We start from the raw sequence: 115,343 nt of genomic DNA on the forward strand, positions 1-115,343 counted from the left end.
ATGGAATCAACAACGCCTTTGACCGTAGTAATCTCACCTGCTTCGTCATACTCGTTCCACTCTATCGACTTACCGATTAAGCTTGAAGCAGAACCAATGTTCTGACGCATTAAGGTAAGCTCAGTAGACATGTTCATGAGCTGCTCGACAGATGTAAATTGAGCCATTTGCGCGATAAAATCTTTATCCTGCAACGGCTGCATCGGATCCTGATTGCGCAGCTGTGTAACGAGAATACTTAAGAACTGATCTTTTCCAAGTGTATCTGAACTTTTTTTGTTAGCAGCGGCTTGAACGTTGGCTTGGCTGTAGTTAGGCCATACCGCACGAGTAGAAACGCTATCTGTCATTTCCAATCACCTCCGTTCATTTGGACGGTACTTTTGCGATATTATGCTCTGACATTTATGCCTCTACCGAATCCAAGTCCTTGGATCGTAGCTTGCTGAACCATTTCAGTCTCGAATTGGCTATCGCTTGTACTTTCATCATGGTTAAATCTTTGTCGACTCGAAGATTGCTGCTGGCTGCTTCCCTGCCCTTGCTGCTGCTGAGATAGCTGCGATGTCGATTGTCCTTGTGAAACCTCCAGCTTGTCAACCATTAGCCCCTGCGCTTGGAGTGCAGAACGCAGCTGTGCCATTTGGTTGTCTAGCATGTCCTTCGCCATTGCAGTATCTGTCTGAAAAACAGCAGTCAATAAACCGTTTTGCATCGTTATACGCACATCAACCTGACCTAAATGCTCAGGGAATAACATGATTTTGGCTTCCGAAACACCATTGACCATCGTCAAATCCAATTTTTGAACAATCATACCCGTCATCGACTTAGCGAACTCTTCTGCAACAACATAGGAAGTTGCAGTCGGAGCGTTTGCCGTCAATGGAGCTAGACCGCGAATCGTCTCCGCATTGCTTGTACCGAGATGCAATTGCAAATTGCTTTCAACATTAGAAACCGCTGGATCCGTATCCACGCTTTGCTCCATCGTTTGTGCAATGGTTGAGAACATCATCGGGTGAGCAGTTTGCTGCGATAAACGTTGCAAAAGGACGCCGGTATCCGCTTGAGGTGCCAGCTGCGCGGTAAACAGTTGTTGTGTGAAGGTCGTCGATTTCGTTTGTGATTTCGTCGTATCCACCGGCTGACCTTCCAGAATCGCTGTTAACGCTTGAAGCTGCTGAGCAACCACTATAGCTGGTTCTTGTTGATGAATGAGCTTCATAGAGCCTTGATTTAGCATGATCTGCATTTGAACAAGCGTATCCTGAAGCTTATTCCTAATATTGACTGCTTGATTAAGCTCTTGTGTTACATCTAAGCTTGAATCATCCAAAGGAACATCCGTATTCGACTGCTGGACTAGCGGTACAGGTAATCCGAGCAAAGCAAGTAAAGCGCTCATTTGATCCAACATATCTGATAGTTGGTTCAAATGCTCATCGTCTATTGGTTTCGTTTCTTCATCCGCTGTTTCAGATGATTCCAGCTTATCTAACAAACCATCAATAATCGACATAAGTTCCAAAAGTGTTGGTGAAGCTACAGCTTCCTCCCCTTCGACAACTGCTTTATTATTCACAACATCGACAAGAGGCGTTGCTTTTGATTGTCCTGATTTAGTGGTCGTATCGTTGTTTAATTGTTGAACCAACGTTTTTTGAAACACAGCTCCTTCAGCCGCTTTACTTCCTTGAGCGTTTGAAGCTGCTTGCGCTTGAGGCTGGGCATTACTTGCCTGCGGTATAGCTATTTCCATTTTTTTCACCTCCTTTCAAATAGTGAATATCACAATCCAAAAGACGGAGTTAACTACCTGACATCAGCTTCGTTACGAGCTGAGCTGTTACTTTTTCATCAATCCCAGACATTTCAGCTAGAATGGAAGATCTCGTTTCATTATCTACCGCGTTTAAAATCCGAAGCACTTTGCTAGGACTAACATCAACCATTTTAACCAGTAATTCTCCTGCACTTTTAGCATCCATTGCTGTAAAGGTTGCACTGAGCTGCTCTTGATCAAGAACGGAAGATGCGGGCTTAGCCACCTCTGTTTTCTCAGATTCAAGTCGAGCTTGAAGCGCTGCAATCTGCATGTCTTTAGCAGTAACATTATCCTTCAGCTTCATAGCAGCATTTGCAGCTGTCTGAGGATTCATTTTTTCCATTATACGTACCCGGTCATCAGGACGCATATTCGCAAACACAAGAACCATTTCATCCAGTGTCATGCTTTGCAGGATCGGAGCTGCTTTACTAGGCGTAATTTTGGAGAACATGCTTGCCAGCTCCTGAATTTTCACCTGGTACTGCTCGTCCTCTAATGCATCTGATTCATTTGAACTCTTTAGCTGCGAATTGTCACTCTCTAAATCCTTCACTTCTTGCTCCAGCGAGGATTTTGTTTGATTCGCTGCAGCCAATTCGCTTTCGATTGCCGTCAACTGGGCTTGCAAGTCCGCAATTTTGGCTGACATGTTCGAAGTTTTCAATTCATCGTCATTTATTGAACCACCTGCAACCTTTGGTTCAGGCAATACGTCTTTTAAGACAGGAATTGAATTTCCGGCTGTAAGCATTTTATTGCGGAAATCGTTATTAAACAAAGTAAACAATACACCGAGCAGTACGATGGCAAACAAAATCGGCGTCATCAAAAACATCATTCTCTCAAGTGCACTGTAGCTTTGCTTCTCTTTTTCCGTACCCGCCAATTCCATTCACTCCCTCTAGCCGGTATCACGCATCACTTTATGGGGTTGGTATCATGAAACGGACGCTTGCCATCTCATCCAGCTCGTTCTGCTCTTTTATTTGCATAGCATACTGGAACCGATCACGCGCATGATCTTTTGCTTTTAGCCAAACCTTTTCATCTTTCATCTTGTCTGAAAGGTTAAGTCTGCTTTGCTCAACCGCTTTTTGTGCATGCAACACGTCTTTCATTTTGTTTGTAATACAAGCTACTAAATAATCCAAATATTGCTGAATGACTTGAAGCTCAGATAGTGGAACCGCAATTTTAGCAGCATCAATCAGTTTGAATTCCCACTCCTGTTGTTTCACACGTAATTGCTCAAGTGAAAGTTCCTCAGCAGTTAACACGCCAACGGCAGAGGACAGCATCCACTCCGCTTGCGTTTTCTCGCTGCCCTTTAAATCGACAACCCTCTGAAATGTATACCGAAACGATGCCATTTAAAGGTTCAACTCCTGTAGAAGTGATTAATCAAACCTGATTGCGCTTCTTCCAAGCTAACTTTTTCATTCGTTTTTTGCTTCGTATAGCTCTGTATGGATTCAATAAATTGCATCGCCGTATCAATTTCTTGATTGGATCCTCTTTGGTACGCCCCAATATTGATGAGGTCCTCCGAATCTCTATAAATAGACAGAAGCTTTTTCAATTCATTCGCCGCATCCTGCTGTTCCTCGGTTACGATTTCTTTCATAACACGACTTACAGAAGCTAGGATATCGATTGCAGGGAAATGCCCTTTATGCGCTAATTGACGGCTTAATACGATATGCCCGTCTAGAATGCCGCGAACAGCATCAGCAATTGGCTCATTCATGTCATCACCATCGACAAGCACGGTATAAAATGCGGTAATTGAGCCGCTGGGCCCTGTTCCTGCCCGTTCTAATAGCTTCGGCAACGCAGCAAATACAGATGGCGTATAACCTCGCGTGGCAGGTGGTTCACCTATAGCTAAGCCAACTTCACGAAGTGCCATAGCATAGCGGGTAACCGAGTCCATCATAAGCATGACGTTTAAGCCTCTATCTCTAAAATACTCAGCGATAGATGTAGCAATCAGCGCTCCTTTAATACGTATAAGAGCTGGCTGGTCAGAGGTAGCTACGATAACAACGGAACGAGCCAAGCCTTCTGGGCCGAGATCCTTCTCGATGAATTCCAATACCTCGCGCCCACGCTCGCCAATAAGGGCAATCACATTGACATCGGCGGATGTATTCCGCGCAATCATACCTAGCAGTGTGCTTTTACCAACGCCGGATCCTGCGAAAATACCTACACGTTGACCACGGCCAACCGTAAGCAATCCATCAATGGCTCTTACTCCGATGCCGAGTGGTTCGACCACACGAGGCCTTTTCAGCGGGTTGCTGGGCTCATTATAAGTTGAATAATGCGGCATCCGCCTAGGCAGAAAAGATCCATCGAGTGGATTACCTAAACCGTCAAGCACCTTACCAAGCAATTCTGATCCAACTTGAACCGTCAAAGGCTTGCCTGTACCAACGACATCGCATCCAGGACTAATGGCATGCAGATCGCCCAAGGGCATTAGAATAACCTTATTCTCGCGAAATCCAACGACTTCAGCTTTTATGGGCTTTGCACCTTTGGACGGATAGATAAAACAGACATCACCTATGCTCGCATCGGGTCCTTCTGACTCGACCGTCAGTCCGATGACTTGCGTTACTTTTCCGTTCACCCTAACAGGATCGAGCGGATGCAGATGTTCGATATATTTAAGCACATCAAGATTATTCACTATCATCGGAATGACCTCGCTCTTCGCTGCTGTGATGAGCAAGATGAATCAACTCGCGCTTAATTTCTGAGAGCTGCGTGTCAATCCGCGCATCAATGCTTCCGAAAGCCGATCGGATAACACAACCGTTATCCTTCACTGTAGAGTCGGGTAAAATCTGCAGTTCAGCCTGGGAGTCAATTGCAAAATGAAGCTCCTCGCGAGCAGCTTGTACGAAAGCCAGCTGACCTGGTGCGACACACAGCGTAATGACACCTTGCTCTCTTCTGCGTGAAAGCGATTTGCGTATAAGCTCGATAGCCATATCAGGCGCTAAAGTAAGCTGCTGTCCAATAATTTTTTCGGCGATTGCACAGCTAAGTTCAACTAGAAAAGGCTCAGCCTCTTGGATAATTTGTTCTCTCATATCAAAAGCTGTTTTCAGCACATCGGATGCTTCAGCAATTTTTTGCTCCCAGACTTCTCGTAGCTCCGCTTCGGATTGTGCAGATCCTTCAGCGTAGCCAAGATCGTATCCTTTTTGTTTAGAAAGCTCAGATGCAGCTTCATCTTCCGTTCGTTTTTGCAGCCACCAAACTTCAATTTGCTGCTCGGTTTCAGAAAGCAGCCTTTCGCTTTCCGACGCTGCCTCTTGCAGTCTTTCTTCAGCATAAAGCTGAGCGTCATTTAAAATTTGATCTCGCAAGTTTATCGTCTCTTCATCAGGTCCAAGCTCAATCTCCTCTTCCTGACTAAGTGTTTCTTCGATTTCAAAATTCCGCTGATGCAGCCATTCCAGCTGCTTCAATTGGTCAAGAGTAATCACACTCGATGATTTGATCAAATTAGACAATGATATCGTCTCCTCCACCACGGGCGATGATGATTTCACCAGACTCTTCTAATCTGCGAATGGTAGCTACGATACGAGTTTGCGCTTCTTCAACATCACGAAGTCGAACGGGACCCATGAACTCCATTTCTTCTTTAAACGTCTCAGCCATACGTTTGGACATATTTCGGAATATTGCTTCACGAACCTCTTCACTTGCCACTTTAAGCGCAAGCTGAAGATCTGAGTTCTCAATATCACGAATAATACGCTGAATCGAACGATTGTCGATATTGACGATATCTTCGAAGACGAACATGCGTTTCTTGATTTCTTCTGCAAGCTCAGGATCTTGTATTTCGAGCGCATCCAGAATAGTCCGCTCCGTTCCGCGATCTACACCGTTTAGAATTTGTACGATGGAGTCAATGCCGCCGGCATTCGTGTAATCCTGCGTAACCGTAGCCGAGAGTTTCTGCTCCAATACACGTTCAACTTCCGAAATGACTTCAGGCGATGTACTGTCCATCAATGCAATTCGTCTAGCAACCTCTGCTTGCTTTTCTTGAGGAAGCGAAGAGAGAATATGCGAAGATTGCTCCGATTGCAAATAGGAGAGTACTAACGCAATCGTTTGAGAATTTTCATTCTGTATAAAATTCAAAATTTGAGTAGGCTCTGCTTTTCTCGCAAAATCAAACGGTCTTACTTGCAGCGTCGCTGTCAATCGGTTGATAACCTCCAGCGCTTTCTGTTCGCCAAGTGCCTTTTCCAAAATATCTTTTGCATATGAAATGCCGCCTTGCGTGATATATTCCTGAGCCATGCAGATTTGATGAAATTCGCTTAGAATCGTTTCACGATCCATGCTGTCTACTTTTCGGACATTAGCAATTTCAAGCGTAAGCTGTTCAATTTCTTCATCGCGCAAATGTTTGAATATTTGTGCAGATACTTCAGGCCCAAGCGTAATGAGTAATATTGCTGCTTTCTGACGTCCTGATAAGCCTTGCATCGATTTCGACACCTGAACCACCTCTATTCATCCACAAGCCATGTGCGAAGAAGATTAACGAACTCATCCGGTTTCCGTTTGGCAAGTGTTTCAAGATTTTTCCGAGCCTGACTGTCATTGTTGACACTTTCCAAGTCGAGAGTTGGATATTCCACTTTTGAAGGAGCTGCCAATTCAATTTCTTCCTCAGCCGCTTTCTTGCGTCTGCGAGCAAGAATGACGATAAGTCCTCCAATAATAGCTAGAGCTGCAACACCAATTCCGATTATCCATGGCATACTTAATGCGTTTGCTTGATTATCGGCTGTATTGCCTGAGAACGTTCTTGCAATGATAGCAACCTTTTTCTCGATGAGCTGGTCATTCGTTACGTCTTGACCGGAATCAGCCAGCTGCGCGCGGACTAAAGCAGTCAAATAAGCCATGATTGCTGTTCTGCTGTCTCCATCCTCTATTTGAGACGCTTCGATACCTATACTAATAGAAAGGTCTTTCAGAACAAATGGCCCAGAAACAATATTGCTGTTTATTCTCGTAAAGTCATAGTTCCGAATTTGTGAACTTGTCTCTGTAGAATTTTCGCCGGTTGTTGAAGCTTCGTATCCTGGAACATCGGTTTCACCAGTACCAGCAACGCCCCCTGCTTCCCCTGACGTGCCAGTTGATGTACTGTTTGAAATATCTTCACTAACTATAATCCCATTATTATTATTGTTATCCAGCGGCTTGACAACAGACTCTTCCGATGTTTTTTTATCGAAGTTCATGCTGCTTGAAACTTGAATAACAAGATTGTCGGCTCCGACGATCGGACCTAGAAATTGCTGAATATTTTTTTTGAGTTCTGTTTCATATTTCCGTTGAATGCTGAATTGCGATTCTACAGCATCTGTACTGTTCGCCAATCCACCATCAGCCTCTGAGAAGCTTAATTCCCCTTGCGGGCTCGAGATCGTTATATCTTTCATTTCCAGATTAGGAACAGCGGTTTTTACAAGGTTGTAATACCCATCCACCTCTTTTTGGCTAGGACGGTAACCTGACATAAACTTGATCATGATCGAAGCTGATGCTTGTTCCGCGTCTTCAGGAGAAAGAAATACGCTCTCTTCCGGCAAATTTATTAACACCTTTGAGCTGTCTACGCCTTGCATGGCGTTTAGAAGCTGCTGTATTTCCCCATTTAGCGCATTCAGATATTTCACATTGAATTCATTTTCTGTCGTTCCAAACTGGCTTGAACTTGAAGTAAATGCCTCGAAGCCGATCGAACCATTTTGAACTAGTCCTTGCGAACCCACGTCCACTTTAATTCGTGCAGCATCCGTGCTTGGAACAGATATACTTTTTCCATTGTTGCTAAGCTCATAAGGAATTCCGCTGCCATCGAGGTAAGTCATAATCGCAGCTGCGTCTGTTGTATCTAAATTCTGGAAAGCAATTTCGTATTCCGTCCTTGTAAATACGATTGTTAACAAAATGATTGTTAACAACAATCCACTAATAGAAGCCCCCAACCAAATTTTTTGTTTTCTGCCCATTTGGCCCCAAAATTGAGTGAGCCTTGCTCTATATTGGGCGATTCTCTCGTTCACGTTGTCACCTCACCCAAATACTATGCTAGTTCGAAATGATGATTAGATTTGCATCCGCATGATTTCTTGATATGCTTCTACCACTTTGTTGCGGACTTGTGAGGTAAGTTGCAAGCTTAGTTGCGCTTGCTCAGAAGCGATTAGAACCTTGGTAACATCCACTTCACCGATTAAGTACTTATCATTAAGCTTATGAACGTTTTTTTCTTGGTTACTGACATTATCAATTGCTGTTTGCAAATATTGTCCAAATGATTGAGTCAGTTGAGCTGGAGTCGCTTCTTGGATGGGTTTAGCTTCAATCAGCTTTACTGGTTGAATGGGGCCGAGCGACATCGATTGTATCATCATTTTCCCTCCTTGTCGTTCCTTGCGCTACTCGCAAGTTTATCTACCTATTTCAAGCGCTTTGACAAACATAGCTTTTGTTGCATTCAATGCGGTAACATTCGCTTCATAAGAACGAGTCGCTGCTATCATATCGACCATCTCTTTTGTTACATCCACATTTGGCATATTTACATAGCCATTTGCGTCAGCATCCGGATGCGTCGGATTATAAATAAGTTTGTTTGGTGATTGATCTTCTTTGATTCTTGTAACCTTGACGCCCGAAGCAGTTGAGTTTCCACTCATTTGCTGGGAGAGCACGCTTGAAAACGATTGCTGTAGTGGCTCCATAACAACCATCTTCCGCTTATAGGGTTGAAATTGTCCATTTACGAAACTTCCCCGCGTCGTTTCTGCATTCGCAATGTTAGAGGAAATAACATCCATCCGCAGGCGCTGCGCCGACAGTGCAGAAGCACTAACATCAAATCCTGTTGACAACTTCATCCTTAAGCTCTCCCTTCAATCGCTGTTCGCATCATTTTCACTTCATGATTTATCTGCTGAATATAAAAGTTATAACTCAGCTGATTTTTTGCTAGCAAAGACATTTCACGGTCGATATCAACATTATTTTCATTGTTGTTCATCGAAGTTGTTTCATCAGTGATAACTTTGGGTACAGGTAGATTAGAAGAAGCTGCTCCAATTGCTATATGCTTTTGATTGGTCCGTTTACCGATCAATTGCCCCTGCTGATTGCCCATTGATTGCTCCAGCAATTCCTCAAACAGTACTTCAGACCGTTTGAAATGCGGCACATCACCGTTTGCCACATTGTTTGAAATGACGCGTTGCCGCATTTCTGCTGCTTGAAGCGCGCCTTCCATTCTTCCAAATGCAGCGCCATTCAACAAATTCACGTAGTTTCACCACTTTCACATAGGAGATCTCTTTTACGTATTCAACAGATTACTGCTCATTCCTTCTTTGTTCGACAGTAAAAATTAAAAAAATGAGATTGTAGTGTCGATTTTTGCCGACATGATAATATTCAACAATTTCCTAAATTATTACAATAAGAAAAAAGCCCTATCTTTATAAAAAGATAGGGCCAATTTGGTCTAAACGACCTATATTCACGACTTGATTTTGTCTAATTCTTGCAGTAATTGGTGATTTAGGATTTTTATATATGTGCCTTTCATCCCTAATGACCTCGTTTCGATTACTCCTGCGCTTTCAAGTTTTCGCAAAGCATTTACGATAACTGACCTCGTAATTCCAACTCGATCCGCTATTTTGGAAGCAACCAGCAATCCTTCTTTTCCGTCCAGCTCTTCAAAAATATGCTCAACAGCTTCTAGCTCACTGAATGACAACGATCCTACTGCAACGGCTACGACAGCACGGCTTCGAACCTCTTGTTCAATCTCCTCGGTTCGTTCGCGCAAAATCTCCATACCAACAATCGTCGAGCCGTATTCGGCTAGAATCAGATCATCATCGTCAAACGCGCCAGACAACCGAGTGAGTACCAGCGTACCCAAACGATCACCTCCGCCTATAATCGGCACTACGGTCATAATTTCTTGATCGCCAAGACGAGGAAACGTTTCATAGATACCCGCATCCGGCTTTACATTTGTCATCGATTCCTGCATATCGAGAAATCGAATATTGCTTTCCTGAGGAAACCGAAGCTCATCCGCAGATAATGATCGCATGAAATCATGGTCAAATGCATCAACAGCGGAACATCCAAGTATTTTCCCTTTTCGGCTTACAACGAATACGTTGGTCTGTATCGTCGTACAAAGCACCTCCGCCATTTCCCTGAAACTGAGCGCTTTGCCGGCCGCGCGCTGCAGCAGACGATTCAGCGTTCTTGTCTTTGTTAGTAAACTCATTCCAATGCCTCCCAAAACTCATAACAACTACAGTATATATTGACTCAAATCGCGATTTTGCGCAATGCTTCCTAATTTCTCTCTAACATATTCCGGTGTAATCGTCATCTTCTCAAGCGACAGTTCCGGCGCTTCAAAAGATAAATCCTCAAGCAGCTTCTCCAGAATGGTATGCAATCGACGCGCCCCAATATTTTCTGTATTCCGATTTACATCTGCAGCGATAGAAGCTAGCTCGTGAATCGCTTCATCAGAGAATTCAATTGAAATGCCTTCTGTTTCTAACAATGCCGAATACTGTTTGGTTAATGCATTTTTCGGTTCCTTGAGAATGCTTACGAAATCATCCAAACTTAGGCTCGTCAGCTCCACACGAATCGGGAAACGTCCTTGAAGCTCAGGAATCAGGTCTGAAGGTTTGGCTACATGGAATGCACCTGCAGCAATAAACAATACGTAATCCGTTTTTACTGGGCCATATTTCGTCATGACAGTTGAGCCTTCCACAATCGGAAGAATATCACGCTGAACGCCTTCTCGCGATACATCTGGACCAGACCCGCGTGACGGGCTGGCAATCTTGTCGATCTCATCTATGAAAATTATGCCGGATTGCTCCGCCCTTGTAATCGACTCCGTAATAACATCGTCCATATCGATAATTTTGTTAGCTTCTTCCTGCGTTAACACCTTTCGTGCTTCCTTGACTGGCAGCTTGCGCTTCTTTGGCTTCTTCGGCATAAGTTGACCAAACAGCTCTTGCATATTCATGCCCATACCCTCCGGACCTTGACCGGAAAGCATATCCATCATATTAGGAGAAGAATCCTCTACTTCAATTTCAATGATCTCATTCTCAAGCTTTCCTGCCGCCAACTGCTCTTTTATTTGCGAGCGTTTTTGATACAGCGCATGCTCAGCTTCAGGTTCTTCCTTTGGCTCATCGGATTGTTGTTGATTGCCAAATAGCATCTCGAAAGGATTTTTTGAAGCTTTAGCTTTCGCCGCAGAAGGTGCAAGAAGCGAAACAATGCGTTCATTAGCAAGCGTTTCTGCCCTGTCTTTTACCTTCTCCGTTTTTTCTGTCTTCACCATGCGTATGGCAGTTTCTACAAGATCCCGCACCATTGATTCAACATCCCGGCCAACATAACCGACCTCGGTAAACTTCGTAGCCTCCAGCTTAACGAAAGGGGCTTTGACCAATTTCGCCAATCGACGCGCAATTTCTGTTTTCCCTACTCCGGTTGGTCCGATCATCAAAATATTTTTCGGAACGATTTCATCGCGCAGTGTTTCATCAAGCAAGCTTCTGCGGTAACGATTGCGCAGCGCAATCGCGACTGAACGTTTCGCCGGCTTTTGACCAACGATATACTTATCAAGCTCCGCTACAATCTGTCGGGGTGTCAGTGCATCATTTACCATTATAAAATCCCTCCGATTTATATATCTTCACTTTGACTTTCCGAAGCTCAACCTTATATGTTTTGCATCATAATGAACGTTACTCAATCTCTTCAACAATAATGTTTTGGTTGGTGAATACACAGATTTCCGCTGCGATCTCAAGTGATGAACGAGCTATATCGCTTGCAGACATTTGAGGTGCATGGCGCTGCAGCGCACGTGCCGCAGATAATGCGAAGCTGCCGCCAGAGCCAATGGCTAATACACCATCGTCTGGTTCAATGATTTCACCATTTCCGGATATTAATAACAATCCTGTTTTGTCCATCACAAGCATCATCGCTTCAAGCCTCCGGAGCACGCGATCTGAACGCCATTCCTTCGCAAGCTCAACTGCTGATCTTTGCAAATTGCCGTGATGCTCCTCCAGCTTCGCTTCGAACTTCTCAAATAAGGTTATTGCGTCTGCAACAGAGCCTGCAAAACCTGCGATAACTTGGCCACGATATAGTCTTCTTACTTTTTTGGCCGTGTTTTTCATGACCATGCTATTACCGAAAGTTACTTGTCCATCTCCCGCAATCGCGCCTTTGCCTTCATGACGCACGGCGCAAATCGTAGTAGCGTGAAATTGCATTTCCATTGCATTGCCTCCTCAAGGTTCGGTATTAAAAATCGGCTGCCATGCCTACATTACGATTGGCTACAGCAAATGTTCCTTTTTAAATTGCTCGATACCTTCGAGCGCGCGATTCGCGATCATTTCGTTCTTTTCTTTTTTACTTTTCATTCTTTTTTCAAGCGGCGGGAAAAGTCCGAAGTTTGCATTCATTGGTTGGAAATGCTTGAAATCCGCCGTAGTAATATAATTAGCCATGCTTCCGAGCGTTGTGTGCTCCGGAAGAACGACTGGCTCGAGTCCGCGAGCGAGCCTTGCAGCATTAAAGCCGGCAATCAAACCGGAAGCAGCAGATTCCACATACCCTTCAACGCCTGTCATTTGACCGGCAAAGAACAAAGTATCGCGATTATTAAGCTGATAGGTCGGTTTAAGCAACCGCGGCGAATTAATAAAAGTATTGCGATGCATCACGCCAAAACGCACAAACTCAGCATTTTCAAGGCCAGGTATCAGCGAGAAGACACGCTTCTGCTCACCCCACTTGAGATGGGTTTGGAAGCCAACTAAATTGTACAACGTGCCTGCGGCATTATCCTGACGCAGTTGAATAACGGCATGGGGGAGTTTGCCTGTATGCGGATTAACAAGCCCAACCGGCTTCATTGGACCGAATAACACCGTTTGTTTTCCTCTGCTTGCCATAATTTCGATCGGCATGCAACCTTCGAAATACACTTCCTTTTCAAAATCTTTAACTTCCGCCTTTTCGGCAGTCGTAAGCGCTTCGTGGAAAATTTCGAATTCTTCCTCCGTCATCGGACAGTTCAGGTAAGCTGCTTCCCCTTTGTCATAACGTGAAGCCAAATAAACCTTGCTCATATCGATGGAGTCTTTTTCTACAATCGGAGCAGCTGCATCATAGAAATAAAAATACTCCTCGCCAAGCAGCTCTTGGATTTGTGCGGATAATCCTGGTGCTGTTAATGGACCTGTAGCAATGACTACGATCCCGTCGGTCGGGATTTCTGTTACCTCTTCATTACGAACCTCAACGAGCGGATGGTCATGCAGCCTCCGAGTTACCTCGCCAGAGAAGCCGTCACGATCAACCGCCAGCGCTCCTCCTGCAGGCACTGCATGCTGATCGGCACAACTCAATATTAACGAATCAAGCTGACGCATTTCTTCCTTCAGTACCCCTACTGCATTGGCAAGACCGTTAGCCCGCAGACTGTTACTGCACACTAGCTCTGCGAATTGATTCGTATGATGAGCCGGCGTTTTCGTAACTGGGCGCATTTCATATAATACGACGGGTACTCCTTGTGATGCGATTTGCCATGCTGCCTCGCTCCCAGCCAGGCCAGCTCCGATTACTGTAACTTTTTGTGGTTGTGACAAAATATTTCAATCCTTCCATGATGTAATTCGCTTCGATTGCTTACAGTACTTCATATGCCATTTAACAAATTCTTATCTATCCCCAGTCATCATTTACGATTTAATCACAATTGTTCAAATCTCTGCCTAACACAATATAAACATTCGCCTAACAGTAAAAGGGGATAAATAAAACGTTGATGAATAAACAGCCCGTTGAACAACGGTGTCCTCCCTAATGAAAGGGAGGACGGTGGCGGGTACTTATTCGATTAGATAAATAGAGTCTGAGTATTTGCTAGGCGTGCTGGCTGATACTCGACTAAAGCTTAATCGATGTCCATACCCTGTTCGTCCTCATCAAGAACCTCTTCTGAGTAATCACAAGTTGGACATATCAATTTAGCTCCGCTACGGTTCCGTTTTTCAACTAGCTTGGATTCTTCGCATTGCGGACATGGTTTATTTGTCGGTTTGTCCCATGAAACATAATCGCAGCCCGGATATTGATCGCAGCCGTAAAATATTCTGCCTTTTTTGCTGCGTCTTTCAATGATCTTGCCTTCCGCGCACTTCGGGCACGTCACGCCAATATCCTTGACAATCGGCTTCGTATTTCGACAATCCGGAAATCCGGAACATGCAAGGAATTTCCCGAAACGTCCCATTTTGTAGACGAGGTGACGGCCGCATTTCTCGCAAATCTCATCCGAAACCTCATCCTGAATTTCGATTTCCTTCATCTCGTCCTCGGCTACTTCCAGACGCTTCTCGAAGGATTCGTAAAAATTCGCTAGAACCTTCACCCAATCCTCCGTACCTTCCTCTACATGGTCAAGATTCCCTTCCATGTTAGCTGTAAATTCGGCATCCAGAATCTCAGGGAAAAACTCTTCCATAAGCTGAATAACCAAATCACCCAGCTCAGTCGGCATAAATTTCTTTTCTTCCATAGCAATGTATCCGCGTTTTTGAATCGTTTCGAGCGTTGGCGCATACGTACTTGGACGCCCTATTCCAAGTTCCTCAAGCGTCTTCACTAGTCTTGCTTCCGTAAATCTTGGAGGAGGCTGAGTGAAATGCTGCTTTGGATCAATGGCTTCTGAATCCATCACATCTCCAGCGGCGAGCGGTGGTAAAAACTTATGTTCTTCCACAGTTCCGTCATCGTTGCCTTCAACATAAACCTTCATAAACCCTGCAAACTTGATTTTGGAGCCAGTCGCTCTGAAAATGGTTTCGCCAGCCTGCAAATCAACAGTCATCGTATCCAGGACGGCTGATTGCATTTGACTCGAAACGAAACGTTCCCAAACAAGCTTATAAAGGCGAAGCTGGTCACGGCTTAAAAACGGTTTCATTGATTCAGGGTCGCGCAAGATGGATGTCGGTCGAATCGCCTCATGCGCATCCTGGGCATTACTGTTCTTCTTTGTATACACCCTCGGTTGTTCAGGCACGTAAGACGCACCGTACTTTTCCGTAATGAATTCCTTTGCTTCCTCTTGCGCAATCGGGGATATGCGTGTCGAGTCTGTTCTCATATACGTTATCAATCCGACTGTACCTTCTTTGCCAAGCTCAACGCCTTCGTATAGCTGCTGGGCAACGGACATGGTCTTAGAAGCTCGGAAACCGAGTTTTCTGGCCGCCTCCTGCTGCAATGAGCTTGTAATAAAGGGTGGAGAAGGGTTGCGCAAGCGCTCTTTCTCGCGTACGTCAGAGACCGTAAACTGGCTTCCGTTCATAGCGCGAAGCACTTCCTGTACTTCTGCCTCTTTGCCAAGCTCACGTTTATCTCCGTTTATGGAATGATATTTGGCATCGAATGCAATTCCCGAATGATTTAGCTTAGCGGTAATAGACCAGTATTCCTCGGGAACAAATGCATCAATCTCATTTTCACGATCAATGATGAGCTTAACGGCAACCGATTGTACACGACCGGCTGACAAGCCTTTTTTTACTTTCTTCCATAGAAGAGGGCTTATCTTATATCCAACCAGCCGATCCAATATGCGTCTTGCTTGCTGTGCATTCACCAAATCCATATTGATCTTGCGCGGCGTCTTAAATGCGTCTTTAACAGCCTGCTTTGTTATTTCATTAAATACAACGCGGCAAGTATCTGTCTCATCCAGCTCCAAATAATGGGCCAAATGCCACGCAATCGCTTCTCCTTCGCGATCCGGATCGGCTGCCAGAAAGACATGTTTTACTTTTTTGCTGGCATCCTTCAATTCCTTAAGGATGCTGCCTTTGCCGCGTATCGTAATGTATTTGGGATTAAAATCATTATCTACCTCGACGCCGATCTGGCTTTTGGGCAAATCGCGAATATGACCCATGGATGCTTTAACGATATACTTGCTGCCAAGATATTTGCCTATCGTTTTGGCTTTAGCGGGTGATTCGACGATAACTAAAGAATCTGCCATGTAAGGCGCCTCCTCTCTTCATTGCATGCTATAAAGCAATATATATTGATCCGGGCTGCAATTCGATTTTTCGTTTTATACATAAATTTAGCAGAAGTGCGTTCAAATGTCCAAACGGGATGGCAGAAAGCTCATGCAGCTCATTGATCGAAAGTGGCTGATCTCTCAGCAAAGCAATCAATTTGCTCTCTTCTGGTGTTAATTGATCCCCGTTTGTTTCTAGGTTGGACGAGCTCTTTTTATCTGCTTCCTTGTATGCATGTAATGCAGCCGGCAGCCAATTCAACTCTTCGATTATATCTTGCATACCTGTAATCAGCTTCGCCTCGCCGCGTTTAATGAGCTCATTGGGTCCTTCGCTCTTTGGCGAATAGATCGGGCCAGGTATGGCGAACAATTCTCTGGACATGTCTGAAGCATGACGTGCCGTTATGAGAGAACCGCTTCTTGTTGCTCCTTCTACCACAACCGTACCCACCGACAATGCTGCGATAATACGATTGCGTTGATGGAACTGCCCTGGGTGCAGCGAGGTGCCGATCGGTGTTTCGGAAACGAGCAAGCCCTGCTCCGCAATTCTATGAAACAATGATAGATTCTCCGGCGGATAACATCTGTCTATCGGAGTAGGCAAAACGGCAATGGTGCCTCCCGCTCCTCCTAGCGCAGCTTCATGAGCCTTGCTGTCAATCCCTTTCGCTAGTCCGCTTACAACCGTCAGACCTGACTGCGACAATTGTTTCGCTAGTGAAGCTGCGGCCTGCCTCCCATATGCGGTTGGCACCCTTGTTCCTACAATAGCAATCGCTGGTCTTTGCAGGAGCTCCAATCTTCCTCTAACATAAAGAACCCAAGGCGGCTGCGCGATTTCTTTCAGCATTTGCGGATAAGCTGCATCATAAGGTGTCAAGGCGACAGCATTTACTTTCTGAGCGGCTGCGGAAGGCTCTTCTGTCAATATCCAAGGATGTTCTGCATAACGCTCTGCTGCCGATTTCGCTTGACCTCGTTGCAATCCTATTGCAAGAAGATCTTCAATACTCCACAGTGGCTTATTCCAGAATTGGTGCTGAACCGCTTTTTGAATCGCATGCCAGCCAATACCTGGAATTTCGTGAAAAGCAATGATCATTTGTCTGCGTATATCTTGATTTTGAACTATTTTACCCAACCCTTTCTTCACTTGGGCTGGCCTGCATTCTTATCTATTGTGCGTTACACTGCATAAGAATGCAAGTCGGCCGCTAAAATAATGGAAATCGGTAAAAAAAAAGCAACCTCCCAACTCCCGTTTTCGGGTCGTTGAGAGGTTGCTTACCTCACGTCAATCGATGCAATTATTTACGTGTAATGCACTTTTCAAGCAGACCTTGCTCTTCTAGAACACTTACAAGCGTTGAACCCATCTCGGAAGGAGTCGGTGCAACTTTAATGCCGCAAGCTTCAAGCGTTGCAATTTTCTCTGCAGCAGTACCTTTACCGCCTGAGATGATTGCACCAGCATGTCCCATGCGTTTGCCTGGAGGCGCTGTAGCGCCGCCGATGAAGCCTACAACTGGCTTTTTCATGTTCGCCTTGATCCACTCAGCTGCTTCTTCCTCAGCCGTTCCGCCGATCTCGCCGATCATAATGACCGCATAGGTGTCTGGATCTTCATTGAAAAGATTCAGAATGTCGATGAACTCGGAGCCTTTAACCGGGTCGCCGCCGATACCTACTGCAGAGGATTGGCCGATGCCGCGAGTCGTCAATTGATGAACCGCTTCATAAGTCAACGTCCCAGAGCGGGAAATAACGCCAACGTGACCAGCTGTATGAATGTAGCCAGGCATGATGCCGATCTTGCATTCATCCGGCGTGATTACGCCTGGGCAGTTAGGTCCGATTAGAACGGTTTTGCTGCCGTCCATGTAACGTTTAACCCGTACCATATCAAGTACCGGAATACCTTCAGTGATACAAATAACGAGATCAAGCTCTGCATCTACAGCTTCCATGATCGCATCTGCAGCGAATGCAGGAGGAACATAGATAACGGACGCATTAGCGCCAGTAGCCGCTTTTGCTTGAGCAACGGTATTGAAAACAGGCAATGATACGAGCGTCCCGTTATCAAGTGTAATGTCAACGTTCGTGCCACCTTTACCAGGTGTTACGCCGCCTACCATTTGCGTGCCGTATTCCAGCCCGCCTTTTGTATGGAACAAGCCAGTAGCGCCTGTAATCCCTTGGGTAATGACTTTTGTATCTTTATTGACCAAAATGCTCACTCTTAACTCACATCCCCTGAATGAATTCGTATGCAGCTATTGCCGCACAGCAAGTTATCTTATTTCACGAGAGCGACAATCTTCTGCGCGCCGTCCGCCATGGAATCCGCAGCCACGATGTTCAATCCCGATTCTTTCAAAATGTTTTTGCCGAGGTCGACGTTCGTGCCCTCAAGGCGAACTACAAGCGGACGATCAAGGCCGACTTGCTTAGCTGCTTCGACAACGCCGTTAGCAATTACGTCACAACGCATGATGCCGCCGAAGATGTTAACGAAAATCCCTTTAACCTTCTCATCGGACAAGATGATTTTGAATGCTTCAGTAACTTTCTCAGCTGTCGCACCGCCCCCTACGTCTAGGAAGTTGGCAGGGTCGCCGCCGTAATATTTGATAATATCCATTGTCGCCATCGCAAGACCCGCACCATTAACCAAGCAGCCGATGTTGCCATCAAGCGCAATGTAGCTAAGGTCGTATTTGGAAGCTTCGATTTCTTTCGCATCTTCCTCTTCCAGGTCGCGCAGCTCAACGATATCTTTGTGACGGTAAAGTGCATTCGAATCGAAGTTAAGTTTCGCGTCAAGAGCAATAACTTGTCCGTCGCCAGTAACGACAAGCGGATTAATTTCTGCAATGGAAGCGTCTTTCTCAACAAATGCAGTGTAGAGAGAGATCATGAACTTAACCGTTTTGTTAACAAGCTCATTAGGAATGTTGATCGCATAAGCCAATTTGCGAGCTTGGAACGCTTGCAAGCCTACAGCTGGATCAACGATTTCTTTGAAAATTTTCTCAGGGGAGTGCTCGGCTACTTCTTCAATCTCCGTGCCGCCCTCTTCCGAAGCCATCATAACGACCCGACCTGTACCGCGGTCTAATACTACGCCGATATAATATTCTTTTTTGATGTCGCATCCTTGCTCAATCAAAAGGCGTTTAACTTCTTTGCCCTCTGGACCTGTTTGGTGAGTTACGAGTACTTTGCCTAGAATTTCACTAGCGTAAGCACGCACCTCATCGATGCTTTTTGCTACTTTAACTCCGCCCGCTTTACCACGGCCACCTGCGTGAATTTGTGCTTTCACGACAACTACCGGTGTTCCGAGCGCTTTGGCCGCTTCAACAGCCTCGTCTACGGAGAAGGCTACTTTACCTTCTGGCACGACGACACCATACTGTTTCAGGACCGCTTTCCCTTGATACTCATGGATATTCATTGTTGAAATCCTCCATTTCACAGACTGAAATCAGTCATATGTACACAAACCTCTATTATTGTAGCACCTTTCCCCATCCGTTACCTTACTTTCACACATAATTAATACGGCTTTTTTGATATGGGTTTCATCTCAATTTGAGATTAAATAAATAAAGCCTATTGATACGGGCGTTTTCGAGACTGGCAACTACGCCATCTAGTATGACCAAAACCGATCCTGCATACCCGACAATTTAAAAATATTGACAATAAGAAGCGATCTAATCTATGATATTTGCAAATTCATAAATACGGATCAGAATCGAAAGGAAGCACCTTCATTCTCATACATGGGGGTGCTTTTTGTTATGTTCAGCATTATTCACAGCGCGAGCGTATATGGCGTGGATGGCAAAAGTATATCGGTCGAGGTTGATATCTCAAGCGGGCTTCCGCAGATCAGCATAGTCGGATTACCCGATCCCGCTGTCCGAGAATCAGTCGAGCGCGTAAGGGCAGCGCTTAAAAACAGCGGCTTCACCTTTCCGCTTGAACGAATAACGGTGAATCTCGCCCCTGCCGACCTGCGGAAAGAAGGCACTGCGTTCGATTTAGCTATTGCTGCCGGCATATTGACCGCTAGCGGACAAATAAGCGCGGCTCCTTTTGAGAAAACACTGCTTATAGGAGAGCTTTCGCTGAATGGCAAGGTACGGCCAGTTCCAGGCGTGCTTGCTATGCTTGAGCAAGCAAAGCGGAACGGCTTCGAGCGAATCCTTTTGCCAAGCGGCAATGTTAAGGAGGCGGTTTGGATCTCCGATATGGAGCTATATGCACTTAACCATCTGAATGAGCTTGATTTGCTTAAAAGGAAACAGGAAGGCTGGGATCATATTCGCGTTCCTCGAGACAATCTGATTGCATTTGGCAGCGCAACTACCCAATTTGCCTTGGACGCGAAGAATGAAAACGGTGATTTCGGCGATGTCATCGGTCAGCATCAGGCCAAGCGGGCTATGCTTATCGCTGCTGCAGGCAAACATAATATTTTGCTCACCGGCCCGCCCGGAACGGGAAAGACCATGATGATACGCCGTCTTCCTGGCATATTGCCTCTGTTAACCGAACAAGAAGCGCTCGAGGTTACGAAAATTTATAGCGTGGCAGGCAAGCTGCTTGAAGGCTCTGAAGGACTAATAACCCAAGCTCCCTTTCGTGCTCCGCATCATACCATATCGGCAGGCGGCTTAATCGGAGGTGGTGCCATTCCAAAGCCAGGCGAGGTTACCCTTGCCCATCGCGGCATTTTGTTTCTCGACGAGCTTCCTGAGTTTCCCAGGCAGGTGCTTGAGGTTTTGCGCCAGCCGCTCGAAGACCGGATCGTGACAATATCCCGCGCTAAAGCCGTTTTTCAATTCCCGGCTCATATTATGCTTGCCGCTTCCCTTAACCCATGTCCCTGCGGATACTTCGGCCACGAATATGGAGACAAGCGCTGCACATGCGGCGCTGCCATGATTAGTCGTTACCGATCCAAAATTTCGGGACCACTTCTTGATCGCATCGATTTACAGCTCGAGGTTCCGCGTCCTATTGCCTTGGAGAATCAATCCGCAAGTCCCTCCCTTACCTCATATCAAATGAGGCAAATGGTCATCCATGCCAGAGCTTTCCGTCTATCCCGCATGGGCAATAAAGCTATAAGCCCCCTAACCGAGCTAACAGGTGCAGCCTTACGCCAATCCATAGACATCATGCCAGATGCCATAAGCCTGCTGGATCATGCTTTTGATGCGCTCGGCATCAGCATGCGCGCCTACGACCGAATACTTAAGCTTGCTCGCACCATTGCCGACCTAGAAGCAAGGGATCTCGTTCAAGCCGAGCATATCGCAGAAGCCATACAATTCAGAGGATTAGACAAAACAGTTTTCTGATGAATTTTAAAAAAGCCTTTCACTGCAATGGAACTGGCCCCTTTCTCAAAAACAGGGGCCAGTTCCAAATACTACGTGAATGGCCTTATTGTGTTTATCCCTTGCTTTAGAAAGCACCTTCGAAATGCCTGCAATCTTCAACTTCGGCATTCCTGCGATTAATACTAACTGCAATAACATCAAACCGTTGAGCGGCATCCAGCCTCCCCATGCTTTTCAGATAAACTTGAGCTGTATTGCGCACTTTTTGCTGCTTTCGATAATCCACAGATTCTGCTGCACTACCGAATTTCCCGCCAGCTGTTCTTGTACGCACCTCGACAAAGACCAGCCTGCCATCGTACTCCGCAATAATATCGATCTCTCCGCTTCTGCAGCGCCAATTGCGCTCCAAAATCGTATAATTCGCCTTGCTTAAATAATCGTACGCCGCCTGCTCTCCACGTTCACCCGTTTGTTTACGCTGATCACTGCTGATTTGTTTGCCAACAGGCGTTATTTCTTCAGCCATCCAGCAAATCCCTCGCTTTGCGATCCGACCGGTACACGAAGCTCAATATTTCCGCAACCAGCGTATACAGCTCTGGCGGAATTTCTTGATCAATGTCCAGCTTCGAGAGCACCTCAACCAAAGAAGAATCCTCTTGGACCGGAATCCCGTTTTCCTTTGCTTTCTCCAAAATTTGATCCGCCAAATGTCCCTTACCCTTGGCTATCATGACAGGAGCTGACCGCTCGCCTGGCTGGTATTTAAGCGCGACTGCTTTTTTCACTTTTTCTTTATGCGGGTTGTTCTCTTGCTCACTGCTCATATCCGGTAATCCACCCCTTTATAACGGTTAGAGGAAAAAGCAGCGAGGTCAGCCATCGGGTTAGTCTTAGGAGCCATTGAAGCGCCATCGGTCTCCTCCGGCTTCATGATAGTTTCCTTAGGCAAAGGAGTTGTGCGCAGTGACAGCAACTGATACCCTGCGTCTTGAATGCTGCTCGCAATCTCCCCTCGCGATGACTCTGCAAGAGCTGCGATCGCTGGATGATCGTTCCAAATATTAAGGCTTACAATTTTGTCCATTACATTCACATCGACCATCGTATTGCCCAGTGTATTCATCGACAAATTGAACAACAGCCTGCAATTTGATGAGTCCAGCTCTCCTTTGCGTCCTCGTCTTGTCTGAATATGGACAGATGCAGTCTGTTTGCCGTCAGGACTGTTAAGCGGTATAAACATGGTCACATGAGTGAGCACCGAGTTGTTTCGTTCAGGCGTCAACAACAGCTGCTGACCAGTTATTTGCTGCACGAGCTGCTGCGCAGTTTCCTTTATCGCAGGCGGTGTACTATCTGATGAAACCAACGCGAGTAGAGCGCTCTTTAACGATTCTTGCTGCGCCGGCGGTGAACCATCGGGTGCTTGTAAGCTGTCAGCAAGGACTGAAACTACAGCCGCGGCTGTCCGTTCAACCACATTTCTGCTGTCAATGGCTCTGCCTTGCTGCTGTTCTGCCGACATATCCGTTTCGCTTGTTACTGATTGTAAAAGTTTGGAAGCAGAAGCTTCCAGGCTCCCATCGTCAGCTATCTGCGGCGTGACAATATGCGAAGCAGCGGCATTTTGAATCGTAGCAGACTGCCTCGCTGTTTCTCCCGAAGATGTCTGAGACGTAAATTCAGCGGGATTTGCTGCTTGTGCTGGATTTGCAACGGGCTGCTGCTTCTGCGAATCGCTTGCTACTGCTTTGGCAAGCTGAAGCTCGTGATCAACGCCCATCCACTTCATCATTTGGCCAAGCCAGTTCGGTTGATTGTTTGCCGCTTTTATGGTCTGTGGAAGTGTATCATCTGCTGCTGAAGCAGCACCTATCTGTCTGGCAGTTGCCGCAGCTGCCTGATGCTGTATTTCTGTCTTGCCATTCGGCGCTGCTTGCTGCTTCCCCGTCAGCAAGCCTAAAGCGGCATCATCCACGCTGTTGGAAGCCTGGGAAGCCTGATTACCGGCAGTTGCCCCCCTCAGCAGCTCCATCCCTTCATTTAGAAGCACCTGCACCCGAGCAGCAGCTTGGTTGACAGGCTTGTTTTCACTTGTTTCTGCATCAGAATCACTAACATGTGCCGATAGCTGCATCTGCAGCGTATCCAGCAGCTCATGGGCACTGCGCCCAAACATCACCTGCTGCATAGCTCCGATTGTCGCGCCTGTCATTGGCAAGCCGCGCTTGTACGTTGCGGCAGCGGACTGCATCCACTGCTCCGCATCCCCATCGGGAGGCATCGCTGCGGCAGCCTGCTGGAATGCCTGTGCCACGTCCCGGTTCAGAATCAAACCTTCTTTGCGTAATTCCTTTACAATTTGGGCTGCCCATTTCTGCTCTGGCAAAGCGAGCTGCTTCGCCCACTCCTTGAAGGTATCCTCCGGCAAGCCTACCTGTCCGGGCTCAACCGGCTTCAGCATCACGAGCGCTCCGCTAGACTGCGGCTGTACCTGAAGCATGGCCGTTTGACCTACCTGCATAGGAATCTCCAGCTTCGCCCGTACCTGTACGCCGTTAATTTGAATAAGCGCTTCATTGTTTTCCATAACCTGCAGGACCACGCCGCGTACAACCTGACCGACCTTGAGCTCTACCGCTCTTGTATCTGAACCAGATGCTTCACCCAAGAAGCTTCTCATCATTTGACTTATGTTCATCTGTTCATCCGCCTCCGCTGCAATAGCGCCTAATTGCGCTCCTGTTAAGCGCTGATTATTATGTACAATCCTATCACTCGACTGCGTAAACCCATAACGCTTATATCGGTCAATCCTGCAAAAGCATGAAGCGATTTATGGTTTAAATTTGCGATAAAAAAATAACGTTCAATCATAGCGCCAGGCATTCTTTGCCAAGCGAATCTGATCGAACGTTATTTGTTTCCAATCCTATGTTAAAAAAGGGAAAGCTGTTCCTCACTGAATAAGTTGCCAAGAAACGATTTGCGATGCAACGGGCTTGGCCCGTTCTCGAGCAGCCGTTCACGGTGCAGCTTCGTTGCGTAACCTTTGTGTATCGCTATTCCGTATGCAGGATATTCCTGCTCCCATTCCGCCTTGCAGAGCCTATCTCTCGTCACCTTCGCGACTATCGATGCTGCCGCAATCGTTTGGCTTGTTGCATCGCCTTTGATAATGGATTGCTGAGGCAATGCAATATCCACTTTCTCTGCATCTATCAGCAAATAATCGGGAGAAATCTGCAGCGTTTCCACAGCAACCTTCATGGCAAGCCTAGCCGCTTGCTTAATGTTGATTCGGTCAACTGTCTCAGCATCAACGCGAGCGGCTGACCAAGCGACACACTCCTGCAAAATAATATCATAAAGCTGCTCGCGTTTTTTCTCCGAAAGCTTCTTTGAATCATTGACGCCATCAATAATGAGCCCTGGCGGCAAAATGACAGCAGCTGCCACGACATCTCCGAACAGGCAGCCTCGTCCCACTTCGTCTACCCCGGCTAATGCTTGATAACCTTCTTGCCATAACGACTGTTCGTACTGCAGCACGTTACGTTCCCCCGTTTCACATCAATAAGGTGGAGCTTCCAGCGTAATGCGCCCCAGCTTACCTGAACGCAAATCCCGTAGAATAATGCCGGACGTTTTTTCCAGATCAACAAGTCCCCCACTTACAAGACAGCCTCGTCTGCGACCGATATCCTCCATTACGCGAACGATCTCATCCGAATCCGATACATCCTTCGGAGGCGTTTCAAGCTCGTAGCGCTCTTTCATATTCGGCCAATAGCGGTCCACCAGCTCCCGCATTGCAAAAAAAGCAATATCATCCACGTTTAGGATCTGCTCTCTAATCGCACCTGTCATAGCAAGACGGTAGCCGACCAGTTCATCCTCGAACTTAGGCCAAAGAATGCCCGGCGTGTCCAAAAGCTCCATCTCCGTACCGATCTTTATCCATTGCTGACCCTTAGTTACGCCAGGGCGGTCACCAGTCAGCGCAATTGCACGGCCGGCGAGCTTATTAATAAGTGTCGACTTCCCTACGTTCGGAATGCCGACAATAAGACCGCGAATCGCACGCGGATTAATTCCTTTATTAATCTGGCGGGCGATTTTCTCATGCAAAATCTGCTTCGCCTTCATCGGAACTTCATTGACCTTCGTACCCGTCGATGAATCAATAGCGATGGACTCATGCCCTTCATTGCGGAAGTATGCCATCCATTGTTCCGTAGTCTTGGGATCGGCCAAGTCTGATTTATTCAAAACAATCAGCCTAGGCTTTCCATTCAAAATTTCCTCTATCATCGGATTGCGGCTTGATAGCGGAACTCGAGCATCCAACAGTTCGATGGCAAGATCGATTAGTTTTAGCTTTTCTTGTATTTGCCGTTTCGCCCGTGTCATATGACCCGGGAACCATTGAATGGTCATTTACTCACTCACCTCATTTAGTCCAGTGCTTAATAAATTCCAGCTTGTTCAGCGGCCAGAAAATTATATCTGCCCGGCCTACAATTTCTTTGTCGGAAACAAAACCGATGACCCTGCTGTCCGTACTGTCGCTGCGATTATCGCCAAGTGCAAAAATCGTGTCTTCCGGAACAACAAGATCCGCTACGTCGGATGTCGCTCCTTTTTCATTATAAAGCTGGCCATTGGCATGAGCCGCCTCAATGGCTTCCTTAAGATATGGCTCGTCTATTTTTTTATCATTAATGTACAGGTCATCGCCGTCAAGCTTGATTTTGTCGCCAGGAACGCCGATAACACGCTTAATGAACTTGCGGCCTTGCTCAGGCACATCGAATACAACAACTTCCCCAAACTTCGGCTCGCGGATGGAATACAAAATTTTGTTTACAATCAATCGCTCGCCCGTCTCAAAGTTTGGCTGCATGGAAGGACCGTCAACAATAAAAGGCGAGAACAAAAACTGGCGTATTAGAAATACGAGAACGACAGCTATTACTAATGCTTTGATCCATTCTACGATTTCCTTGTAAGCTCCACCCTGTTTCCTAGCGCCGGAAGCGTGGGCTGCTGAGCGATTTGGTATATTTTGCTCGTTATCCGCAAGATTCTGCGTATCCTTCACATCTTGATCATTGCCATTGACCGGTTCGTCATTACGCTGCTGAGAGTCCACTCTGCTCGCCTTCTTCCCATATGCTGTAATATGTAAACGACCTTTAGAAATAACGAAAAGGAGCTTGTTTGCGCAAGCCCCTCTTGTCGTTTGTTCTTAACGAATTTCTTTAATACGAGCAGCTTTTCCGCGAAGACTACGTAGGTAGTACAATTTCGCGCGACGTACTTTACCACGGCGAGCCACTTCGATTTTTTCGATTTTAGGCGAGTTAAGCGGGAAAGTTCTTTCCACACCAACACCGTAGGAAATTTTACGCACTGTAAAAGTTTCGCTGATTCCACCGCCGCGACGTTTAATTACAACGCCCTCGAACAATTGGATACGCTCACGAGTTCCCTCGATAACTTTTACATGAACTTTTAGCGTGTCACCAGGACGAAAGTTCGGTAGACCTTGGCGCAGGTTTTCTTGCGCAATTGTTTGCAAAAGATTCATTTGATTCACTCCTTCCACATAGACGTTCTTATAAGCTCACCGAATTCCTCTGAACCGGATCATCGCTGATAGCGGACCGTCCGACTTTACGAACAACATTAGAAATTTTACCATAGCTCGCCCAATAATACAATACGATTTTTTATTCCTTTTTCATGTATACTGAAATATGACAAACACCGACAGAAGAGGTGACCAATTTGCACCAATCGTTTACGTTCATTTCAGCGATTAAAAAAGGGGGTAAAATTGCAGTCTTACTATTATTGGCTCTGTCAGCTCCCTCTCGCATTTTCGCGGAGACGACATCTTTTAAAGATATAAACGGACATTGGGCCGGCTCCTATATTACTTGGGCAGTTGACCAAAAGCTCGCAAAAGGCTATGGGGACGGATTTTTCAAACCGAATAACCTCGTAAACGAAGCTGAGTTTTTGGCTATGCTGCTCCGAACTTATAGCTTGGTTAACGAAACCTCTGCTTCTGGCGCTGCCTGGTCGAAACCTTACTACGAATACGCCAACAGTCACGGCTGGCCGCTTAGCCCCGTACAGCAAGCCAAGGAGTTCAGACGAAGCCAAGCCGCATTGCTGCTCGCATCTGCCGCAACCGGACAAGCTTTCACGGAAAATGGCGCCATTCAATGGCTGCTTGACGAGAAAATATCAAACGGGCGTACCTCTGCAACGGTTGCCGGTTTTATTCCTAGCGGCAAACTAACCCGCGCTGAAGCATTAACCTTCTTTTATAACCTGAAGCAGCACTCGAATAAATTGTCCGACAAAAAAATTGTAAAGACGGTCGATTCTCTTGGCGGCATCGCGCTTAACGACTCGCTTGAGAAGCTCCAGAAGGCGCTTGGCAAGCCTGAACGGATTGATTTGAGTGAATATAGCTTCGCTTGGCATATCTATCACAATCCCGATTACAGCCACTACATGATGTTCGGCGTTCAGAACGCGCGTGTCGTCGCACTTTTCTCAAATGCGAGCGACGACTGGACGAGCACATCCGGGATTAAAATCGGACAAACGATTGAAAATGCCAAAAAGCTAGCTAAAAGCGCAACAAACGTTGTGCTTAAAGATGACTATTATGCTTTTACTTCAGGCAATGAGCGAATGACTTTATTTTATGACAAACAGGACGCTAATAAAATTTCAGGCATACTTCGCATGAAGCAATCGATTGCTAGTCCGCTCAAATCAGCTTATACAGACAAGCTTGCGGCCGCACAGGAGCAGCAGCTCTTTGACCTTGCAAACGCAGAACGTGCTGTACGAGACATTCCGCTGCTGGAATGGGACAAGCTAGCAGCCTCATCCGCCCGCAGTCATAGCGAGGATATGAAGAAACGCGACTTTTTTGACCATATCAATCCCAGCGGTTCTTCTCCGTTTGACCGAATGAAAGCTAAAGGGGTCAACTATCATCAAGCGGCCGAGAATATTGCAGCCGGTTATCCAGGCAGTATCCACGCCCATTATGGCTGGCTGAACTCCAAATCCGGACATCGCGAGACCTTGCTGGACAGCAAGCTTACGAAGCTTGGTACCGGAGTCGCCGTTGGCGGCAGCTATCAAGTCTATTATACCCAAAACTTCTATACGCCATAATCATGCTTCTTAAAAAAGAACAAACGAAAGCCGCAACGGACTACCGCTGCGGCTTTCACTTATATTCGCAATTGTTTATCAATCTTATTGAGGCGCTCTTTGCTTCCGCCGAGCCGTCAGCCATCTGCGCTCCTTATCGGTAAGCTCCGCACTTTCCAATAGATCAGGACGTCGCTCTTGCGTTCGGATAAGGGATTGCTCACGACGCCACACTTCAATATTGGCGTGATGTCCGGAAATGAGTACATCCGGAACCGCCCAGCCGCGGAATTCTGCCGGACGTGTATAATGAGGATGCTCAAGCAGCCCCGTGCTGTACGAATCTGTCACAGCTGAAGTTTCATTGCCAAGAACGCCTGGCAGCAGCCTTACCACGCTATCAATGATTACCATAGCCGGTATTTCCCCGCCCGTAAGCACATAATCGCCAATGGAGAGCTCGTCCGTGACAAGATGCTCACGTATACGCTCATCATAGCCTTCATAGTGTCCGCAAATAAGCACGATATGCTCCTCTTTTGCCAGCTCCTCAGCCTTTTGCTGCGTAAATTGCGCACCTTGCGGGCATAGCAGGATCACACGCGGTTTAATGGCCTCGTCCAGCTTCAGATCCTCTACAGCCGCAAAGACGGGCTCAGGCTTCAAAACCATGCCGCCCCCCCCGCCATAAGGGTAATCATCAACCGTATTATGTTTATTCCCCGAATAGGCACGGAAGTTGATCGCTTGCGGTGTAACAAGTCCCTTTTCTTTTGCTTTCCCTAGAATGCTAGCGTTGAACACGCCTTCGAACATTTCCGGAAATAACGTTAGCACATCTATTTTCATTCCCTAAATCAATCCTTCCATCAAATGGACCGTCACTATTTTCTCTTTCTTATCTACTTTTAGCAGAACGTCATCTATTACGGGAATAAGAAGCTGTTTGCCGGAACCTTTGGGACGGTCGACAACCCAGACATCATTGGCGCCTGGACTTAATATTTCGGATATAACGCCTAGTTCGTCTCCTTCTTCGGAGAAAACGCGACAGCCGATAATCTCATGATAATAATATTCGCCTTCATCCAGCTCAAGCTGCTTGTCCGCAGATACCTTCAACGTCCAGCCTTTGTATTTCTCGACCTGATTAATATCAGTGAAGCCTTCAAGCTTCAATATGTATACGTTTTTGTTCGCACGAGAGTTGATAATCTTCACTTCCAGCGAAGCCCCAGATTCCTCATTCAGCATGAGCAGCGTGCTTCCAGCAGCGAAACGTTCCTCAGCGAAATCAGTTTGCGATAATATTTTGAGTTCTCCGCGTATGCCGTGCGTATTCACAACCTTGCCAACCGTAAACCACTTCTCGTTCATAACAACCAGCCCTTCATTTGTATGTATGTTCATTATACATGCAAAAACGACTTCGTTCCATGGCAAGGGGACGAAGTCGTTTCGTTAAGCGGAGAGTACCTGCAGCATCTGCATTTGCATAGAAAAAAGACTAGGACGTTGATCCTAGCCTTTCTCCCCTACGTGCATCATGACATAATGTCGACGATGACGCGCTTTTGCGATTTGACGGAAGCAGAAGTCACTACCGTACGCATCGCTTTCGCTATGCGTCCCTGTTTACCGATGATTTTACCGATATCCTCGGGGTGAACCGAAAGCTCGTATATCGTGCCACGGTCATCATCCTTCACATTGATTTGCACCTGATCAGGATGATCAACCAATGCCTTCGCTATGACAAGAATCAATTCTTTCATCTCAAGGCCCTCCGCTGTTCAACAGTTATTTCTGTTGCTTAAGCTCATGGAACTTTTTAAGAACACCAGCTTTGGAAAGCAAGTCGCGAACGGTATCAGAAGCTTGTGCTCCTGTTTGCAACCATTTCAACGCTTTCTCTTCATCAATCTTAACTTGAGCCGGTTGTGCAACCGGGTTGTAAGTACCGATTTCTTCGATAAAACGTCCGTCACGCGGCGAACGGGAATCCGAAACGACTACGCGGTAAAATGGAGCTTTATGAGCACCAATTCTTTTCAAACGAATACGTACTGCCATGAAAATTCACCTCCTTCAAAGAGTAAACTACCGTTAAAACGGGAATTTCATATTTTTTCCGAGCATGCCCTTCAGGCCTTTTTTGCCGCCTTTTGGACCTTTCGGACCCATCATCGAAGAGAATTGCTTCATCATTTTTTTCATGTCGTCGAACTGCTTAATAAGGCGGTTAACCTCAACGATCGTTGTACCGCTGCCGGCAGCAACACGCTTGCGCCTGCTGTGGTTAAGCAGCTCGGGCTTTTGCTTCTCCTCTTTCGTCATGGAGCGAACAATCGCCTCGACACGGCCGATTTGCTTCTCATCGACCTTCATATCCTTCATGCCCTTCATCTTGTTCATGCCGGGCAGCATATCCATAATTTGATCAAGCGGTCCCAGATTCCGGACCTGCTCCATCTGCTCTAGGAAATCATCGAACGTAAATTCTGCCGTACGCATTTTACGTTCCATTTCCTTGGCTTTATCCGCATCGATATTCATCTGCGCTTTCTCGATCAAGGAGAGCATATCGCCCATGCCGAGAATACGTGAAGCCATACGCTCTGGGTGGAACGGCTCCAACGAGTCGATTTTCTCACCCATAGCCGCGAATTTAATCGGACAGCCTGTTACGGCTTTGACCGAAAGCGCCGCGCCGCCGCGTGTATCTCCGTCAAGCTTCGTAAGTACAACGCCCGTTAAGGCAAGCTGCTCATGAAAGCTTTGGGCGACGTTTACTGCGTCTTGGCCCGTCATTGCATCAACAACGAGCAGCACTTCGTCAGGCTTCGTTACCTGATGGATTTGCTTCAGCTCTTCCATCAGTTCTTCATCGATGTGCAGGCGGCCCGCTGTATCGATGATGACATAATCGTTGCCGTTCTCTTTCGCATGCTGGAGACCTGCACGCGCAATTTCGACGGGAGAAGTCTGGTCACCCAAGGAGAATACCGGCGCATTGATTTGCTCGCCAAGCACCTGCAGCTGCTTGATGGCAGCTGGACGGTAAATGTCGCAGGCTATGAGAAGCGGCCGATTGTTGCTCTTCTGGAGCAGCTTGGCCAATTTCCCGGTCGTCGTTGTCTTACCGGCACCTTGCAAGCCCGCCATCATAATAACGGTTGGAGGCTTGTTTGCTTTCGCCAGCTTGCTCTGCGTACCGCCCATCAGCTCGGTTAGCTCTTTATTTACGATATCGATGACGACCATGCCGGGCGTAAAGCTTTTGGATACATCCAACCCAATAGCCCGTTCCTTCACCTTCGCAATAAAGTCCTTCACGACTTTAAAGTTAACGTCTGCCTCAAGCAGCGCCAGACGCACCTCGCGCATTGCTTCGCTAACATCTTCTTCAGAAACCTTGCCTTTGCCCCTCAGCTTGCTGAACACATTTTGAAGCCGACTTGATAAGCTCTCGAATGCTGCCATGTACCGTCACCTCCATTCATTATGTATTATTCATCCAGTTTAAGCTGTGCAATAACTTGAATGAGCGCCTGCCTGTCATGCTCGGCAATGGAAAGCTCATTCACGCTGTTTACGAGCTGCACCGTTAATTGTTGAAGCGATTCATGCCTCACAAGCAAGCTCAGTTTGCTTTCATAGCTCTCAAGCACCTGTTCCGCACGCTTGATATGCTCGTACACCGCTTGTCTGCTTATGCCAAACTCTGCCGCAATCTCCCCAAGGGAGAAATCATCATGAAAATAATATTTGAGAAACGTCCGCTGCTTCTCAGTCAAGAGCGGCTCGTAAAAGTCGAACAACAAGTTTATTCGGGTTGTTTTGGACAAGGCATCTGGTTCGTTTGCTTTCATCCCCTTAGCCCCTCCTGTTAAGCTTGTTTCGCCGACAAGGTAAATACCTTTACACCTGACAACGTCTTTTATCATACATGACGCTATAGGCTGCTGTCAAGCATTTCCCCTTGTCACCTTATTGAGCCGCTTATTCCAAGCGCCGCCATGCTTGAAACGAGCGTTATTCCTGCGTTTTCTCAGCTTCTTCTGCTTCCTCGCGCTGAATCAAGCCCGCGAACAGCGCATGGATGAATTGCTCGGAATCAAACTGCTGGAGATCGCCCATTTTCTCCCCTAGCCCAACCAGCTTAACAGGCAAACTGAGCTCATTGCGGATCGCGATAACAATCCCGCCTTTAGCGGTACCATCCAGCTTAGTGAGCACAAGTCCGGTAACGCCGCTTTTCTCGCCGAACAGCTTTGCTTGGCTAAGGGCGTTTTGCCCCGTCGTTGCATCCAGTACGAGCAGCACCTCGTGCGGAGCATCCGGCAGCTCGCGCTGAATAACGCGGAAAATCTTGTTCAGCTCTTCCATGAGGTTCGTTTTGTTCTGCAGCCGTCCAGCTGTATCGCATAACAGAACATCCACGCCGCGCTGCTTAGCTGCTTGTACCGCATCGAACATGACGGCTGCCGGATCTGAACCGGATTGCTGCTTGATGACATCAACCCCAACACGCTGTCCCCATACCTCGAGCTGTTCGATCGCTCCGGCGCGGAACGTGTCGCCCGCTGCCATAAGGACGCTTTTTCCTTCGCTCTTGAACTTATGCGCGAGCTTACCGATTGTTGTCGTTTTGCCGACCCCGTTAACGCCTACGAACAAGATAACCGTAATTCCGCTTGGCGCCATACGCAAACTCGATTGGTCATCCCCCTTCATGAGGTTAATGAGCTTCTCAGACAGAATGGGCTGCAAATCAGAAGCATCCTCTATTTTCCGCTTCTTCACTTCGACCCGGAGATCGTCAATGAGCTGCATGACCGTGTTAACGCCAACATCTGCTCCGATAAGAATTTCTTCAAGCTCTTCATAAAACTGCTCGTCAATCTTCTTGCGACGCGTAATGAGCTCCTCGACCTTTTCCACAAACGCCGTGCGGGTTTTCGTCAAACCTTCCTTGAATATATTCGTTACCGCTTCCGTTTTTGTTGCGATGCTTTCCTTCAGCCTCTTAAAAAAACTCATCGTTCCCACTCCTCATCCTCACATTGCCGGCATGTCTATTCTTTATGCGGATACCGGCTCTTCATCCTCTAGGCGCACGGATACCAGCTTCGATACGCCGCCTTCCTCCATCGTAACGCCATACAGCACATCCGCTTCTTCCATCGTTCCTTTGCGGTGCGTTACGACGATAAATTGCGTTAATTCTGAGAATTCCCGCAAATACTGCGCAAAGCGCGAAACATTCGCTTCATCGAGTGCAGCCTCAACCTCATCAAGCACACAGAACGGAACAGGCTTCACTTGCAAAATAGCAAACAGCAGCGCGATTGCCGTCAATGCGCGTTCTCCTCCTGAGAGCAGCTGAAGATTTTGCAGCTTTTTGCCAGGCGGCTGGGCGACGATATCAATGCCCGTATCCAAGACGCGATCCGGTTCAACGAGCACAAGATCTGCGCGTCCTCCGCCGAACAGCTTCGCGAATACAACGACAAAGTGGCCGCGAATGGCTTCAAAGGTCGTTTTGAAGCGCTTCGACATCTCTTCGTCCATCTCGCGGATAACCTGATACAGCGTTGTTTTCGCCTCGATCAAGTCATTCTTCTGCTCGGACAAGAACTCGAACCGTTCACTGACGCGCTCGTATTCTTCGATTGCGCCTAAGTTTACCTCGCCAAGCGAAGTAATTTGACGCTTGATATCCCTAACTTCGTTTTGGGTGCCAAGCACGTCCTCCGGCACCTTATACTGCTCCTTCGCCAGCTCATAACTGAGCTCATACTCCTCGCTAAGCTTGCGAAGCAGATTGTCGAGCTCAACATCTAGCCGATTGGCGGCAATTTCCGTCTGCCGCATCTGCTCTTCGACCTGCCTAAGCTGTGCCCGCTGCTCCTTGGTCTCACTCTCGCCAAGGTCAAGCTCTGCAATGCGCTGCGCACGTGCGGCGCGTTTCAAATCCGTTTGCTCCGCGCACTCTTGCTTCTTAATGCGGAGATGATTCAGCTGTTCGATCTGCTGCACCGACTCACTCGCATGTCTAGCCAGCTCTTCCTCTTGCTGAGCGGATAAGGAACGCAAATTCGCCAGTTCCTGCTTGGCTCGCTGTATATCAGCGCGGACGCGAGCGGACTGATCCTCAAAGGAAAGCTTCTCTTGATCGGTTTTAGCCGCGGCAATCTTGATGTCCGTAAGCTGGCCCTGCAGTTCCTCTTTCGCCGATTCACTTGCTTTGCGCCGCTCTTCGGCCATGCGAATGGCTTCCTGAAGCCTTGCTTCATCAATTACGAGCTGCTCTAACCGAAGTTCGGCTGATTTCGCCGTAGCTTGGACATCCTTCTGTTCAGTCAAATGCGTGTTGCGGTCAGCTGAATACAGCTGCCGCTGTTCCTCCAGATGCTTCGCTTCATTATGAAGCTGCTGAAGCTCGGCCCGGATCTGCTGTTCCTCGATTCGGCTCTTCTCACCCTCCGCACGCAGCTCTTCGATGTTATGCGAACGTATCGAATGCTCTTTGCGCAGGTCGCTTAGCTTGTTGCGAAGCTGCTCCACCGTCCGGCGTGCATCCGTAATTTCTTTATCAAGGGCCTCGATCTGGCGCTGACGGCCGAGCAAGCTGGCGCCCTTCTTCTGCAAGCTCCCCCCCGTCATGGAGCCGCCGGCATTTACGACATCGCCTTCCAGCGTCACAACGCGGTAACGATATTGGCATTTCGAAGCGATCCGGTTCGCCTGCTCCAAGGTTTCGGCAAGCAACACATTGCCGAGCAGGTTATTAACGATTGCCGCGTAACGGTCGTCCGAGCTAACTAGATCTGCAGCTACCCCAACGAAACCGTCAACGGATTCGGCAGTGCGCTTATCATGCTCTGGCACCTGCCTGCCGCGGATGACATCAAGCGGCAGGAATGTAGCCCTACCTAATTGGCGCTGCTTCAAAAAAGCAATCGCGGTACGGGCTGTTTTCTCGTCTTCCATTACGATATGCTGCAAAGCCCCGCCAAGCGCTGTCTCCACAGCCGTTTCAATACGCTCAGGAACGCGGATCAGCTCAGCGACGGCGCCGTGAACGCCGCTTATGCCGCTATTGCCTCTTCTTGAGGCTTTGAGCACTTCTTTAACGCCTTGCATAAATCCGTCTAGCGCATCCTGCATTTCCTTCATCGTATCGCGGCGTGAGATATGGCTGTCCAGCTTCTGATCCCACTTTCGGATCGCAAGCGTAACCTCCTCCAAACTCTGAGATATCGCTCTCGTTTGTTCCGATTCCGTCAGCGTCTTGCTTCTTGCCTGTTCCAGACGCGCAAGCGTGGCTTCAAGCGCCGAAGCAAGCATTGATCTTCTCTCGTCCAGCTTCGCCTGCTGGTCGAGCCACTTGGCTTCGTCCTCGCTTATCCGTTCCATACGCCGCTGCAGCGTTTCCTGCTGCTGCGACGCATAGCGAATTTCGTTACGGTGCTGAGCCATGGCGCTTAAGACTTCCAGCAGCTCGCTTTTGAGCGTTTCTTCCGCATCCGCGACAGCTCCGCCTGCCACGCCGAGCAAGCGGGCTTCCTCGTCAGCAATCTTCGACCTTAGATCCGCAAGCTGCAGCTGCAGCGCTGCCGCACGGCTGCGGAATTCCGCTTCCTCCTGCGACATGGCCACGATACGGGAATCCTGGGCTGCAATTGATTCCTCGAGCTTCTGTTTGTTCTGCTCCAAATTTCGCTTGCGTTCCTTCAATACCTCGCCGTAGCCCTCGCACTTTTCGAAGTCCTCACTAATCTGCAGCATCGCCTCGTGCAACTGGTCGAGCTCTAGTTCAAGATCTCGAAGCTGCTGGCGATCCTTCTCCAGGTGTGCGTCATGTTTGCTGACTACGGTTGATAGCTGAAGCTGCTCTTGCTGCAGACGCTCCAGCTTGCCGTTAGCCTCCGTCCACGATCCGTGTATCTGTTCAATGTTATGTACGTACATTGAAATTTCTTTTGTCTTGAGCTGCTCCTTGAGCGCTTTGAACTGGATAGCTTTCTCCGACTGCTTGCGGAGCGGAGTCACCTGATCCTCAAGCTCAGTCACAAGATCGTGAATACGGAGTAAATTTTGTTCGGTTTCGTCAAGCTTGCGCTGTGCTTCGCGCTTGCGCGATTTGTATTTAACAATGCCTGACGCTTCTTCGAAAATACCGCGCCGATCCTCTGAGCGCGTACTTAAAATTTCTTCAATTCGGCCCTGTCCAATAATGGAATAAGCCTCTTTACCGATGCCGGTATCCATGAATAGCTCGGTAATATCTTTCAGCCTGCATGGCTGCTTATTTATCAAATATTCACTATCCCCGCTTCGGTGCACGCGGCGCGTGACGGTAACCTCATTGTATTCAAGGGGCAACGCGCCATCCGAATTGTCAAGCGTCAGCGAAACCTCGCTGTAGTTGACCGCCTTGCGTGCATCGCTTCCGGCAAAAATAATATCCTCCATCTTGCCGCCGCGCAAACTCTTTGCGCTTTGCTCGCCGAGAACCCAGCGAATGCCGTCCGAAATATTACTTTTCCCGCTGCCATTCGGACCTACAACCGCTGTAATGCCGGTTACAAATTCCATTTCGGTCCGATCGGCGAAAGACTTAAAGCCTGATAATTCAATCCGTTTCAGAAACATGTCTTGGTTTTCACCTCACCCCTCATTGTACCACAATTCATAGGCCTTGATAACCATTCCTGCCGCTAAATACGACCTCTCCACGTCAGCATTTTCCCCTTATCAAAAAGAGAGTATCTGCAGGCTGCATCACCTGTTAGATACTCTCTTATCCGTTTAACCTTGTTCCTGCGACAGCGTGCGCCATGCTTCTGCCGCCGCCCGCTGCTCCGCTTCCTTCTTCGTCCTCCCACTGCCGACTCCGAAGCGTTCTTCACCGAGGTAGACTTCAACAACAAACTCACGGTCATGTGCTGGTCCGCGCTCCTCTATGATCCGGTATTCGACTGCGCCGAGGCCATGATGCTGAGAGCGCTCTTGCAGCTTGGACTTGGAGTCTTTCACTAGCAATCCGTAATCGTTCGATTCGACGAACGGGAACATATGCTCATTGAGAAAGGCTCTAGTCTGTTCAATACCGGCATCGAGAAAAATGGCTCCTACGAATGACTCGAACAGATCAGCCAGCAGCGCTTGTCTCTGCCTGCCTCCGAGCTGTTCTTCGCCGCGCCCAAGCAATACGTGCGAGCCGAGCTCCAAACGTTCCGCGAACTGTGCAAGTGACGGTTCGCAGACGATGGAAGCACGCATTCTCGTAAGCTCGCCTTCCGGCCGCTGAGGATACGTCGCGAACAAATATTCCGATACAAGCAGCTGCAGCACGGCATCGCCTAGAAATTCCAAACGTTCATTATCCTGTGCGGAGCCGCGCTTGTGCTCGTTTACGTAAGAGGTATGGGTGAAAGCCTGCTTCAGCAGCTTCGTCCGCTTAAAGCTGAGCTGCAGCCTCTGCTGCAGCTCATAGAAGGAATCACGCTTCATAAACTTTCATCACGATCGACGCATTATGTCCGCCAAAGCCGAAGGAGTTGGACAAAGCCGTTCTCACATTCGCTTCACGCGGCGTATTTGGCACGTAATCCAGATCACATTCCGGATCCGGGTTGTCCAAATTGATGGTCGGTGCGATAATGCCATTTTTTAGCGTTAAGCCTAAAATGACAGCTTCGACGCCTCCAGCTGCGCCGAGCAAATGGCCCGTCATCGATTTGGTCGAGCTTACCGCTACTTTATAAGCATGGTCGCCGAGCGCCTTTTTGATCGCTTTCGTCTCCGAACGATCTCCTACCGGCGTAGAAGTACCGTGCGCATTAATGTAATCTATATCCGAAGGTTCAACGCCCGCATCCTTCATCGCTTTCACCATACAGCGCGCAGCGCCATCCGGGTCCGGCTCAGTCATGTGATGAGCATCGCCGCTCATGCCGTAGCCAATGACCTCCGCATAAATTTTCGCTCCGCGTGCCTGTGCGTGCTCAAGTGATTCCAGTACCAATACGCCCGCACCTTCACCCATAACGAAGCCATCGCGATCAATATCGAACGGGCGGCTTGCTTTCTCGGGCTCACTATTGCGTACGGACATCGCACGCATGGAGCAGAAGCCTGCCATGCCTGTCGGTCTGATCGTAGCTTCAGCGCCGCCTGCGATCATAACGTCAGCATCGCCGCGTTGAATCAGCTTAAAAGAATCGCCGATGGAATGCGTGCCTGTCGCACATGCAGTAACCGCGGTGCTATTCGGCCCTTTAGCTCCCGTTAGCATGGAAACCTGACCCGATGCCATATTCGCTATCATCATTGGGATAAAGAACGGACTAACGCGCTTCGGTCCCTTCTCCAGCAATATATTGTGCTGATCCTCCCAAGTGCCAAGTCCGCCAATGCCGGAGCCGACCATAACGCCTACGCGCTCCGGATCAGCATTTTGGCCGATTTGCAAGTCCGCATCTTTAACCGCCAACTGGCTGGCTACTGCCGCGAACTGTACGAACCTGTCCATTCTGCGTGCTTCTTTTTTATCCAATCCATAATCCTCAGGGACGAAGTTTTTAACTTCCGCCGCTATATAAGTAGGGTATTCAGAGAAATCGAAAGCCTCAACAACCGATACGCCCGACTTTCCTTCAAGCAGGTTTCCCCAAAATTGTTCCAAATCAGAACCAAGCGAAGTAATAACGCCCATACCCGTAACAACTACTCTTTGTTTCATTCGATTCACCTCTGTATCCAGCATTTTTATTGCGCATATGGCCGCACTCAGAACTTGCAAGCCGATCATGCCTTTTGCGTATACCCTGCTTATATTTCTCGGTAAACTAAAGCAATTCCGTTCGTAAACGGCAGCGCCTTTACGCTTGAAATATAAGGAGGTATAAATTCATTGCTCATGAAGCCATTTACGCTTGTGTATGTAAAAGCTGTAGCGCTTCCATAATTAGGAATGGTGAAACGGCCTAGATGGAGAGAAGTCCCGTTTATTAAAAACGGGACTTGTCCTTCTTACGTATGAGATTGTATGTATTTAACTACTTCTCCCACAGTGGTGATTGTCTCAGCATCTTCATCAGAAATTTCCATATCAAACTCGTCTTCTAGCTCCATGACCAATTCAACGACATCAAGAGAGTCAGCGCCGAGGTCATCTTTAAATGAAGCTTCTAGTGTAACTTCCGCTTCGTCTACGCCTAGTCGGTCGATGACGATACGTTTTACGCGATCTACTACTTCGGACATCCGGTTCACCTCCTCCATGGTATTATACGAGAATTAAAGATAAATTGCCATACGTAACCGTTTTAATTCCGCTTAGGGAAATAAATCCGCATTACATATACATGCCGCCGTCTACGTGAATCGTCTGTCCAGTCATATAGGCTGAAGCGTCGGAAGCAAGGAAACGGACCGCATTTGCGATGTCGCTCGGGTCTCCGAGACGGGCAAGCGGAATTTGGCCAGCCAAGGACTGCCGCATCTCTTCCGGAAGTTTATCCGTCATTTCGGTTTGAATAAATCCGGGGGCAACGCAGTTAACAGTGATGCCCCGGGACGCAAGCTCGCGCGCGCTTGCCTTAGTCAAACCAATGACGCCAGCTTTCGCCGCTACATAGTTGGCTTGTCCAGGGTTTCCGAGCACGCCAACAACGGATGAAATGTTGATGATACGGCCTGCGCGCTGTTTCATCATGGTGCGGGTAACGGCTTTGATGCCATTGAATACGCCCTTCAGGTTCGTCTCAATAACTTGATCAAATTCGTCTTCCTTCATTCGCATGATTAAATTATCCCTAGTAATGCCGGCATTGTTTACCAAAATATCAATAGCTCCGAATTGTTCAATAACTTCTTTTACCATCGCGTCGAATTCAACCGTCTTCCCGACGTTCGCTTTGATCACAATGGCGCGTCTGCCTAAAGCTTCCACAGCTTGCGCCGTTTCCGCTGCCGCAGCTTCGCTGCCTGAATAGTTAATGGCGACATCCGCCCCTGCTTCCGCAAGCGCTATGGCGATCGATCTTCCGATTCCGCGCGATGCGCCAGTTACGAGTGCTTTCTTGCCTTCCAAGCTAGCAAACATTGAATTTCCTCCATCCTAAAGTTCATTGGCTTGCAGCGCTTCAAGCGCGGAAATATTGTTAATGGAAATAATCCGCAGACTTTTGTCGATTTTTTTGATTAAGCCCGCTAGAACGGTGCCTGATCCGATTTCAACGAATGTATCCACGCCTTGTTCAATCAAATAACGCACGCTGTCTTCCCACAGCACTGGCGAATAGACTTGCTCTACGAGCAAGGAACGAATCTCGCCAGCCGAAACAACTTCTTTGGCCGTTACGTTCGCGATGACAGGAACAGAAGCATCCTTCATTGAAACGTCCGCTAGCACCGTTTGAAGATTATCGGCTGCCGGCTTCATCAAAGACGAATGAAAAGGACCGCTTACTTCAAGTGGAATGACCCGCTTAGCGCCAGCTTCTTCTTTTCCTCGCTGAACGACCGCTTCTACGCCAGCAGCCGACCCAGATACCACAATTTGCCCCGGGCAGTTCACATTCGCAAGCTCCACTGCTGAGCCTTCCGCTGTGATAGCAGCACAAAGCGCAGCAAGCGTCTCACGCTCTGCTCCAAGCACGGCAGCCATCGCACCCTGTCCGCTTGGGACAGCTTGCTCCATGAATTGTCCGCGTGCACGGACAGTGCGCACGGCATCCTCGAATGATAGAACGCCTGCCGCAACAAGCGCACTGTATTCACCCAAGCTGTGTCCTGCTACATAATCAGGTTTCAAGCCCTTGCCTTCCAATGCTTCGAGCAAGGCCACGCTGACGGTTAGCAGTGCAGGCTGCGTATTCGCAGTCTGTTTCAGCTGTTCCTCCGGCCCTTCAAATATAATGCTGCTCAGGGAGAATCCTAGCGCCTCATCCGCCTGTTCAAACACCGACCGCGAGCGGTCAAAGGTATCGAATGCATCCTTGCCCATTCCAACCGCCTGTGCGCCTTGTCCTGGAAATACAAATGCAATTTTGCTCAAGAGTGTTTCCTCCTAAATTGAAATTACCATACAAGGACGGAAGCGCCCCAAGTCAAGCCGCCGCCGAAACCGACCAGCACAATGCGGTCGCCTTCCTTCACGCGCCCTTGCTCGACTGCTTCCGCAAGTGCAACGGGTATTGATGCGGATGACATATTGCCGTATTTATCTAAGTTAATCATTGCTTTGTCCTCTGACAGGTTCAGCCTGTTCAGCGCAGATTGAATGATACGGATATTCGCTTGGTGTGGAACCAGCAGATCGACCTCTTCTTTGGCGATCCCTGCTTTCAGCAATGCCTCTTCAGCTACGCTGCCCATAATTCTGACCGCGAATTTGAATACATCGTTGCCGGCCATATAGATATAGTGCTGCTTGCTTTGAATGCTCGCTTCCGAGGCAGGGACGCGCGATCCGCCGCCGCTTACCTTGAGAAGCTCTCCGCCGCTGCCATCCGCGCCGAGCTCGAACGAGCGGAATCCGCGCCCCTCTTCCACTGCGCCAAGAACGACAGCACCCGCACCGTCACCGAATAGAATGCAGGTATTACGATCCGTGTAATCCGTAATTCGCGACAACGTTTCAGCACCAACGACCAGCACATGCTTGTACATGCCGCTGGCTATCATGCTAGAGCCGGTAGCAAGCCCATAGATAAAGCCTGAACATGCCGCTGACAAATCAAATGCCGCAGCTTTCTTCGCTCCAAGCTTATCCTGGAGAAGGCATGCTGTGGATGGGAAAAACATGTCAGGCGTGATGGTCGCAACGATAATCAGATCGATGTCCTCTGCCGTCAGTCCCGCAGCAGCAATTGCAGCGCGCGATGCATGAAGGGCAAGGTCGGACGTCGCTTCTTCAGCAGCTGCCAGCCGGCGTTCTTTGATGCCCGTGCGAGTAACGATCCATTCATCATTGGTCTCCACCATAGCTTCAAGCTCTTTATTCGATAAAATACGTTCAGGCACGTATTTGCCCGTTCCGATAATTCCTACAGGATGTAAACCCATTTCGCACACTCACTTCCCGTTTATTTCTGCTGCAATTGTTTCAATCAATTGGCCTTGAAGCGCTGTTCTAGCTTGTCGAACCGCATTTTTTACAGCTAGAGCATCTGAAGAACCATGGCATTTCACGACAAGTCCGTTCAAGCCTAGCAGTGGCGCACCACCATGCTCCTTATAATCCATCCGCTTCTTCAATGGACGAAGCTTAGGCAGCATAACTGCCGCCGCAAGCTTGGTCAGCAGCGTTTGGCTGAACGCCTCTTTAAGCGATGTGAATATCGTACCCGCAGCGCCTTCCATGGCTTTCAGCATAATATTGCCTGCAAAACCGTCGCATACTAATACATCGCAATTCCGATTAAGCACATCTCTTGCTTCAACGTTCCCGATGAAATGGACAGGCGCCTGCTCAAGCAAAGCATAGGCCGCCTTAGCCATTTCGTTGCCCTTCATGGCTTCCGTACCAACGTTAAGCAGTCCGACTCTCGGCTTCTCAAGGCCATGGACCTTTGTGCGGTAAATGCTGCCCATAATGGCGTATTGCACCAAATGCTCGGGCTTTGCATCCATATTCGCGCCCAAATCCAGCGTTAGAATGCCGATATCGTCCATTGTAGGCATCATCGGCGCAAGCGCAGGCCTCTCAATGCCGTCCATCCTTCCAACGACGAGCAAGCCCGTTGCCATCAAAGCGCCGGTATTGCCCGCAGAGAGCATCGCATCGGCTTGCTTCTCGCGGACAAGCTGTCCCGCAACGACCATTGAAGCCCCTTTTTTGCGGCGAACCGCTTTAACCGGCTCATCGTCGGGACCAATCACCTCATCCGCATGGCAAATCGTAATATTTGAAGGCTTCTGTCCCTTCATAAGCGGTTCAATGACGGAGGTGTCTCCCACAAGCAGCAGTTCCGTATCCGGCCACTGCGCCGCGGCGTCCATCGCACCTTGTACAATTAATCCTGGAGCATTATCGCCGCCCATAGCATCAATAGCGATCCGCACGTAAGTCTCCTCCTTCAGTATCTGTGTCTGCCGCGGACCGATAAATGACAAAGTTCCCTTGGAATACCATTTCATCGCCAACATACGTGAACAGCTCGACCTTCGCCTTGCTCCGCTCTCCCGATATCGACCGCACATAGGCTTTGGCAATACATTTCTCTCCAAGCTTTACGGGACGAATAAAGCGAATATCTGCTGTTACAGTAAGAGCAATTTCATCATCTATAATAGCTACGGCAAGTGAATTCGCCTGTGCGAACACATGATGTCCGCGCGCAATGCCGGTTCTGGAGAACACATGCTCTTCCTTAATCTCGAATACCGAGATGCCGCTCTTGTCCAATTCCAAGTCAACGATATCGCCGATGACCTCGTGTAGCGGCAAAGACCTGACAGAATCGTAAGAGCGTTCCGCCATCAGCTTCAGCCTCTCACGAAGCTCAGGAATGCCAAGCTCCATGCGGTCAAGCCGAATCGTCTGGATGCTTACTTTGAGCAGTCGCGTAAGCTCCCGATCGGTTATAAAGGGATTTTCGTCAATGTATCGGGCAAGCTGCTGATGCCGCTGCCGTTTGGGCATTCGTTCGATGTCCGGCACCACCTTCTACCAATTTATATCGATTAGGTCATTATTCCGTGCCTCAGTCCTATAAAACTTTCGCATAAATAGTATATGTATGTTGCTTGATATTATCACCTGGTACTAATTAAGTATATAAAAAATTGCGCCCGAGCGCAATGCGGCGTTAAAAGGATGCGTTGAAAGCTCGCTTGCAAGATCGCGGCTTCACCTTCCTGCGACAATAAAAATAGCACCCCATCAAATGATGAGGTGCTACCTTTGACATCAATTCACTATTGGGAAATGATCTCTTTTGTTTTGTAATATCCACAAACTTTGCATACGTGGTGAGCCAATTTCAGCTCGCCGCATTGCTCACATTTCACCATGCCCGGTACTGCAAGTTTGAAATGCGTACGACGTTTATCACGGCGAGTCTTGGATGTTCTACGCTGAGGTACTGCCATATTTAACACCTCCTTCAAAAATTCAATCGGTATTACGCTTATTCCTTAAATAGATCCTTTAGCGCCGCAAAACGGACATCAATCTTTTCCGTCGAGCAGCTGCATTTGTGCTCATTTAAGTTCTGTCCGCAAGTCTGACAGAGACCCTTACAATCATTGCTGCAAAGCGGTGCAAAAGGCATGAACAACTGTAGCGCTTCTTCCACATAAGGCTTCAGGTCCAATCTGTCCGCATTTACTTCAATGAAATCACTCTCTTCCTCTTCCATGTCTTCATCGCGTTCTTCGTTTGACTCCGCCCGCTTGAATACTTCCGAGAATCGAATGACCGTATGTTCCTTCACCGGTTCGAGGCAACGCGAGCAGGCTAGCTCGAGGTCGATGGCAAGCTTGCCGTCAACTTCGATGAAACCTTCGTGCCCGGTAACCTGAAGTGATACATGAAGAGGTCCCGTACGATAAACATCCTGGCGTCCCTTAAAAAGGTCACTGACATCGATCTGTTCGTCGATTGTCGATTTCAACCCTTTGGACATTGTTTCTTGAATATGAAACTGCATCAGATCACCCCAAACAAACAAAGATTATTATATCTATCAGACTACCGTTTTGTCAACATTTTCACACTGTTTTTCATTATTGCTTCGTGCAGGCCGTGATTGGGCATCTCCGCTGTGCTATAGTTAAACCACCAACATTTAACAGAGAGAGGATTCAGCTTATGCGTACAGTCGGACTTATTGTCGAATACAATCCGTTCCATAACGGACATTTGTATCATTTGCAACAATCGCGCAAAATAACGCAAGCGGATGCTGTCGTTGCCGTTATGAGCGGCCATTTCCTGCAGCGAGGCGAGCCGGCCTTGCTCGACAAATGGTCTCGGACGCAAATGGCGCTGGAGGGCGGCTGCGATCTAGTCATAGAGCTGCCCGTCGCATACGCGACCCAAGCGGCCGAGTGGTTCGCTTACGGAGCGGTATCGCTGCTTGAAGCGACCGGCGTCGTTGACAGCTTCTGCTTCGGCACGGAGAACGGCGAGCTCGATCCGCTCCTAAAGGCTGCCGATATCGTCGCTGAGGAGCCTCCCGCTTTCAAAGCACTCTTGAAGCAGCAGCTCCAAACCGGAGTGAGCTACCCGAGCGCATACAGCAGCGCAATCACAAGCTATCTGGCTGAGCTTGGCCATGCAACAGCTTCAGCCTTCCCTTTCGCGCTTCCAAACCATACGCTAGGACTCCATTATCTGCTTGCACGGAACCGATTGCAAGCAAAAATGGAGCCGTTCACCATTGCCCGCGAAAAGGCGCAATACAATCAAGCCACGGCAACAGACAGCCAAATCGCAAGCGCAACCGCTATCCGCAAGCTTCTTCTCGAGCAACAATCACTCGAGGATGTGCGCGCCTATGTTCCTGAATCGACATGGAACATTCTTCAGCAGGAATGGTCAGCTGGCCGCTGCCCGATCAGCTGGGAGCCCTTCACGAATGCTTTGCTCCAAGCCATTATTACTCGTACTCCTCAAGATCTCGCGGATCTCCACGAAATAACCGAGGGCTTGGAGTACCGAATCCGCGGCGTGTTGCCTACTCTTCCTTCAAGAAGCTTCGACGACCTGCTGAGTGCTTTGAAAACCAAGCGCTACACGCGAACGAAGCTGCAGCGTTCACTCCTCGCGATCCTGCTCGGACATCGCAAGCAGGATTTCACTGCGGACAAGCTCGCTTCTGGTGTTGAATATATAAGAGTGCTCGGTTTCTCCGAAAAAGGCAAGCTTTTATTGCGACGGATGCGGAATTCAGCCAAGCTTCCTGTACTGCACAGTGCCGCGCGGGCGCCGCAGCCTTACCGTTACTTGGAGCTGGACACTCAAGCAAGCGGCGTATATATGCTTGGCGTGTCTGGCCAAACATCTGTTGCATCCATGTTCCGCGATTTCACCGAAAAGCCTGTTACTGCCGGTTCGAATTTCATCTAAGAATCGGCAATGCTTTGATTATTCGCATCTCAACTAAGGGTCAGTCGTACTTAGATTCTTCACGTCTCAATTAAGGGTCAGTCGTACTTAGATTCTTCACGTCTCAACTAAGAGTCAGCATACTTTGGATTATTGGGCTGCCTTTTGCAAAAGCGTGACCTGCTGAACAGCTTCCTGCAGCGTGCTAACGCTGGCAATTTTCATTGCCGTGCCCAGCGCTTTGGCTTTCGCCTCGGCCTCCTTGAAATTGCCAGCCGGTACGAGAAACAGCTTGGCGCCTTTTTCGCTGGCGATCACAATCTTCTGTTTAATGCCGCCTATCGCTCCAACCCTGCCGTCAACCGTGATCGTTCCCGTTGCTGCGATCCGACTGCCGCCGGACAGGTCGCCTTCCGTCAACAACTCCAAAGCTTGCAGCGCAAAAACCAATCCCGCTGACGGGCCTCCGATCTCGCCAGCTGCAATCGTAATTCTGTTCTCCGGATCATCCGGCTCAAGGCTCCGAAGCTCCGTCAGGCTTTTTATCCCGAGTACGTCAAGCAGTTGCTCATTCGTCATCTTCTCGCTAAAGCTTTCCCTTGGAAAGCTTATTTGCGTGCGCTGGCCATCTCGATCCACGTCGAATGAAACAACGCCAGTTTGATTTAGGCTTTGAATCGAAGCCAGCAACTGTTCTGCCGTTTCTGCCTGTTCGCCCCCACGAAGGCCGTGCAGCAAATCTCCACTCTTGAACCCGCTCCGAGCGGGGTCGCCTCCGATTAGGATATCCGCGACAAGCAGTCCATCTGCTTTGGTCGAATATGGCAAATCCGCATAGTGATACGCAGCTTCTATGGCATTATTTTGCGAACCTTGCATGATGACCTGCTGCCTCACCGCAAACTGCTCCTGCGTATATCCACGAAACACATCACGCCTTAGATGTACATCCTTGTTCGCATCCCACATCGACGAAAACGTTCTTAGAAAATTAGGCTCTGTCAGTTTCACGGCAGTGAGCAGGAAATCTCCATTCCCCGGCTTGTCTCCAGCCTCGATTGAGATCATCGGCTTAACCGAAACCGCGATTCCCGGCTCATAAACGACATATGGCGTAGGCGCATAAAGCATTACCCACATAAATGCTGCAGTGGCTGCTGCGATCATAGTTATTCTGCGCCAATCCGACCGTTTCTTTTGCATCCGCTGATCTCCGATCCTATTGCTTTCTCTATGCTTGCTTTCTTCTATCTTAAACCTTCGGACAAACACCGCTGCTGGTCTATCGCTCAACAAACATGCGTACTAATTAACAGATAGGATTGTCCTGTCCAAACGTACATTTTCCCATTCAGATAAAGGAGTTGTGTCGCATTGGCTAAAACGGTTATGCTAGCCTTTCTGTCCATTCTACTTGTAAGTGCCATCATCCTGCAGCCGGATGCTTCCTTTCAGTCCTCCTTGCAGGGACTCACCGTATGGTGGAACATCGTATTCCCAGGCTTGCTGCCGTTTCTCATTTTGTTCGAGCTCATCTCTGCATTCGGCCTTGCACACGCCATAAGCTCGCTGCTGCAGCCCGTAATGCACCGACTGTTCAAGCTTCCAGGAGAAGCATCCCACGCGATCGTCCTAGGCTGGATGGGCGGATATCCTGCTGGTGCCGAAGCAGCATCCTCTCTGCGCAAAAGAAACCTCGTCACAAAACAACAGGGCCAGCGGCTGCTCGCCCTAGCCCATATGCCGAATCCTTTGTTTATGCTGGTGGTCATCGGAGCAGGTTTCCTTCACAAACCGATCGTAGGCGTCATGATCGCTTCAGTCGTATGGCTCTCCGCACTTTGCGTTATGCTCGGCGCAACGATCTTCCAGCGAAAAGAGCCGGTTCATAGCGTTCACTCTGTGGCGAATGACGGAAGCATGCTTCAACGCGCAGCGGACGCCTTTCGTCTTGGCAGGGATCAAGACGGGCGGAGCTTCGGCAAGGCGCTTGGCGATGCCGTATCGGCCAGTGTTCAAAAACTGATGATGATTGGCGGTTTTATGATCTTCGCTGCCGTTCTAGCCAAGTTAACAGAACCGCTGCTCTCCCCGCTGTTCGCTAAAACAGGACTTAGCTTCATCAGCCAAGCTTTCTTCGAGGGGCATTTGGGTGCTTATTCAGCCGCTATCTGGCAATCTCCCGAGGCAGGCGCAGTCGGCAACGCTGCCGCAATCGCCGCTGTACTCGCATGGAGCGGGCTAAGCGGCATTCTGCAGGCAGGTTATTCAATCACAGGGAGCGACCTTAAGCTGCTGCCGTTCATTGCATGGCGTGCCGCGCACGCCTTGCTTGCCGCATTATTCATGCTAATTTTGTGGAAGCCGATTACTTCTCTGCTCGGCTTTTGGCTGGCTCCAAATGACGTACCTGCTTATACTTCCGCCGAGGCTCTAACGCCTGACCAGGCGGTTGCCGTCGCATTAAAAACAAGCGATCTGCCGCTATTATGGCCGCTGTCACTCTCGGCTTGCCTGCTTCTTGCCCTGTTTAGTCTATTTGTTTCTATGATATTGCTTCCCTATCGAAAAACGAATCGGTCAGCGTAGCACGAATAATAGAATCATTCTATATTTATGCTAAAGCTAGATTTGGGGTTTATACTTAATGCGCAGCTCCTGTTCCACGACCGGCGGAACAAGCTCATGCACGGCACCGTGGAATTGTGCGATTTCTTTTACGATGCTGGAGCTTAAGTAAGAGTACTTCGGATTGGTCATCATAAACATCGTATCGATTTCAGCGTCCAGCAAATGGTTCGTTGATGCAAGCTGCAGCTCGTATTCGAAATCGGTCACCGAACGTATACCTCGGATGATCACATTCGCTTGACGCGATTTCATGAACCGGACAAGCAAATCGCGAAAGCTGTCAATCTCCACATTGGGAATATCGCTCGTTACCTCAGTCAAAAGCGCCTTGCGCTCCTCCACGCTAAACAGCGGATTTTTGCTTGAATTATTTAAAACGGCAACGATAAGTCGGTCAAATTGCTTTGCTGATCTGCGAATAATATCCAAATGACCGTATGTGACAGGATCGAAGGTACCAGGATATACGGCTACTCGCTCTATTTTACTCATGAACATCGGCCTCACTTCCGTTTTGGCTATCTAAGGTGTTGTATTGATAGATGGAAACCGCAGTATCCCCATACTTCGCGTGCTTGAATTGCTCGAATTGCCCCAGCTGCTCCGGATACTGGTGAGACGCATCATGCTCCACGACAATAATAGCCTCCGGCTCGAGGAGATCATTCGCTGCAAGATCCGACATTAAGCTGTCCATCGTTACCATTTTGTATGGCGGGTCAAGAAAAACAAGCCGGAACCTCTGCCCCCGCTTCGCTAGCGCTTTCAATGCGCGCTCCGCATCATTCCTATAAATTTCAGCAGCGCTTCCCATCTTCGCCGTCTCGACATTTCGACGAATAATATCGACGCTTATTTTCTCTCGGTCGACAAACACTGTTTGCGCAACGCCTCTGCTCCAAGCCTCGATACCTAAGCCGCCCGTTCCCGCGAACAGATCCAGCGCCATTCCGCCATCGAAATAAGGCCCAATCATGCTAAAAATAGCTTCTTTTACCTTATCAGTTGTCGGTCTCGTATTCTTGCCAGGCACAGCCTTAAGCGTGCGGCCTTTGGCCTCGCCCGCAATGACTCTCACTGCAATTGCCCCCTTCTATCTCATTCCCGCCTATCGTACCATAGAATCCCTTTCATAATAAAGCGAATGTAGATGTAAAAAAATGATTCCCCCTCCTCCTTAAAACGTTTAGAATTATTTTTTTGGCGTCCTCATGTATATTTACCTAATAAAGGGACAAAATAACCTTATCGGCGTCGCAAGATGTCGTAGACAACCGCGGAGAAGACTTACGTTTCCCCATAAGCTCTTCGTCCGGTTTCTCCTCTCCCATGAAAAGGGCGCTCCGTAAGGGGCGCCCGATTTTTTGTTTAAAGCCTTATATTTAAAGGGATTTTCAATTCTTCTATACAATCAATGATAAAGTTGTCGCCCATTTGTCGCCCAAATTCAAAATGCATCAAAGATAAATATATGATCTTCCATTTCAAGTTCCATAGTTGTAATCCCTTCCGGGATGCCATTAAGACCAAACTAGATCATCTTAATGATTTACATAAACCCGCAAAACCCTTTCTACATATGGGGTTTTCGGGTTTTTTTTATTAATTTTAATCTACGAGAATACGTTTGAATAAGATAGCTTTTGAATTTTTTTTATACATTTTTCACACAAGTTAAACATTACATCTAACTACACTATGATATTCCTCTTGGTTACCTGTTGTTAAATTTGGCTATGATGCCAAGGGAAAAAGAATCTAGCGTACTAAAACAGTCAAAATAACTGATCTGCAACTGTGTTTGATAACATACAATTGCAATGAATACTTTTTGGTTTTCCAATTTGTGATAGGTCAACCATTTCAGAACAGACAGCTATATAACCCGTAAAACTACACCGATATGTATATTGCTTGACTAGTTTATTCAATCTGCTTATGAAGAATTAATTCATAAAATATCTTCCAACGCTGAAGGCATAACATTTTGTTTACAAAAAAAAATAGAACCCAAGTTGCTGACTGGGTTCTATCTCCATTACTTAAAGTGCCCAATGAGTATGGATACACTTTTTTTGAGGAATAGTTAAATGCTATTCTACAACTAAAGGCGTATCACCGAATAGTAAGCTATTCAACATATCTCATTCCGGTCTTATCTTTAAATAATGAATTGTACTAAAAAACGTTGTTAGCGTAGTACCCTAGAGGAAAGACCTATTGGCAAGTAGCATTTAGTGCTCCACTTATCCTCAATTGGATTTATCTACATCAATAAATTATGGTGTTGCATAATAAATTATACACTATCCTAAGAAAAATGAAAAGTTAGAAAACTGTTGTGTTTGGAAAGCGGTATAGTTTGTGAATGATTTTTGGTTTAAGTATCGAATAATGGTTCATGTATCTATATACCTGACGATGGTCATACTTTGATCCATAATGTACTGACTTATAATACTCTAGAATCATATTTGCAATAAAATCCGCTGCTTGTAATAATCTGTGATTTGGAGAACTATCGTAACTAATTTTGAAGTTGTTCCAGCTGTAATTTGTATTCCATTCAGGTAAATTAATCCTTAATGAAAGGTACTCATGTAACCTTAAAGCAGACTCATCACTTCGCTGTGGAGAACCGTCAATTGTTACTATAGCCGTATTAGATGTAGAATCTACGTAAGGATAAGCTAATCTTTTTATTACCTTACTAAGAAAATAGTTTTCGCTTTGTTCTTTACTTTTAGATTTAGCTTGACTAAACGTTTTTTGATTACTTGTAACCATTGTTTTGTCAATTACTACATAACATATCCTAAGTGAACCAAAGGTCATCAAGCAATTAAAAACCTCATCCATTTCTTCAGCAGTTGCATCTAAAGCTTTCTTCTCAGGATAATCTTTTGAATTCGGGAATTTGGAAAAAACCTCATCTAAAGACTCTCCCAGTTTTTTATATCCTGATTGTATAGAAAATCCTGCCCAAACATAAAGTTTCCCATCTGTACTGTCAATGTTACCTGAATCATCTAAATAAATGTACAAAAAAACACCGCCTACTTAAGGGATAATTTTTACATTATCCCATAGAAGTAGATGATATTCTAGTATGTATTTAAAAACCATTTCTATAAGAATTAGCAGATCACTGACTTCTACTCTGCTTAACGAATTAAAACAATACAAATATAAAAACGAATTCCAACAGTCTATGAACTAATACATTATTTCTGACCCATATTTTGAACCTGAATACAAGAATAATTCAAAAATTTAATAATTATCAGTCCACCAATTGTCCACCAAAACCACTTAAAAGGGCTTATTTTGTCTTTAATATACGGTAGATTGAGATCAATAAACCTAGATTTAACTCGACATTCAGACATACGCCACAATAACTTTCTCTCCTCCCATGAAAAGGGCGCTCCATAAGGGGCTCCCGATTTTTTGTTGGAAAAACCCCTCACAATTTATACAGGAACAAAATAATTTACTTCTGTATTATAAATCCGGCGATTGAACTTTCATTATATCGAGAAAGTGGACTTTCGTTATCTCTCCTTTATTCTCCACGTGCACTGATTTGGTTCTAGAATCCATATTCGTTATTTTACCGGTAACGGGTTGCTCCCAATTCCAAACAATGAGTTTTACTAACAATCCCTCCTGTTGAGCTTCCACCAACCGCTCACCGAGCTCCTCCATCTCAAACTCATCTCTCGTTGGCCTCTTCGGCCCCTTTGCTTTTGCCATGTCTGTACCCTCCAACTTTTTGTTAGATTTGATTGTTGCCACTACCTATTCCGACAACATCATACGGCTGATTGATCACCATTTATTACTCATGGATCTAGCCGGTTTACCTTCTTCATAAATTCCACCCATGCTACAGAAACGGCTTGATAAACATCAGAACTTTTTAGAGAAGTGTCGTCAAGCATGTTGCTGTATCAACATCACGTCTACATTATTTGCTATATTAAATATACGAGTAACAATAACTAATAGCTGTAAAGTATGTTCTAACTCGACTATCACGGACAGCTCTGACGTATATAGTGTGGATTGATATGTTGAGATTGCGGTCGTTATAAATAATCTGCACTGTCCGCCCTATATTCTTTTCGATCACGCCCCCGCGCGAGTGTATGTTCTCATTTTAAAACAAACATACGTTCTGATACAAGGTAAAAATAAAACCCCAGCATTACTTACTGGAGTTATTTTTTCGTATTCAATTAACTCAGATATGTCCTCAATGCCCAATACGCTCATAATACTATCCAAATTTGCTGCGCTCCACCTCTTGCTTCGGTTCTCCATCATAACGTAAATGCTATTCTATCGTTTTCCCGCAGCTTCACTGAGTTGTGAAGAGTCGTTACATGTCATGTCGGCAGCATCGTCTTGGCCGTTATTAAATTATAGTCTAGCTGAACAAGCTCCTATTATCTCAATGCAACTGTGGTTTCATACTAACAACGACCTTTCCTATCACGCGACCTTCTCCGAAGTACTCAAGTGCCTGGGCCGCGTCCCTTAAAGAATAGCGCCGATCAATGACAGGCATGACATGACCCGCTTCAATTAAAGACTTCCAGACCAACTGATCATTATGGTTCGGCTTATGTAGCAGCATTCCAACTTTTTTCTTTTCAAGCCAAGCGGTCAGCGGCGCCGCCAATAGTACCTGAAAGACACGATGAATAGGACCGCCAACCATGACATATGTGCCTCCTGTTTTAAGTGCGCGCTTGATCGCAAAAACAGAACGGTTTCCGACAACATCGAGGATCAGATCGTATCGACTACTACCTGCGGTGAAGTCTTCCATTGTATAATCAAGGACATGATCTGCCCCCACGGAACGCAGCGCTTCCAATTTCTCGCCTCTATCCACACCAGTCACTTCTGCCCCAAGCAACTTGGCATATTGAATTCCAAATGTACCTACACCGCCGCCCGCCCCATTGATCAGAACCTGATAGCCCTTCAAAAGCTTTCCTTTAACACGTAATCCTTGTAAGGCAAGAACCCCCGCTCGTGGAATGGCTGCCGCTTGCTCGAAACTCAAACCTTCAGGTTTCTGCGTCAGTGCTTCTTCGTTAGCACATACATATTCCGCGAACCCTCCCCATCCGCAACCGGAAATGTCTCCGAAAACTTCATCTCCCTGTCGAAAACGTTTGACGGCGGCTCCCACAGCGACTACCCGCCCTGCAATGTCCGCACCTAGGATGCGGTAACGGGGCTTTCGCAGCCCGCCAAGACGGTTTATATACGGTTTTCCGAGCAAGAGATCCCAGTCCCAGGAATTTACAGATGCTGCATGGACTGCGATTAGCACTTCATGGTCCATAGGCTTTGGAATGTCCACCTCTTCAATGCGTAGAACATCAGGCGTTCCATATCTCTCGTAGACCAGTGCTTTCATTGTACCTGCTCCTAGGCTCACTTGATGGTCCTTATTCATTGTTTCGTTCTTCATTGTCGATCCTCCATCCTGTTAAGACTAAATGTTGATTGGATCCGAATAACACAATTATATACGCCCACCCAAAAAATGTAATGTAACCACTCAATACGCCAAGCAAAGATTCTTGGTTTCACCCAACTATTCTGCCCGTATCGAGTAAGAGGAGGCGGCACCACCGTCTTCTCACACCACCGTACATTCAGGTCTGCATACAGCGGTTCTTAGAGGTTTGCAAAGTTCCACATAACGAGAGCAAACTTTTCAGCCATTTCTCTCAGAAGTTGCCAAGTGATTTATTTATGATACGGGACTTAATACGAAATGTAATGTATAAAAAAAATTTAACAACAAAATAAGCTTCATTAAAAATACTTACGATTGGGGAATGAATATGAAAAGAATCATCTTCGTGATCGCGCATAATGTTTAAATTGTAATCCCTATACATTAGGGGATTTTATTAAATTAGGTAGACTTTCACTATAAGGCCTCTAACTGTAAAACATTTGAAGTACATTATTTCCATGTTCATGGACATATTAAACAAGTCTAAATTGAACCAAAAAAGGAGCATACTCAATTGGGAATTTTAAGCGGAAATCCAAAAGATGAACCCATGCATTATGGAGAAATCTTCAGCGTATGGCAAGCATCCACAATGGCTAAAGGTTCTGTATCGTGCTATCAAGCATACTTAAACCACTCCGGTGACAAAGATCTAAAAAAAGTTATCGATTCCCTTATTGATCAAGCAAAACTTGAAATTAAAGAATTAGATACCATACTAATTGATAACGGGATCGCTACCACACCAGTAATGCCTGAAAGGTCCCCTGTTAAACTTGAAGATATCCCTGTTGGTGCACGATTTACTGATCCTGAAATTGCGGCTAAGATTGCTGCTGATACTTCATTGGGATTAGTTGCTTGTAGTCAAGTTATAGGACAATCAATTAGAGAAGATATTGGTGCTCTATTTGCTAAATACCACATTACAAAAACAGCAATAGGACTTAAAATACTGGAGATGAACAAAGAAAAAGGTTGGCTCATTCCACCCCCATTGCAAATTAAAAGACCTGAGACAGTTAACGCTTAAATATACAAAAAGCCCTCGATCATCTAAGGTCGAGGGCTTTGTTTATGGTTGAAGCTGTCCGCTGCGATCCGGAAAGAATGCGGAAAGCTGATGAAGTCCCCACTTCTGTACACGATCAGTCCATTTACGTGTAACATCCATTGTGATATAGATTGGTTTGAGGTCAGCCGTGGCAGCAGCACGGCTTGCTGCGGGAACAATATGAGTCGGATACGCTGCGCGGCAACTTAGGACTCCCCATTCCGGCTAACCGATACAAGCGGTTCAAACTCACGTTCACGATCACGAGGAATGGCCACTTCCTTCCTGCTCGCTATACACCATTTTGGAATCGCAAGCTTTGTACACGACCTTTCATTTTGTTTCAAAAGCCTTGCTACATACCTATTTTCTTCGAACTATCAAATACACCCATTCAAATCTAGTAATCTATGAATATACTGGATTAACTTGAAGAAGAGGAGATGATTGATATGGGACTCTATTATGCAAAAAAGCAAAATGTCAAAGTTGTTTTTGTAAAACCTGGTCAAAAAGTTCTTATTATCGGTAAAAAACATTGGACAAAGAAACCTCACTGCTAGGCTTATTGAGTGCTTGTTAATACAAGCGCTCTTACATACTCTCATATTCACTAATCTTTTCATCGTTAAATGAATAGTCTGCGTTAGAGAAATCTGCAGCGCATTGCAGCTTGTAGAGTTTTCCCAACAGCCAATCGATTGCATCTCACACATCAACCATTGGCTATTCTAAGAGTCTCATCGCAGCTTCAATCCCTCCCGGCTATAAAGCACCTTAAACAAATTCGCCTTCCGATCCCAGAAGACAAAGCCCTCTTTGACCAGCTCATTTATGGCGGCCTTCACCTGCTGCTCCGTTCGCTGCGCCCGCTGGCTGATGTAGCCGACATCGATGAAGGAAGGATCGTCCCGATAAACATTCCAAAGCACGGTTAAAACTTTACGTGTCACATCGTCAAGCATGCTGTTTTACCAACTCCACATCAATAATACTATCCGTGTTAAATACGCGCGGTCCGTTTGCGGATGTGCAGAACGCCCTCACCTTGCCGTTTCGGACCGACAGCACCTGAATGATGCGTATGGATATGTTGCGTTTGCGGTCGTTATAAATAATTTGTACGGTCTGGCCGATACATTGTTCGATCATGGCCATCACTCCAATGCGAATGTTTGTTCTTATTATACACCAAACATACGTTCTTGATTCAAGTGTTTTATTTATTTTTTTATCGATTCCTTCCATATGCTCGGACAAGCTCCCTAATTGGTTCGAATTAGAGAGAAATGAATGAATAAGGTGTACAATAGGAGTGAAACTAGTTTTCTGCCGTTAAAATTGATGATGAGGTGTTCCAGTGATTCCAGAAGGCATTGAATGTTCGATATTTTTTGAAACGATTAAACCAAATCCAAAAAGCAATTCATCTTTACTGATTAAAGGTTCGGTTAGCTCCGGATTCAAGATTATCATGAGCTTGGAGTTTACCGGCGCAGAACTCATTGATAACAGCAATGCTGCGATACCCGATGAGATCATAGATCTTTTGAAAGAGGATTTAATTGATATTTTCGGATTCGGGCCATTTGATAAAAAAGCTTTAAAACAAGAAATGAAAGATCTGAACATGCTTTACTATGTACGGTACAACGGCAAAGCTTATCGTACGGATGAATGGAAAGACATGACACCGGAAGATTTCGAACGCGCACAGTAAAAAGGCGTTGGATTGAATGAAAGCACGCCTGCTTCAGCATTTAGGATCGTTAAGCAATCTACTTCAAAAGCTCCTCTAGGCTCATGACACGGATTATACGCCGCAGTAACAAACACCCAATCATTGGCATCAATTCGTGCATAACTTACAGAGTACTCAACACGAAGGAGGTGCAATGAACATGTCCGGTTATGTTGGCGGTGCTTTCAATAACACTGGTACTATCCTGGTCCTTTTCATTCTGCTTGTCATTATCGCTTGTAGTTGTGGTGTTTTCGGAGGATACGGCAAGGGCTACTAATAGTCCCTGCACGATTTAGCATAATCCACTTACACTGCATGCCTCCCTTTCATCACGCACAGAAAAGATCCTGTCACAGGGATCTTTTTTTGTTTTGCCAGCCTTAATTCCGTTCCTATTCTTTCCGAAGCCCAGAGTACTGGTGTATGATGGAAACAAACAACTAGAAATGGAGACACATCATGAAAGCCATCTTAGCCGCACTTCTTCTTTTATCATTCATACTCTCCGGCTGCGGGAATCTTCTTACTGCTACTGCATCTGACACGTCAGTCTCCAGTGCCGACTATGACGAAACAATCCAACTGCCGACCGACCGCTACCCCGAGACGATGGCGCATATCGCAGCGGCAATCAAAGGTGGCGCTTCCGCTGTTTGCACCATTGACAGAGAAGGAGCCGAGGCTAACCGCGATGCTTCGCTGCAAGGCATTCCGACCAAAAAAGGCTTCGACAGGGATGAATGGCCGATGGCCATGTGCAAGGAAGGCGGCGCTGGTGCAGATATCGCCTATGTTTCACCAAAGGATAACCGCGGCGCGGGCTCATGGATTGGGAACCAATTAGCCGATTTAAAGGACGGAACACGCGTCCTATTCCTAACTAGCGAGACAACAGAGCAACAAGCCCAGCAGCCTGACGAGAAGGAGACCGTCTTTTATGCCAATTGCGCTGCAGTCAAAGCGGCTGGCGCCGCGCCTCTGCATGAAGGAGAGCCTGGCTACAGCTATAAGCTTGATCGCGATAAGGACGGCGTAGCCTGCAGTTCATAGAATGGTTAAACTAAATACCCCTCGCATTCTCTCCCAAAGAGAACGAGGGGTATTTGAGCCCAATCTATCCAACCATTCACGAGCTCGTCTGCTCTTTGTCCGGTTTAATCGCAAACAGCGCCAATCCGGTACATAGCAACGCTAATCCGGTAAACAGATAAAACATAATCTCCTTATTTCCTAACAACAAGGAAGCTAATAAGGGACCAGCGGCTACCCCAATAAACCTAGCGCTGCTGTAAAGCGAGGTGATGGTCCCTCTCTGCTTCTTCTCGATTCCCTCCGTTATTAGGGCATCGAGGCTAGGCAAAAACAGACCAATGCCAGCGCCGCTTGCAAACATGAATAGTACAAGAAAAAATAAACCCTGCTTGTTGATTAATCCGCAAAGGAGCATCATAATCGCCAATAATGCCGTTCCGATCACAATTAACCATTTCATCTTGTTTTTGTTTTCACCGACATATTTTCCTGTTATAAATGAAGCCAGGCAAATTGCGCTTAAAGGAATGGCAAGCAGCAGCCCCTTGATTATCCCTTCAATATGGTAGCTTTCCTCGATAACCGATGACAAATTGTACAAGAACCCGAACATGATCAACATTCCGATGCAGCCAATAGCAAATATCGCATATAGCCAGTGGCCGTTCTCACCAAAGACTGCTTTGATGGATTTCCAGAACGTTTTTAGCCCAACCGCTTCGCTCCTCTTTTTATTCGGAACCTTCACCAGAAAAAGGACTGCGACGATCGCGATGATGGAGAGAATCGGTATAATCGCCAGCGGCAAAAACCAAACGATGAGCGCAAGCGCTGCTCCTAATACAGGACTGAGCACTTTACCGAAAGTATTGGAGGTTTCAATCATCCCAAGTCCGCTGCTGACTTCCTCCTCTTTGTCAAACATATCGCCTACTAACGGAATGACGATAGGGAAAGCGCCAGCTGCCCCTATTCCTTGAATGAACCTGCCTGCCAATATCACTGCGTACACATGTGAATCCATCAACCATGCAGCCAAACCCGCTATCAAGCCGCCTAAAGCCGCAATCGACAATCCGATTATTATAATTATTTTCCTGCCGTACCGATCTGACAAATAACCTGCAATTGGAATAAACACAATCGATATCGCCGCATACACAGTAATGATAAGGCTTGACTGAACGGCAGAGATATGAAGCTTCTTCTGCAATAAAGGAAGCACCGGTATCAACATGGAGTTTGCGAGCGTCATAATTAACGGAATCGATGCTAAGGCTGCTAAATCCCACCTTTTTTTCACAATTGCGCTCCCTTCTTATTGTCGATGCACGATCACTTAAGCATCAGCTTCGCAGCACAATTAACGGTTCTTCCGCAGGACCTTCAATCACGTCGCCGCTTACCGAAAATCTTGAACCATGGCAGGGGCAATCCCATGTTCGGTCTCCATTATTCCACTCCACTTCGCAGCCCATATGCGTGCACGTTGTATCTACAAGATATAGCTTGCCTTCACTGTCCTTGTAGGCTCCCGCCCGTTTGCCGTGCAGCCTCACCACGCTGCCCTCATCCAGTGCAAGGTCCTCTGGGCGCTTATTGACCATTTCAAGCTTTCCGGCAATCAGATGCTTCGCTACATCTAAATTATCCACAATCAGATTTTTGATCGTACCCGCAGACTTGGAGCGTGAGGGGGTATATAAACCTTCGTAGTCATTTTCTTTATTTAGAATCAAATCTCGAATAAGCAAAGCCGCAGCCGTTCCGTTCGTCATGCCCCATTTTCGATAGCCGGTGGCGATGTAAACATTAGGAGAGGCGGCCGTGATACGTCCTATAAACGGTAATTGATCTCCTGTTGCCAAATCCTGTGCCGACCATCGATATACGACTTCTTGGATTTGAAAATTGTTCTCGGCATATCGCTTTAATTCCTCATAATGATTAATCGTACATACTCCTTGCCCGGTTTTGTGGCTCTGCCCGCCAAGCAAAAGCAGCTTGCCATGCTCTATTGATTCTGCGCTTCGCATCGAGCGTTTCGGGTCGCCTGCACTAAGATACATGCCTTCAGCCACATGATCCGCTACACGTAGGCCAAGCACATAGGAACGGTCTGCATGCATTCTGGCGAAATAAAATCCCAGTCCGTCATAGAACGGGAAATGGGTACAAGACACGATATGCTTGCATTTGATGCGGTAGCCTTGGCTTGTTATGACTTCCGGCTCTGACCCTTTTTCAACGTCCACCGCTGTCGTGTTCTCGTACACAATACCGCCCTGCTCCGCAAACTTATCCACTAGGGAAGATAAATATTGCAAAGGATGAAATTGCGCTTGCTCATGCATGATCACTGCTGCTTTAGCTGGTATTTGTAATGGAATGCTCTCAACATACTTTCCGGATATACCTAACCGTGAATAAGCTAACATTTCCATTTCCAACTTCTTTATGTATGCATCCGATTCTGCGTAAACATATGCTTCCTGTGCAGAGAACCCGCAATTTATGTTCGCATTTTCAATCGTTCGCTTTATGAATTGCAGCGCTTCGGCATTTGCTCTGTAATATAATTGAGCTTTTTCCAAGCCTTCTTGCCCTATAAGCTCATCATAGATAAGATCATGCTGCGCCGTTATTTTGGCTGTCGTATGAGCCGTCGTGCCGCCAAGCAGTTTGCCCGCTTCGACGAGCACGACTTTGAATCCTTCCTGAATGAGCAAATATGCCGTTGTAATGCCGGAGATGCCTCCGCCTACAACCGTAATATCCGTTTCGATATTTTGATCAAGTGCAGGAAAGATGGATAGCTTTTCCGTGGAATCCATCCAAAGGGACTGTGGAAATTTGGGGATTTGATTTGAAGTCATTATGCTAGTCTCCTTCAATAATAATGTTCTTAATGTGCACGAATATGATTTTTTCATACTCAGTCCGCCAAGTCAGGTTAAAAGAAGGGATACAACGAGAATAAGCGCTTGTCAATTGGACATTTTAAAAAGGAATTGATAATGATGGAGGCGGTTTACGTTGGAGAGTACGTTTGAGCATTCCTTTATTCCGATGACAAGCTTTGCAAGCGGTGAAGGACTTGCTTATCGGCCGGATATTTATTGTTTGCCTATCCAAATTGTAAACATTTGTTTTATCGGGGACCCCAATGACCAGCAAGGAAAATGGGTGCTCGTGGATGCAGGCATGCCTAGTTCCGCCAAAAAAATCATAAAAGCAGCGGAGGATCGGTTTGCAAACCCTCCTCATGCTATTATTTTGACTCATGGCCATTTCGATCATGTTGGCGCCATTATTGAATTGATCGAGCATTGGAGAGTTCCTGTCTATGCGCATACACTGGAGCTTCCATATCTGACCGGCAAATCTGACTATCCGCCTGCCGACCCCTCCGTTCATGGAGGCCTTATCGCTGAACTATCCTCTTTATTTCCTCATGACGGCATTAATCTAGATGACCGGGTAAAGCCTTTGCCGGAGCATGGCGTCGTCCCAGGCATGCCGGATTGGCAGTATATTCATACGCCTGGGCATACGCCGGGACATATCTCGCTGTACCGAGAAGCAGACGGCACCTTAATTGCAGGGGATGCATTTGTTACGGTAAAGCAGGAATCGCTTTACAAAGTTTTGACACAGGAGCAGGAGATCAGCGGACCTCCCAAATATTTTACGACCGATTGGGTGCAAGCCGAGAAATCCGTCAAGAGGCTCGCAGCGCTCGACCCTTATTTAGCGGTTACGGGGCATGGAGAGCCGATGTTTGGCGAGCTTCTAAAAGACAATCTGCAGCTGCTTTCCACAAAATTTCAAGAAATAGCAGTACCCGAGCATGGAAGGTATGTACCGGAGAAATCGCATTAATAAGGTGGGGGCTGTCCATAAGGGCAACCCCACATCGGCCAATTCCATAACAGACGCAAAATAACCTTCAACACCACTATAAAAGTGGCGTTGAAGGTTGTTTTTCAACACTAACTTAGGTTAAAACGTGGGAGCTGACATCTCCAATCAACTTTTCAGACAGCTCCATGTTTTCCTTTATTTGCGAGATTGATTATGTGCGTTCGCGACCGCGGTTTCTTAAGCCTGCAAGTCCAATCAATCCCAGCAACCCTAGCCAGCTCCAATTAAAGTCGTTATCGTTATCTACTGCATTGGTTCGATAATTGTTGGCGTTCATGTTAGTACGGTTGTCCATATCGAGCGCGCGAGTCGTTCTATCCACACCTCTCTCGATATCGGAACGCAAGCCTGTGTCCGGCACCGCATTACCCATTCTGTTATTGTTGTTGTAATTCTCCATCGTACCCGACTTTGCATTATCGGCGAAAGCAGGTACTGCAAGCACGAACGTTAAACATGCAACTAAACAGAACACTGTCCAAAACTTCCTCATTTGCTCGACCCCTTATTCATTTGATTTTTGGTTCGGGATTATTGTTTCACGGCAGCAGCCTAACTATGCAAATGTATCGAGACAGCAATACCTGTCAAAACATCATTAATTTACGTACATAATCTCAAAAATAAATGAGTCTTTTCCAATCTAATTCCGTTTGTAAGATTCCATTCACGAATGGCAGCATGAAGCAGGATTCTGTTACATTCCGCTAGCTGTACTTGCTCATCGCGTTAAGCCGCTCGTTACGATGGGCGGCTAAATTACTCTGAAATCTCAGCAAATAATATGTAGGTATGCGGGGATTTGAACGCATTCAACATTCAGACAAACATTTTTAATGTTAAGTTAAGGTTCGTTTCTTATACTTAAAGACATCAACCCCACTGTTGATATATAGATCTAGGACACCGGCCCGCATTTATGCGGGTCATTTTTTTATTTTAGATAGGAACCTCCTAATCGCTCGAAACGATTCAAACGATTCAACCCATAAAAACGTTATAGTCGAATATACTTTCAAGAAGTGGCTGCATGCGAAGGAGGCTTTGCGATACAAAGCCTAAGCTTTAGGAGGCGATTTAATGGAGACATTCGGCAGAGGCTGTCTGTACATTATTCTTGGCGTCATCATCGTGATGTCGCTGGCATTTATTGTTGGAGGCACCATAACGATACCCTGGTACATTCTGATTCCCCTTATTATTCTCGCCTTTTGGGCCGCTTCGCGAAAAGGAAAATAGCTTGTCTCTATATGGACAATAAGAAACCGGCAATCGAGCCATCGATTGCCGGTTTCTTATTGCTTCGCGCGAGTGCCTTCCGCATTCCCTTTCATTTCAGCAGAATGACTCGCGCAGCAGGATCCCAAACGGGCGCAAGGCCAAGTGCTGCTGCCAATGCGCGAACAGGAACATACCCCGTCGCTTCGGATAATAAAGACTCCAATGGGTCTCCGTTCACCGTTACCTGAGTGCCGGTCCAATCGATTTCGGCTCCCAGCGCTTCGCCTGCTGATCTGGCAGGCACCCAAGTCGATCCACCGAGCAGGTAACCGCTTGAAATAAATAGGCCATTATAAAGCAAGGTTATCCCTTCTGCCTCTTTAAGCTTCTCCGGCTTCGGAACTTGCTTGGTTCCTGCGGCATCATACTTCTTCAAACTGTATTGATTGATGATTGCTTTCAGCTTTGACGGGTACGATGGATCGGTCGCATAGCCGCAGGCGAAGAGCATGTCGGCTTGCCGTTCAGGCGACAATGCCTTCCGTACCCGTTCATATCGAGGCGTATTCAGCAGCATATCCAGATCCTTGTAGAAATGGTAGACACTCTTGTAGGCCCGGAATGCGGCTCGCGTCGTTTCATTGCGTCCGTCAACCACCTCCCAAGTCCCTTTCACCACTGCTTCACCATGCCAATAAGCGTTCGTTTGGCCGCTGCCTACCTTAATGCCGCCTAAATTGAACCATTCATGGATGACACCGCCGGTTTCCAGCAAATTTTGCGCCAATCGAACGGATGGGAACATGGGTGAGCCTTCCTGCCGGATTCGGATGACTGTCGGAGCAAGCGTCTCAAAAAATGCCTTTCTTGTCAGCTGCGCCATTGCTCGGCTCCCTTCTGCCGCTTGCAGCGGCTTTGGATCTTGCCTGTCTTTATCTTTGTATGCAGAAGACAGGCAAGCTGCAATGGACAATCCGGCATGAAAATCAGGCTCTTAGCATCAAGCCCTCAGGCTGTCGCTCCATTCTCTGCTAAATATGCGGCTGCCTTAAGGTTGCCTTTTTCTATGGCTACACTTAAAGCCGTTGTTCCATCCTCGGCCTGCGCATGGATATCCGCCCCATGCTCAAGCAGCAAACGGATAATGGCAGCTCCATCGTCATGGAAGGCAGCCGAATGCAGGCTTGTATGGCCATTGCTATCGGCAATATTCGTCTTAGCGCCGCGGCTGAGCAGCAGCTCGATTACGGCAAGCTCTCTTTCACCTGCAATTGAAGCGTGCAAAGCGGTATTGGAGGGGATGTAGCTGACTTTGGAATGGGATACCGCATCAAGCTCAGCGCCGTAATCAAGTAGCAGCTGTACCGCAGCCGCATGCCCGTAATGGGAAGCGAAACCGAGCGGCGTCAGGCCATCGGCGTTTTCCGTATTGGCCCATGTAGGCTCCAATTTCAGAAGCTCCTGCAATCGTTCCGTATCTCCCTTGCTTGCTGCCGCAAAAACGTCATTAATCATGAGAAGCAGACCTCCGTCATCTTGAATTGAAATAGGATTTCTCAAAGTGAAAGCGAAATCGCTGTATAGTCTTGTTCGCTATCTTCCGATTATTTCCTTTTAACGGATAGCGCATGATCCAAAAAAGAAAAGCCGATTCGTCTAAGGGACCTCCCTTAATGAATCGGCCATACGGCGTGCTGAGCGTAGGCGGCTACTGCTGCAGCCCATAGAACCGGCGCGTATTCGCAAGCAGAGCCTCAGCCACAGCATGAGGAGGCTGCTGCTTAATGCTTGCGATATGCTTAGCCGCATCAGCCGCCATTGCCGGCTTCGTCTGGCGTCCTTCATACGGTCCTTCGAACGGCCACGGTCCGTCGGTCTCGACCATCAGCAGTTCGATCGGATACTGTGCCACTAGCTGCCTGATTTCCTCCTCATACGCAACGTCAGGCGTGACGGAAACCATATACCCGCTCGCGGCCATCCGGCTTATTACCGCATCGTCGCCCTTGAACCAATGGAAATGTGCTCTGCGAACGCCATATTTCTCCAAAATATCGCATGCCTTAGCAGCATCCTCATAGACAGCATGCAGCACGATCGGCAGGTCCAGCTCTGCTGCCAGCTCGGCAAACCTCTCCAGCAGCTCCACATACGGCTTCTCGTCAAAAGCTCCTTCTCCCGCTTGCTCAGCTTCTAAGCGCGAGTAATACGGAAGCCCGACCTCGCCAATCGCGAACAGCTCACCGGCTGCGGCGCATGAACGAATCCACCCGATAAGCTCGTCCATTTCCTCCTCTTCAGGCATCGGCTGCTCCGGGTGAAAGCCGTATGCCGGATAGACGCGTCCCGCATATTCCCTCGCAAGCTCACGATTCACCTTCGCAGACGCCAGATGCATGGAGACCGCTACGACAGCCTCCACGCCTTCCGCAAAAGCCTGCTCCAGCAACTCGTTCCGCTCCTCCTCCGCATATAGATCAACATGAATATGAGCGTCTATGCACGCAGCGTATGCCTTTGCACCTGACTCCTCCGGCAGCTTTACATGGCCATAATCCTTTGACTTTGCCATTCTAACCACTCCCCTCGGCACTTTCCTGAAGCAGTCTATATATGCGCTGCTTCAGTTCATTGAAGCGCGGATCGTACCATATCGCTTCATCGCGCGGTCGCTCGAAGGGAACAATGAATTCCTCGAGCACCACAGCAGGAGACGCCGACAGTACGACTATGCGGTCTGATAGAAACAATGCCTCCTCGATGCTATGGGTAACAAGCAGCACAGACCTGCGGTTCTCTTCCCAGATTGACATCAGCCACTGCTGCATCTGCAGACGGGTTAACGCATCCAATGCGCCAAACGGCTCATCCAGCAGCATTAATGGCTGCGGCGCCAGCAAAGCCCGAAGAAAGGACACGCGCTGCTGCATGCCGCCGGACAAAACATGGGGATAGGCGTTCGCATATTCCTGCAGCCCGATCCGCTCCAGCCATACCTTCGTTTTGGCTTTTGCTTCTTTGCGATCAAGGCCGGATATGACGAGCGACAGCGCAATATTGCCCGCAACGGTTTCCCAAGGCAGCAGCGATGCTTGCTGCGGCATATAGGAGATGTGTCCCCGTTCGCCGGTTGTCGCCTTGCCTCCTAACCAAACCTCGCCCTCTGAGGGGGGCTCCAAGCCGCCAATCACTTGGAATAAGGTTGTTTTCCCACTCCCCGACGGTCCGATTATGGTGACAAACTCTCCGTCCGCAACCGAAAACGACAAGCCAGCAAGCACCTCTTTGCTTGCTGCTCCCTTGCCGAAGCTCTTTCGAATCCTCTGTACCTCAAGAGCAGACGGAAAGCCTTTTCGTTCCCTTTCCATAGCTACCTCACCTCTTTCTTCGGACGCCAGCGAATAATAAGCCGCTCTGCCAGCGTGACGAGCCCGAACTGCGTCAAGCTAAGCGCGACGATAATAAAAACGGCCGCGAATACCCGATCCGGCATGAAGCCTTTGGAGGAAATGAGCATAAAAGCGCCTAGTCCCTTGTTGGTGCCGAGCCATTCCGCAACTACCGCGCTTAATACGCTGTATGAGGCCGCAATTTTTAATCCCGAAAATAAATGCACGACAGCATGCGGAAGCTCCAGCTTCCAGAACAACTTCAGCCTGCGTATTCCAATCATCTGCAAGTAATTGCGAAGCTGAGCATCCGTATTCATCAGACCGTCCAGCATCGCTACCGTAATGGGGAAGAAACAAACCATGGTAACCAGCAGCGCCTTCGGCAGCAGCCCGTAGCCCAGCAGCATCGTTAGAATCGGCGCAATCGCGATGACGGGAATATTTTGCGACAAAACCAGCAGCGGATAGACCGCCGTTCGCACACCTGGAATTAAATGCAGCAAAGCGGCGAGCACGAAGCCCACCGCCGATCCTCCCACAAAACCGATGAGCGTTAGCTGAACGGTCGCCTCCGTATGCTCCATCAGCCTCGGCCATATCCGAATCGCTTCATCAACGATCGATACCGGGGACGGTATCAACCATTGGTCGAACAGCTCCAACCACGCTGCGGTCTGCCAGCCTGCCAGCAGCACGGTCAAAAGCACGGCTGGCGGCCCTATTTTCGACCATGCGCCCTTCTTATTGCCCATCGGGGTATTTCTCCAGCAATCTTCCCATCGAAGCGCCGTTTACTGGATTATAATAAATTTTGACCTGCGAAATGACCGAAGGGCAGCCCATCTCCGCCATCGCTTCGCTCATCGTCTGCACCACGTTCAGCAAATGGCCGAGCTCGCCTTCCATGGTCGTCTCAAGCGGCGCCACGCGGTACGGCACGCCTGCTGCTTTAATGATCTCGATTGCCCGGTCTACGTAAGGGATAACACTCTCCCCGCCTGGCGTCGTCGGCAATATTTGAATGCTTACGAGTGCGTTTGCCATCTGAATTCCTTCTTTCTCTTTATGGTCGTCACCGTTTATATGCGCTGCCTTCCCTGCAAGCTGCCGCCTCTATTCCGGCAAAAATTCGTTCGTGAAAGCTTTCTCCGCCTCAAGCTCCTTCTCCAGCAGCTTGTGCTCAAACATCCAGCTTGCGTAGTTTTCCCATACGCTGAGCTTCTGCTCGCCCCAGCGCGGCGCATCATCCTGATATTTGGGACTTAGCCACTTTTGGCTAGCCCGCACGAGCTCCGCGTTCAAGTCCGGCTCGGCTTTAATCAGAATCTCCGCAGCCTCATCCGGATTGCCGATTGCGAACTGGTACCCCTTCGCCGCTCCAGCCGTAAACGCTTTGACAATATCCGGCTTATCCTTAATCATAGCTTCGCTTGTTGAAAGCACCGGTGTATAATAATCCAGCTTGTCGCTGTAATCCGTCAAATATACCATGTTTATTTTCTCGCCGCGAAGCTCCGCCTCTACGCCTGTCCATGCATAATAAATCCACGCAAAATCAATATCGCGCTTGACCGCCGTGAAAAAATCGCTGTCGCCGATGCTGATCATGTTGACCTTGCCCACATCAGCGCCCTTCTCCTGCATAAGCGACTGAATGACAGCTTCCTCAACAGGAGCTCCCCACCCGCCGTAGGTTTTCCCTTCGAATTTCTCTGGCGAATCAATGCCCTTGGCTAGCGGCGATGCGAAGCCTGAAGTATTGTGCTGAATAACCGCTGCGAGCGATACGAGCGGCACGCCTGCGATCCGGGCCATCGTTATGGACTCTTGGTAGCTTACGCCGAACTGTACGCTGCCTGATGCGACCATTTGATCGGCTCCGCTTTGGCCTGGCTGGATAATTTCAACATCAAGCCCCTGTTCTTTGAAAAAGCCTTTATCTCTAGCGACATATAATCCGGTATGATTCGTGTTCGGCGTCCAGTCTAGAACAACCTGTACCTTCTCGAGCGGCTTGTCCGCCGTCCCGCCTTGCTCGTTTGGTTCCTCGCTTGCTGCCGGCGCATTACCGTTCGATCCGCAGCCTGCCAGCGCCAATACGATAACGAGCATGGCGCCTGCCATTCTCCACGACATTCTCCCTGCCTTTTTCAACATCATGATGTCTTTGTTCCCCTCTCATTGCTCCTATTTGTCTACCATGACGAATCCGCTTCATATCCGGTGCCCTAGCTGCGCCATACACTTGGCAACAAAAAAAAGCGCCCTCCCAATCCGGAGGACGCCATATAATCGGCTGTGCAGCTGTTTGCAAACGGCCAATGCTCGATCTTCTCGATCCAGCCTGCCTGGCAAACAGAGCTTCTGTCCCTACGCTGGCATTATCCAGATCAGGTTTAACGGGTCGGAATTGTACTGCTAATCCCCTCTCAGCCGGCCTAACCAGCTCCCCGGAACATATTCGGTTACGTCAATACTTTCAATTGTATAGCAAAACCTATCATTACCGCTAGTTTTTTTTGAAAACCCTAATCATCCGCCCTGCGGTCGTTTGTTCTTTCTGCATACCGCTACTATATACATCGGCTCCGCGCTCTTCAGCTCATGCAGCGGAATCAGCTCATGCGGGTTCCATTCCCGTTTGTGCATAGCTGCCCGCCCAGCTGCCATACCGTGCGCTTCGCGCAGCCAACGCATCGTAGGAAACAAAGAATCATCATATATGTTTTGGCCGTATACAGCCTCAATAGCATAATACTGTACAAGCTCCCCAATCAGCTCGGTCGTTCGGTACTCGAAGCGGTGATGCTGGTTGAAGGGCATCTCTTCAAAATAAATCGGCGTATTCGTAACCGTGCGGTTCGGCGTCGATACGATAAACAAGCCGCCTTCTTTGAGTACGCGCGCCGATTCCTTTATCCATTCCGCTCCTACCTCAACATGCTCGATTGTCTCGAAGGAAACAACCGCCTCGAAGGAATCATCCGCGTAAGGCAGCGCCAGCACATCCGCTTCTGCGAACGATACGCCGCTGCCGCCGTAGTCACGTTCCGCAAGCGCAAGCGACGCGCGGTCCACGTCGACGCCAACGACCTCCGCCGCTCCGGCCTGCTTCAACATCGCGCTGCCATACCCCGCTCCGCAAGCGGCATCCAGCACGCGCAGCCCCTTAACTAGCGGTCCGGCAAACGTATAGCGGCTCATATGCTCATGGTAGACGCTGCTGTAATCTTGTTTCACAGCTTGATTGACAACAAGACGCTCGCCCGTGAACATCACATCGTTCTGCTCAGCCAATGCGCCAGCCTCCTCTTGTGCAGGCAAGACCGGCTCTATTTCGTCCTGGCTGGTTCCTTCGGCGGAAGCGCTGTTTTTTACAGGCGGCTGCAGGCTCTCATCCACCGGTGCTTCCAATCTTTCATCCGCCGCAGAAGCGTCCTCCAACGGAGCGGGCACCACTGCCTGCCCTTCCTCGCCAGTCTCCTCCTGAGGAGCATTATGTGCGATGCGGCCGTACACAAGCAAATACGCGGCTGTCAGCTCATTCTTGATTGCTTCCCCCGTCAATTGATCAAGCATCCCGATAAAGGCTTGCTGATCCTCCGGTTTGTTCTCGGCAAGCGTAACCTTCACGTAAGCAAAGCCTGATTTCACGAATAATTGGTGAACCTGCTGCAGCGTATACTGCATCGCTGCTTGTCGCTGCGCGTTGACGTTCGCGGGATCTAAATACTGCCTGATGTTCTTGTAATAAAAGCGGTTCGCAAAGCATCCCGCAATCCACCCGCCCGGCGCGAGCAATCCCACAAGCCGCTTCATCGCCTGCGGTGTCCCATACGCATGCGCGTCTCCGATGATGATTCCGCTCAATCCCTCTTCCGGCAGCAACCAATCCTCCGGCTCACTCGAGCGGAATACCGTAATGCCCGAGCCCTCGGCTACCTGTGCAGCCCGTTCATTCCGTTCCACGCCGAACCAGACTGCAGCGGGGAACTGCTTTTTCATATGAAGTATGGTCGCTCCGCAGCCGCAGCCAATTTCCAGAATCGCACACTCCTCGCGCTTGAAGCCATGGGACTCCCGCTGAATGACCTCGCTGAAATCCATTCGGATATGAGTAGCTTCTCCCGGATGAAAGCCCCACTTCGCGCTGAAAATCTTCGAGTTGTTCTCGAAGGTTTGCAGGTAGAGCTCAGGCTGCGCGCCAAAGGAAACACTTCCAAAATGGTGAATAAATGTATCGCCGCACAGGATGAGCTTATACCCTGCAAGCCTCATCCGCAGACCATAATCGTCATCCTCGAAGTTTCCGATGCCGAAGCATTCGTCAAGCGGTCCGATTTGCTCTGTCGCCTCGCGCCGCATAAGCATGCAGTAACCAACCAGCTTTACGCGTTCTTCCCATTTCATGCGGTCTGGAATGGCATGCAGCGCGGAAGCGAACAGCTCCATTTCTTCAATCGTATGATACGTAATTGGAATCGTAGTCCAGTAGGAAGCCGAATTCGTAACGGGACTGACTGCCCCAATCCGGTCGTCGCTAAGCAAGCAGCGCTTCAAGCCGTCAAGCCAGCCCGGCGTGACAATCGTATCGTTATTAAGCAGCATGAGAAGTTGTCCCGAGGCTGCCGACATGCCTTGGTTGCAGCCTTTCGGAAACCCAGCGTTGCTGCTGTTTGCAATTAGAATGATATCGCTTTCGTTTTTGGCCCATTCCACCGTGCCGTCCGTCGATGCGTTGTCGACAATAATCAGCTCATAGCAGCCCTGCTGCGTATGGCGCCGAATGCTCTCCACGCATTGCTTCGTATATTCAAGCTTATTGTAAGTAACAAGGATAATGCTTGTTATGCTTCTGCCGGCATCGCTCACGCGTATCCCCCTCAAGCTATCGTAAACCGCTCACCATTCCTTAAAATATGTCGGAAACTCCCTATCGGTGAGAAACTCATGACAGCTGCAAGCTTATCCGGCAGACTTGTATTTCTTCCTCAGTCCTACAACAAGCATAAGCAGCGGCAGCACGATCTGAAATAACGGAACGATCTTGAGCGTAATATCAAGCCCGATCCAAAGGTGGTACGTATTGTTGGTCTCCAGAAACGAAGACGCATAAATGACAAGCCCTACGGGCAGCACGCAAAAACGGTAGGCAATGCCCGTCACGGCTTTCAGCGTAAATACCGCTGCCATGTACAAGGCTGTCATCTTTACGTAGAGACCGATAAACAGCAGCAGCGTCACGATGACGTCAAGCCGCTCAAGGATGTTGGCAAGTCGAATCATTTGAACGACCTCCAGCAGCGGAAGTGCGCTTAATGCGGCCAGCTCCGGCCCAAGTACACACAGTACGAGCACATTCATGAGGATCAGAAAGATAGAAACGCCAATGTAAGCCCAGTAGGATACGCGCCCGATTACTTTTTTCTCGCTCACATGCTTCCAGAAAACGAAAAAAATAACCATTTGACCAAACGGGAAGGAGAGCAGGTCAGGAAAGGCCGATTTCATGACCGGCCCTATCCCATTCTCTAATATGGGCAGCAACTGCATGAGTTTAGGCAGCCTTGCAATAAAAAGCAGCAAAATGAGAAACGCGTAGCTAAGCGCTACAATAGGGAACAGCAGCTGCACTACGCGCACGAATACCTCAAGCCCCTTGCTGACCGTATAGGCCGCAGCGCTTATGATCAGCAGCATGACGATCCACTTCGGCGTAAAGGTCAGCAGCGCCATCATCGTAAGCTCGCCTACGTCCCGTACATTGCGCATGGACTCATAGGCAAACCAAAGTGCATGCAAGCCACCGATAAAGCCGCCGATCCAGCGGCCGAAATGCATGGTATACAGCTCAGCAAGCTCCGCCTCAGGCGCGCGTTTTTGTATACGCACATACATAAACGTAAGCAGCAGTCCGGCAACCGCAGCGGCAGACATTGCCAGCCAAGCGTCTTGCTTAGCTTTAATTCCGAGCTCGAACAAGGGGGTGCTGCCGATCAAAAAGATAATAATCAATATCGAGAGCTGGTTTTTTCCGATCTGCTGCATACGATCTCCTTCCCGCTTACTTGCCGCCTTTTTTCTGCTCCTTCTTAAATCCGCTTCCGCTCATGCCCGTCGAGTTGATTTTCACCTTAACCGACAGCTTCACTTCCGTATCTGAAAACATTTCCGGCCAGCTGTCGGAGATCTGGGACCACTCTTTCGGGTACTTCTTATGGATGGTATTCCCGAATCCGACCACGTCCGCTTTTTGTCTCCGAACAGCCTTCCAGCCTTGCTCCATAATAGAAGAAATCTCGCCCTCGATAAGCTTCTCGACCTTCTCGACCTGCTTTGGCTTAGACAAATCACCCTCGCAATTGTACTCCATCAGCGTCCCAACGGCGCTCGCCTCGATCTGCATCACCCATTTGCCGTTTGACTGCCGGGGGTGCTGCTCCGTCTTGGCATGCGTAATTCGAATAGACGAGCTTTTGGGGCCATTTCCATCCTCATTGCAGGCAAATGGAATGGTCGTTTTTTTCACATGGTTGCTGAGCCACATCACACCTTGGCTCTCCTCGTTATTAATCCACCCGACCAGCTTATCGCCTGCAATCAACGCGAGCTCAGACAAACGCACCTTGCTTGGCGTGCTCGTATGCGTCAGCTGCTCGGCACGCTCCACGTTCTCATTCGCGCCCGAGACGGTTAAGCCTGGGAGGCCGGTCGCATGGGTTGTCCCGAGCAAATCGAGCAGCACCTGATGCACCGTCATCTGGCGGAAGGTCGAGCTGTTCATTTCCTCATTGGTAATCATCCGCTGAATGGCTGCACCCGGAATTTTCTCAAGCGGAATAAGCTGCTCCAGCATCCGGCGCGCGCTGCCTTTGGACAGGTAGACGCTTACCGTCTCACGGGAATCATGGTTGCGCAGATACGTATCCAAGAACGGTCCCAGCCCTTTTCGCGCAGCCTCCTGTCCAATAATGACGATCTGGGTGTGGGAGAAATACAGCCGCCGCGAGGTCTCTTGACTTGCCTTGCTGACTGCGCTGCGAAAGCTTTCACCCTTTGTCGAGAATACGTTTACCGCTGCGGAGTTGCCGGCAGCGCTTTGACTGGAGATGGCCTGCGGAATAACCACTTGATACGACAGCACCCAATTTCCATCCTTCCAGTCGATGCCCGTTGCGGAAATGACCGCAATATCGTTCAGCTCCACGCGATTCCAGCAGCCCGTCATGAGCAAGCATGCAAGCAGCGGCAGCAGCAGCCTCCATTTGTTCATTGACGTCTCTCCTCCCGTTACGCTTTGTCAGAATGGCGCTGTGCCGGCGGTTTTTTCCCGTTTGGCCTGCGTTTTGGATTTCTTAAGTTCAAATCAAGCGGACGAAGCACGATAGCCCACCAAGGCATCCTTATGAAAACATCCCTCCACGGTCCCTGTTTCGTAGGGCCAGGCGCCATTGGCGACATGTAAGGCACGCCGAAGGATCGCAGCGAAGCAAGATGAATGAGCATGAACAGCACGGATATGAATATGCCGAAAAATCCGAACATGCCTGCCATGATCATGAAGAGAAAACGTATGATTCGGGAGGTCGCCGCCATATTGAATTCCGGCATAACGAAATTCGAAATGGCCGTGAAGGACACGATGATAACCATTCCTGCCGATACAATGCCCGCCTGCACCGCTGACTGTCCGAGAACGAGAGCCCCCACGATCGAAATAGCGGGGCCGATCGCCCGCGGCATTCGCAGCCCCGCCTCACGCAGCACCTCGAACGTCAGTTCCATCAAAAGCGCTTCGACTAAACCAGGGAACGGAATGCCTTCTCGCTGGGCCGACAGGCTGATCAGCAGCGTAGTCGGGAGCATCTCCTGATGGAAGGTCGTTACGGCGATATAAAGAGCAGGAAGAACGATCGAAATCACATACGCTCCATAACGAATCATGCGTACAAACGTGGCAATATCAAATCTTTGATAATAATCCTCTGGCGATTGGAAGAAGGTGAAAAAAGTTGTCGGCGCCATCAATGCCATCGGCGATCCATCCACCATAACTGCCACTCTTCCTTCTAGAAGCGCAGCCGCAACCGTATCCGGCCGCTCTGAATTGAGGAGCGTGGGAAATAGTGTAAAGGTCTCGTCTTGAATGAATTCCTCGATATAGCCGCTCTCGAGCACGCCGTCAATATCAATATCCGCCAAGCGGCGGTAAACCTCTTTCACAATGCCTTCGTCCGCAATGCCGTGCAAATACAAAACAGCTACATTCGTATGGGTTTGCCGACCGATCTTATGCATTTGTACATGCAGATCGGATGAGCGGATAATTCGTCTAATCAAGCTTATATTCGTCCTTACATTTTCTACGAAGCCATGCTGCGGCCCCCGAATAACCGTTTGGGTTTGCGGAATGGTCACGCTCCGCTGCTCGCCGCCATTCACATCCGCCGTCAATGCCGCCGCGCTTCCATCCGCCATAATGACGCATAAGCCATCTGTCAAATATTGAAGCGCCTGCTCCAGGCCTTCGATAACCTGCACCGACCCGATGGACACGACACAGCTGCGGAGCGCCTCCAGCAGCTTGGCGCCTTTCACGTACGCATGCGGGGGCAGCTTCATCGACATTAACGGCTCCATGACACTTTCGTTGACGGTCTCTGAATCAACGATTCCGTCTATATAAATGATCGCGACCTCGCGGTCTGGAGCCGCATCGCTGCGAAACATCCGAATGACGATATCAGTGCTGCCTCCGAAGCGATTCCGAATCGTCTCGACGTTTGCATGCAGCGATGGACTAAACGGCGTGAACTCTCCAGCGTTTTGTATGTTCATAACGGCACCTTTCGTTTCCATGTTGCTTCTATTTTGGCGCATTATGGGTTTAAATATGTACGGCATATTCGGTACGCAGAGGAAAGCGGGCAGTTCTGAGTGGACTGCCCGCTTTCCTCTGTATCGTATATGCGCTTCCGTTCATCTATTCCAGATCCATCCCTCTTCCCTTTCAACATTAAAAATAGTATAGAGGCGTACATCGTCTCTAGGTCCCTCATTCGCCGAACCACCAGTTGATGTAAGAAATAACCACAAAAACCCTGTAGCATAAGAACGGGTGTTCTGTATATAATAGGAACAAACGTTCTTGTGATAAAGGAGGCGCATCATGGCATTGGTTCAATGGTTCAATAAGGTCGGTTGTGTCGTTGCTATTATTTATATATGCAAAAAGGGGGCTGTTACGAAGCGGAGAATACGGATTCTTGCTGTCAGAGAAGGCCATATCCGCGCTTTTTGCATCGACTCAGGCGCCCAGCGCGTCTTTCTCACGGCAAATATATTAGCCGCGGAGCTGGTGAGCCGTGATGCCTCTTAATAAAGTCATTATGCTCGCGGACTGCCAATCCTTTTATGCATCCGTCGAGAAGGCTGATCATCCGGAGTACCGAGACCGGCCGCTCGTCGTGGCAGGCGATCCTGAGCGCCGTTCTGGCATTATTCTAGCGGCTTGCCCCATCGCCAAAGATTTCGGGGTCACGACCGCGGAGCGGCTTGGGGACTCCCTTGCCAAATGTCCGGACTTGGTGATCATCAAGCCGCGAATGCAGCTCTATATCGATATTTCGATGCGGATTACGAACATTTACCAGTCCTACACCGACCTCGTTGAGCCGTATTCGATCGATGTTCTGTTATCATATTGTCAATGATAGGTTAATAGTATACAAACTATTATAAATACTTTAAGATTTGGGAGGATTAAATGGTGGACAATTTATTTCATGTATACGATTGATGACGATGAACTAGGAGGATTTAATTGGAGAGAAAAGAGCATCAAGATAACAGTTTACGAGTAGAAATAGCGTGTTATGGTAATGACATTCGATATTTACTCACTGAGGAAGGAATTCCTCTTCAAGACCCCTGTCTCTGGTTAGATCTAATAAGTATTAACAGCTATCTCACTGGGGAGCGATATGCTTATGCTCTCTTACGATATTTTAAATTCCTAATGAAGAACAAAATAAACTACAAAGAGGTTGTAAGTAAGCGTGTTATTGAAGAGTATATAAAAGAACTGCTAGGGCTAGGTGAGAAGATCTTTAATATAGAGAGTAGAATGACCTTTACTGCTCTAAATACAAATATAACAGTGTTGAAAGCGTTCTATCACTGGTTAGAAGATGAACACAAAATCTCAAATAATCCCGTACATTACACGAGTAGAAGATCGACAAAAGCGCCATTTGTAAACACCAAACTACTTTATGGGCAAGTGTGGAATTACGAATTACAGGAAAGCGTTCTCAACCATATAACATATCGAAAGAAAGCAAATCATCTTAAGTGGTATACAGAAGCAGAAATTCAAGGGATAAAAGCAAATCTACTTTCATTGCGTGACGAAGTCATTTTTGCGATAAGTGTTGAAACGGGAATGCGTATTGGAGAAATATTAGGCCTAAAAATAGAACATTTTCATCCCTTTGATCCCTCATTACATGTCGTTCGAGAACAAAATATTGAGAATAGAGCTAGAGCAAAAACCAAAGAAAGAGTACTTTTTATCAACCCTTTGTTATCCGAATTAATCCAAACATATCTGAACACTGAACGTGCAAGTTCCAATATTTATTCTTCTAATTATATGTTCCTCAATTTATCGGGTGTTTATATTGGGCTTCCTCTAAAATCAAGAAATTATCTCCGTATCCTGAAGGATGCTGCCGAACGATATGGTTTACCGCGTAAGGAAATACGCACACATAGCGGTCGTAGTACCCGAGCACAACAACTCGTAGAACTTATGCGAGATAATCCTGATTTAGGAATAACCCCCACCTTTATAGATGAGGAATTGGGATGGAGTAGCGAAAGAACCATCAAAGTCTATGAAAAAGGCTATTCTAATCGGCAAAAAAAGAAGATTATTGAACGTATACAACCTGTTCTACTAACCAAAAAAGATGACTAGGAGAAAGTAATTAAAATGGCAGTAATTACGTTACATAATAAGAAGAGTAGATTGATTTATGAGCTTGAGATTAATGGTACACCTTTTACTTTGTTGTGGAAGAAAGATCTTAGCTTAATGTTCAGTTTTATTAATGAACTAGAAATTTCTTTGAATACTCCCGATAAAGAGCAATTTATTAGCCTATCGGATAAATATCAACTCCAATCTGATTTCTTAATAATAACCCTGGCCGAAAAAGTATTTCTTAATGGATACTTATCCTTTCTCACTGCTCAATCGAAGAAATTAATATCTGAAGGAATTCCTCTTTCCCCTTCATCTATACTTAGGGATACTCTTTCTATCAATTCATATCAACGCGCAGACATGAATCTACTTAATAAGATGCTCTACCAGTGTTCCGTTTTATTAATAAAAGATGCGTTAGTTGAAGAAAACCATATACTAGTTAAAAAAATAATAAAGTCAATTTCATTGCGTCGGTTTCTCACAGTTTCTCTGAGCCAACTTTATTCCCATTTCGAAAAGTATCTAAACAAAGTTTGTGAAGAGTTGTTCGTTTCACACAAAGAAGTGACTTGGAAGAGTCTCTGGAATACAGCGTTTGGCTTAAAGAACTGTAAATCGCTGAACAAAGAAGAAACTGATTTCTTTACTCGCATTCTTAACAGATGGAGTGAAAAACAAGATAATAAAAAAGCTAAAATCAATATGAAAATGAATGCCCTTAAATGGAACTTACCCTATAAAGATATCCAGAGTATCAGAATTAAAACAATGGATTTCTCAAAAATGCCAATGAAGATAAGACTCGAAATTCAAGAGTATATTAATAACTATTATAAAAAAGGTGAGAGCCCTATCTCACTGTCTCGACGTTTTTTTCGGTTAAATCCTATTGTCAATGCAATCACATCAATTAATACTACAGTCACTTCATTTCTAGATCTCACATATGTCGAAGTGCTTACTATTACTGATATACTAAAACAGCAAAAAAATAAAAAAGGTGGTAAGAACTATTCCCTTAAATCCATACAAGGTCAAATTTCCGAAGGCAGGATGTTATTTGATTGGTTATGCGAAAAGAATGGTATGGAGAATCTAAAAAATCCATTACGCAGGTATAAGTTTCATAATATCAACGCTTTTGTTAAACACGCGGAGTACATTCCCGAGGAAGTTATTGAGCAGCTCTCTTCCGCAATTCGAGATTGTCCTCAAACTGTTCAACGAGTATGGCTTATAATGATTAATACAGGATTTCGGGTCGCTAATGTACTCGACTTAGAAGAAAATTGTTTAATCTATAATGAAAAAGAAAGCTGCTACTATCTCAGAGTAATTTCTAAAAAAACACTTAAATCACGTCGTAAAGCTGGTCGGGATGATTTTTATTCTGTTCCGCTATTGTCCGAAGATATAGTAGACATAATAAAAAATCAAATCAGTGAAACTGAACATCTTCGCAATATTGGTAATACCAATTCTATTTTCATACGACTTTCAAATCAAAACCGACGTACTAAAGATGAACATGTGTCACATCATTTGGCTTCTACAATCAGTAATTCTATTAATAATTGTATAAAACGTCATGGAATAAAAAACAAAGAAGGAGAATTGTGGAACTATACACACCATCAATGCAGAAAAACACTTGCGGTTAAACTGTTAACTGAGGGTAGCTCTATCTCAGATGTTGCAGAAATACTCGATCATATCGCAGAAAAAACCACTCGAACTTATTACCAAGATGTAGATGCAATGAAAATTGCAAAGCTTGATTATGAGTTATTCGAGATGTTATTTAATTCAATCGATACAGAAATTAGTCAAGCGTATTCTCTCGGTGAGCTTGATGAATTAAGAACAGAGCTATTATCCGGATCACGCGAAACTCCAGAGGGGCATGGAAACTGCCTTAAGCATGTCTCTTTTGGGCCTTGCAGAAAAAAATCATGTGTCGGATGTTCTTTACTACTAACCGGTCCTCAGAAGTTACCTATGTGGCGGAAATTATACAGTGAACAAAAAAATTATATAAACACCTTAGTAATTACCATGCAAAAACAAGGAATTTCCGAATTTGAGTCCTACAGAGATTACCAAGCTGAACTAAATTTACTTTTACAATATGAAAATACAATTTTAAAAATTGAAAAATTCTTAGATGAAAGAGGTTTAGTAAATGAATCATTTGGCAATGATTGAGCCAAGAAAAGACCATGCTAACAGATTAAAATACCTTCTTATTAATAGAATTGATCAACTGGGTAATTTCACTTTTGCAGACGATTCTTGGTATTACAATAAAAAACATATAGATTCACTCCCTAAAGGATCCTACACAATAACATTTCACCAAATACCTAATTCTTACAAAGAATGGATAAAGTATTATGCACTACATTGCACTATCTCCCCAAGTGCGATTTTAAAAAAGTGCCTTAAAATAGCTCTATTCCTTAAATTTCTTGAGAAAAATTACAAATCAATTGAATTATCGGAAGTAACAAGAAAACACGTGAATGCCTTCGAGCATGAACTACGTTTGTCAAGTGTCTCAACTGCTACCATGCAATTCACATATGCATCTTTACAAGATTTTTTTCTTATATTATCTGATTTCCCTGAGACTCCTAACGTCCTTCCCGCTAAGCAGATTAACCCATTTAAACAAGAAAAAACCAAAATTGATAAGAGAATGCCAGAAGTATCACTTCGAGCCTGGGATAAGGTATTAAAAGATGAAAATATAGTTATTCCTTTGGAATTCAGAACTTTGTATTGGATCATTCGTTCTTTTCCGAATCGAATTACTGAAGTACTTTCAATGAAACGTGACTGTTTAAAAGCTTTTTATAGTGAATACGTTATTAATATCCCAAGCTTTAAACAAAGTGGAGGATATGACCGTGAAATAATAAAACCTATTCCAGTGTTATATGCAGGTCATGGAAAGTATGTAATCGATTTAATTCGAAGACTTCAGAAACAGACTGAGGATTTAGTGAAACAATACAATACACCTATATCTGCGAAGCAAGAATTTCTCTTTACAGTAAGACACTGGAGCTTTAAAAATAAGGATGGAAAACTCGAAGCAGCTTACTCAAGAAAACATGATAGTATCTGGAATTGGACAGGAACCAAAGTAAACCAATTTTTTAAGCAATTAGCCCTCATCTTAAACATTCGCGAAAAAAATGGTGAGCTAATTATTCCAACTACTCATCAGTTTAGGCATCACGCCGTGTCGGATAGGCTTTATATGGTTGGTTATAGCATTGAACAGGTACGGAAACTTACAGGACATAAAAATGAAACAATGACAAAACAATACACACATCAAATGATCGAAAAACATAAAGATATTCTTGTTAGAATTAGTGGGCTTCGTAATTCCCACGAAAGCCCGTATGAATTTAAAGGCAAAATAATAAATTTGGATGAAAGAACAGTTCTCCAACTTTCCAAAGATCATAGGCGATATCTCACTTGGGAAGCGAATGGAAAAAAAGGCGTTGGTATATGCAGTGACATTACAGGTTGTAATCCTCAAGGAACATCTGTACATTTTGAATGTTATGCTTGTAATTGGTTCCTTCCAAAACTTGAATACTTTGATGATTACAAAGCTGAATATGCTTATTGGCAGGATGTCATTGATCGTACTTCTTTGGATCCTAATCGGGCGGCTCATACAGAGAATGCCATTCGTAACGTTAGTTACATAGAACGCATTCTTGAAATCTGTAACTACGGCCTCGAACAGTATAAGAGGACACAAGTCGCCGAATTAACACAAAATGCGGAATTTAAATATCAATGGGAGTGAGCTTGCGTGATTAATTCAGGACTTCTTAACGTCCAACAGTCGATGCGTGAAGACAGTATTCAAAAAGTTAAGTGGGCTGTTCAGTTTATTAAGGACAGTGAAGGAAATCATGTAAGAATAACAGCTGTAAAAATCTCAGAAATCACTGGTTTAAGTCGCGCAGCACTGTATAAAAAACATCTGCGGCCTCTTTGGGACAACAGTTATACCGGGCTCACAGAGCAAGTACAATCTCAATCTTCAATACCAGATCAACAGTATCAAGTTAATAAGCTGAATGAAAAAATCACAGAAATAGAATTCTCACTAAAAAAAAGCAGAAATCAAAATGATAAACTAATTAGTGATTTAGAAAACGAAAAAAATCGAACTAAAGTATACCGCCAAGATTATGATAACCTAAAAGAGAGGCATCAAAAACTTCTTCATTACAACTTGCGTATTCTTCGTAAGCTTCATATCCTTGGAATAGACGTTAGTGAATTTGATAAAATGGAAACTGATGTGGATTCCTAGCATTTAACAAGAATTTTATTGTATCTATATTTTCAAGTCTTCTTATCCACTGAGTTAACAAAAAAATAGACATTTACATCAAATGCAAATGTCTATTTTTTTTGTTAAATTGAACTCCAATTAGCATATGAATCCATGACATATTCAATCTGTGGACTTAAAACAAAGTTTGATAATTTGAAATAAAGATTGATAATTTATCCTTAGACTGACGGTGCTTCATTAAATAGTTGAATTATATACTTTGAAGCAGGTGTTACGGTAGCCCTGCCTTTTTATATAAAACCAGCGCGGATAGTTATGGATAACAGTACTTAAAAAATAGGAAAAAAAAGAAAAATTTATTTCTCTTTTTGAAAGGTTATTAGATAATTATAATATGAATTATCTTAATTCATTATAATCATGATCATTATGAGGTGTTCGATTGTTAGAACAAGTTATACTTGTATCTTTGTTTACTTTTATTATTCATCTTTCAGAGACGCTTACATATTCTCTTCGATTAGCAGGTGTTCGTCTAGGGAAATTGGCGGTTGCTTTGTCCTTATCGGGAATAATACTGCTCATTTCAAGAACAGCTAATATGGTACAGGCCCCACTTACCGGCAAAATTATAGATTTCTCAAAACATAATGTGGATTATAATTTAATTGATCAGTTTCGGATTATTATCGGTGCCGCTACCTTAGGGACGGTTACAGCTTTATTACTGTTCCCATCCGCTGTTTTTCTTTCTTCGAGGCTAATATCCCATTTAGAAGTGGCAGGGTCCATACCTCAAATGGTCCGCTCTTCGGTTTCCATCCAAAAGATAAATAATGCACGATATCATTTGCGCTTTCCCCAATTATCAATGCTATCGCGCTTGAGGATTGGAGGCATTCCCAAAAGACTAGTGGTTCTTAATTGTTTGGTAACCGCAATTTACACAATCGGTGTGTTAGCTGCACTACTTGCTTCTACATTAACAACAGAATACTCGATTGCCGCATCGCAATCTTCTGGTCTGATAAATGGAATGGCGACTATTTTACTTACCATACTCATAGATCCGCAAATTGGTTTAATTACTGATAAAGTCCTTAGAGGAGAAAAAGAGGTCGCTACACTAAATAAGGTTTTTGGGCTATTAATGATGTCTCGATTATTTGGTACCGTCCTAGCACAGGTATTACTGGTGCCGGCAGCTTATTGGATTAAATGGATGGTATCGGTTCTTTAATGCACAGAAATGAAATGTAAAAGAGATAGCTAAGCTAATGGGAAACGATTGTTGAATAACAAAAGGGCTGCCTGGTGGCGGCCCTTCGTCGTCAAGTTCAGTTTTTATCAACCTTTATTTTATAAATACTTGGTCTCCTTAACGAAAAACCAAGGGTATGTAGCTTTAAAATTATCAAACCTTATTATAAAGCTACACAATCCAACTCACTCATTACTGATTGTCCCCTCAATATCCTGAATCGGGAACCATTCTCCATCGACCATAAGGCGGCCTCTCAGCTGATCGATGCGGTCCACGATGCCGATGACGGTCAGTTCCTCGATGGGATGGAACAGCCTGAGCGTAATTTGCTGCCGTTGCTGCAGCGACTCAGTCACGGACCGTACTATATTTTCCAATTCTTGTTCATCAAGTTCCACGCGCTGTCGCTGTCTCAATGTCTTCTCGTGCTCATTAATAGCAACTTTATGTTCCGGCAGCATCATACGGCTGGATTCCCAAAGTCCATTTCCTTCAAGTTTTTTTCTCATTTGTAATGTCCTCCGATCTTCTCAGAGCGGTGCAGCGCTTGCCCAGCGGGAGACACGGATACGGCCCTTAAAATAACGGAGTCCCCGTATTTCTCCTTAAGGGCATCCGTGGCCCGTTCAAGCGCCATCGTCTTCTCACGATGTGGGTCAAACAAAGAAAGCTGGTATTCATTATCATCAGAAAATTGCGAGAGGCTGATGCCGACCTTTCTCACTGGATGACCGTCCCAATGCCGTACCAACAGTTCGACGGCTGCACGATAAACCTGATTGGTGACGTTAGTCGGATCGTCCATTTTCATTTGTCGACTAAAGCCAGTTGGTCGATCATAATCGGCTCCCATACAGCCCACTGATACAACATGACCCATATATCCTTTACCGCGGCACCGCTGGCAGACAAGTTCCGTCAATTCGAGTAACACAACCTTGATCTCCTCGAGCTTTCCGTAGTCACGCGGCAGCGTCATCATATGCCCTACTGTCTTTGGAGCCACCTGATGGGTGCCCGGTGTAACCGGACTGTCGTCAATCCCGTTGGCAATACGCCAGTACAGTTCAGCATTGATGTCAGAGTTTTTACCGAATTTACGGCGCATCATAAGCTTGAGTTTCTCAAGCGGTGTCTCAGCTACCGTTCCGATTGTCTCCATACCCATCGCGTTAAAATGACGCGTCATGCGGCTACCAACCATGAACATTTTCGTAACGGGCAATGTCCAAAGTGTCTCGTGAAGTTTCTCCTTAGACAAAACATAAATACCCGACTCGTTTTTCTTTGCATAGTTATCGCAAGCGGTCTTCGCCAAAATTTTATTTTCGGCAATACCGAATCGAGTGTATATTCCTGTTTCAGCTTGAATGCGATTTTGAATGATTCGTGCAAGTTCCTCCGGTGAACCATACAAATGCAACGAACCAGTTACATCTAAAAATTGTTCGTCGATGGAGTAGCACTCAACTAAATCGGTGAATGACTGATAAATACGAGTTATCATCAATGATATGTCGATATATAGCTGCATGCGGGGTCTGATAATAACTAAATTCGGGCATTTGGAAATCGATTCACCGAGTCTCTCCGCAGTTGTTATACCATATGACTTAGCAATCGGACAGGCAGCTAGGATGATTCCTGAGCGTCTTTCTGGATCACCTGCGACCACCACAGGTAGATCACGATACTCGGGACGCTCCGCTTTCTCTACGGATGCATAAAAGGATTGGCAGTCGGCAAGCATAATTACTTTTTTACCATGCAATCTCTTCACCAGCTCTTTTGTTAAAATATTTTTAATCCAAAATACACGTTGTGTATCATGCTCCATACAAAGCATCTTTAAATAAGTCGACTCTAATGGAGAGTAATCAAATCCTTCGTTTCGTGAACTTCGTCTTTGTGCACCAATAAACCAGACACAAACGATAAGTTTTTTAAATACCGTGATGCCCTCTTTTGAAAACAGAACACCTGTTCTTATTATATACGTAATACGCATTCTTATACCACTGGTTTTTTATGGTGATTATTTACAACTAATCTCTACAACTACGCCCCTCTAATGATCGCTAACGATCCAGATCCGATGCTTATTCAAGTAAAGCAACAAATAACAGCATCGTCTAGCGAAGCGAGAACGTCATATCCAACTTCCGGGAAAGACAATTAAGGCTCTAAGCAAAGGCCATCAATTCAAAGCAAATGATTAAGCAGGAGCCATGATAAGCTCCCCGGCGTTTTTTATCTGTCGTACACGTCAAGATACATGAAACGATTGATATTAAAAAAGCCACCCTTAAGGGTGGCAGGACATTAATTATAATCATCATCATTATCGTCTTCATTTGAGGGCTCTTCGCTAAGAAATAAAATCCCAGCCTGTTCGTTCTGATGTTCCAGATCGTAAGCAGTGTACACAGACTGTAATTCAGGAGTTTCTTTCAACTTTTTAAAAGCTGCAGCTCCTTCAGCATCACACGTATAGCAATATTTTCGCGTAAAATCATTATATATAAAAGCATGTTCAAGTTCTAACAAAGCATCGGTTCCGCTTTTAAACTTGAACCAACCACCATCACGTCCCATACGGCCAACATCTTTTTCCCTTGCTGGGATAGTTTCAGTATGTGGTACATAAGTACAATTTTCTTGGTGAATGACGATCTTCCTAGTAGGCTTATCAATGTTCATCCAAACCATTAGCAACCAGCTCCCTTTTTATGCTATCAAAGCATACTTATACGTTACAATTCATTATCCTGCTTACACCTTGCTTGGTTTAAATATATTAAAGTTATCGACAGAGATGACGATACGGTATTAGGCTAACAAAAAACAGATTAACCTATTAATTTGCCTATCCAAAGACAATATTTTCCGTTAAGATATTTAGGTGCGAATGATTATGGGTCATTTATATAGATATAAGGAGGGGCTCTTTTTGTGGGGAGAATTACCATATTTAAAAGATTTGTTATCATCTAAAAAATATAATCAGGCCGCTAAACATATGAAAACTGCCATCACCGAGGGTATTCAAAAAGGTGAGCATACGGAAATTATCAGGTTTTTACGCCATGAGATGCTTCTTCTAAATACTTCAAGTGATAGTAATCAAACGTCTCTTTTCTGTAATCAATTGATGAAGCACTGTTTGGATCATGGTTTAGACATTATTGAATATGCTGAGCAATGTAAAATCCTCAATGAAGAATTAGATTGGTATGGAGAACAGTATAATCAAATAGTAAGAGAAATGCATGCTCTTGATCCAATAACAGCGTTACATGTTATACTAGCCACTTTTGAAAACTTGAACCAGTATCTCCTCAGTAACAAACCAGATGATCTGGAGAGGATATTTTATTCTTCATATGTATATGGTATGGAAGCCGATTATGAAAGTGGTATAACAGCATTGAATGTGTTATTAAAGTTATGGATAAATAGTTGCCACTCTGAAAGATTTCGTGGGCGGTTTAAAGAACTTCCATATGTAGCAGAGGGCTTTAAAGATCTACGCACCAAACTCGCACCGATTATTCGCTCATTAAACTATCTGAATTGGTTATGTAAAGAGGTTTCACTCCACCATGTCACCATGAATATTCAAGTTTCTGAAGTAATCTTTACCATACATGATAAAAGCGAATATATTCATTACAAACTCCCATTTATTCGTGATACGGCAAGAATGCAAAATGCATTGTATCATTTTCCAAGTATTAAAGGTCGATTTAATTGGAAAAAAGAAGAGATTGATTACGCTAAGATTATTCAGATCAAGGAAAGCGGAGATGATTTTAAATTAAAGTTCGGCGATGACACCTTTTTCGAAGCGTTAAAACAATCCACGGAGTTAGCTTATCAAAGTTATCTTCTTATAATTGGTGATATGTATATTCATAATTTACATCAACTGAAAATTAAAGATAAAAGTGTATCTGTAATGGAACTATTCTTTTTCTATAATCTCATTAGAACAATGGGGCTTATCTACTTCGAAGCGACAAAGCATTTTATGGAGACCATTAAAAAAGAAGCACGAGCTCCTTATCTTATAATAAATAAAAAGGAGATCGCGGAACTATTTTCACCTATCCTTTCAAAGCTTTTCAAACGTGAATTCACACAGCTGGATGTCAATCAGATGATTGCTCTGCTAACATTTGGCAGCAACGATATATTTGATCTGTATTATAAACCTTTAATTGTTAGTGGAAATAATGTTGCTCTTATACCATCGCTATTTATGATGAATAACTTTGCTAAGACGTTTCTTCATCATATGAATGCTCTCGGTGTTAATCTATCTGATCGTGGCGATGACTTTGAGAAAGTTATGCGAGAGCGTTTTAGTAATAATGGTTTTAAAGTGTATCCTGAGCAGTGGCCTTACGCCTATAAATATGAAGGAAAAACAATTAAGGGTGATATTGACCTAATTGCGAAGAAAGGAAAATATCTCTACCTTGGGCAGTTAAAAAACCGTCTTGAACCCCTTGAGCCGAAGGATTATCGAGGTGCGGATAAAAAAATCAACCAAGGCATCTCTCAAGCAGAACAGTCCGAACTTTATGTTAAAAGAAATCAAGAAGAGTTTTGTGCGAATTTTGGTATAACACTGGAAGAACTCGACGAATTAATAATCAAACCCTTCGTTCTCGTAAGTTGTTTTTATGGTTCTGGTCAAGTTATTCACAATATTCCAGTTACTGATGCGAGTGCATTGACCCGATTCTTTGATGAAGGCGAAATAAGAGCATATCGTGGTCAGAACGAGCCTTACTCAAGAACATTAAGGACCACTGGAGAAGTATTACCCAACGAATTCAATGCTTTCTTATTAAAACCTTATTTTTTGGAAGAAGAAATATATGGTATTCAACTTGGGACGCATCATGCTTATCCGATTCGTGATCGCAAATTCGTACTAGGCCTGGATGATGACTTGGAGAAGCTCATTGCTAACAGTTTCATGGCTAAAGCATATGAACATTTCGAAAAAGTAGGTGCTAATACGATGGAGGATAAAAACTAAAAATAAAGCATTGCAACTATAAGTAGATGCTCTGCTTCATGTCGAAGTATAGAATGTCATAAGAAAATAAAGCATTAGACTGGCATTAAGATTCCTTCAATAGCAGTGGCAATCTCAGACTTTCATGTCACAGGCTGCCACTGTATCTTATTACACTCTCTGAATAGTTCTCATAATTTATTGTTCTCAGTAATTATAACCTGTGCCAACTTTTTAATAATAATTAATTCTTTCTCTGAACATGATTGTAATAAAACTTGAATAGAATCAAATAATTCATATTCTTCATGTTTTGAAGTAGGTAAATTGAAGCCATTAAACAAGTCACTAGGATCAATATGCAGGACCTGAATAATTCTCTCCAGTGTTTCCAATGATATATTTTTCTCACCACGCTCAATCCCGCCAATATATGGCTGTGGGAGCTGAACAAGCTCTCCCAATTGCTCTTGAGTAAGTCCCCTATTTTTTCGCAAACTTCTAATTCGGATTCCAACATGTATTGAAAGTTTAGACAACCTGACTCACCTCTTTTTCAGGTTAGGACAGTCAGGCATCAAATGACAGATACTCATACTATATATATCCATTTGATTTTATATGTTATAAGATATATTATTGCTTTATATTATTACCGAGGGGACGACAACATGAGTAATCTTCCGCAGCACTATGTAATAGAAAACGTACTTCAGTGCAAGATGCGTGGGAAAGTCGCATATCAGAGCTACTTTTCTGCTTCAATTGGAATAAACTTAATTTATGTAAAACCTTATAATCTCCCTTCTGGAAAAGGTTATCAGCGCCCTGTTGATTCTAAAAGATGCGCAGATTTTGCTCAATACTTATCCAAAGGTGAAGACGCACTTTTTACTCCTATACTGTTGAATGCTGGAGCTAACTGGGAGTTCGTAAGTTACGATAAACAGCGACCATCGTATGGCAGATTATTTTGTAAAGGCAAAGCTTCACTAATGGATGGTCAACATCGGGTAGGAGGAATTGAAAAATACGTACGTGAAACAAACTCTGATATTAGCATCCCATTTCTTGCTTTTCACAGCTTAGATGAAGATGAAGAAATAAAACTATTCGATACAATTAATACCAAAGCAAAAGGAATAGGACCATCATTAAGTAAATTTCTTCGTCGTGATTCCGATGATATTAGTTGGATAGCAACAGAAATGATGACAAGAAAAGATAGCCCATTTTATTTAATTGGGAGTATTATCGGAAAACGCACTAAGGGGCGGCATGTAACCTTACAAAATCTTTATCGAACTTTAGGCTTTTTAATGAAGAATAACGATGTGAGTACATTTTCCAAAGAAGAAAAGCTTATATTCGCTATTTCTTACTATAACGCTATTCGAGAAAAATTCCTTTTTGAATGGAAGGACTACACTGGTTTTCGGATAACTCATATTGTTTCAATTGATGCTTTATCAATTGCTGGGGGCCACTTGTTGACCTCGTTATTAAAAGAAAAAAAACAAGTAGATCCTACAACAATAACCAGATATGTTAATAAGCTTTCCGTTGATTGGTCAGTAGATGGACCATTAAAATATGTGAAAGGTTTAAGTGGCTCAAAAAAATTATCTGAAGAGTTGCGGGATCAATTATTATCTTAACTGCCATACAAAAAAGTTGAACTTATGGTTCAACTTCTTTTGTTATGTTTTAGTCTAGTAATGTCATGTACATAAATTACTTCTCTCTTTGCACTGTAAAATCAAATAAAACGACAAACATAAAAATTAAGGATAGAGACTGAACTTTACTGTCACTAATTTAATATTCTTAGACCACTCCCTCCTACAATCCGACAACTTTTGTTATATAATGTAACTTGGAGGGGAAATAAATGAGCTATAAAGGAATGCGATGGTTTAAATGTGATTTTCAAATGCAGACACCCGGGGATTATCACAATTGGTGCCATGATGATCCTGCATATTTAGGAGCCAACTATAGTCCAGAGGAACTTGAGCACTCAGTTGAGATGTATTTAACAAGATGCCATGAAGTAGATCTCCAAGTAATCTGTGTAACAGACCATAATTTTATCGGACGAGAATATCTAGAGACTCTTCAAAGAAAAAACCACTCTGTTTCGTCCAGACTTGGTAAAAAACCATTAGTTATTTTTCCTGGTTTCGAAATTGAGATTTCTCAAGGTTTGGGAGTTCATTTATTATGTATATTCAATCATGATAAACCACTTCAAGACATTGATGATATTGTTACATCTATTGGTCTACATAGAAGTGGTCGTGTAAAAGATGGAAATATTGTACCAGCTCAGATTATTTTTCAAGATTTCGCACGTATTATTCAAAATGATCATAATGGAATAATTGTTGCAGCTCATCCAACTTCAGAAAGTGGTTTTTTAAATGATAACTTTATTACAACCCATTTTCAACAAGAAATGTTCACTAGCCCTCATCTGTTGGCTATGGAAGTCCCCAAACCTTTAGAAGCACTTTCCAGGAACTGGAGAAAAATGATAACCGCTGATTCGTCGTGCCACAGAGAATGGAAGCGACATCGAAGAATTGCGGCAGTAATGTCCTCTGATGCTTATCGCCTTACGGAAGGCGATAAAGGACATATTGGAAAAAGAGCAACTTGGATGAAAATGTCTAACCCTTCAATAGACTCAATAAAACAAGCATTTTTAGATTGCGAACGAATCAATCTCCAAACTAATTCTCCATCTAATGATATAAACCATGATAGAATACTGTCCTTAACAATAAATAATACCGCGTTTCTTCAAGACCAGAAGATCTATTTATCACCAAATTTGAATTGTATTATTGGAGGTAGAGGTTCCGGTAAGTCGTCGATATTAGAATATATTAGACTTTGTTCTTGTCATGGTGAGGATCTGAAACAAAACGATCAAATTTCAAGAATAAAAAACACATTCCAAGATAACACAACTATTCAATTAGAATGGAGATATAAAAATGGTCTGAATGATGTATTTGAATATAGTAAATCAGACCACTCTCCAAGAATCATTCAAAGGGAAGTACAAGAACCAAAAGCTATTTTACGAAACTTGAATGTTGAAGTACTAAGTCAAAGAGAAATTACACAACTAGCACAAGAACAAAGTAGTTTGGCTAGATTGATTGATAAATTAACTGGTCACGAACTTGAGCATCTAAAATCCCTAGAAATAAACTTAATATCAGAAATTCAACAACTTCAACAAACAAAAAACAGAAACGAGCGTTTAATCGCTGAACGTAAAGTTATTCTTCAAGAGAGAGATGAATTAAAAAGACAGTGGGACGCCTTTGTGGCTGTGCGTCTAGAGAACGAGAGAAAATTAAAAGCAAATCAAGCACAAAAATATATTGACGATATACTTCAAGAAAGTATTACTTTATCCACAACATGGATTGAACAGGTGAATACGTTTGTATCGCAGCATGCCGATATTGTTACACAAGATTGGATAGAAACCGACTACTTTACCAAACTAAACGAAGGGTTAATTAGTGCTAAAAATCGGTTTAAAGATGATTTAGCTTCATCAATAAAGAACTATACTGATAGCATTAACTTACTCACAGTCAATAATGATGCTTGGGGCTTTATCGCAGCCTCTATAGAGGAAACCGAAACAAATTTTATTATTGCTTGCACAGAACAAGGACTAAGACCTGAAGAATTAGAACTACTAAAGGTTACAGAAGCTAGTCTTGCAATAAAGGACAAACAATTAGATGAAAAAGAAGAACAATTACGTTCTTTCTCGCAGGACATTGAATTACTCTACAAAAAAATTGAACATCTCCATGAAAATTGGCTCACTCAAACTAATCTAAAAGGAAATAAAATAAACGAGATATTATTTTCTGGTGATGTACCAATGGTTACAACTGAAACCCCTTTTATTTCAGTGGAAATATTATATTCAAAAGACTTAGATCATTTCTCAACCATTTGGAATGATACCCAAATTAAGCGCAACACACGCTTAGGTAGGAACTGGGAAGAGATTGGTCGTCACTTGTTTACTCAATTTATTGAACTTCAAGAACCAAGCCCTTGGGTACTTCTAAATAAATGGTGCGATCACTCACAACTAATGCCTGTAGATATACAAACTCTGCATCCAGAATTATTAAATTATCTTCAACAAGATCAAAGAACATTTTGGGATGGACTTCAAACTAAAAAAGTAAATGATCGTATTAACATTACTCTATTTAGAAGTGATGGAACACGTGCCGGCTCTCTCGATGACAACGGCCTGTCAGACGGACAAAAAAACACAGCTATTTTAGCATTGTTATTTGCCCATGGAAATAATCCAATCATTATCGATCAACCTGAGGATGAGCTCGACTCAGATTTTATCTATAATGAGTTGGTACCTCTTCTTAGAAGAGTAAAATATAAACGTCAGATTATTTTATCAACACACAATGCGAATATTCCTGTAAATGGAGACTCTGAGCTGGTATATGCGATCAACGCCCATATGGGCAGAGGGATGATAAAAGCTGAAGGCGGGCTTGAGACTCCTAACGTTAGAGATACTGTTCTTCATATTATGGAAGGATCTGAAGAGGCTTTTAAGCGGAGAAGAGAAAAATATTCATTTTAATCTTTTCGATTTGGGTTTCTATTAAACTATTATCAAAAAAATAATTTAACAAACCTTAATAGAAGTAGGGGCCAAGTATAACTCATATTTTATTAGCTGGCCCCTTTTATTACAACTGCCATTCAAGTCCTAAGAAAAACTATTGTCTAGATATCCATGCTAAGTGATTGATTAGTGAGATCAAGATTCTTTTGACTTTGAAGTTCAATCCATAGAAGTGCTGCTACCAAAACATTTAAGGATATACCATCCAATTTTAATGCGTATTCCTCCATTTCACCTAGAACTATAGAGATATGCCCATCCCCAGATTCCTTTAAAGATAGCATTGACATAATATTTTTTATCTCCTCAAATATTAAAAATGCCATTTGAAGTAGTTCTTCTGAATTCGCATTAGAAAGAACAATATTCACCTCTTCCAAGAAATCCGTTAAAATATTTATAATCATCTGATATTCTTTACTGATCTCGGGGTTTAACTTCAGTAGGTAATCCTTCAGAATTTGAACACCTATTTCGTCAGTATCCGAAATACTCACAATATCACTTAGGTGCTTAATGAATACTAATAAGCTGCCAAAACTACTTACCAGAACCCGGCTTTTTTCTGTGTCAATTCTGTCACACGCAAATAATAACCAAGTATTTTTCAAATCTGAATTTAATGTTTTTGGAATTTGGTACAATGGTTTAATATCCTTGTGACCAATAACCGAAAAATAAGGTATTTCCCAATACCAATCGAGTACAAACTCTCCTTTAAAGAAAGGTACCATAATGAAACGGTTCCATAGCCTCTCTATTTGATTATAGGCTACGTCATTAAAAGAAATCTCTTCAAATAAATTAAGTAATTTTAGAGTTGTTTCATTAAAAAAGGAGTATACATCCAAAATATTATGATCAACATTGAATTCTATTATTAATAATCCTGACACCTCACGTGTTTCAAATGCAACTTTACCATCACTATGTTTTTCAATTTCCTGCAGACCTTCAATTAGACGATCATTTAGAGATTTTATAATCTGCTCGTGCTCATGGATGATATCAATAGCAGGCTGAACATAAAGATTTCGTTCATTAGAGAGCATTGCATGCCAAAAACTTAATGTATGTTGAATAGTATTGCGTTCTGTCTTCAAAAAATCCTCTTCATTCTCTCCGTAACCATGAAACTTACTGCCATGAAAGATTGCCTCAAACTCCCTTTGCATAGAAAAAGAATAATTATTCACATCTTTTAATATAGAATAGGAAATCCATTTATTCTTAGGAATATAACCCTGCTGATCATAAATATTATTAAAAAATGCTTTTTGGTCATCTGTGAGACGTGTCTTCACCATAGAACAATGATAGTGCAATATGTTTTTCGCTTGGGCCAGGAAATTACTAACTTCATGAGCAAAAGAGTTTATTTCTTTAAACAAGGGAGTATATTTTTGAAGATGTATTGAATGTAGCTGTAATTTATCAGTCTTTGTTTTTCTTATTGATCTCTCATCAAGACCACCGAACCGGTCGACCAAACTTTTAGGCAAGAATAGCTTTTCATTGAGGATTTTATTAACTTGAGTCCACTCAAGTTTAAGAACTTCAGATGCAAGAGTTATCGTATTGTTAGAAAGATGATACCTTATCAGAAGATCGTTTATTGACTTGAAAAATGAAACAACTTCTCTTCGCATTAACATCACTTGATCGTAAAAGGTCTGCCAATTTTCCGGTCTGTGATCAAAGTCAGCGAGCGTATAAAATAAACTATTTAATAAAGTTAACTTATCAGGGAATAAATTATCTTTAGGAATATGTTTTACAGACTCATCGGGTATATCTAATAATTGTAAAATACGATGTCCTACACCCTGATGGTTATAGAATTGTTTATTCGGTAGAAGTTTGCTAGCGACATCAATATGAGTCATTGTTCTAGTGTGAATATGATTATCCAGCTCTTCTGTACCCGTTTCCATATGAAGTTTAAACAACGTGGTCAAGTGGATTTCATTTTCATCATTTTGCAATCTAATAATATTAAATTCTTTACGAAAGCTATCAATCAATTCATAAAGACGCTGATCATACCACTTGTGAAACACGATAGATTGGCTTTCATATAATCCATATATAACTTCACTAACAGATCTTATTTGTGCTTTAAATGTCAATAACTGCTCGAAGTTGACATTACAAATATACTCAAATATCATTGTTTCTTTGGATAGTCTTCCAGACCAGTAGGCAACATTGCTTAGGTCTTTCCATTGTAATAGCGACTCAGGATCATACAGATCATCAGCTATAGATATGAGCCAACGCTGAGCATACATGTATATGTTATTCCGATCAGTTTGCCTTGCACTTAGTAGTTCAATTTCTCGTAACCGCTGCTCGTCCACATTTAGTAAACTGAGGATTTCCCGAAAAGCGTCTCTATCTGGACTAGCACCGGCAACATCGCCTAAAATAAGTGACCAACCCCCAGAAAGTTTCAGCCGAATTTCATCAATAAGATGTTCGTTTGAAAGATAGTACTCATATACACCAGCCCATAACAGACTTTGCATAACCCCATTAACGCCTGTCCAAGTTTTAACTGAGAATGATCGTGGATCGCAAAGAAAATCCACCAACTTTAACAGTTTATTCTCGCGGAAAGCATGTGTTAAAAAAGTCTCAATATCATCTTCTGGCATTATACGAATACACACTTTAGCTAAATCAAACCAATGAGTTATCTGTTCATCGATTAGCATCTCTGCCATTAACACTGATCTTACTTGGTGCAAACCTTCGAGTACATTAGTTTCTCGATTAATTCGTACTAAATATTCTCCCTCTAGTAAGTCGATATCAAAAATACTCTCTAATGATAGCTCTTTTGCCAAGTCGGCTAATTTTAATCGGCAATTGAATGCGGTTGCTACTGACACTAACTTTAATAATCGCAATGCATTGTAATTTTGTGTTTCCCTGCACTCATTCTCAATTCGTAAAAGTTGTCTTTTGAGCTTTTCTCTAAGGGTGATCCCATCATGAAAAACAAAATACGAGAATTCCATAAACGGCCCTTTAGAACCAAAAGAAATCCATGCATCTTCAAATTCTAAAAAATCACTCTTGCCTAGCTTAATAATCGCGTGTTTGTAGTATTGCTGCGCCTCATCTTTGGAAAATTCTATTAAAAGGTCTGTAAATGTAAGATCGTACGTGTACAAATATGCTCTTTTCCAATCTTCTTCACGGATAGTTACTAAAATAAAAACATGAGGGAGATTGGAAAGTTCCCTTATTAACGAAACCCAGTTATGTTCACGAGGGGATATATCTAAATAAATACCTAAAGGAACTTGTGTTCTTGATGCTAAACCACTCAACGCCTGGGCGACCTGTAAAGCAGTATCCTGATCTTGTAGAGTTTTAATTTCAAAACGAAAATTATTCGGAAAGTGATCGTGCATGTAACGATATGCTAATGTTGTTTTACCTTGCCCTGAAGGACCATGTAAAATAACAATATTGTTTTGCGAATGAGCCATTCGTAACTTATCGATCCATTCTTCTCTACCAACATCATACCCCATGGCTATGTGTTGGTACGTTGTTAAAGTTCCTTGATAAAACGCATCTTCTCGGATATTACTTTCGTTCATCTGTTGTAATGGAATAATAGTCCTATACCAATGTTGTTGAAATGAAAACTCAGCATTAATGTCTCTACTGACGGATAACAATTTTCCCATCAGATCTTGTTTTGTTATCTTTAGTTCATTTTCAGAACAGTCATATAACCAAAAATTCAATAGATCAAAAGATGCTTGTAGAGAGCTACCACTAGGTAATATTTGAAGTAGGGAGTCTACCAGTTCCTTAATTTCCTCTTCATTCACTTGCTGTATGTGTGTTAAACGAAATATGTACTCAATTTCTTCTGAAGTAAATCCATCCTCTGATAGCTTACGCTCTAATTGCCCTCGTTCTCTCAAACCACCAGTAAAGCCGTTTAGAAGCTCCGGGCCTACTGGATCAAAACTAAGTATTATTAATTTAGGCTGATTTTCTGCATTTTTATACTTTAGAAATCTTTTAAAGACTGAATCTGTAGAAGATTTTAGATCAGCATAACCTAAACTTTTACTTGAATAAGCTTTTATTTGAATAATTTCTAACGGTTCACCATTAGTATTTAGAATGCTCATATCTTCTAATTTTTCTGGTGCAATAGTATAAAAGTCCTTCTCTTTAAGAAGTCTATATAAAATGTAGAGTGCTTGAAGACGATAGCCACGATATGCGGCGGGCGCCCCTCGTTTTGTATTAGACATAGATAGCATCAGTCCTTACCTAGTTTATTTTCCAGACTCTGTGGTCAGCAAAATTAAGTATACATTGAATTTGGTAAAATATGTAGAGAAGCTTGTAATAGCTATGATCTTTATCGTAAACAATAGTCTACAAACTCTTGACAACAGAATTGATGAGCAATTCCTCGATGTGACGGGCTCGCTCCATTTGTACGGCTCGCCGGAGGAGCTGGCGCTTCATATTCAAACCCGCATTCAAGCCGAGCTTGGCATCTATACACGCTTCGGCATTGCGGAGAACAAAATATTGGCGAAAACGGCCTGTGACAACTATGCGAAGAAAAATGCTTCCGGCATTTATATTTTGAACAAAGAAAACCTTCCCGACACGCTATGGACCTTGCCCGTCTCCAAAATGTTCATGGTCGGCAGCCGCATGACCAGGCATTTTCAATTCATGGGACTGGAGACCATCGGCAAGCTCGCCGAAACGCCGCTTGAGAAGCTAAAGCTGATGCTGCGCCGCAAGCTTGGCAAAAACGCCGACATCAGCGCTGAGCTTTACTGGAACATTGCCAACGGCATCGATAATAGCCCCGTCGCTCCGGGGACGCATGAGATCGCTCCGAAGGCGGTCGGACATATGATGACGCTGCCGCGCGACTACGGGACACTTGACGAGATCAAGGTCGTGCTGCTGGAATTAACCGAGCTGGTGTGCCAGCGCTGCCGCGGGAAAGGATATATGGGGCATGTCGTTTCGGTGGGCTTGATGGGAGCGGATTATGACCAGCCGACCGGCTTCAGCCGTCAAATGAAAATGGACGATCCGACGAACATGACCAACCAGGTATACCGGGCCGCCATCCAGCTCGTGCTGCGGCACTGGGACGGTCATCCGGTAAGAAAGGTCGGCGTCAGCCTGACGCAATTTTCCCAAGATGACGAGTATCAGCTTTCTTTGTTTGATACGAGGCGCGAGAAGACGATGGCGCTTGAGAAAGCGACGGATGCCTTGAAGAAGAAATACGGCGATGCCGTTATTCTGAGAGCGGTATCTACTACCGCTGCTGGTCAAGCGAAGCATCGTTCAGCGAAGATCGGAGGACATTATAAATGAGAAAAAAACTGGAAGGCAACGGGCTTTGGGAATCCAGCCGCATGATGCTGCCCGAGCACAAGGTCGCAATTAACGAGCTGGAGAAAGCTTCGCGGCAGCGCGAGCGCATAGAGCTTGACGAGCAGGAATGGGAGCATGTAGCCCGTTCCGTGACCGAATCGCTCCAGCTTCGGCAGCCGGTTACGCTCCGCTTATTCCACCCGCTCGAGGAGCTGACGGTCATCGGCATCATCGAGCGGATCGACCAGCTGAAAGGCCGCTTCATGGTCGATGGGGAATGGTTCATGATGCGAGATATCGAAGGCGCGGCTGTTCAGGAGAACGAGGAAAACGGCCTCTTTTGAAGCCATGGCGGCCTTAGCCCTTAAACGGGGTTCTAGGCTGCCGATTTCCAGCGGCTCAGCATTTAACCGGCAACTACCAAAGGAGCGTCGAACAATCAACCTTTTACCCAAGTTATCCAAAAGAACGCACGATTGCCGGCAGTTCATCCAATCCCTCAACGATGGCGTCCGCGCCCGAAGCGGATGAGAAAGAAGCATTGCTTTTCCAAATCGCTTTCATCCCCACCATACGGCTTGCTTGTATATCATTAACGGGATGGTCTCCGACATACACGGCCTCCTCCGCACGCACCTCAAGCTTAGATAAAGCTCGGACAAAAATAGCAGGATCCGGTTTGCGAAGCCCTTCCCACTCCGAAATCAATACCGCGTCGAAATAAGGCTCGATGCCTAACGCCTTGAAGTTATCATATTGAAATTGGCCATAGCCGTTGGAAACGAGTGCCAGCTTTAACCCCTTGCTCTTGAGTAAGCCAAGCGCCGCTAACGCGTGAGGAAACGCGAGGCAATGCTCCTGAAAGATATGCAAATAGTCATTTAGGAGATCCTCCCATGCCAAACCCTTGATTGAAAACTCCGCGATAAGCTGCTGATATACACTGTCCTTCCACACATAACCATGATTATCAAGCTCGATAAAGCGCCTCACATAGTCCTCTTTCCGGACAGCCTGAAGGCCGGGAAGCCGCTCATACTGTGCGCTTACAAAGGATAAGAGAGAAGCATCCCGGTCCAACAGGGTCCCGTCTAAATCAAAAAGCACAGCCTTCATCGCCAAAAAAAATCAAATCCCTTCATTCGCGTTAGGATAGGTATTCGATCCTTTCGCCTTGTTTCCTTTTTATTGTCCGTGTAGAGACTTGCCGTTTGGCTCGTTGGCACTGCGGATGCGGGCAAGCTGCTTCGTTTTTCGCAGCAATAGGATAACAGGCACGAATGCGAGCAGGAAACAGAAAGCAGCTAGGAGCGGGAGCACCGTCCACTCGAAGATGGAATGGCCGAGAAGCGTCTGCCAGCCGATCACCAACAGACCTAGAAAATAAAAGATTCCCGTAAGATGAATCAATCGATGGTTAACAGAACTGCGCAGCGCTCTTCGTTCAGTCAGCCAGGCTACAAAAGGAACGGCTTGAAGCGCATGAAAGCCTAGCCCATGCAGCCAGATGATATTTCCGCCGAGGCCAACGGATCTGCCTTCGTTTACGGATATCCAGATACCGGCAGCAAACGAAAGCATAATTGCACAAATGGCATATCGAATGCCAAGTACGAGCGCAGGGCGCAGTCGATATGCTTTTGCGCGGAAAAAGGGAACAGCCAAATACAGATAAAACAAGATCAGCAGAAAGGCCACCAATGCAAAGATCGAGCCGACTGCAACGTCATAATTCGTACCGCCAGCGACAAATCTCGGGTTCACACCGCGATAATTTTGGACCGTTTCGGCAAAGTAACTGTACATGGCAATTGAAATATAGGACCATCGGAAAAAGATTCTGTTTTTGCTTCCCATTCCCGAGAATGGAACGATAGCTGCAGTTGACAATAGAAACAGACCTAGCGCTGCATTAAAAGAAAAAGCTTTCAGCATATTGCCATCAGGCGCTACCACTTCCCCGTTGACCCATGCTATTGCCGCACAAAAAAGCGCAAGTACAAATCCAAGCAGTCCGGTAACGACCAGATACTTCTCACCTTCAAAAAAACGCAAACTCCGCTGCTGTCCACTCGTTAATACTCGATTCAAACTGATGCACCCTTCCCCCAATACGTTGATGCTGCTAATATTACAGGAAGGAAATTACATTTTTAACGGACTTTAGTTTGATTCCGCGTCCAACCCAAAGGATGGCTTTCTGCTCGACTAAAGTCTGTAGACACCATGCGAACCGCCTTTATTTCACAAGCACATACAAGGGCACCGAAACCAATCCTAAGTGCCTCCCCGCTGCATGGCCAGCACCGCCAGCTCGACCTTGTTCAGCATAAGTCCGTATTCATTCGTAATTTCGAAGGAATGAGGAAGCGGGAGCTTTTGGAAATAAGGCCATATCGACTCGATCGAGCTGAACCAATCACCAAAATCCGGCTGCTCCAACGGCTGGTCCTTCCAAGCTGCGCCAAGCTCTGGGCTATACAGCGCCGCAGCCCCCGGCTTCAAACGGCCCCCCAGCAAACGCTCCTTATAGACGCTTTGAGGCGGCAGCTGGCGAACGCTGGCGAACATCTGCGGCGCGTAATCCGCGCGCGAGCCAGTATGCTTCACAGCTCCGGCAAAGCATTTCGCGCCCTCATGGACACGCGGAATGCCAAACAGCATCGCATACAGCCGCTTTCCGAATTCAATCCGCTCCTGCAGATTCTCGAATCGCTCTAAGATGAGACCGGAAAGCTTCAGTACGGATGGTTCTTCGGCCTTCCCGTTCTCACTTCCCGTTCCGTATGGGAAAACAACGCCGTTTAGCTGCAATAGCGACTGAAGGCCAAAAAACAAAGTATGCAGCACCTTTTCTCGAAAGTAGGGATGCTGTACCACTCGCCCTTCGATATAATGCTGCTCATTCACTATCAGCGCAATCGTTAAAGGCACGGCATCCAGATCACGCAAGAACTGCTTCCACACGGGCGACATGAACGACGATACGCCAAACGCAGGAAGAAGATGGAACAAGCTTCTCCCCTCTCGCCTGCTCCATTCATACAGCAGCAGCTGCGGATAGGCGTCCTGAAAAATCAGTGCATTCGCCTGCTCTAGAAAACGGAACACCGCCTCCCTTTGCTCCTCATTTAACAGCCTGGGCAGCCACTCGCCCTGCAAATCCGTCATGTTCCAGCCTCCGTTGCGAGATACCATATGAGCTAGAAGCGCCCAGTGCAGCTCAGGCGTGCGAAAATAAACGCCGCGGTATGCCTCGGTTCGCGTCACATTGTTACGGTTGCATGCTGTCGTCTCGGCATGTATGCGGGCAATGATCGCAAGCTCCTGCGTATTCCAACTATGGGACGCGGCAGGCTCCCCGTACGCAAGCTGCTTAGACCACGCATATTTCAGCTTTGCGGCGGCAGCGCCCGAGAGCTGAAGCGGGACTGCTTCAGCAATCATCGTATGTGATGCGCTCATAGCCGCCCATTTGCCGACCGCATACTCGATCGCTGCCCGCGGGAGCACGAGCAGCTGCTGCAGCCAATAGCCGAACGAACGGCGGTATGATCTTGCTTCTGTTTTTTTGCTCAATGCCTGCGCCCCATTTCCCGTCATTGCCTGATACGCCTTATGACTCGCTATATCAACCAGTATTTGCCAACAGGCACTTCGTCATACCGTGTCAGCAACATATGCGTTTCCGCTTCTCACGATGTTATAATAAAGCAAGTATAAAGAAAGGCGGCGAGGAGCCATGTGCGGAAGATATACACTTACTGTTACGCTCGAAGAGCTTATGGTTCGCTATATGATTGGGGAGACGATGGTACCGTTTCACCGACCCAAATACAATATTGCCCCAAGCCAGCTCATACTTTCCGTGATCAGCGATGGTGTACGCAACCGGTTGGGTGAATTGAAATGGGGTCTCGTCCCCCCATGGGCAGATAATCCGAAAATTGGGTTTCAAATGCTCAACGCACGCTCGGAAACAGCAGCGAGCAAGCCAGCCTTCCAGAAGCCGCTGCAGCGAAAACGATGCCTCATTCCCGCTGATGGTTTTTATGAGTGGAAGACGACACCTAACGGCAAACAGCCGATGCGAATTTCACTGAAGAACAGAGCTCTCTTTAGCATGGCTGGACTTTACGAGACTTGGGTTTCTCCAGAAGGAACCAGGATCAACAGCTGTACAATTCTGACAACGGCACCCAACGAACTCGTATCCCCTATCCATGACCGCATGCCCGTCATTTTGCGGCCCGAGGATGAACAGCTATGGCTAGATCGCACCGTAACCGATACTGCTGCGCTAATGCCTCTCTTTGTTCCTTATCAGAGCAGCGAACTGCAAGCTTATCCCGTATCGGCTGCTGTCGGCAATGTCAGCAACGATGAATCCTCCTTGATCGAGCCATGCAAAGTGGACGAGCAGTTGGAGCTTTGGTAGCCGCGGAGAGTGTGTGGAGCCTGAGTCTGCATAAAAAAAATCGCTGACCCGAAGCGGTCAGCGAAACATTCCCCAAAGCTTTAACAAATGAAACGTGTTGTTTGGATCAATTTTCTGTCCCATGACGAATGCCACGATCTGATCCTCTTGCGTATCGGTCAGCTGCTCCTGAAGGATAACAGCCGCCGCTTTCACTAGCTTCCGCACCTTAGGACGGTCCTGCAAATCATATTTAGTCACATTTCCAAGCAACTGCCTTATACGGTCCTTTACAACAGGGTTTTTCATTTTGTATTTGATACGCTCGACCAACTGCGGCCGAATTCCATAATTCTGGTAACTCACTGCCCTGACACCTCCATCCGGCAATCCAAGCGCGTTCGTTAATCTATATGCCGAAAGGAGGTAATTATTGCCTAGTCCAGCTGTTCCCCTTGAAAAATTTGATCCTTCTGCAGCAAGCTGCGCACCCTGACATATGCTTCATTCGACCAAAAATCATCACGCTCCGTCAGTTCTCCCGCATCTTCCCTTGCAAGCTCAAGCACTTCATAATCTGCTACCATATCCGCCAATCGGAACTCTGGCAGTCCGCTCTGCTTCGTACCGAAGAAATCGCCTGGACCGCGTATTTCCAAATCCCGCCGCGATACCTCGAAGCCGTCATCCGTATCTGTCATGACCTTCATGCGCTCTTTTCCGGTTTCTGATTTGGGATCGGCCACCAGAATACAATGCGACTGGTGCTCTCCACGACCGACCCGTCCACGTAATTGATGAAGCTGAGACAAGCCGAAACGCTCCGCGTCCATAATAATCATGAGTGTCGCGTTCGGCACATCGACGCCGACCTCAACGACAGTCGTCGCCACAAGCACATGCGTTTCATTCGCTCCGAAAGCACCCATGACCGTTTCCTTCTCTGCTGAAGAAAGGCGGCCATGCAGCAGGCCAACACGCAAATCGGGAAACGACTGCTGCGTTTGAACATATAGGTCAATCGCATTTTGCACGTCCAGCTTCTCCGATTCCTCGATCAGCGGACAAATAATATAAGCCTGTCGTCCTTTGCTGACTTCTTTCCTTATAAAACCGAGCACTCGCTCCATCATACTGTGCTTAACCCAGTAGGTTTTGATCGGCTTGCGTCCATGCGGACGCTCGCGTATCGTAGACACATCCATATCTCCGAACGCCGTAATGGCCATCGTTCTTGGAATAGGCGTAGCGGTCATCGTCAACACATCCGGATTCATCCCTTTGCGGCGCAGCACGCTGCGCTGGTTCACGCCGAAGCGATGCTGCTCGTCCACTACAACGAGCCCTAGGCTCCGGAAAAAAACATCATCCTGAATTAGCGCGTGTGTGCCAACGACAATATCAATCAGCCCCATTTGAAGCCCCGCCAGCACATCCCTGCGCTTACGCTCGGTAAGGCTGCCTGTGAGCAAGGCCACCTGGATGCCGAGTTCCGCAAACATCTTGGTAAGGGAGCGCATGTGCTGATCGGCCAAGATCTCGGTCGGAACCATCAAGGCGCCTTGATGGCCTGACTTAACCGCAACGTAAAGCGCAATAGCGGAGACGACTGTTTTACCAGAGCCAACGTCACCTTGCAGCAGCCGGTTCATGCATGAAGGTCTGCGCATATCGACACAAATTTCATTGACGACCTTCTTCTGTGCATCCGTTAGCTCAAACGGCAGCGTTCCGGCGAATTGGCGAATCGTCTCGCTTTCGATTCGATGTGCAATGCCGTCACTTCTTTTGCGGTTAAGCGCTCGGTATGCCTGGAGTTTTAATTGGAACAAAAATAGCTCCTCATATACAAGCCTTCGCCGAGCTTCCTGGCCTGCTTTTGTATCGTCAGGAAGATGGATGCGCAGTACGGCGTCGCGCCTAGCCATCAGCTCATGCTTCCGAATAAGCTCCTGCGGCAGCAGCTCTTCGATCATCGTTCCATACTGCGTTAATGCTTGTTTAATCGTCTTCCGCATCCACGGCTGCGTAATGCTGCCGCCTACGGAATAGACAGGCTGAAGCGTCCCCGTCTTTGCTCCCCCGCCGCTTCCCGGAAATTCAGAATCCGATATGGTCATTTGCAGGCGCTGCTGCTCCCATTTGCCCGTAAGCATAATCTCACGGCCAACCGTTAGCTGGTCCTGCAGAAAATGACGATTAAACCATACGGCGGTCACGAGCCACTGCCCAACCTCAACCTTGCAGGTCAGTCTGGATTTGCTTTTGCCGTAGCGTTGAAGCACTGGAATGCCTCTCACATGCCCGAGTACCGTAACCTTCTCGCCTTCCTTCACATCGGTGAGCTCCCGAATACGGTAATCCTCATAACGAAATGGGAAATAATCAAGCAAATCAGCAACTGTTCTCACGCCAAAGGCGTGAAGCTCCTCTTCCTTGGGAGCACTCACGCCTTTGATTTGCCGAACAGAAATGTGGTCCAGCGTCATCATCCTATCACATCCTGTACATAAACACGGCTGAAGCGCCAGGACCGGTATGCGTACCAATTACAGCGCCAATCGTCGTCCAGCCGATTTCCTGTACGTTGAACTGGCTCTTAATCTGCTCGCAGAGCTCCTCCGCCGTATCCTTGCGGAAAGAATAGGCCATCGTCATCCCTACCGGCACATCGCCGTAGGTCTGCTTAAGCAGCTCGATAATCCGTGACATTGCTTTCTTAGACCCGCGCACCTTATCTACCGCAAGCACGACGCCGTCCGCATCTAATGATAATATCGGTTTAATGTTGAGGATAGACCCAATCAGCGCGGAAGCCTTGCCGATTCGCCCTCCCTTTTGTAAAAACTCCAATGTATCCACTAAAAAATATAATTGCGTGTCGCGCTCTCTCTGCTCGATCGCCTCGATAATACGCTCCTTGGACGCCCCCGCCTGTGCCATTTCAGCTGCTTGGACGACACGCATGCCGAATCCGTACGAGGCAGACCTCGAATCCATAATCGTGATGTCTGCTTGCCCCTCCAGCATGGAATGGGCAATGACCGCCGATTGGTACGTCCCGCTAAGCGCAGCCGATAAATGAATCGAGATAATAGGCGATTCCGCGTCCTCAGCCAGCAGTTTCTCATATACCTCAGAGAACTCCATCGGGGACGGCTGAGACGTGGTAGGAAGCGTTGCAGACTGCGCAAGCTTCTCATAAAAACCATCCGACTTAATCGTCACCGCATCAAGGAACGTCTCTTCGCCAAAAAGCACCTTGAGGGGAATCATCGAAATCCCTAATCGCTCCCTTACCTCTTCCGGGATGTCAGCCGTACTATCCGTTACAATTCGGACCATTCCCATTGTTCATTCCTCCCTGCATAAAACCGATTACCCGATTATTCCAATGCGAAGACGTACGGATAGAGCGGTTGTCCGCCTTTCTGAACTTCCAGCTCCAAATCAGGATATTGCTCGCCTATCCATTCGCAAAGCGAAGCCGTTTCAGCTGCATCCGCTTCCTCGCCGGAGAGAATAGTAAGCAAATCCCCGCCCGCGTCAAGCATGCTCGCGACGAGACCTTGGCAAGCCTCCTGCAATGCTGCTTTGGATACGACAATCGTTTTTTCTTTTATGCCGATATAATCGCCCTCGCGAATGTCAACGCCTTCAATGGTCGTGTCGCGAACAGCCTTCGTTACTTGGCCAGAGACGACTTGTTCAGCGGCGTTTTTCATCCACACGCTGTTGCGTTCGGCCGTTTCTTCTTCTTTGAAAGCAAGCACGGCGGCTAGCCCTTGCGGAATCGTTCGCGTCGGTATCACGGTAACGCTGCGCTCGCTAAGCTCGGCTGCCTGCTCCGCGGCTAATATAATATTTCCGTTGTTCGGAAGAATATAGATGTGTTCCGCAGACAAAGCCTCGATTGCCTTAACGAAATCCTCGGTGCTTGGATTCATCGTCTGACCGCCTGACAATACCGTATCGACTTCATTCTCCAAGAAGATGTCCGCGATACCGTCCCCTAAAGCGACCGCTATGATGCCAAAAGGAGCAGTCTCGAAAACTTGTCCGGGCGGAACGCCTTGTACGCCCTCACCTGCCAGCAGCTCAGCTGCCGAATAATCAGGGGTACCGCCACCCGACTGCTCATGCTCAATCAAATCGCGATGCTGCTCTCTCATATTGAGAATATGAATATCAGTTAATTCGCCATAGGGCAGCGAAAAATTGAGAACATCGCCAGGTTTGCGCGAGTGAACGTGTACCTTAATAATGTCGTCTTCTGTAATGACCAATATGGAATCTCCGTCTTTGCTTAGCGCTCGCTTGTAAGCGGGTTCATCAAAAAACGCTCCAGCTTGCCCTTTCAGCTTGCGGTTAATGAAAAACTCCATATCATACAGAAACTCGATTTCTTCTGTCGAAAGACGAGATTGAGCCGATACCTGATCTAGCCTGCGAACAGGAATAGGAGTAGTTGGTACCGCTACCGCTTCGGGAGGAGCAGCTTCAGAAGCCATAGAATACGCATCTAGTTGTCCGTCTGCTCCGTCTGCTTCAGCAAGACTGCGCATGAAACCTTCATAAATAAACACAAGACCTTGTCCGCCGGAATCCACAACACCTACCTGCTTCAGTACAGGCAATAGATCAGGCGTACGCTGAAGTGCCTCATATGCCTTTTGATGCACCTCGTGCATCAGCTCGGCCACATCATTCGTTCGGCGGGCGTACTGCACGGCATGCTTGGCTGCTTCTTTGGCAACAGTAAGAATCGTTCCTTCTACTGGTTTTACGACAGCTTTATAAGCGAGGTCAACACCGTATTGCAAAGCAGCGGCCAGTTGCACCGTTCCTGCTTCTTCAAGACCGGCAAGCGATCTGGAGAAACCACGGAACAACTGTGACAGAATAACGCCAGAGTTTCCACGGGCGCCCATAAGCAAGCCCTTGGATAATACCTCTGTCGTTTTTCCGATGCTGTTTGAAGGCTTGCTGCGGAGCTCGCGAACGCCGGAGGACATCGTCAAATTCATGTTTGTTCCTGTGTCGCCATCCGGCACCGGAAATACATTCAATGCGTTAACATGCTCCGCGTTACGCTGCAAATAATCCGCGCCGAGCAGTGCCATTGCGGCAAAATCAGATCCGTTTATAAAGCGCTTACTCAACGACATTTCCCTCCCTGTTACTTAAGTACCCTGACATCCTGCACAATTATATGGACTTCTTCCACTTGTAGACCAATCACGTCATTCAGCACATATTTTACTTTGGATTGAATATTATGCGCTACCTCGGAAATTTTTGTTCCATAGCTTACGATGATGTAGAGATCAATATGCAATTTTTCGTTCACTCGTCTAACTTCAACGCCTCGAGTTAAATTATCTCGTCCGAGCAACTCGGCAATTCCGTCCTTCAGCTGTTTGCGTGAAGCCATCCCGACGAGTCCATAACAATCCATGGCCGCAGAGCCGGCAATAACGGCTATGCAGTGATCAGAGACATGGATCGAACCGAGTTCGGTGCTTAACTGCATTGGCATGGAAATTCACTCCCTTACTGTAACAATTATGGACTAAGTACCATTGTACTATAAACGGCTCCTTTATAGAAGTCCGATCAAAAAAACCAGTGTTACCGAGGTATAATAGGTCTCGGCGGACATCGAACACAGACATGTCCTCATATTTAGGTTGAATAGAACCAATGTTTATGATACGATATTCAAGTGTGTTTAAATGTTATTTCGATACGAATGAAATTTTCCTCACGCATAACGAGCCCTATTATGGAATACGTTTTGCTCACGCAAGATTTAAAGGAGGTGTAGTCATGTCACGCAAATGTTTTCTTACAGGTAAAGCACCTGGTAAAGGTAACAACGTTTCCCACGCTAACAACAAAACTCGTCGTTCATGGGGCGTAAACGTGCAAAAGGTTCGCATTTTGGTTGACGGTAAACCGAAACGTGTTTATGTTAGCACTCGCGCACTGAAAGCTGGTAAAGTTACCCGCGTATAATGATGGCTTCGGCCATAGACAAAAGCACCTGAGCTCTCAGGTGCTTTTCTTTTGCTTTTACACGATCACGGCCGAAGGGTGTCCTGCAGCATCTGACCTAATTTTTTTGGAAGGTATTCAAAATCGCCTTTACGAATCCGCCCAAAAATTTAGGCAGTTTGATTGTATAAAATTTCATGCCTCATCCCTCCTCAGACACGCTCATCGAATTTATCCGTGACAACATTGCTACGCTCATGTAAACATCCTATGCGTCGTCAGTTTGTCCTATTCCATCGCGAGCCTGCCTGGGGAGCCCGTTTATGCGCCTGTTAACGCATCCGGATTGTCCTTTATATAAATAAACATCGAATAAAAAACAGCAAATATTAGAAAAAACACAATCGACAGAACAAAAAATGTTATTCTATAGCCCAGTGTCTCGAACCTTCGGAAGAAACGAATGCCTATGTACAAAGCCAGCAATGAAAAGAGATAACGATAAAAATCCTCGATTACGGTAAATAGCGTAATCAACAGTCCCGCAGTGAACGTGTAGGCGATAAGCCAAAACGTTGTCTTTACCTTCTCATTCATGTTTCAGCCCCTAGCGCAGTACAGCGATAGCAGCTGTACGGTCCTGTTCTGCAAACACAGCATTGCCTGCCACAAGCACGTTAGCTCCCGCCTCGCGAATAACAGCGGCAGTGGCTGCATTAACGCCGCCGTCTACCTGTACAAACACCTCATCAAGCCCTTGTTCTTCAAGCATCGCGCGCAGCTGGCGCAGCTTCACTAACGAATATGGAATGAACTTCTGCCCGCCAAAGCCCGGGTTAACCGTCATGATAAGCACGAGATCAAGATCATGAAGAATCGGCTCCAGAATGGAGACGGGAGTAGCTGGATTAATAGCAACGCCTGCCGGCAATCCCTTTTCCTTAATATAATGCACCGTTCTATGCAAGTGCACGCAAGCCTCGGCATGAATCGTAATCCGGTCTGCGCCTGCAGCAATATAATCGGCAATTGAAAGCTCCGGACGCTCGATCATAAGATGTACGTCAAAAGGGAGTTTTGTCGTTGGCCGAATAGCCGAAATGACAGGCGGCCCGAACGTTAAGTTCGGTACAAAATGTCCATCCATTACGTCAATATGAATCCAATCTGCCCCTGCCGCTTCCACGGCTTGGACTTCCTCTCCAAGCCTCGCGAAATTAGCTGATAGTATGGAAGGCGCAATAATCGTCATAGTTGTTAGTACCTCCGTTTTTTGTCTTTCATTTCCGCTAGAAACAGCAAGTAATGCTCATGCCTGCTTTTCTCGATTTCACCGCTCTCTACTGCAGCGAGCACCGCGCAGCCTGGCTCATGCACATGCGTACAACCACGGAACTTGCAGCTTGGAGAAAGCTTGCGCATCTCGATAAAGCAATATCCTAAATCCTCAATTCCTAGCTCTTGGAAATCCAACTGACTGAAACCAGGCGTATCTGCGACTAAACCGCCGCCAATCTCTATTAGCTCCACATGCCTGGTCGTATGCTTGCCGCGCCCCAGTCGATTGCTGATTTCATTGGTTTCTAGCTGAAGACCTGGAACGATTGCATTAAGCAGCGATGATTTGCCTACGCCGGATTGACCCGCAAACACGGCAAGATGGCCCTGCAGTCTCTCTTGAAATGGTGTAATGCCTTCACCAAGACGGGAGCTTGTCCCGTATACTTCATAGCCAAGAGCACGATAAATTCGGTTAACGGAGGCTGCCGCAGCTTGTGCCTCCGCAGTCTCCAAACCATCGTTCTCCAAATCTTGCTTGCTTAAGCAAAGGACAGCGGGGATGCCTGCATGCTCGATATGCACGAGAAACTTATCAAGCAGCTGTAAATTAAGTGCAGGCTCCGTTACGGAGAACACAAGAATGGCAAGATCAATATTAGCCACTGGAGGACGAATCAGCTCCGAAGAACGAGGAAGAAGCTCCTCGACAGTTCCCTCTCCGTTCTCCGTTAAGCTGTACATCACGCGGTCTCCGACTAACGGCGTCAATCCTCTGTTTTTGAAAACGCCGCGTCCTCGGCACTGAATCGTTGCCGAATCCGATGCCGTATTCTCAGCCCTCACATAATAGTAGCCGCTCAAGGCTTTGACAATCGTACCTTTAAGATGATTTTCTTTACTGTTGTGGCTCATGCTAAGGCTGCTGCTCTGACTGCTCTTGTTGCTGTTCTTGCTGCTCTTCTTCAATTGGCTCATCGCTTTCGGTAACCTCCGCTTGTGCCGGTGCTTCTGTCGGCTGCACTTCTTCACCTGGAATGTTCAAGGTGGATGAATTCGATCCTTGCAATAGTTCTTCATAGGTAATGGTTTTCGAATCGATAAACTGGTTATCTCGGTAAACCGTCACCCTTGCTTCGGTATCAGGTGCTACGAGTACGGTAACAGGAAACGTTTGCGTTGTCGTGATTTGGCGTTTATCCCACTCAATATTCTCCCCACGAGAATCAGAATATACGATGCGGATTTCGCTCGTCTTGCCGGCTTCCGCAGGTGAGATCGTTATATTGAATTGATGCTCCTTCGCGTCAGCAGGCGGTCCCGAACTGACTCGAATTGACAGTACAGCACCTTTGGACACTTGGTCCTTCGGTTTATAAGGATCTTGGCTGATGACATAGTTTTTCTGATGCAAGTAGCTCGGCTCATATAAGATATCTGCGTCATCGAGCGTCAACTCGTTAGCCTTGATTAAATCCTTCGCTTCATCCAAGCTTTTACCGATCAGGTTCGGCATAGGAACGGTCTCGCGGCCTTTGCTGACCGTGAAGGTGAACTCTACCGATTCTGGATTGTACTCCTCGCCTGGCTCTGGAGACTGCTGAATAACCGTATCGGGAGCTTCCTCACTATACAACGGAACGATGACAATCTGCTTCTCAGAGATGCCTAACGCCCCAAGCTCATCGATAGCTGTCTGCAGCGCTTTTCCTACATAATTGCCGAGCTCTTCCAGCTCAGGTCCGTCACTTACCGTAATTTGAATAAGCGAGCCTTCCTTGACTCTCATATTCATCTTCGACTGACTTAGCACCTGATCCTTCGGAATTTCCTTATGGTGCTCATGGACAACAGGATCCTCTATTTTGAGACCCGCAGCCTCAATCATTTGTCTAGCTTCGATTTCCGTCTTGCCAACGACATAAGGCACATTAACCTCTGCCACGTCCAGAACGCCAAGCAGCCAAATAAAGCCGCCAATGAACAAACCTAATATGATAAGCGTAACGCCAACGATAGTTAACGGCTTCTTCCAGCCTTTGGGCTTCGCAGCTGCCGCTTCTTCCTCTTTGTAAGCTTTATCTCCGGATGCAGCCGTTTTTGCAATAGGACGCTCTCTCTCGGCCGTCTCTACCGCTCTAATATCGCCGCGGATAGCAGGCATCACTCGCGTTTCTTCCATATCATTCACATGAACGAAAGTGATCTTCGGTTCCTTCAGTCGATCGGGACGAAGACATGTATCCAGATCTGCTTGCATTTCATGGGCAGAAGCGTAACGTTCACTCGGATTTTTCCGCATCGCTTTGAGGATAACATTCTCTACGCTTTGCGGAATATGAGGATTTACGACACGAGGATCCTCGAAATTTTCCTGCAAATGCTTGAGTGCAACACTAATTGGACTCTCGCCAAGAAACGGAAGCTTCGCAGTCAGCATTTGGTAGAGCACAATACCAAGTGAATATAGGTCAGACTTCTCTCCGGTATTGACCCCCTTCGCATGCTCGGGGGAGAAATAGTGGACAGATCCGATGACGGATCCCGTCTGTGTGATCGTCGATGATGTAACCGCACGGGCAATCCCGAAATCCGTTACCTTCACTCGTCCGTTTTTTCCGATTAAAATGTTATGAGGCTTAATATCACGGTGGATAATATGATTCTGATGCGCATGATCGAGAGCATCAGCGATTTGCATGGCAATGCGCACCGCTTCTTCTGGCTGCAACGGCGCACGCTCTTGTATAATTTCATTTAAGTTGTGGCCTTCAATGTACTCCATGACGATATAATGTATGTCTTCTTCTTGTCCTACATCATAGATGCTGACGACGTTCGGATGAGACAGCGCAGCCGCCGATTGTGCCTCACGACGAAACCTTCGTATAAATTCCTCGTCATGTACAAATTGCTGACGCAGCACCTTTACCGCAACCTTGCGATTCAGAAGCACATCATGCGCTTTGTAGACAAGCGCCATTCCGCCTCCGCCGATACGTGTCAATATTTCATAACGTCCGCCTAAATCCTGTCCGATCATCCTAGTCACTCCCCTCGATTCGTGCTGCCCGCTTCTTGCAGAAGAACGACTGTAATGTTGTCGTCCCCGCCAGCATGCAGTGCAAGCTGAATGAGATGATCAGCTTTGGCTTCCAGCTCCAGCTGCTCTGTCGTGACCGTTTGCAGCATTTGCTGCTCGCTCACCAGATTCGATAATCCGTCGCTGCAAAGCAGCAGGACGTCTTCCGGCGACCATTCCACCGATTGCACTTCGATCTCGACTTGCGAATCCGTACCGACTGCGCGTGTTAGCACATTACGGCGCGGATGATGGGCAGCTTCTTCGGCACTCAGCTGGCCGGATTTAACCAATTCGTTAACCAGCGTATGATCATTCGTAATTTGCGTGATCACGCCTTCTTTAATCTTGTATGCACGGCTGTCGCCAACATGTCCAATAATAGCATTGTCCTGCTTAACAAGCGCAGCGACGATGGTGGTACCCATGTTATGATAGCGCTCATTGCGTGAGGCCATCTCGAAAACAGCTTCATTCGCTTGCGAAATCGCTTGGCGAATAAGCATCTTCCCTTCCTGCAAAGACAAGTCGGCTTTCGCTGCGCTTTGCTCCAGCATGCTGCGGAACGCGTCTACAGCCTTTTGGCTGGCGACGTCTCCGGCTTGATGACCGCCCATGCCATCTGCTACGATGGCAATTGTGATCCCATTATTCAATTGACTAACCCATGATTGATCTTCATTCACATGACGAACCCGTCCAATATCACTGCGGTTTGCCGTTAACAATCAGTCATCACCTCGCCTGAGACTCCATATGTTTCGCTCTTAACTGGCCGCATGCAGCCGCAATATCATGACCTTGCTCCCTACGAATCGTAACGCTCACTTTATTCCGTTCCAATACGCGTTGGAATTCAAATATGTCCTCGCGCGGCGTCCGAACGTAGTTCCGTTCAGGAACATGGTTAACTGGAATCAAGTTGACATGACATAACATGCCTTGCAATACATCCGCCAGCTCCTGCGCATGCTCTGCACGGTCATTTACCCCGCCGATCAAGGCATACTCGAACGTGATTCTCCGGCCTGTTTTGGCGATATAGTTATGGCAAGCAGCCATTACATCTTCGAATGGGAAACGACGGTTAACCGGCATAAGCTTCGAGCGCAGCGCGTCATTCGGCGCATGAATCGACAGAGCAAGGTTAATTTGCGTATTTTCCTCCGCGAATTTATACATGCTCGGCACGATACCGCTCGTTGATACCGTAATATGGCGTTGGCCAATGTTCAGTCCCTTCTCGTGAATCATGATGCGAAGGAACGTCATAGTGGCGTCATAATTCTCGAACGGTTCGCCCGAGCCCATAATGACGATGCTCGATACGCGCTCTCCGGTAGCGTCCAGCATCTGTTGTGCCGTTACCACCTGCGCTACGATTTCACCAGCGGTCAGGTTACGTTTCAATCCGCCGAGCGTCGATGCGCAGAACGTGCAGCCGATTCGGCAGCCGACTTGAGTCGTCACGCAGATGCTGTTCCCATAGTTGTGGCGCATAATAACCGTTTCAATCGCATGCGCATCATGAAGGCCAAACAGAAACTTAACCGTTCCATCCTTCGATTCGAACTTCGTTATTTCGCTGAGCGTTACAAACTGAAAGCTCTCTTCAAGCTTATCCCG

The 115,343-nt window shown here is 46.2% G+C and carries 107 protein-coding genes, 3 pseudogenes and 1 riboswitch (2 of these 111 running past the window's edge); of the genes and pseudogenes, 24 read left to right on the forward strand and 86 right to left on the reverse strand.

Annotation, left to right across the window (positions count from 1 at the left end; translation table 11 throughout):
- From FHS16_RS10515 to sucC, 19 genes are all read right to left on the reverse strand, one after another.
- Positions 1-356: the 5' portion of a flagellar hook capping FlgD N-terminal domain-containing protein gene (locus tag FHS16_RS10515; protein WP_183561733.1), read on the reverse strand. The gene continues 169 nt to the left of window position 1, outside the view; the window shows 356 of its 525 coding nt (coding positions 1-356); it begins with the start codon at positions 354-356; its stop codon lies off the left edge, out of view.
- Between the two features lie 35 nt (positions 357-391).
- Positions 392-1,762, reverse strand: coding sequence for a flagellar hook-length control protein FliK (locus FHS16_RS10520; protein ID WP_183561735.1), 1,371 nt, complete (start codon positions 1,760-1,762; stop codon positions 392-394).
- A gap of 49 nt (positions 1,763-1,811) precedes the next feature.
- Positions 1,812-2,717: a magnesium transporter MgtE N-terminal domain-containing protein gene (locus FHS16_RS10525; protein ID WP_183561737.1), complete on the reverse strand. Its 906-nt coding sequence runs from the start codon at positions 2,715-2,717 to the stop codon at positions 1,812-1,814.
- Positions 2,718-2,754: 37 nt separating this feature from the next.
- Entirely contained in the window at positions 2,755-3,201 is a 447-nt protein-coding gene (gene fliJ / locus FHS16_RS10530; RefSeq protein WP_183561739.1) for a flagellar export protein FliJ, read from the reverse strand.
- An 8-nt stretch (positions 3,202-3,209) separates the two neighbouring features.
- Complete coding sequence (gene fliI, locus FHS16_RS10535) at positions 3,210-4,535, reverse strand: flagellar protein export ATPase FliI (RefSeq protein ID WP_183561741.1); 1,326 nt, start codon at positions 4,533-4,535, stop codon at positions 3,210-3,212.
- Positions 4,522-5,361, reverse strand: coding sequence for a FliH/SctL family protein (locus FHS16_RS10540; RefSeq protein ID WP_183561743.1), 840 nt, complete (start codon positions 5,359-5,361; stop codon positions 4,522-4,524). The genes fliI and FHS16_RS10540 overlap by 14 nt, the downstream gene beginning before the upstream one ends.
- Entirely contained in the window at positions 5,354-6,355 is a 1,002-nt protein-coding gene (gene fliG, locus FHS16_RS10545; RefSeq protein ID WP_183562118.1) for a flagellar motor switch protein FliG, read from the reverse strand. The genes FHS16_RS10540 and fliG overlap by 8 nt, the downstream gene beginning before the upstream one ends.
- 23 nt (positions 6,356-6,378) lie before the next feature.
- Entirely contained in the window at positions 6,379-7,950 is a 1,572-nt protein-coding gene (gene fliF / locus FHS16_RS10550; protein WP_183561745.1) for a flagellar basal-body MS-ring/collar protein FliF, read from the reverse strand.
- A gap of 42 nt (positions 7,951-7,992) precedes the next feature.
- Positions 7,993-8,298 (reverse strand): flagellar hook-basal body complex protein FliE, encoded by a 306-nt coding sequence (gene fliE / locus FHS16_RS10555; RefSeq protein WP_183562120.1) that lies wholly within the window; start codon positions 8,296-8,298, stop codon positions 7,993-7,995.
- A 39-nt stretch (positions 8,299-8,337) separates the two neighbouring features.
- Positions 8,338-8,787: a flagellar basal body rod protein FlgC gene (flgC, locus tag FHS16_RS10560; protein ID WP_183561747.1), complete on the reverse strand. Its 450-nt coding sequence runs from the start codon at positions 8,785-8,787 to the stop codon at positions 8,338-8,340.
- A 2-nt stretch (positions 8,788-8,789) separates the two neighbouring features.
- On the reverse strand, positions 8,790-9,203 hold the full coding sequence (gene flgB, locus FHS16_RS10565) for a flagellar basal body rod protein FlgB (RefSeq protein ID WP_183561749.1): 414 nt from the start codon (positions 9,201-9,203) through the stop codon (positions 8,790-8,792).
- A gap of 216 nt (positions 9,204-9,419) precedes the next feature.
- A complete protein-coding gene (codY, locus tag FHS16_RS10570) occupies positions 9,420-10,190 on the reverse strand; it encodes a GTP-sensing pleiotropic transcriptional regulator CodY (protein ID WP_183561751.1) in 771 nt (256 codons plus the stop codon).
- A gap of 27 nt (positions 10,191-10,217) precedes the next feature.
- The gene (hslU, locus tag FHS16_RS10575) at positions 10,218-11,618 is read right to left on the reverse strand and encodes an ATP-dependent protease ATPase subunit HslU (protein WP_183561753.1); all 1,401 of its coding nucleotides are present in this window, start codon (positions 11,616-11,618) and stop codon (positions 10,218-10,220) included.
- A gap of 79 nt (positions 11,619-11,697) precedes the next feature.
- The gene (hslV, locus tag FHS16_RS10580; protein WP_183561755.1) at positions 11,698-12,243 is read right to left on the reverse strand and encodes an ATP-dependent protease subunit HslV; all 546 of its coding nucleotides are present in this window, start codon (positions 12,241-12,243) and stop codon (positions 11,698-11,700) included.
- A 60-nt stretch (positions 12,244-12,303) separates the two neighbouring features.
- Positions 12,304-13,623, reverse strand: a complete 1,320-nt coding sequence (gene trmFO / locus FHS16_RS10585; protein WP_183561757.1) for an FADH(2)-oxidizing methylenetetrahydrofolate--tRNA-(uracil(54)-C(5))-methyltransferase TrmFO — start codon at positions 13,621-13,623, stop codon at positions 12,304-12,306.
- Positions 13,624-13,931: 308 nt separating this feature from the next.
- Positions 13,932-16,040 carry a type I DNA topoisomerase gene (topA, locus tag FHS16_RS10590; protein WP_183561759.1) on the reverse strand — a complete coding sequence of 703 codons (2,109 nt, stop codon included), beginning with the start codon at positions 16,038-16,040 and terminating at the stop codon, positions 13,932-13,934.
- A 28-nt stretch (positions 16,041-16,068) separates the two neighbouring features.
- The gene (dprA, locus tag FHS16_RS10595) at positions 16,069-17,223 is read right to left on the reverse strand and encodes a DNA-processing protein DprA (RefSeq protein WP_312890837.1); all 1,155 of its coding nucleotides are present in this window, start codon (positions 17,221-17,223) and stop codon (positions 16,069-16,071) included.
- A gap of 154 nt (positions 17,224-17,377) precedes the next feature.
- A complete protein-coding gene (gene sucD / locus FHS16_RS10600) occupies positions 17,378-18,310 on the reverse strand; it encodes a succinate--CoA ligase subunit alpha (protein ID WP_183561761.1) in 933 nt (310 codons plus the stop codon).
- Positions 18,311-18,369: 59 nt separating this feature from the next.
- Positions 18,370-19,530: an ADP-forming succinate--CoA ligase subunit beta gene (gene sucC / locus FHS16_RS10605; RefSeq protein WP_183561764.1), complete on the reverse strand. Its 1,161-nt coding sequence runs from the start codon at positions 19,528-19,530 to the stop codon at positions 18,370-18,372.
- Between the two features lie 349 nt (positions 19,531-19,879).
- On the opposite strand from sucC, the gene FHS16_RS10610 reads away from it, so the two are divergent.
- Complete coding sequence (locus FHS16_RS10610; RefSeq protein ID WP_183561766.1) at positions 19,880-21,448, forward strand: YifB family Mg chelatase-like AAA ATPase; 1,569 nt, start codon at positions 19,880-19,882, stop codon at positions 21,446-21,448.
- Between the two features lie 106 nt (positions 21,449-21,554).
- Here FHS16_RS10610 and FHS16_RS10615 read toward each other — a convergent pair whose 3' ends face one another.
- From FHS16_RS10615 to rplS, 7 genes are all read right to left on the reverse strand, one after another.
- The gene (locus FHS16_RS10615) at positions 21,555-21,959 is read right to left on the reverse strand and encodes a YraN family protein (RefSeq protein ID WP_183561768.1); all 405 of its coding nucleotides are present in this window, start codon (positions 21,957-21,959) and stop codon (positions 21,555-21,557) included.
- On the reverse strand, positions 21,952-22,260 hold the full coding sequence (locus FHS16_RS10620; RefSeq protein ID WP_183561770.1) for an EscU/YscU/HrcU family type III secretion system export apparatus switch protein: 309 nt from the start codon (positions 22,258-22,260) through the stop codon (positions 21,952-21,954). Before FHS16_RS10620 ends, FHS16_RS10615 begins: the two co-directional genes overlap by 8 nt.
- Positions 22,257-24,137: a TP0910 N-terminal domain-containing protein gene (locus FHS16_RS10625; RefSeq protein ID WP_183561772.1), complete on the reverse strand. Its 1,881-nt coding sequence runs from the start codon at positions 24,135-24,137 to the stop codon at positions 22,257-22,259. Before FHS16_RS10625 ends, FHS16_RS10620 begins: the two co-directional genes overlap by 4 nt.
- 236 nt (positions 24,138-24,373) lie before the next feature.
- Entirely contained in the window at positions 24,374-24,988 is a 615-nt protein-coding gene (gene rnhB / locus FHS16_RS10630; protein WP_183561774.1) for a ribonuclease HII, read from the reverse strand.
- A 21-nt stretch (positions 24,989-25,009) separates the two neighbouring features.
- Positions 25,010-25,876, reverse strand: a complete 867-nt coding sequence (gene ylqF / locus FHS16_RS10635) for a ribosome biogenesis GTPase YlqF (RefSeq protein ID WP_183561776.1) — start codon at positions 25,874-25,876, stop codon at positions 25,010-25,012.
- 13 nt (positions 25,877-25,889) lie between these two features.
- A complete protein-coding gene (gene lepB / locus FHS16_RS10640; protein WP_312890854.1) occupies positions 25,890-26,501 on the reverse strand; it encodes a signal peptidase I in 612 nt (203 codons plus the stop codon).
- 186 nt (positions 26,502-26,687) lie between these two features.
- Positions 26,688-27,029, reverse strand: coding sequence for a 50S ribosomal protein L19 (rplS, locus tag FHS16_RS10645; RefSeq protein WP_053375699.1), 342 nt, complete (start codon positions 27,027-27,029; stop codon positions 26,688-26,690).
- A gap of 200 nt (positions 27,030-27,229) precedes the next feature.
- Between rplS and FHS16_RS10650 the strand changes: the two genes are divergently transcribed.
- Positions 27,230-28,645, forward strand: a complete 1,416-nt coding sequence (locus FHS16_RS10650) for a CAP-associated domain-containing protein (RefSeq protein WP_183561778.1) — start codon at positions 27,230-27,232, stop codon at positions 28,643-28,645.
- A gap of 84 nt (positions 28,646-28,729) precedes the next feature.
- On the opposite strand, the gene trmD is transcribed toward FHS16_RS10650, so the two are convergent.
- From trmD to FHS16_RS10740, 18 genes are all read right to left on the reverse strand, one after another.
- Positions 28,730-29,473 (reverse strand): tRNA (guanosine(37)-N1)-methyltransferase TrmD, encoded by a 744-nt coding sequence (gene trmD, locus FHS16_RS10655; protein WP_183561780.1) that lies wholly within the window; start codon positions 29,471-29,473, stop codon positions 28,730-28,732.
- A gap of 3 nt (positions 29,474-29,476) precedes the next feature.
- Positions 29,477-30,001, reverse strand: a complete 525-nt coding sequence (rimM, locus tag FHS16_RS10660; RefSeq protein ID WP_183561782.1) for a ribosome maturation factor RimM — start codon at positions 29,999-30,001, stop codon at positions 29,477-29,479.
- Between the two features lie 167 nt (positions 30,002-30,168).
- Positions 30,169-30,399: a KH domain-containing protein gene (locus FHS16_RS10665; RefSeq protein ID WP_053375695.1), complete on the reverse strand. Its 231-nt coding sequence runs from the start codon at positions 30,397-30,399 to the stop codon at positions 30,169-30,171.
- A gap of 25 nt (positions 30,400-30,424) precedes the next feature.
- Complete coding sequence (rpsP, locus tag FHS16_RS10670) at positions 30,425-30,697, reverse strand: 30S ribosomal protein S16 (protein ID WP_053375694.1); 273 nt, start codon at positions 30,695-30,697, stop codon at positions 30,425-30,427.
- Between the two features lie 33 nt (positions 30,698-30,730).
- Positions 30,731-32,107, reverse strand: coding sequence for a signal recognition particle protein (gene ffh / locus FHS16_RS10675; RefSeq protein WP_183561784.1), 1,377 nt, complete (start codon positions 32,105-32,107; stop codon positions 30,731-30,733).
- 26 nt (positions 32,108-32,133) lie between these two features.
- Entirely contained in the window at positions 32,134-32,496 is a 363-nt protein-coding gene (locus FHS16_RS10680; protein ID WP_183561786.1) for a putative DNA-binding protein, read from the reverse strand.
- A 163-nt stretch (positions 32,497-32,659) separates the two neighbouring features.
- Positions 32,660-33,667 (reverse strand): signal recognition particle-docking protein FtsY, encoded by a 1,008-nt coding sequence (gene ftsY, locus FHS16_RS10685; RefSeq protein WP_183561788.1) that lies wholly within the window; start codon positions 33,665-33,667, stop codon positions 32,660-32,662.
- A 42-nt stretch (positions 33,668-33,709) separates the two neighbouring features.
- Positions 33,710-37,285, reverse strand: coding sequence for a chromosome segregation protein SMC (gene smc, locus FHS16_RS10690; protein WP_183561790.1), 3,576 nt, complete (start codon positions 37,283-37,285; stop codon positions 33,710-33,712).
- Between the two features lie 156 nt (positions 37,286-37,441).
- Entirely contained in the window at positions 37,442-38,146 is a 705-nt protein-coding gene (rnc, locus tag FHS16_RS10695) for a ribonuclease III (protein WP_183561792.1), read from the reverse strand.
- On the reverse strand, positions 38,136-39,377 hold the full coding sequence (gene fabF / locus FHS16_RS10700) for a beta-ketoacyl-ACP synthase II (RefSeq protein WP_183561794.1): 1,242 nt from the start codon (positions 39,375-39,377) through the stop codon (positions 38,136-38,138). Before fabF ends, rnc begins: the two co-directional genes overlap by 11 nt.
- A 290-nt stretch (positions 39,378-39,667) precedes the next feature.
- A complete protein-coding gene (locus tag FHS16_RS10705; RefSeq protein ID WP_053375686.1) occupies positions 39,668-39,901 on the reverse strand; it encodes an acyl carrier protein in 234 nt (77 codons plus the stop codon).
- A gap of 91 nt (positions 39,902-39,992) precedes the next feature.
- Entirely contained in the window at positions 39,993-40,742 is a 750-nt protein-coding gene (gene fabG / locus FHS16_RS10710; RefSeq protein WP_183561796.1) for a 3-oxoacyl-[acyl-carrier-protein] reductase, read from the reverse strand.
- A gap of 15 nt (positions 40,743-40,757) precedes the next feature.
- Positions 40,758-41,696 carry an ACP S-malonyltransferase gene (fabD, locus tag FHS16_RS10715; protein ID WP_183561798.1) on the reverse strand — a complete coding sequence of 313 codons (939 nt, stop codon included), beginning with the start codon at positions 41,694-41,696 and terminating at the stop codon, positions 40,758-40,760.
- Positions 41,697-41,719: 23 nt separating this feature from the next.
- On the reverse strand, positions 41,720-42,706 hold the full coding sequence (locus FHS16_RS10720) for a beta-ketoacyl-ACP synthase III (RefSeq protein WP_183561800.1): 987 nt from the start codon (positions 42,704-42,706) through the stop codon (positions 41,720-41,722).
- A 9-nt stretch (positions 42,707-42,715) separates the two neighbouring features.
- Positions 42,716-43,705, reverse strand: coding sequence for a phosphate acyltransferase PlsX (gene plsX, locus FHS16_RS10725; protein ID WP_183561802.1), 990 nt, complete (start codon positions 43,703-43,705; stop codon positions 42,716-42,718).
- Positions 43,689-44,285, reverse strand: a complete 597-nt coding sequence (fapR, locus tag FHS16_RS10730) for a transcription factor FapR (protein WP_183562128.1) — start codon at positions 44,283-44,285, stop codon at positions 43,689-43,691. Before fapR ends, plsX begins: the two co-directional genes overlap by 17 nt.
- Positions 44,286-44,560: 275 nt before the next feature.
- Positions 44,561-44,734: a 50S ribosomal protein L32 gene (rpmF, locus tag FHS16_RS10735; protein ID WP_006036546.1), complete on the reverse strand. Its 174-nt coding sequence runs from the start codon at positions 44,732-44,734 to the stop codon at positions 44,561-44,563.
- Positions 44,735-44,772: 38 nt separating this feature from the next.
- Positions 44,773-45,294, reverse strand: coding sequence for a YceD family protein (locus tag FHS16_RS10740; protein WP_183561804.1), 522 nt, complete (start codon positions 45,292-45,294; stop codon positions 44,773-44,775).
- A gap of 161 nt (positions 45,295-45,455) precedes the next feature.
- Here FHS16_RS10740 and FHS16_RS10745 point away from each other — a divergent pair, with 161 nt between their 5' ends.
- Complete coding sequence (locus tag FHS16_RS10745; protein WP_183561806.1) at positions 45,456-46,715, forward strand: nucleotidyltransferase; 1,260 nt, start codon at positions 45,456-45,458, stop codon at positions 46,713-46,715.
- A 129-nt stretch (positions 46,716-46,844) separates the two neighbouring features.
- On the opposite strand, the gene FHS16_RS10750 is transcribed toward FHS16_RS10745, so the two are convergent.
- On the reverse strand, positions 46,845-47,897 hold the full coding sequence (locus tag FHS16_RS10750) for a S16 family serine protease (protein ID WP_183561808.1): 1,053 nt from the start codon (positions 47,895-47,897) through the stop codon (positions 46,845-46,847).
- A 171-nt stretch (positions 47,898-48,068) separates the two neighbouring features.
- On the opposite strand from FHS16_RS10750, the gene FHS16_RS10755 reads away from it, so the two are divergent.
- Positions 48,069-49,283 (forward strand): nucleoside recognition domain-containing protein, encoded by a 1,215-nt coding sequence (locus FHS16_RS10755; protein WP_183561810.1) that lies wholly within the window; start codon positions 48,069-48,071, stop codon positions 49,281-49,283.
- A gap of 36 nt (positions 49,284-49,319) precedes the next feature.
- Here the strand turns inward: FHS16_RS10755 and coaD are convergent, their stop codons facing one another.
- The 5 genes from coaD to FHS16_RS10780 form a co-directional block, all read right to left on the reverse strand.
- Positions 49,320-49,823, reverse strand: coding sequence for a pantetheine-phosphate adenylyltransferase (gene coaD, locus FHS16_RS10760; protein WP_221226312.1), 504 nt, complete (start codon positions 49,821-49,823; stop codon positions 49,320-49,322).
- Entirely contained in the window at positions 49,810-50,403 is a 594-nt protein-coding gene (rsmD, locus tag FHS16_RS10765) for a 16S rRNA (guanine(966)-N(2))-methyltransferase RsmD (protein WP_183561812.1), read from the reverse strand. The genes coaD and rsmD overlap by 14 nt, the downstream gene beginning before the upstream one ends.
- A gap of 1,250 nt (positions 50,404-51,653) precedes the next feature.
- Positions 51,654-52,370 (reverse strand): DUF3800 domain-containing protein, encoded by a 717-nt coding sequence (locus tag FHS16_RS10770; RefSeq protein WP_183561814.1) that lies wholly within the window; start codon positions 52,368-52,370, stop codon positions 51,654-51,656.
- 459 nt (positions 52,371-52,829) lie between these two features.
- Positions 52,830-53,081 (reverse strand): YolD-like family protein, encoded by a 252-nt coding sequence (locus tag FHS16_RS10775; RefSeq protein ID WP_183561816.1) that lies wholly within the window; start codon positions 53,079-53,081, stop codon positions 52,830-52,832.
- 700 nt (positions 53,082-53,781) lie between these two features.
- The gene (locus FHS16_RS10780; RefSeq protein WP_246431699.1) at positions 53,782-54,816 is read right to left on the reverse strand and encodes an NAD(P)-dependent alcohol dehydrogenase; all 1,035 of its coding nucleotides are present in this window, start codon (positions 54,814-54,816) and stop codon (positions 53,782-53,784) included.
- Between the two features lie 568 nt (positions 54,817-55,384).
- Here FHS16_RS10780 and FHS16_RS10785 point away from each other — a divergent pair.
- On the forward strand, positions 55,385-55,903 hold the full coding sequence (locus tag FHS16_RS10785; RefSeq protein ID WP_183561818.1) for a DUF3231 family protein: 519 nt from the start codon (positions 55,385-55,387) through the stop codon (positions 55,901-55,903).
- Between the two features lie 761 nt (positions 55,904-56,664).
- Here FHS16_RS10785 and FHS16_RS10790 read toward each other — a convergent pair.
- The gene (locus FHS16_RS10790) at positions 56,665-56,877 is read right to left on the reverse strand and encodes a hypothetical protein (RefSeq protein ID WP_183561820.1); all 213 of its coding nucleotides are present in this window, start codon (positions 56,875-56,877) and stop codon (positions 56,665-56,667) included.
- A gap of 4 nt (positions 56,878-56,881) precedes the next feature.
- Positions 56,882-57,076 (reverse strand): hypothetical protein, encoded by a 195-nt coding sequence (locus tag FHS16_RS10795; RefSeq protein ID WP_183561822.1) that lies wholly within the window; start codon positions 57,074-57,076, stop codon positions 56,882-56,884.
- 208 nt (positions 57,077-57,284) lie between these two features.
- On the opposite strand from FHS16_RS10795, the gene FHS16_RS10800 reads away from it, so the two are divergent.
- The 3 genes and pseudogenes from FHS16_RS10800 to FHS16_RS31690 all read left to right on the forward strand — a co-directional run.
- Positions 57,285-57,644 (forward strand): hypothetical protein, encoded by a 360-nt coding sequence (locus FHS16_RS10800; RefSeq protein ID WP_183561824.1) that lies wholly within the window; start codon positions 57,285-57,287, stop codon positions 57,642-57,644.
- 483 nt (positions 57,645-58,127) lie between these two features.
- A pseudogene (locus FHS16_RS10805) lies at positions 58,128-58,544 on the forward strand (NucA/NucB deoxyribonuclease domain-containing protein); the annotation flags it as partial.
- A gap of 72 nt (positions 58,545-58,616) precedes the next feature.
- Positions 58,617-58,718, forward strand: a pseudogene (locus FHS16_RS31690) (excalibur calcium-binding domain-containing protein); the annotation flags it as partial.
- 76 nt (positions 58,719-58,794) lie between these two features.
- Here the strand turns inward: FHS16_RS31690 and FHS16_RS10810 are convergent.
- Together FHS16_RS10810 and FHS16_RS10815 are read right to left on the reverse strand one after the other, a co-directional pair.
- Positions 58,795-60,003 (reverse strand): MFS transporter, encoded by a 1,209-nt coding sequence (locus FHS16_RS10810; RefSeq protein WP_312890839.1) that lies wholly within the window; start codon positions 60,001-60,003, stop codon positions 58,795-58,797.
- Between the two features lie 43 nt (positions 60,004-60,046).
- Positions 60,047-61,576, reverse strand: a complete 1,530-nt coding sequence (locus FHS16_RS10815) for an FAD-dependent oxidoreductase (protein ID WP_183561828.1) — start codon at positions 61,574-61,576, stop codon at positions 60,047-60,049.
- 193 nt (positions 61,577-61,769) lie between these two features.
- On the opposite strand from FHS16_RS10815, the gene FHS16_RS10820 reads away from it, so the two are divergent.
- A complete protein-coding gene (locus FHS16_RS10820; protein ID WP_183562136.1) occupies positions 61,770-62,582 on the forward strand; it encodes an MBL fold metallo-hydrolase in 813 nt (270 codons plus the stop codon).
- Positions 62,583-62,775: 193 nt separating this feature from the next.
- On the opposite strand, the gene FHS16_RS32425 is transcribed toward FHS16_RS10820, so the two are convergent.
- The gene (locus FHS16_RS32425; RefSeq protein ID WP_312890840.1) at positions 62,776-63,117 is read right to left on the reverse strand and encodes a WGxxGxxG family protein; all 342 of its coding nucleotides are present in this window, start codon (positions 63,115-63,117) and stop codon (positions 62,776-62,778) included.
- A 587-nt stretch (positions 63,118-63,704) separates the two neighbouring features.
- On the opposite strand from FHS16_RS32425, the gene FHS16_RS10830 reads away from it, so the two are divergent.
- Positions 63,705-63,863, forward strand: a complete 159-nt coding sequence (locus FHS16_RS10830; protein WP_183561830.1) for a hypothetical protein — start codon at positions 63,705-63,707, stop codon at positions 63,861-63,863.
- A 91-nt stretch (positions 63,864-63,954) separates the two neighbouring features.
- On the opposite strand, the gene FHS16_RS10835 is transcribed toward FHS16_RS10830, so the two are convergent.
- The 11 genes from FHS16_RS10835 to FHS16_RS10885 form a co-directional block, all read right to left on the reverse strand.
- Positions 63,955-64,728, reverse strand: coding sequence for a glucosaminidase domain-containing protein (locus FHS16_RS10835; RefSeq protein ID WP_183561832.1), 774 nt, complete (start codon positions 64,726-64,728; stop codon positions 63,955-63,957).
- Between the two features lie 125 nt (positions 64,729-64,853).
- Positions 64,854-65,360, reverse strand: a complete 507-nt coding sequence (locus tag FHS16_RS10840; RefSeq protein ID WP_183561834.1) for an ankyrin repeat domain-containing protein — start codon at positions 65,358-65,360, stop codon at positions 64,854-64,856.
- A 193-nt stretch (positions 65,361-65,553) separates the two neighbouring features.
- A complete protein-coding gene (locus FHS16_RS10845; RefSeq protein WP_183561836.1) occupies positions 65,554-66,417 on the reverse strand; it encodes a TatD family hydrolase in 864 nt (287 codons plus the stop codon).
- Between the two features lies 1 nt (position 66,418).
- On the reverse strand, positions 66,419-67,213 hold the full coding sequence (locus tag FHS16_RS10850; RefSeq protein WP_183561838.1) for an ABC transporter ATP-binding protein: 795 nt from the start codon (positions 67,211-67,213) through the stop codon (positions 66,419-66,421).
- Positions 67,214-67,215: 2 nt separating this feature from the next.
- The gene (locus tag FHS16_RS10855) at positions 67,216-67,989 is read right to left on the reverse strand and encodes an ABC transporter permease (protein ID WP_183561840.1); all 774 of its coding nucleotides are present in this window, start codon (positions 67,987-67,989) and stop codon (positions 67,216-67,218) included.
- A complete protein-coding gene (locus FHS16_RS10860; RefSeq protein ID WP_183561842.1) occupies positions 67,979-68,281 on the reverse strand; it encodes a thiamine-binding protein in 303 nt (100 codons plus the stop codon). The genes FHS16_RS10855 and FHS16_RS10860 overlap by 11 nt, the downstream gene beginning before the upstream one ends.
- 69 nt (positions 68,282-68,350) lie before the next feature.
- Complete coding sequence (locus tag FHS16_RS10865) at positions 68,351-69,397, reverse strand: ABC transporter substrate-binding protein (RefSeq protein WP_246431700.1); 1,047 nt, start codon at positions 69,395-69,397, stop codon at positions 68,351-68,353.
- Positions 69,398-69,587: 190 nt separating this feature from the next.
- Positions 69,588-69,700: riboswitch (TPP riboswitch) on the reverse strand.
- A gap of 69 nt (positions 69,701-69,769) precedes the next feature.
- Complete coding sequence (locus FHS16_RS10870) at positions 69,770-72,109, reverse strand: methyltransferase domain-containing protein (protein ID WP_183561844.1); 2,340 nt, start codon at positions 72,107-72,109, stop codon at positions 69,770-69,772.
- A gap of 93 nt (positions 72,110-72,202) precedes the next feature.
- Positions 72,203-73,285 carry a GerAB/ArcD/ProY family transporter gene (locus FHS16_RS10875; RefSeq protein WP_183561846.1) on the reverse strand — a complete coding sequence of 361 codons (1,083 nt, stop codon included), beginning with the start codon at positions 73,283-73,285 and terminating at the stop codon, positions 72,203-72,205.
- Positions 73,286-73,301: 16 nt separating this feature from the next.
- Positions 73,302-74,510 carry a Ger(x)C family spore germination protein gene (locus tag FHS16_RS10880; protein WP_183561848.1) on the reverse strand — a complete coding sequence of 403 codons (1,209 nt, stop codon included), beginning with the start codon at positions 74,508-74,510 and terminating at the stop codon, positions 73,302-73,304.
- Between the two features lie 17 nt (positions 74,511-74,527).
- Positions 74,528-76,075 (reverse strand): spore germination protein, encoded by a 1,548-nt coding sequence (locus tag FHS16_RS10885; RefSeq protein WP_183561850.1) that lies wholly within the window; start codon positions 76,073-76,075, stop codon positions 74,528-74,530.
- Positions 76,076-76,406: 331 nt separating this feature from the next.
- Here FHS16_RS10885 and FHS16_RS10890 point away from each other — a divergent pair, with 331 nt between their 5' ends.
- The 7 genes and pseudogenes from FHS16_RS10890 to FHS16_RS10920 all read left to right on the forward strand — a co-directional run bounded on the left by FHS16_RS10890 (position 76,407) and on the right by FHS16_RS10920 (position 83,803).
- Entirely contained in the window at positions 76,407-76,616 is a 210-nt protein-coding gene (locus FHS16_RS10890; RefSeq protein ID WP_183561852.1) for a hypothetical protein, read from the forward strand.
- A pseudogene (locus FHS16_RS10895) lies at positions 76,606-76,926 on the forward strand (Y-family DNA polymerase); the annotation flags it as partial. The gene FHS16_RS10890 and the pseudogene FHS16_RS10895, both read left to right, overlap by 11 nt.
- A 134-nt stretch (positions 76,927-77,060) precedes the next feature.
- Entirely contained in the window at positions 77,061-78,218 is a 1,158-nt protein-coding gene (locus FHS16_RS10900) for a tyrosine-type recombinase/integrase (protein WP_183561854.1), read from the forward strand.
- A gap of 15 nt (positions 78,219-78,233) precedes the next feature.
- Positions 78,234-80,435 carry a tyrosine-type recombinase/integrase gene (locus FHS16_RS10905; protein WP_183561856.1) on the forward strand — a complete coding sequence of 734 codons (2,202 nt, stop codon included), beginning with the start codon at positions 78,234-78,236 and terminating at the stop codon, positions 80,433-80,435.
- Entirely contained in the window at positions 80,413-82,062 is a 1,650-nt protein-coding gene (locus tag FHS16_RS10910) for a tyrosine-type recombinase/integrase (RefSeq protein ID WP_246431702.1), read from the forward strand. Before FHS16_RS10905 ends, FHS16_RS10910 begins: the two co-directional genes overlap by 23 nt.
- 6 nt (positions 82,063-82,068) lie before the next feature.
- Positions 82,069-82,578 (forward strand): DUF6262 family protein, encoded by a 510-nt coding sequence (locus FHS16_RS10915; RefSeq protein WP_183561858.1) that lies wholly within the window; start codon positions 82,069-82,071, stop codon positions 82,576-82,578.
- 427 nt (positions 82,579-83,005) lie between these two features.
- Complete coding sequence (locus tag FHS16_RS10920; RefSeq protein ID WP_183561860.1) at positions 83,006-83,803, forward strand: lipid II flippase Amj family protein; 798 nt, start codon at positions 83,006-83,008, stop codon at positions 83,801-83,803.
- 206 nt (positions 83,804-84,009) lie between these two features.
- On the opposite strand, the gene FHS16_RS10925 is transcribed toward FHS16_RS10920, so the two are convergent.
- The 3 genes from FHS16_RS10925 to FHS16_RS10935 all read right to left on the reverse strand — a co-directional run bounded on the left by FHS16_RS10925 (position 84,010) and on the right by FHS16_RS10935 (position 86,536).
- Entirely contained in the window at positions 84,010-84,336 is a 327-nt protein-coding gene (locus FHS16_RS10925) for a YolD-like family protein (protein WP_183561862.1), read from the reverse strand.
- Positions 84,333-85,577 (reverse strand): DNA polymerase IV, encoded by a 1,245-nt coding sequence (locus FHS16_RS10930; RefSeq protein ID WP_183562144.1) that lies wholly within the window; start codon positions 85,575-85,577, stop codon positions 84,333-84,335. Before FHS16_RS10930 ends, FHS16_RS10925 begins: the two co-directional genes overlap by 4 nt.
- 572 nt (positions 85,578-86,149) lie before the next feature.
- Positions 86,150-86,536 (reverse strand): hypothetical protein, encoded by a 387-nt coding sequence (locus tag FHS16_RS10935; RefSeq protein WP_183561864.1) that lies wholly within the window; start codon positions 86,534-86,536, stop codon positions 86,150-86,152.
- A 241-nt stretch (positions 86,537-86,777) separates the two neighbouring features.
- Here FHS16_RS10935 and FHS16_RS10940 point away from each other — a divergent pair, with 241 nt between their 5' ends.
- Positions 86,778-88,877 carry a hypothetical protein gene (locus FHS16_RS10940; protein WP_183561866.1) on the forward strand — a complete coding sequence of 700 codons (2,100 nt, stop codon included), beginning with the start codon at positions 86,778-86,780 and terminating at the stop codon, positions 88,875-88,877.
- Between the two features lie 170 nt (positions 88,878-89,047).
- Here FHS16_RS10940 and FHS16_RS10945 read toward each other — a convergent pair whose 3' ends face one another.
- Positions 89,048-89,395, reverse strand: a complete 348-nt coding sequence (locus FHS16_RS10945) for a helix-turn-helix domain-containing protein (RefSeq protein ID WP_221226313.1) — start codon at positions 89,393-89,395, stop codon at positions 89,048-89,050.
- A gap of 132 nt (positions 89,396-89,527) precedes the next feature.
- Here FHS16_RS10945 and FHS16_RS10950 point away from each other — a divergent pair, with 132 nt between their 5' ends.
- The gene (locus FHS16_RS10950; protein WP_183561868.1) at positions 89,528-90,514 is read left to right on the forward strand and encodes a DGQHR domain-containing protein; all 987 of its coding nucleotides are present in this window, start codon (positions 89,528-89,530) and stop codon (positions 90,512-90,514) included.
- 233 nt (positions 90,515-90,747) lie between these two features.
- On the forward strand, positions 90,748-93,513 hold the full coding sequence (locus tag FHS16_RS10955) for a TrlF family AAA-like ATPase (RefSeq protein WP_183561870.1): 2,766 nt from the start codon (positions 90,748-90,750) through the stop codon (positions 93,511-93,513).
- Between the two features lie 146 nt (positions 93,514-93,659).
- Here FHS16_RS10955 and FHS16_RS10960 read toward each other — a convergent pair whose 3' ends face one another.
- On the reverse strand, positions 93,660-97,844 hold the full coding sequence (locus tag FHS16_RS10960) for a hypothetical protein (protein WP_183561872.1): 4,185 nt from the start codon (positions 97,842-97,844) through the stop codon (positions 93,660-93,662).
- Positions 97,845-97,884: 40 nt separating this feature from the next.
- Here FHS16_RS10960 and FHS16_RS10965 point away from each other — a divergent pair, with 40 nt between their 5' ends.
- Both FHS16_RS10965 and FHS16_RS10970 read left to right on the forward strand, forming a co-directional pair.
- Entirely contained in the window at positions 97,885-98,943 is a 1,059-nt protein-coding gene (locus tag FHS16_RS10965; RefSeq protein ID WP_312890841.1) for a DNA polymerase IV, read from the forward strand.
- Positions 98,940-99,287 (forward strand): YolD-like family protein, encoded by a 348-nt coding sequence (locus FHS16_RS10970; protein ID WP_183561874.1) that lies wholly within the window; start codon positions 98,940-98,942, stop codon positions 99,285-99,287. The genes FHS16_RS10965 and FHS16_RS10970 overlap by 4 nt, the downstream gene beginning before the upstream one ends.
- A 112-nt stretch (positions 99,288-99,399) precedes the next feature.
- On the opposite strand, the gene FHS16_RS10975 is transcribed toward FHS16_RS10970, so the two are convergent.
- The 3 genes from FHS16_RS10975 to FHS16_RS10985 all read right to left on the reverse strand — a co-directional run bounded on the left by FHS16_RS10975 (position 99,400) and on the right by FHS16_RS10985 (position 102,546).
- Positions 99,400-100,065 (reverse strand): HAD family hydrolase, encoded by a 666-nt coding sequence (locus tag FHS16_RS10975; RefSeq protein WP_183561876.1) that lies wholly within the window; start codon positions 100,063-100,065, stop codon positions 99,400-99,402.
- A gap of 63 nt (positions 100,066-100,128) precedes the next feature.
- Positions 100,129-101,034: a hypothetical protein gene (locus FHS16_RS10980; protein WP_183561878.1), complete on the reverse strand. Its 906-nt coding sequence runs from the start codon at positions 101,032-101,034 to the stop codon at positions 100,129-100,131.
- Positions 101,035-101,220: 186 nt separating this feature from the next.
- A complete protein-coding gene (locus FHS16_RS10985; RefSeq protein WP_246431704.1) occupies positions 101,221-102,546 on the reverse strand; it encodes a DUF2515 domain-containing protein in 1,326 nt (441 codons plus the stop codon).
- A gap of 139 nt (positions 102,547-102,685) precedes the next feature.
- Here FHS16_RS10985 and FHS16_RS10990 point away from each other — a divergent pair, with 139 nt between their 5' ends.
- Positions 102,686-103,381, forward strand: coding sequence for an SOS response-associated peptidase (locus FHS16_RS10990; protein ID WP_183561880.1), 696 nt, complete (start codon positions 102,686-102,688; stop codon positions 103,379-103,381).
- Positions 103,382-103,438: 57 nt separating this feature from the next.
- Here FHS16_RS10990 and FHS16_RS10995 read toward each other — a convergent pair whose 3' ends face one another.
- From FHS16_RS10995 to FHS16_RS11015, 5 genes are all read right to left on the reverse strand, one after another.
- Entirely contained in the window at positions 103,439-103,726 is a 288-nt protein-coding gene (locus FHS16_RS10995) for a stage VI sporulation protein F (RefSeq protein ID WP_183561882.1), read from the reverse strand.
- A 71-nt stretch (positions 103,727-103,797) separates the two neighbouring features.
- Positions 103,798-105,849 carry an ATP-dependent DNA helicase RecG gene (recG, locus tag FHS16_RS11000; protein WP_183562152.1) on the reverse strand — a complete coding sequence of 684 codons (2,052 nt, stop codon included), beginning with the start codon at positions 105,847-105,849 and terminating at the stop codon, positions 103,798-103,800.
- 7 nt (positions 105,850-105,856) lie between these two features.
- A complete protein-coding gene (locus FHS16_RS11005) occupies positions 105,857-106,711 on the reverse strand; it encodes a fatty acid kinase binding subunit FakB (RefSeq protein WP_183561884.1) in 855 nt (284 codons plus the stop codon).
- 35 nt (positions 106,712-106,746) lie between these two features.
- A complete protein-coding gene (locus FHS16_RS11010; protein ID WP_246431705.1) occupies positions 106,747-108,528 on the reverse strand; it encodes a fatty acid kinase ATP-binding subunit FakA in 1,782 nt (593 codons plus the stop codon).
- Between the two features lie 11 nt (positions 108,529-108,539).
- On the reverse strand, positions 108,540-108,899 hold the full coding sequence (locus FHS16_RS11015; RefSeq protein ID WP_183561886.1) for an Asp23/Gls24 family envelope stress response protein: 360 nt from the start codon (positions 108,897-108,899) through the stop codon (positions 108,540-108,542).
- Between the two features lie 290 nt (positions 108,900-109,189).
- Between FHS16_RS11015 and rpmB the strand changes: the two genes are divergently transcribed.
- Positions 109,190-109,378, forward strand: coding sequence for a 50S ribosomal protein L28 (gene rpmB, locus FHS16_RS11020; RefSeq protein ID WP_053375639.1), 189 nt, complete (start codon positions 109,190-109,192; stop codon positions 109,376-109,378).
- A gap of 97 nt (positions 109,379-109,475) precedes the next feature.
- Here rpmB and spoVM read toward each other — a convergent pair whose 3' ends face one another.
- The 7 genes from spoVM to rlmN form a co-directional block, all read right to left on the reverse strand.
- Positions 109,476-109,556: a stage V sporulation protein SpoVM gene (spoVM, locus tag FHS16_RS11025; protein WP_010345573.1), complete on the reverse strand. Its 81-nt coding sequence runs from the start codon at positions 109,554-109,556 to the stop codon at positions 109,476-109,478.
- Positions 109,557-109,678: 122 nt separating this feature from the next.
- Entirely contained in the window at positions 109,679-109,954 is a 276-nt protein-coding gene (locus FHS16_RS11030; RefSeq protein WP_183561888.1) for a hypothetical protein, read from the reverse strand.
- 10 nt (positions 109,955-109,964) lie between these two features.
- Complete coding sequence (rpe, locus tag FHS16_RS11035; protein ID WP_183561890.1) at positions 109,965-110,609, reverse strand: ribulose-phosphate 3-epimerase; 645 nt, start codon at positions 110,607-110,609, stop codon at positions 109,965-109,967.
- Positions 110,610-110,614: 5 nt separating this feature from the next.
- Positions 110,615-111,550: a ribosome small subunit-dependent GTPase A gene (rsgA, locus tag FHS16_RS11040; protein ID WP_183562156.1), complete on the reverse strand. Its 936-nt coding sequence runs from the start codon at positions 111,548-111,550 to the stop codon at positions 110,615-110,617.
- Between the two features lies 1 nt (position 111,551).
- Complete coding sequence (pknB, locus tag FHS16_RS11045; RefSeq protein ID WP_183561892.1) at positions 111,552-113,678, reverse strand: Stk1 family PASTA domain-containing Ser/Thr kinase; 2,127 nt, start codon at positions 113,676-113,678, stop codon at positions 111,552-111,554.
- A 5-nt stretch (positions 113,679-113,683) separates the two neighbouring features.
- Positions 113,684-114,445: a Stp1/IreP family PP2C-type Ser/Thr phosphatase gene (locus FHS16_RS11050; RefSeq protein ID WP_183561894.1), complete on the reverse strand. Its 762-nt coding sequence runs from the start codon at positions 114,443-114,445 to the stop codon at positions 113,684-113,686.
- A 7-nt stretch (positions 114,446-114,452) separates the two neighbouring features.
- On the reverse strand, positions 114,453-115,343 hold the 3' portion of the coding sequence (gene rlmN, locus FHS16_RS11055; RefSeq protein ID WP_183561896.1) for a dual-specificity RNA methyltransferase RlmN. Its footprint extends 156 nt past the window's final position; the window shows 891 of its 1,047 coding nt (coding positions 157-1,047); its start codon lies off the right edge, out of view — the gene reads right to left on this strand; the stop codon is at positions 114,453-114,455.

The sequence above is a fragment of the Paenibacillus endophyticus genome, assembly GCF_014192395.1.
In the GTDB taxonomy this organism is placed as follows: domain Bacteria; phylum Bacillota; class Bacilli; order Paenibacillales; family Paenibacillaceae; genus Pristimantibacillus; species Pristimantibacillus endophyticus.

Bases quoted from the DNA above. Each gene is read 5' to 3' on its own strand.
- FHS16_RS10880 (WP_183561848.1), bottom strand. From the start codon at position 74,510: ATGAACAAATGGAGGCTGCTGCTGCCGCTGCTTGCATGCTTGCTCATG.
- FHS16_RS10890 (WP_183561852.1), top strand. From the start codon at position 76,407: ATGGCATTGGTTCAATGGTTCAATAAGGTCGGTTGTGTCGTTGCTATT.
- rpsP (WP_053375694.1), bottom strand. From the start codon at position 30,697: ATGGCAGTACGTATTCGTTTGAAAAGAATTGGTGCTCATAAAGCTCCA.
- FHS16_RS10955 (WP_183561870.1), top strand. From the start codon at position 90,748: ATGAGCTATAAAGGAATGCGATGGTTTAAATGTGATTTTCAAATGCAG.
- FHS16_RS10910 (WP_246431702.1), top strand. From the start codon at position 80,413: ATGAATCATTTGGCAATGATTGAGCCAAGAAAAGACCATGCTAACAGA.
- pknB (WP_183561892.1), bottom strand. From the start codon at position 113,678: ATGATCGGACAGGATTTAGGCGGACGTTATGAAATATTGACACGTATC.
- FHS16_RS10830 (WP_183561830.1), top strand. From the start codon at position 63,705: ATGGAGACATTCGGCAGAGGCTGTCTGTACATTATTCTTGGCGTCATC.
- rpmF (WP_006036546.1), bottom strand. From the start codon at position 44,734: ATGGCAGTACCTCAGCGTAGAACATCCAAGACTCGCCGTGATAAACGT.
- FHS16_RS11010 (WP_246431705.1), bottom strand. From the start codon at position 108,528: ATGTCGTTGAGTAAGCGCTTTATAAACGGATCTGATTTTGCCGCAATG.
- flgC (WP_183561747.1), bottom strand. From the start codon at position 8,787: ATGAAGTTGTCAACAGGATTTGATGTTAGTGCTTCTGCACTGTCGGCG.
- fapR (WP_183562128.1), bottom strand. From the start codon at position 44,285: ATGCCCAAACGGCAGCGGCATCAGCAGCTTGCCCGATACATTGACGAA.
- FHS16_RS10820 (WP_183562136.1), top strand. From the start codon at position 61,770: ATGACAAGCTTTGCAAGCGGTGAAGGACTTGCTTATCGGCCGGATATT.
- FHS16_RS10705 (WP_053375686.1), bottom strand. From the start codon at position 39,901: ATGTCCGAAGTAGTAGATCGCGTAAAACGTATCGTCATCGACCGACTA.
- FHS16_RS10665 (WP_053375695.1), bottom strand. From the start codon at position 30,399: ATGAAAGAATTGATTCTTGTCATAGCGAAGGCATTGGTTGATCATCCT.
- FHS16_RS10840 (WP_183561834.1), bottom strand. From the start codon at position 65,360: ATGATTAATGACGTTTTTGCGGCAGCAAGCAAGGGAGATACGGAACGA.
- FHS16_RS11005 (WP_183561884.1), bottom strand. From the start codon at position 106,711: ATGGGAATGGTCCGAATTGTAACGGATAGTACGGCTGACATCCCGGAA.
- smc (WP_183561790.1), bottom strand. From the start codon at position 37,285: ATGTTTCTGAAACGGATTGAATTATCAGGCTTTAAGTCTTTCGCCGAT.
- codY (WP_183561751.1), bottom strand. From the start codon at position 10,190: ATGAGTTTACTAACAAAGACAAGAACGCTGAATCGTCTGCTGCAGCGC.
- ylqF (WP_183561776.1), bottom strand. From the start codon at position 25,876: ATGACCATTCAATGGTTCCCGGGTCATATGACACGGGCGAAACGGCAA.
- rpe (WP_183561890.1), bottom strand. From the start codon at position 110,609: ATGACGATTATTGCGCCTTCCATACTATCAGCTAATTTCGCGAGGCTT.
- spoVM (WP_010345573.1), bottom strand. From the start codon at position 109,556: ATGAAATTTTATACAATCAAACTGCCTAAATTTTTGGGCGGATTCGTA.
- FHS16_RS10780 (WP_246431699.1), bottom strand. From the start codon at position 54,816: ATGAAGAACGAAACAATGAATAAGGACCATCAAGTGAGCCTAGGAGCA.
- hslU (WP_183561753.1), bottom strand. From the start codon at position 11,618: ATGGTAAATGATGCACTGACACCCCGACAGATTGTAGCGGAGCTTGAT.
- recG (WP_183562152.1), bottom strand. From the start codon at position 105,849: ATGACGCTGGACCACATTTCTGTTCGGCAAATCAAAGGCGTGAGTGCT.
- rplS (WP_053375699.1), bottom strand. From the start codon at position 27,029: ATGAATCTTTTGCAAACAATTGCGCAAGAAAACCTGCGCCAAGGTCTA.
- fliE (WP_183562120.1), bottom strand. From the start codon at position 8,298: ATGATACAATCGATGTCGCTCGGCCCCATTCAACCAGTAAAGCTGATT.
- FHS16_RS10970 (WP_183561874.1), top strand. From the start codon at position 98,940: ATGAGAAAAAAACTGGAAGGCAACGGGCTTTGGGAATCCAGCCGCATG.
- FHS16_RS11030 (WP_183561888.1), bottom strand. From the start codon at position 109,954: ATGAATGAGAAGGTAAAGACAACGTTTTGGCTTATCGCCTACACGTTC.
- FHS16_RS10740 (WP_183561804.1), bottom strand. From the start codon at position 45,294: ATGCAGTTTCATATTCAAGAAACAATGTCCAAAGGGTTGAAATCGACA.
- fliG (WP_183562118.1), bottom strand. From the start codon at position 6,355: ATGCAAGGCTTATCAGGACGTCAGAAAGCAGCAATATTACTCATTACG.
- FHS16_RS10855 (WP_183561840.1), bottom strand. From the start codon at position 67,989: ATGGGCAATAAGAAGGGCGCATGGTCGAAAATAGGGCCGCCAGCCGTG.
- trmD (WP_183561780.1), bottom strand. From the start codon at position 29,473: ATGAAAATAGATGTGCTAACGTTATTTCCGGAAATGTTCGAAGGCGTG.
- fabG (WP_183561796.1), bottom strand. From the start codon at position 40,742: ATGTTTGCTAGCTTGGAAGGCAAGAAAGCACTCGTAACTGGCGCATCG.
- FHS16_RS10990 (WP_183561880.1), top strand. From the start codon at position 102,686: ATGTGCGGAAGATATACACTTACTGTTACGCTCGAAGAGCTTATGGTT.
- fliJ (WP_183561739.1), bottom strand. From the start codon at position 3,201: ATGGCATCGTTTCGGTATACATTTCAGAGGGTTGTCGATTTAAAGGGC.
- FHS16_RS10750 (WP_183561808.1), bottom strand. From the start codon at position 47,897: ATGCAAAAGAAACGGTCGGATTGGCGCAGAATAACTATGATCGCAGCA.
- ffh (WP_183561784.1), bottom strand. From the start codon at position 32,107: ATGGCAGCATTCGAGAGCTTATCAAGTCGGCTTCAAAATGTGTTCAGC.
- coaD (WP_221226312.1), bottom strand. From the start codon at position 49,823: ATGTTCATGAGTAAAATAGAGCGAGTAGCCGTATATCCTGGTACCTTC.
- topA (WP_183561759.1), bottom strand. From the start codon at position 16,040: ATGGCAGATTCTTTAGTTATCGTCGAATCACCCGCTAAAGCCAAAACG.
- rimM (WP_183561782.1), bottom strand. From the start codon at position 30,001: ATGAACGAGAAGTGGTTTACGGTTGGCAAGGTTGTGAATACGCACGGC.
- FHS16_RS10875 (WP_183561846.1), bottom strand. From the start codon at position 73,285: ATGCAGCAGATCGGAAAAAACCAGCTCTCGATATTGATTATTATCTTT.
- FHS16_RS10905 (WP_183561856.1), top strand. From the start codon at position 78,234: ATGGCAGTAATTACGTTACATAATAAGAAGAGTAGATTGATTTATGAG.
- FHS16_RS10520 (WP_183561735.1), bottom strand. From the start codon at position 1,762: ATGGAAATAGCTATACCGCAGGCAAGTAATGCCCAGCCTCAAGCGCAA.
- FHS16_RS10930 (WP_183562144.1), bottom strand. From the start codon at position 85,577: ATGCTTGCCGACTGCCAATCCTTTTATGCATCCGTAGAGAAAGCGGAG.
- FHS16_RS10615 (WP_183561768.1), bottom strand. From the start codon at position 21,959: ATGGCTGAAGAAATAACGCCTGTTGGCAAACAAATCAGCAGTGATCAG.
- rnc (WP_183561792.1), bottom strand. From the start codon at position 38,146: ATGAAGCGTGATTCCTTCTATGAGCTGCAGCAGAGGCTGCAGCTCAGC.
- FHS16_RS10795 (WP_183561822.1), bottom strand. From the start codon at position 57,076: ATGATCGAACAATGTATCGGCCAGACCGTACAAATTATTTATAACGAC.
- FHS16_RS10625 (WP_183561772.1), bottom strand. From the start codon at position 24,137: ATGAACATAAGTCAAATGATGAGAAGCTTCTTGGGTGAAGCATCTGGT.
- rsgA (WP_183562156.1), bottom strand. From the start codon at position 111,550: ATGAGCCACAACAGTAAAGAAAATCATCTTAAAGGTACGATTGTCAAA.
- FHS16_RS10620 (WP_183561770.1), bottom strand. From the start codon at position 22,260: ATGAGCAGTGAGCAAGAGAACAACCCGCATAAAGAAAAAGTGAAAAAA.
- FHS16_RS10865 (WP_246431700.1), bottom strand. From the start codon at position 69,397: ATGATGTTGAAAAAGGCAGGGAGAATGTCGTGGAGAATGGCAGGCGCC.
- FHS16_RS10960 (WP_183561872.1), bottom strand. From the start codon at position 97,844: ATGTCTAATACAAAACGAGGGGCGCCCGCCGCATATCGTGGCTATCGT.
- sucC (WP_183561764.1), bottom strand. From the start codon at position 19,530: ATGAATATCCATGAGTATCAAGGGAAAGCGGTCCTGAAACAGTATGGT.
- FHS16_RS10680 (WP_183561786.1), bottom strand. From the start codon at position 32,496: ATGAAAGCAAACGAACCAGATGCCTTGTCCAAAACAACCCGAATAAAC.
- rpmB (WP_053375639.1), top strand. From the start codon at position 109,190: ATGTCACGCAAATGTTTTCTTACAGGTAAAGCACCTGGTAAAGGTAAC.
- FHS16_RS10815 (WP_183561828.1), bottom strand. From the start codon at position 61,576: ATGACTTCAAATCAAATCCCCAAATTTCCACAGTCCCTTTGGATGGAT.
- FHS16_RS10935 (WP_183561864.1), bottom strand. From the start codon at position 86,536: ATGGTTTGGATGAACATTGATAAGCCTACTAGGAAGATCGTCATTCAC.
- FHS16_RS10850 (WP_183561838.1), bottom strand. From the start codon at position 67,213: ATGGAAAGGGAACGAAAAGGCTTTCCGTCTGCTCTTGAGGTACAGAGG.
- FHS16_RS11015 (WP_183561886.1), bottom strand. From the start codon at position 108,899: ATGCCAATGCAGTTAAGCACCGAACTCGGTTCGATCCATGTCTCTGAT.
- FHS16_RS32425 (WP_312890840.1), bottom strand. From the start codon at position 63,117: ATGAGGAAGTTTTGGACAGTGTTCTGTTTAGTTGCATGTTTAACGTTC.
- ftsY (WP_183561788.1), bottom strand. From the start codon at position 33,667: ATGAGTTTTTTTAAGAGGCTGAAGGAAAGCATCGCAACAAAAACGGAA.
- fliI (WP_183561741.1), bottom strand. From the start codon at position 4,535: ATGATAGTGAATAATCTTGATGTGCTTAAATATATCGAACATCTGCAT.
- fabF (WP_183561794.1), bottom strand. From the start codon at position 39,377: ATGAAACAAAGAGTAGTTGTTACGGGTATGGGCGTTATTACTTCGCTT.
- FHS16_RS10610 (WP_183561766.1), top strand. From the start codon at position 19,880: ATGTTCAGCATTATTCACAGCGCGAGCGTATATGGCGTGGATGGCAAA.
- FHS16_RS10835 (WP_183561832.1), bottom strand. From the start codon at position 64,728: ATGGCGCAGCTGACAAGAAAGGCATTTTTTGAGACGCTTGCTCCGACA.
- FHS16_RS10925 (WP_183561862.1), bottom strand. From the start codon at position 84,336: ATGAGAAAAAAACTTGAAGGAAATGGACTTTGGGAATCCAGCCGTATG.
- FHS16_RS10845 (WP_183561836.1), bottom strand. From the start codon at position 66,417: ATGGCAAAGTCAAAGGATTATGGCCATGTAAAGCTGCCGGAGGAGTCA.
- FHS16_RS10950 (WP_183561868.1), top strand. From the start codon at position 89,528: ATGAGTAATCTTCCGCAGCACTATGTAATAGAAAACGTACTTCAGTGC.
- FHS16_RS10885 (WP_183561850.1), bottom strand. From the start codon at position 76,075: ATGAACATACAAAACGCTGGAGAGTTCACGCCGTTTAGTCCATCGCTG.
- FHS16_RS10720 (WP_183561800.1), bottom strand. From the start codon at position 42,706: ATGGGTTTACATCCTGTAGGAATTATCGGAACGGGCAAATACGTGCCT.
- FHS16_RS10860 (WP_183561842.1), bottom strand. From the start codon at position 68,281: ATGGCAAACGCACTCGTAAGCATTCAAATATTGCCGACGACGCCAGGC.
- FHS16_RS10985 (WP_246431704.1), bottom strand. From the start codon at position 102,546: ATGACGGGAAATGGGGCGCAGGCATTGAGCAAAAAAACAGAAGCAAGA.
- FHS16_RS10745 (WP_183561806.1), top strand. From the start codon at position 45,456: ATGCGTACAGTCGGACTTATTGTCGAATACAATCCGTTCCATAACGGA.
- hslV (WP_183561755.1), bottom strand. From the start codon at position 12,243: ATGGAAATGCAATTTCACGCTACTACGATTTGCGCCGTGCGTCATGAA.
- FHS16_RS10775 (WP_183561816.1), bottom strand. From the start codon at position 53,081: ATGGCAAAAGCAAAGGGGCCGAAGAGGCCAACGAGAGATGAGTTTGAG.